The sequence below is a fragment of the Mycobacterium sp. NGS68 genome (genome assembly GCF_059812195.1).
In genome coordinates this window covers 114,427-229,769 of sequence record NZ_JCALCE010000002.1, presented here as the reverse complement: position 1 = coordinate 229,769, position 115,343 = coordinate 114,427, and the positions used below count along the sequence as shown (strand labels likewise).

The following is a 115,343-nucleotide window of genomic DNA, read 5'->3' as shown; positions in this document are numbered from 1 at the left end:
GGTCGACGCTCGCGGCGTGCGCGAGGTCGGCGACCCCGGCCAGCCCTCCCGCCGCGGCCAGCGCGGCCGTGCCCGCCAGTAGCGTCCGGCGGGATACCCGGCCGCCCGTCACTGCTCGACCAGGCGGTAATGGTCCAGGATCTCCTGTCGCAGCTGCTCGTTGCCGCTGCGCACGCCGGCGGCGACGGTCGGTTGCCACTCGCGGCGGATGCTGCCGTCGGGACCCAGCAGCACGACTCGGCTGGCCAGCAACAGGGCCTCGTCCACGTCGTGGGTGACCAGGACGACGGTGATCCCGAGTTCGGCCGCCAGCCCGCCCAGCCAGAGCTGCAGGTCGGCGCGGATGGCGGGGTCCAGCGCGCTGAACGGCTCGTCCAGCAGCAACAGCCGCGGCCGGGTGGCGACCGCGCGGATGATCGCGACGCGCTGCGCCTGCCCGCCGGACAGCTGGTCGGGATAGCGGTCGGCCACCCGTTCCAGGTCGAATCGCCGCAGCAACTCCTCGGCGTACTCGCGCTCAAACGACGCCTTGTGCGCCGCGAATCGGCCGGCGATCGTCACGTTCTCACCCGCGGTCAGCCACGGGAACAGCAGGGCCTGTTGGAACACCACGCCGGTGTGTGGCCGGGCTGAGCCGCTGGCGCCGTTCGCGGCCTCGGGCCATTCGACGGAGCCCTGCGTCAGCTTCTCCAGCCCGGCGATGACCCGCAGCAGCGTGGATTTGCCGCTGCCGCTGCGCCCCAGGATGGCCAGGAAGTCGCTGTCCTCGACGGTCAGGTCGATACCGCTCAGGGCGTGGCTGTCGGCATCAAAGCGCTTGTGGCCATCGACTATTCGTACGGTGGCAGTTCCCACGTTCGCGTTCCTTCCCGAATGCCGACTCGTCGTGCTGTGTCCCTTGACGCGGGCACGCCACAGGAGACACGCTGTCACCGCGCGCGGCCGATTGTCCAAGAACACGCGCGCCGACGGCTGCAGAGTCGGCTGCACCCATTCGGTCGCCCGCTATCCCCGCCGACATACCCGCGCGACCCGGCCGCTCGATGGGCGAGCGCCCCGGTCACCGTGTAAACGCTGAACATTCACGTTCAGCCGGGCCTCCGCTGAGGTGCCGTATCCCCCGGGCCGGCGCGCCGCGGCAACCCACCCGGGGGTCGCCAAGCGAAATCCGATCCCACTGATCGGAACCGCGCGCGGACGTCCCGCTCAGTCGACAGTGGCCTGTTGCGCCGACCCCGCGACAGGTATTTTTTCCTCACCAGCAGCTGCCGTCAGGCGAAGGAGCCGCCATGGGGTTCATCCAGCCCAATCTGCCCGTCGTCGACATGGCCGAATGGCGCAAGGGCACGCGCGCCGAACGCGTGGTGCCGATGATGCGGCACATCGCCGAGAACGGCTTCGGCACCCCCCTGGTGATGCACGTGATGTACGGCGTCAAGATCGTGCTTTACATCCTCGGGGCGTGGCTGTGCGCGTGGTCGACGACGGGGATCGGCGGCTTCACCGAAATCGGCGCGTGGTGGACGGAGCCGATCGTGTTCCAGAAGGCCGTGCTGTACACGATGCTGTTCGAAGTCGTCGGCCTCGGTTGCTGTTTCGGACCGCTGGCCGGGCGCTACTTCCCCCCGATCGGCTCACCGCTGTACTGGCTGCGGCCCGGCACCATCCGGCTGCCGCCCTGGCCCGGCCGGGTGCCGCTGACCAAGGGCACCAACAGAACTCCTTTCGAGGCGCTGCTCTACGCCGCCCTGTTGGTGTTGCTCGTCATCGCGTTGGCGTCCGACGGCACTGGCCCAATTTCGGCCCTGGGCACCACGATCGGCGTGCTGCCGCGGTGGCAGACCGTAGCGATCCTCGCCGTGCTCGCCGTGCTCGCCCTGCGCGACAAGATCATCTTCCTGGCCGCCCGCGGCGAGGTGTATGTGCCGCTGGCCCTGGCGTTCCTGTTCGCCGGACCCGACATCATCGTCGGGGCGAAGCTGGTCTTCATGGTCATCTGGATGGGCGCGGCGACCTCAAAGCTCAACCGGCACTTTCCGTTCGTCATCTCGACGATGCTGGCGAACAACCCGTTCATCCCGTCGGGCGTCCTTAAGCGCTCGCTATTCAAGCGGTATCCGGATGACTTGCGGCCCAGCGCATTATCGGGTTTCATCGCGCACTTCTCCACCGCGGTGGAGGGGCTGGTGCCGCTGGCGCTGTTCTTCTCCCACGGCGGTTGGGTGACGGCGATCGCGGCGTTCGTGATGGTCGTCTTCCACCTCAACATCCTGCTGGCGTTCCCGATGGGGGTACCGCTGGAGTGGAACGTCTTCATGATCTTCGGGGTGCTGTGGCTGTTCGTCGCGCACGCGCCGGTCGGGTTGTCGGCCCTCACCGACCCGGCGCCCGTCGCAATCCTGTTCGCGGTCGTCGCCGGCACCGTCGTCGTCGGAAACCTGTTCCCGCGCAAGGTTTCCTTCCTGCCCGGCATGCGGTACTACGCCGGCAACTGGGACACCACGGTGTGGTGCGTCAAGCCGTCGGCCGACGAGAAGATCCGCGTCGGCGCCCGCGCCCTCGGCCCCATGCAGCACCTGCAGCTCGAGCGGTTGTACAAGACCAAGGAAGAGACCCTCGTGCCGATCCACCTGGCCTACGCGTTCCGCGGGATGAACACTCACGGCCGCGCGCTCTACACCCTGGTGCACCGCGCGATGGCCGGCTACGACGAGGAAGACTACAACCTGTGCGAGGGCGAGCAGCTCTGCGCGATGGTGCTCGGCTGGAACTTCGGCGACGGCCACATGCACAACGAGTGCCTGATCGAGGCGCTGCAGGAGCGGTGCGGGTTCGAACCGGGCGAAGTGCGGGTGGTGATCCTGGACTCGCAGCCGATCCAGACTCAGCGGCAGGAGTACCGGTTGGTCGACGCGGCCACGGGCGAATTCGAGCGCGGCTACGTCGAGGTGGCCGACATGGCCAACGCCCAGCCGTGGGATGACGACATTCCGATCCACGTCGCCAGCAGCTCACCGAATACCAAGGGCGTGACCGCATGACGACGGCCGTGTCGGCCCTGGTCACTGGCGCGTCGACCGGGCTGGGACGCGAGCTGGCCGGCCTGTTCGCCGCCGACGGCATCGACCTGGTCGTGGTGTCCAGCGAACGCAGCACCACGCAGCTTGCCGCGGTGGCAGAGGAATTGCGCTCACGCTACGGTGTCCGCGTCGACACCGTCACGATGGACCTGTCAGCGCCGGGCGCCGGAGCCGAACTCATCAGGCGCGTAGACGAACTCGGTGTCGACATCGAGTTCCTGGTCAACAACGCCGGAGTGGGGATTCTCGGGCTGAAGATCCAGGAGTCCGACCCAGCAGCGGTGTCGCAAATGGTTCAGCTCAATGTGGTGACGCTGACCGACCTGACGACGTTGTACGCCGCGCGCATGGTACGGGCCGGCCGCGGGGCAATCCTCAACATCAGCTCGATCGCCGCCTACGTCATCCCGCACGGCCTAGAGGCCGCCTACTCCGCCAGCAAGGCCTACGTCCGCAGCTTCTCGGAGGCGGTGGCGTCCGATCTGCACGGCACGGGCGTCACGTGCACCCACCTCGCCGCGGGCCCGGTCCGCACCGAATTCGCGCAGACCGCCGGCATCGGGGACTGGGCGCGGCTGGGCGGCCTCGCGATGGATGCCGCGCCGGTGGCCCGGGCCGGATACGCGGCGATGCGGGCGGGGAAGGTCACGGTGATGCCCGGCTGGGGCAACAAGGTGATGAGGGTGGCCGCGCCGCTGTCACCCTCGCGAAGAATGAAGGCGCTAATTTCCGGCTACTTCGTCGCACGCCGCTGACTCAGTGCCGCGCGAGCAGCACGGTTCGTGCCTCAGAAGTGGTGTGCGGCAGCCACAACGCCTGTATTGGCACCAGCGGCGGGTCGACCAGCGGCAGCACGTCGACGCGGCCCTGCAGGGCCGGGCCGGCCGGCGCGGTCACCAGCGCGACGTAGTCGTTGCCGACGACCGCCGTGACCGGCGGGGTGCCCTGCGTCTTGTTGACGACCACCGCTGGCTCGAAACCCGCACGGCGACAGGCAGATACAAGGAAGTCGGTATAGAACGAGAAGGTCGGGGGTGCCCACACGATGAGCGGGTACGCCGCGATGTCGGTCAGCGTGAGGTCGCCCTGTTGCGCCAGTGGGTGCCCGGCGCACACCGCGACCCGTAGTTCGTCGTAGCCGATGACGGCGCCCGCGAGCGCCGGCGGCGTGGTCGCCCCGCGGCGCAGCCCGACGTCGATCGACCGGTCGAGCAGGGCCTGTTCCATGTCGGACGGGAACATCTGACGCGCGGTCACCGACACGTCCGGCAGCGCGGCGCGGACCGGTTCGATGATCGTGAAGACCTCTTCCGCGGTGATCGCCGGCGTGTGGCCGACGACGAACGGCGGCTGACGGCCGGTGGCCACCTGGCGCGTCGCCTCGCTGAGTGCGGCGGCCGCCGCCAGCAATGGCGGAGCGCCCTCGCGGAGCTTCTGCCCGGCGGGGGTCAGCAGCAGGCGCCGCCCGCGGCGATCGAACAGGGCGACGCCGATGGCGTGCTCGAGCTGACGCATCGCGGTACTGAGCGCCTGCTGGGTCAGGTGCAGCCGCTCCGCGGCGGCGGTCAGGTTCTCGTGATCGGTGACCGCCAAGAACTGCGACAGTCGATACAGGTCAAGGGGTTCCCCGGCGGCCGGGCGGCCCGATTCGGCGTCTGCCATTGCGGCTCCCTATCGACAAATGGCATTTGTATTTTTACCACTAAACCCTGATTGTCGTTTGTCCTTGTCGACCGTACCGTCGAAATTACGGGCACGATACGACAAGGGGGAATCACTCGTGAGCGACCACAGCCTGAGCGACAAGACCGTTCTGATCTGACCAAGAAGCCGATCCCCGAGATCACCGAGGACGACTACGACCAGATCTTCGCAATCAACTCCAAGGCCGCGTTCTTCTTCATTCAGCAAGCGGGCAAGCGGCTTTCGGATGGCGGGAAGTTGGTCACCCTGGTCGTCACTGCTGGCCGCCCATACCGGGTTGTACTCGATCTACGCGGGGTCCAAGTCCCCGGTGGAGCACTTCACCCGCGCCGCGGCCAAGGAGTTCGGGGAGCGGGGCATATCGGTGGTGGCGGTCGCGTCCGGGCCGATGGAGACGCCGTTCTTCTACGGGCAGGAGACCGACGAGTCCGCCAAGTTCAATCAGACCGCCGCCGACCTGTCGCAGTTCACCGAGACCGGGCTGACCGATCCGTAAGACATCGTCTCGCTGATCCGTTATCTGGTGGGCGAAGGCTGGTGGATCACCGGCCAGACCATCTTCGCCAACGGCGGCTACACGACGCGCTGACGGCTCAGCGGTTCCTGACCCGGTGCACCACCACCACGACGACGAGGCTTCCGACTCCGGCCAGGGACGCGAGGACCACGGGTTGTTTGACGAACTCGAGCACCCGGGCCTTCACGTCGTCGGCCAGACGGCGGGGATTGGCCCGCTCAGCAAGGGAGTCGACGGTGGCGGCCAGCTGGTTACGGGCGACGTCGATCTCCTGCTTGATGGCTTCGGGGTCCCGGTCCGCCACGTGTCTGTCCTCCAAGTCGCCTGGTGCACCTGAGGCACTACCCTAGTGCCGACACTCCGGTGAACGGAAAGGACTCTCTACCTTGAGCGACACGACGCGGCTGGTCCCCGGCGACAAAGCACCCGCATTCAGCCTGCCCGACGCCGACGGCAAGAAGGTGTCACTGGCCGACTACAAGGGCCGCCGCGTCGTCGTGTACTTCTACCCGGCGGCCTCCACCCCCGGTTGCACCAAGCAGGCCTGCGACTTTCGCGACAGCCTGGGTGAGCTCAACGACGCCGGCCTTGACGTCGTCGGCATCTCCCCGGACAAGCCCGAAAAGCTCGCCAAATTCCGCGACGCCGAGGGGCTGACGTTCCCGCTACTGTCCGATCCGGACCGCAAGGTGCTGGCGGCCTACGGCGCCTACGGGGAGAAGCAGATGTACGGCAAGACGGTCACCGGCGTCATCCGGTCGACGTTCGTCGTCGACGAGAAGGGCAAGATCGCCGTCGCGCAGTACAACGTCAAGGCCACCGGCCATGTCGCCAAACTGCGGCGCGACCTGTCGGTCTAGGTAGCTACCCGGCCTTCTTGAGGTGCAGGGTGAAGGTCGCTTGATACCCGGGGTGGCCGCAGGCCGCCGAGCTATAGGTGTAGACCTCCGTGCCCGCCAGGGTGGTCGGATCCCACGTGTCGCGGTACGGCTGAGAGGCTCTGGCGCTGTCCGTCGGAACAACTCATGGGCCAGGTCCCCTCCATGGTCCATTGCCCGTTGACGATCCGCGCCTGCCCAATGGGCGACCCACCGGGTGTGCTTGCGATTGACGCGCACCCGTCGCCGCAGGATGTGACGTAATAGTCGCCGGAGGTCGATCGACCGGCGGGGTCCGTCGAGGTCCAGGTGTAATGACCGCTCATTGTCGTGTCAGCCCACGCCGTGCCTGCCGGACCGACTGCCAAGCCGGCGAATATCGCCGCTGCGGTCAGCCCTCCCGCGATGATGATGATGATGTTGGCCTCCTCTGAAGCTGTGTTTTCAACTCAGAGGGTGATTGTCCGTCGCATACCAGCACGGCCAGCCGAAGAATACGACGCGCTTCCTCGCGAGCGCCGGTGGCAACATTGCCCGACCGCATCGACCGAGCCGAGGCAAGAATCCCGCAAGTCGTCTGCGGCACACTCTCGCCATGAAACGTGAAGACCCCGAGCAGTACATCCGCGACCTGGAACGCGGGCCGGGCCAGTTCGGCACCCCGGTCGGCGGACTGGCGAGCAGGCGGCTACGACGGGTGACGTGGATATGTATGGCCGCGTTCGTGTTAGCGCTCGCGCTGATCGCCATGCATTACGGCGGCAAGACCACCGTGCACGGAAACATGGTGATGATCAACAGCGGCGCGAAGGACACGATCGACTGCAACAACGGAAACCTGAAGCTGGACGGCGACAACAACACGTACACGGTCACCGGCCACTGCCGCAGGCTGGAAGTGTTCGGCAGCGTGAATCGTGTCTCGGCCGAAAGTGCCGACACCATCGCCGTCTTCGGCGACGACAACGCGGTGACCTACCTCTCCGGGTCACCGAGAATCAGCACCACCGGTAGCCACAACACGGTCCTGCAACGACCCGGGCGATGACCGACCGCGAGCGTAACCACACGGCGAAAACACCGACCCCAAATCGCAGTGACGTTACGCTCGCGAGGCCGCCCGGCGTGGCCACGCGCCATGACCGTCGCACACCGGGGCCCGTCCCGCCGATAATTGAGGTCTATGACCAAGACAGCACGACTCGGCATCTTCGTGCTCGCGTGCTGTGCGGGCTGCTCCTCGACGGTGACCGGGTCGCCGACGACGGCGATAACGACGGCGATGACGACGGCAATGACGCAGCCAGGGACGCAAGCCACGACCTCTCCATCGATTAGCGCACCGACGACTACCCCAACCGTCACCGGTTCGATGGCGTCGATCGTCGCGCAAGTCGACTGCGGGCCGGATGGCGCCGCCCGCGTGACGGTCAAATACGGGACGGGTCCCGTCCAGCAGGTACTGGTCGGCAGAAACCCCGCGGACCATGCCAACGTCGACGCATTCAGGGGCCGCTACGGCATCGTTCCGGGCTTCGCCGACGCGACCCTGACCGTGACGACTGCACCCACCCACGGAACGTGCACGACGACGTTGACCGACCGCGCCAGCGGGGACGTCATCGCGAAAAAGGAAGCGCCCGGCGAAGTGACGTTGACGGCCGTCGTCAGCGCTGGCTCGTAGTCAGGCGAGGTTGTCCAGGAGCAGGGCCTCTGCGACGGCGGCACGCTCCAGCACGCCCAGGTGCAGGCTCTCGTTAACGCTGTGCGCCTGCGTGCCGGGGTCTTCCACGCCGGTGACCAGGATCTTCGCCCGCGGGAACGCGGCGGCGAACTCGGCGATGAACGGAATCGAGCCGCCCATGCCCATGTCGATCGGCTCGGCGCCCCACGCCTGCCGGAAGGCCGCCCGCGCGGCGTCGTAGACCGCGCCGCTGGCCTCGATGGCGTAGGGCTGACCTAGTTCGCCGCGGGTGACGGTGACCCGGGCACCCCACGGGGCGTGGCTTTGCAGGTGGGTGGTCAGGGCGTCGAGGTGCTTGTCCGCGTCACCGCCGGGCGCCACCCGCATGCTGATCTTGGCCCGGGCCTTCGGGATCAGCGTGTTCGACGCCGACGCGATCGGCGTGGTGTCGATGCCGATCACGGTGATGGCCGACTTGGCCCACAGCCGCTGCGGCACCGAGCCCGAGCCGATCTCGGACACGCCGTCGAGCAGGCCGGCGTCGTTGCGCAGCCGCTCGGCGGGGTAGTCGGGGAAATTCAGCGCGGCCGTGTCGGTTTCGTGCAACCCGGCCACCGCGACGTTGCCGTCGTCGTCGTGCAGGCTGGCCAAGAGTCGCACCAGCACGCTGAGCGCGTCGGGCACGGCCCCGCCCCACAGGCCGGAGTGCAGGCCGTGATCCAGGGTGGCCACCTCGACCACGCAGTCGGCCAGCCCGCGCAGCGACACCGTCAGCGCCGGGGTGTCGGCGCTCCAATTGTCCGAGTCCGCGATGACGATCACGTCAGCCGCCAGCGCGTCGCGGTGGGCCGCGAGCAGCCGGGAAAGCGACGGCGACCCCGACTCCTCCTCCCCCTCCACGAACACCGTGACCCCCACCGGAGGCCGGCCGCCATGCGCCCGGAAGGCCGCCAAATGCGTTGCGATGCCGGCCTTGTCGTCGGCGCTACCGCGGCCGTAGAGGCGCCCGTCGCGCTCGGTCGGCTCGAACGGCGGCGACACCCACTGCCCGCGGTCGCCCTCGGGCTGCACGTCGTGGTGTGCGTAGAGCAGCACGGTGGGCGCCCCGGCGGGAGCCGGATGGCGCGCGATGACGGCCGGCGCACCGCCTTCGGCGACGATCCGCACGTCGTCAAAGCCCGCCTGCGCCAACAGGTCTGCGACGGCCTGCGCGCTGCGGTGCACATTGTCGCGGCGGGCAGGGTCGGCCCACACCGATTCGATGCGCACCAGGTCCTCGAGATCGCGGCGCACCGACGGCAGCAGTTCGCGGACACGCTCAACCAGATCACTCATGAGTCCGAAGCTAACTTAAGCTGGCCCCGTGGCGAGCGACGGTCCAGACCCGACCACGCCGCTGTGGCGGGCGGCGCAGGTGTTCCGGCTGCTGAGTTGTCTTTACGCGCTGGGCTTCCAGGTCGCGATCAACGACGATCTGCGCCATCCGGTGACGGCGTGGCTGTTGTTCGCCGTGCTGATCGCCTGGAGCGCGGCCTGCGCGGTGGCCTACCTGCGGGGATTCGGCCGCCGGCCGACCTGGGTGATCTCCGAGGTCATCGTCGTGGTGCTGCTGATGGGGTCCAATCGGCTGGTCGCTTCCCCGCAGTGGGCGGCCGACAACCAGACCTGGCCGACGACGCTGTGGGCCACCAACCCCACGATTTCGGCGGCCCTGCAGTTCGGCCCGGCCGGCGGGATGATGACCGGCCTGGTCGTGATGGCCACCAACTTCGCGGTCAAGAACTACCTGACCCTCGACCTTGGGCACAACGCGACCATCATCGTCGAGGTGGCGATCGGCCTGGCGATCGGCATGGCCGCGCGGACGGCGCGGCGCGCGCACGAGGAGTTGCAGCGGGCGGCGCAGCTGTCCGCCGCGCTACAGGAGCGTGAGCGGCTGTCGCGGCAGGTGCACGACGGCGTTATCCAGGTGCTGGCGCTGGTCGCCAAGCGGGGCCACGAGATCGGGGGCACCACATCGGAGTTGGCGGACCTCGCCAGCGAGCAGGAACGCGCGCTACGCCGGTGGATCACCGCGAGCGGCCTCGAACAGGACGGCGACAGCCAGACCGTCGACCTGCGCGCGCTGCTGCGCCGCCGCGAAGGCGACCGGGTGTCGCTGAGCCTGCCCGCGACCGCGGTGCCGCTTGCCCGCAGCGTGGCCGCCGAGCTGGACGCCGCGGTGGGCAACGCCCTGGACAATGTGCGGTTCCACGCCGGCCCGGGCGCGCGGGCATTCGTGCTGTTGGAAGACCTGGGCGATGCCGTCGCGGTGAGCATTCGCGACGACGGGGTCGGCATCGGCGCCGGCCGATTGGCCGAAGCCGAAAGCCAGGGGCGCTTGGGCATCTCGAAATCGATTGTGGGGCGGATGATATCGCTGGGCGGCGAGGCGGAATTGCGCACTGGTGCGGGCAAAGGCACGGAATGGGAGCTGCGCGTGCCACGCCCGGGGAAGGCGGGACTGTGAGCGGCGATGCGTTACCGACGGTGATGGTGGTCGACGACCATCCGATCTGGCGCGACGCCGTGGCCCGCGACCTCGCCGAGGAGGGGTTCGACGTGGTGGCCACCGCGGACGGCGTGGGCGCGGCGAAACGCCGGGCGGCCGTGGTCAAGCCCGACGTGGTGCTGATGGACATGCAGCTCGCCGACGGCACCGGGGTGCAGGCGACAACGGACGTGCTCGCCGTCTCGCCGTCGTCCAAGGTGCTGGTGTTGTCGGCCTCCGACGAGCGCGACGACGTGTTGGAAGCCGTCAAGGCCGGGGCGGCGGGATACCTGGTCAAGAGCGCCTCGAAGGCCGAGCTGACCGAAGCGGTGCGGGCCACCGCCGCCGGCCGCGCCGTGTTCACCCCTAGCCTGGCGGGGCTGGTATTAGGCGAGTACCGGCGGATCGCCCAGAGCCCGGACGACGGCCCCGCCCGCCCCAGCCTCACCGAGCGCGAGACGGAGGTGTTGCGCTACGTCGCGAAGGGATTGTCCGCCAAGCAGATCGCCGAAAAGCTGTCGCTGAGCCATCGCACCGTGGAAAACCACGTCCAGGCGACGTTTCGCAAGCTGCAGGTGGCCAACCGGGTGGAGCTGACCCGCTACGCCATCGAGCACGGCCTCGACGAATAACGGCTCGCGCGTTGCGTTGCCGAGGCGAACAGTCGGATTGACTTAGGCCACCTGAGCCGCAATTATTGGAGTTTGCAAGCATCTTGCTAGGTGAAGCATATGTGTGGCATAGGACATTGGCCTGAGCGTCGAGAGGCGTCCCGGGCAGTACTGTTCCTCCCGGCATGGAGTCCAAGCGACTCCGAACACGTCGGGTAGGCCGTGCAGTGCCAGAGCTCTGACGAGAGAGATCTCCGTTTCGGTACCTGATGGAGCGGCGACACCCGCGTGTGTCCTGGCGGCAGGGAGGTGAGGGCCAGATGAGTCCAGGCGATAGTCCCAGTTCCGGTCGAAACTTCGTGTCGCGTGCATCCGGTCCCCGGGCGGCCGCGCTGCGCCTGGTCCATTAGCTGTTCCACGCACAGCGAGCGCTGCTGTAGACCCGGCCAATTCAGGTTCTGCAGAAATGGATTTCAATCATGCATGTTTTAGAGCCACTAGGGGATAGTCGCCAGATCGGCTTCGTCGACTTCGAGGAATTCGACGGTCCCCTTGACGGCCACGTCGTTGTCAGCGGTGATGATGCGCTTGCCACGACGATCGTCGAAGACCTGAGCAACGCCGGTGCACGCGTTGTCAGGCTCTCCGGCGCCGGGGTCGCTCGGGCGCTTCGTGACGCCGGGATCGCCCGCGCGCTCGCCGTCGTCTGTGCCGGGGACGACGATTCGACAAATCTCGAGATCGCGCTGTTGGCAAGGAAAGCCAATCCGGATGTACGCGTGGTGGTGCGTTTGGACAACGACGTGGTGCGGGGAGCGATGGCCGCCAACAACGGGCCCGGGGCGATCCTCGACGTAGCTGACCTCGCCGCGCCGTCAGTCGTCGAGGCGTGCCTGGCCCTCACCATGCACCCGTTTGAGGCGGCCGGCATCAAATTCGCAGTCTGGGGTAGTAAGGCGCCGCGTGATGCGACGCTGCGTGACATCCACGGCGACCTCGCACCGGTGGCGGTGATCCGGGGCGAAAACTCGGACTCCCTCGGCGAGATGATCGCCTGCCCGGAACGCGACCTGCAGGTGCATGCCGGCGACTGGACCGCGGTGATCGGCACCGCCGAGCAGCTGGCCGCCCGGGATATGAAGAGTTCCAGGCCTATCGTTACGCGCACCCGCTGGCCGTTGTTGCGGCGACTGTTCGACACCGCGCGCACCATGCGCGACGACGTCAACCCGGCGTTCTATCCCGCGGCGGCAATCGGAATGGCCCTGCTGATCAGCTCGACGATCCTATTGCGGTTGTGCTACCAACGCCCTCCGGGCATGACATGGCTCGACGCGTTGTACTTCAGCGCCGAAACGATCACAACGGTGGGCTACGGCGACGTCAGCTTCGTCCAACAAGCCACCTGGCTGCGAACATTCAGCGTCGTCCTGATGTTCGTCGGCATGGCAAACACGGCCGTCCTCGTGGCGTTCATCGCCGACCTGCTGCTATCGCGCCGGTTCGTCCATACGGCCGGACGCCGGCGGGTGCGCCATTTGCGTTACCACGTCATCGTCGTAGGGCTGGGTTCGGTTGGTATTCGCGTAGTTGATGAGCTGACCGACGCCGGATACGCCGTCGCGGTGATCACGAACGACGAAGACAATCCCCTGCTGCCCCTGGTCGCAGAACGCGACGTACCGGTGATCTTCGGAGACGCGACGCTGCAACAGACGCTGGAGTCGGCCTGCATCGACCGCGCTGGAGCGGTCGCCGTATTGACCCAGGACGACATGTTCAACATCGAGACCGGGATTGTGCTGCGTGAGATGTATGGCCCTGCCGTGATACCCGCACTCAACCGGCCCGAGGTACCCCTTGTGCTACGGATATACGATCGCGAACTCGGCTTCGCGGTGGCACAGCGCTTCGGTTTCGAAAACGTTCGATCGACCGTGGAACTGGCCGCGCCGTGGTTCGTCGGCGCCGCGCTGGGGCTCGAGGTGCTGGACACATTTTCGGTGGGTCAGAGCACATACATGGTAGGCGCGATGCATGTAGAGGCCGGCAGCGAACTTGACGGGTTGCGAGTGGCAGAGGAATGCACCCAAACACGCGTCATCGCGATCACCCGCCCGGGCGCGCCCGTCCAGCTGCAGCCGCTGTCCGACGCGCGTCTTGGAGCCGGCGACACCGCCTACCTCGTTGGCCCTTACCGGGAATTGATGTGCACACTGCGCAAGGGACGGGCGCCCCAGCAGCACGACGACGACCAACCCCCCAGAGAGAGTCGGTACAACACGGTCGGCTATGCGCGAAGATTCGAGTAGTTGCCTGCGCGGGGGTCGGCGGTCGTTGCAGCTTTTCGCGGAACTTCGGGTGGGCGAATTCGGCCTTCGCGCGATGGGATGCCGGGTTGCCTGGTTCCCCTGGGACAACACGGTTTTCAGCCGTCCAAGCCGGTCCATGTCGTGGCCACCCGCCGCAATGCCGGCCGGATATGCCGCGGGAAGGTGAACCGCGAGTCTGAATATAGTTGTGCCCCAAGCGATTGGAAGGTGCTTTACGTGACCGGATCGTCTACGTGAGACCGAAGAAGACCGCATTCATTCGCACCTCCGCACCTCCAAGGCATGCCGAAGCAAGGCACCGCACGACCGGAATGCGGGATATTCAATGAGCTCTAACCGAGGCTTGGTTTGCGCCCAGATAATCAACCGCCGCTGCCTGAGAATGAAAGCGCGTCGGTATTCCGAGCAGCCTTGGCGCGGACGTATTTCTGCACCGGATCACCGGTAGCGCGATTAATTCTCGACGATCTCAGAGTCGATACAGTCCACGGCAACATTGCGAGCCCACGAATGGCACCGCCAGCCACTGCGATATCGACATTTGTCTCGAACAACGTCAAATGCCCGCGATGATCTTAACCCTTGAACGGGCTGGCGGAAATGGGTCGAGCCTGTGAATAACCTGCCAATTCAAGGTTCCTTATACAAAACAGACCAAAATCGCCACGTCCGTCCAGGCCTGCCGTCGCCCACGCGACTCTAACGCCGCGCTGGACCAGGCACTACTCGTTCCCATCCGCAAGGTTCGGGCTCTCATGAAAGGTGGAAAACGCAGCGATTCGGCACCGCCCCGCGGCTCACGAACGTCGGCGCGGCGAAGGCCCCGCAACGCCATTTCCCGGTGGCTCGTACTTCATGAGCCGGGCGACATCTTTGCTTGCTGCATTCGCCCCTTCGTAGCTAGGACAGGTATCCGGCAACCGTAAAGAAAACGTAAAACTCCAGATAACAGGTGGGTCGATCTGGGATGGCGCTAAGCCTATGTAGTTTGCGTATCTCGATCGCGACGGCATGGAATGACCGGTGGAGCGGGTAGCCGTTAATGGTCGTTGAAATGAAATTGTCGCGATCGCGTCGCAACATTCTTGACTCGAGTTGGCTTTCAGGTGCAGGATTGACTCGCAAGCACCTCGCTAGGTGAGGCGTCCGCACGGATATAGGCCACTGACCTCGAACGTCGAAAGACGCCCAGGGTCAGGACAGCTCTTCCCGGATTAAGGGTTGAGCCCAAGTGGCTTCCGGACCGCACATGGTCCGGATACGCCGTGTGGTGCCGAAGCTCTGACGAGAGGGGTGCCGGCTCGGCCGTCCCGCCGGGCTCTCATCCCATTGCGATAAGTGGCATCCCAGCATGCCTGGCCGCGAGGAGGTGGGAGCGAAATTGACTCCGGGCGATAGACATAGACTCTGTTTGCGATTCATCGGCATTTCGTCCCGACCCTGCCCCAGCGTCGCTTCTGCCTGAATCATCCTGTAAGAAGCTTACTTTCACATCAGCCGCCTGAGCTGAGATGTGGTGGCCGCGTGCGCTTGCCGCACCGTAGCTGAAGCTTGCTTGTTTTCATGAGGAGAGTTCCGATGGTTTTTGTCACTGCACAACCCGAGTCGCTGACCGCCGCCGCCAGCCGCTTACAGGCCGTGGGATCGGCGCTGGCCGCGCAGAATGCGGCAGCCGCCGCCCCGATGAGCGATGTGGTGCCCGCCGCTGCCGACGAGGTGTCGTTCTTGACGGCCGCGCAGTTCGCCTCACACGCCCGAACGTTTCAGGCAGTGAGCGCCCAGGCCGCGGCGATGCATGAGATGTTCGTTGCCACGTTGCAGACCAGCGCCGCATCCTATGCGGCTACCGAGGCAGCCAACACAGCCGCGGCCCGGTGAGCTGCTGGGGATAGATCAATGATTGATTTCGCGGCGCTGCCGCCGGAAATTAACTCGGCCAGAATATATTCCGGTCCTGGGTCAGGACCGATGCTGGCCGCCGCCGCAGCCTGGAACACGATGGCAGCTGAAATGCGCTCCACAGCAACTTGTTACGGCTCGGTGGTCTCAGAGCTGACCAGCGAGAGCTGGTTGGGTCCGTCGTCTGTGTCGATGCTGGCCGCAGCCACCCCCTATTTGGAGTGGCTGGCACTCACCGCAACCCGGGCCGAGCAGGCCGGGAGCCAAGCCAGCGCGGCCGCGACTGCATATGAGTCGGCGTTTGCGATGACGGTGCCCCCGGCGGCGGTCGCGGCCAACCGCGTCCAGCTTGCGACGTTGACGGCCACCAACATCTTTGGTCAAAACGCCGCCGCGATCGCCGCGACTGAGGCCCACTACGCCGAAATGTGGGCACAAGACACCGTCGCGATGAACGGCTACGCCAGCGCCTCGAGCGCAGCGACACAATTGACGCCGCTCACCGCGCCGCAATCACCCACCACACCCGAAAGCGTGGCCGGCCAAACCGCCGCGGTCGCTCAAGCGGCCGAAACACCGGTTGGCACTGTGCAGTCGACACTGTCGTCGGCAACCTCCGGGGCTACGGGGTCCTCCTCCTCCTTCGGATCGTTGTCGTCGGATCTGGCTGGCTTGCTGAACGGGTCGGATGATTCGGCGCTGGGGACTTTCTGGAATGGCAATTTCTTCAGCACCGCGGTGACCAACGGGGCGTTGGCCGGCGGTCCGTTCAACCCGCAATTCATCTTGGGCACGGTGGCGGGTTTCAACTATTTGATGAGCGGCGACAAGGAAGCAATCAGCACGCCGGCGTTAGCGATTCCCGGGGAGAAGATATCGGAGCTGGGACCCGCTGCGCCGGCGGAACTGGCCGGCCCGGGTGCCGCAGCGTCGGCTGAGATGGGTCGTACGAGGCTGGTCGGCGCGTTGTCGGTACCCCCGTCCTGGACCTCGGCAACCACAATCAGCCCGGCCGGGACGGCGTCGCCGGCCAGTGGCCTCGCCGACATCGGAACATCCCCGGCGGGCGGCCAGGGTGGCTTTGCGCCGGTAGGGGCCACAGGCGGGCGGCGCCGCCGCTCCATTCCGAGATACGGATTTCGCCCAGTAGTGATGCCGCGCCCGCCTGCCGGCGGGTAGCGCTTTGAAGGAGAAGAATTCATGCTGGATTTCGCGACGTTGCCGCCGGAGATTAACTCGGCCCGAATGTATTCGGGCCCGGGGCCCGCGTCGATGCTTGCCGCCGCGGCCGCCTGGAGCACGACGGCCAGTGAAATGCGCTCCACTGCAGCGTATTACAGTTCAGTGGTAGATGCGCTCACCAGTGAGAGTTGGTTGGGTCCTTCGTCGATGTCGATGTTGGCCGCGGCCACTCCCTATTTGGAGTGGCTCAGCGCCACTGCCACCCGGGCCGAGCAGACCGGCACCCAAGCCCATGTGGCCGCCGCCGCCTTTGAGTCGGCGTTTGCGATGACGGTGCCCCCGGGCGTGGTCGCGGCAAACCGAGCTGAACTAGCGATATTGTTGTCCACCAATACTTTTGGCCAAAACACCCCGGCGATCGCCGCCGCCGAGGCCCGATACGGGGAAATGTGGGCGCAAGATGCGGCTGCGATGAACGGCTACGCCAACGCCTCGAGCGCAGCGACACAATTGACGCCTCTCACCGCGCCACTATCACCGACCAATGCCGAAGGCGTGGCCAACCAGGCCTCCACAGTCGCCCGAGCCGCCAACGCCTCGACCCCCACCACTACGTCGACGGACGCATCCGGACTAGCCGCCTGGCTTGGACTCGCGCCCGACACCAACACCTCCGCTACCGGCCTGGCCGGGGTGCTCAACTTCCTCGACGGGTCGAACGGGTCCCTGGTCGGAAGCTTCCTCGACAACGCGAGTGTCGCCAACTTCTCCAACGCATTCACCACCAGCGGGATACTCAACCCGACATCGGTGGTCGATTCGGTGACGGCGTACAACTTCTTATTGCCCGCCACCAACGGTGCTGATGCGTTGGCGGACGAGGCGAATCTGGCCTCCGGCCTTGGTCAGGCAGGGGCGCTGGGGCGAGAAGGGTTAACCAGCACCGCCTCGGCGATGTCGGCGCAGATGGGGCGGGCGAGCCTGGTCGGAGCGATCTCGGTCCCGCCGGCATGGGGCGCGAGCGGAGCGACAATCAGCCCCGTCGCGGCAACGAGCCGTCTTGGGCAGGGGGCCTACCACGGTGTGCTGGGCACTACCCCGATGGTGATGGAAGATGTTGGGCCCGTGGGCATGCCAGGGATGCCGCTGGGAGGGACGGCAGCGACCCACGAGGACGAGTTCTCGGCTCCGATATACGGATCCCGCCCCCGCGTGATGGGGCGCCCGCCAGCTGCTGGCTAGCCAACGATTGACCTCTCCCTAATCCAGATTCGAAACCGAATAGCGACCATCTTCGAAGGGTGCATTGTGACCACGAAGTTCCTGTTGGCCCCGCTCTCACGATGGCGGCCGCGACGTGGCGCACCGAGCGGCGGTGACGCCGGCGTCTCGAGCTGCCTGCTTGATCCGCAGTCGATCGAAGGCCAGAAGAAGTGTCGAGGAGGGCCCAGTGAGCACGCCGGATAAGACGCCCGAGCCCAATCACGGATTACCGATAATCCATCTCTCCCAGCTGCTGCGCGGCCCGGTGCGAGCCCGCACTGGTGAGGCGGTGGGCCGAGTCGAGGACGTGATCGTCCGCCTACGCGGTGCCCACGAGTATCCGCTGGTGACCGGGATCGTGGCCGGGGTCGGCGGGCGGCGCGTGTTCATCGGCAGCCTGGCCATTCACCGATTCGCGTCGGACCAAATTGTGTTGGCCAAGAACAAGGTTGACCTTCGAGGTTTTGAGCGCCGAGAAGGTGAGGTGCTGCTGCGTGCAGACGTGCTCGGCCATCGGTTGATCGATGTGGCTGCCGTCGAGTTGATTCGCGCATACGACGTCACGCTCGAAGATAGCGGCGCCGGGTGGGTACTGACGCGACTCGACACGCGGCGTCCCCCGCGGCTTTTCGGGCTGATTAAGGGCTCGGGTGGCCGCGCGCCCCGCGATTGGAAGGCATTCGAACCGCTGATCGGACATGTCCGCTCTGACGCGGTGCGTCGCCACTGGGGCCGCATGGGCGGGTTCAAACCGGCCGAGATCGCCGATCTGCTCGAGGACGCCGATAAGGCCGAGGGCGGAGAAATCCTCGACCGGGTCCGCACTGACCCGGAATTGGAGGCCGACGTGTTCGAGGAACTCGACCCCGACAAGGCCAGCCGGCTCTTCGATGACATGCCCGACGGCGACGTCGCCGGCCTCTTGGGCCGTATGCGTGCCGACGATGCCGCCGACGCGATCGCAGACCTGCGGCAAAAAAGGCGTCGGCGCGTGCTAGACCTGATGCCCGCCCCGCAGCGCACCAAGGTCATCACTCTGATGGGTTTCAATCCCGAAAGCGCCGGTGGGCTGATGAACGTCGACTTCGTCTGCTGCGCCGCCACCGCAACCGCGGGCTCGGCCCTGGCCCTGATCGCCGTTGCGCGCAGCATACAAGCGGAAGCACTCATCATGATGCATGTCCTTGACGAGGGCAAACGCCTTGCCGGTGTGGTATCGGTAATCACCCTGTTGCAGGCCGAACCCGACGAAAGCGTTGAAGCGCTTATGGATTCCGGCCCGGTCTGTGTCAGCGCCGATGCCGACCTCACCGACATCGCACGGTTGATGGCCGACTTCAACCTCTATTCCATCCCCGTCGTCGACGAGCGCGACCGCATGCTTGGAGTGGTCACCGTCGACGACGTGTTGGAAGCCACCATCCCCGAGGACTGGCGACGCCGCGAACCCGCCCCTCGTCCGGTTCGGGAAATCACCCGACCCGACGAAACCAACGCGTCGGCGCCGGGAGGTGAGACGCCATGACCTCACGCGCCGACAAAGTCACCAGCCCCCGTCTGGTGGCCGGTCGCACCAAACAGGCAGCGCCGCAACGCAGCGCCGTGCTCGATACCGCGCATCTGGGCGATATCGAGGGCGCGTTCGGGCGCATCAGCCTCGGCGAGACGGACCGTCCCCGCACGTTGAAGACCCGACTGCTGACGCTGCTGGCCATCGTCGGTCCCGGAATGATCGTGATGGTCGGCGACAACGATGCGGGCGGCGTCGCCACCTACGCGCAAGCCGGCCAGAACTACGGCTACTCGTTGCTTTGGGTGCTACTGCTGTTGATCCCGGTGCTCATCGTCAACCAGGAGATGGTGGTTCGACTCGGCGCAGTCACCGGAGTTGGGCACGCCCGCTTGATCAATGAAAGGTTCGGTCGCGGTTGGGGGTGGTTTTCCGTCGGGGATCTATTCTTGCTGAACTTCTTGACGATTGTCACCGAATTCATCGGCATCACACTGGCCGCCGACTACATCGGCGTCTCCAAGTACGTGGTGGTGCCCGTCTCGGCGGTGGCGCTGGTCGCGATCATGGCCAGCGGCAGCTTCCGGCGCTGGGAGCGGGCCATGTTCGTCTTCATCGCTATCAGCCTAATTCAGATCCCGATGTTGTTGATGTCGCACCCGCAATGGGGCCATACGGTGAAATCATTTGTGGTGCCCAGCATCTCGGGAGGTATTAGCTCGGATGCGGTCCTTTTGATCATCGCAATTGTCGGCACGACCGTGGCACCGTGGCAGCTGTTCTTTCAGCAGTCCAACGTCGTCGACAAACGCATCACTCCCCGGTTTATGGCCTACGAGCGCGCCGACACCATACTTGGGGCGTTCGTCGTGGTTATCGGGGCCGCGGCGCTGGTGATGACCGGCGACTGGGCGGCTCGCTCGACCAGCACCACCGGCAAGTTCACGGACGCCGGGGCCGTCGCGCAACTGCTAGGCCGACACAGCGAAATGCTCGGCTCGATATTCGCGATCGTGCTGATTGACGCCTCGATCCTTGGCGCCGCGGCAGTAACCCTCGCCACCAGCTACGCCTTCGGCGATGTTCTCGGCCTGAAGCACTCACTGCACCGCGGGTTCGGCGACGCCAAACAGTTTTACTTCTCCTATACCGCAATGGTGGTGCTGGCCGCGGCCATCGTGCTGATCCCCGGTGCCCCGCTCGGGGTGATCACCACCGCGGTGCAGGCGCTGGCCGGCCTGCTGTTGCCCAGCGCCAGCGTGTTCCTGCTGCTGCTGTGCAATGACCGGGAAGTGTTGGGCCCCTGGACCAATCGGCCCTGGCTTAACTGGATCGCCGGTCTGATCGTCGGCACCCTGCTGTTGCTGTCGGGGATTCTGATGGCCACCACAATATTTCCCCACCTCGATGTCGTCGCCGTCGCCGGCTACCTGGCCGCGGCACCCGTCATCCTCGGCGCCGCCGCGGTACCCGTGCTGCGCTGGATGGCCCGTCGCCAACCAGTTGCGCCGGCGAAAGCTGTTCCGGCCCGGCCGGTCGATCGCAGCACTTGGCGGATGCCGCCCCTCACTCTGCTCGAGCCGGTCACTTGGTCCCCTGGCACCCGACTCGGCATGATCGCCTTGCGTACCTACCTGTTTGTCGGCGCACTGCTACTGATCGTCAAAGCTATCCAGCTCAGCGGCCGGTAATTGTCCCGAGACCGTCTCGGCCACAACGAGAAACGCACAATCGGAACAGCCCGGTTGTTAGGTAACCATTTCGCCGACGCGAGAGACACCCTGGCTGGCAGCCCTTTTCGCCAAATTGGCGTGCCCATGCCCAGCATGGCGCTATCGGCTACTGGATGAACCGCCCTCAGGTGCAGGCGGACGGGCAGACATGCCTGAAGTAATTCACAGTATCGCAATATAAGCGAGACGTTATTAAGAACATCTCGTGTGACCATGGTCGCAGGTAGCCCAACACAAAGTGGAGAGTTCGATGCCCCCTCGCTCCCGGATCAAGGTCGTGGTGGCCGGTGGTGCCTTCATGGTCGGCTTGGTGTCCGGATTTGGCGGCGGTGCAGCGTTGGGCAACGCGGCGCCCCCCGCACCAGTTGTGCTTCCCGTAGTGGCGCCACCCCCGCCGGGACCCCCCACTTCCGGAGTTCCCGCACCCCCACCGAACAGAAAGGTTTCCGGCGGGCGTAACCGTCTTGTGCCATCTGAAATACGCGATTAGCGGCGCTACGCCCCGACTTTCGTCATTTGACGTCGCTTGGGCAGCCTCGCGAGACTCGGCGAGCAGCGGGTCGATTTCCGCCAAACGTGCGACTCTCGGTACCGATTGGTTTCAACGGCAATAAATTTCGTTCGCAGCACCGACCAGGGACTCGAAGCAATTTGTCAGGCTTCCGTAAGCAAATCGTTGGGTATTCGGTCTCATCGGTTGCCTCTGCGTCGACTGGCCCACTTGTATCCTCTTGACATGCACAGACTCGCGCGGTTGGCCGCGGCAGCCATCCTGGCCACCACGGGCTTGGGCCTGGCTCATGTCGCGACCGCTTCCTCCGCGCATGCGCAGGTCGGTGGCTATGCGACACGCGGGCACGGTGGCGGAGGGTGTGTAGCCTGCCGCATCGTGAGGCACAGGTGACATTCCGCTAACCGGGTTCGGCGGATCGGCCCGCACTGAAAAGCACCACACACCACGAACGGCCCGCTCATACGGGGCACTCTCCAGAGGAGGATTGCCACCCGGCTTCGAGCAGTCGGCCCGGCCCGCAGGTGAGCGCCCGTCGCTCGATGGCGTGCCATGTCTGCTCGCGCGGCAATCGGGTAGTACTACTCATTTCATTCGCCGTGCGAGAGGGCACGCTGACATAGCGTGACCGAACCGCACCAAGCCGCCACCGCCGTCATCGCCCGGCTCCGCTACGACTTCGACGCGTTGTCGCGCATGATGGCCCACGTATCCGGGCAGCTGAACGAACTCGACCGGGTGATCGCCGCGACCGCCGCTGCGCCGAGACCTGAGCCCACAGTCGCATCGCCGGTCTCCCCGCCGGCGGCCTACTGGCAGCCGTTTCGGCCGCAAGTCTGGCCCCAGTACGGACCGCCCGTCACGGTCCCGCCCGTTGGCCCGTCGGCACCCACCCCATCGCCCGCGCCACGCGCCGAGTCCAGCTGGATCGGCAAGGCGCTGGCCGTCGCCGGGGTGGCCGTGACGCTGATCGGCGTGGTGCTGCTGCTCGTGCTCGCCGCCCAGGCCGGCCTGCTGCGACCGCAGCTGCGGGTGGCCGGCGGCGGAGCGCTGTCAATCGCGCTCATCGCGATTGCCGCCCGGCTGCGCGGCCGGCCCGGCGGGCGGACCGGCGCTATCGCACTGGCCGCCACCGCCATCGCCGCCGCATACCTGGACGTCATCGCGATCACCAGCTTCTACCGGTGGGTGCCGTCGGCCGTGGGACTGCTGATCGCCGCTGTGGTAGGCGGCGCGGGCCTTGCGTTGGCCCGCCGGTGGGACTCCGAACACCTGGGCCTGCTGGTGCTGGTCCCGCTGATTGGCTTGGCACCGGTCATTACCAACGGTTTTGACCTGTTGCTCATCGGTTTCATGCTCGCGCTGTCGGTCGCCGCCCTGCCCGTACAGCTTGGCAAGGACTGGCCCTGGCTGCACGCAGCCCGAATGGCCGCGGGGACCATCCCGCTGCTCGTCGCGCTGGTGGCCATGAACGGCCACGACAATCCGCTGCTGGTCGGGGGCGCCTGCGCGGTGGCCGCGGTCCTGGCCATCGCCAGCACCCTGGTTCTGCTGCCGGGCACCACGAACCCCGGCGCGCTGGCCACGGTGTCGGCCGCCGGGACCGTACCCGTGCTGGCGGCGGGAATCGGAGTCGATCGCGTATCGGCCGCAGCGCTGGCGGCGGGACTGGCGGCGGCCACGCTCGCAATCGTGCTGGTAGCCAGGAAACTCCCCCGCGTCGTCGTCCACGTCTGGTCTGGGCTGTCGGCGATATCCGCGCTGATCGCCGTGACGGTCGCCTGTAACGGCGTTGTGGCGGCGCCGGTGCTGCTGGCGCTGGGCGTGATCGTCGCGGGTGCCGGCCGCAACAGCGCCGTCGCACGTTGGGCGGCAACCGGATTCGGCGCCGTCGGCGGACTACTGATGTTCGGCTACGCATCGCCGTACGAGCTCCTCACCCCGACGCGGCAGCCCCTTTCGATAGCGGTGTCCGTGCTGGCGGCCAGCGTGCTCGCCGTCGCATTCGCTCTCGTCATGGGGTGGGCGTGTGCGGGGCTCGGCCGCCAGAACCCCGACCTGGGTCGCGTGCTGGGCATGGCCGGTGGGTCGGTGGTCGTCTATGCGGTCACGGCATTCACGGTGACCGCCGGCGTCCTGGTCGGCGGCAAAGGCGGCTTCATCGCCGGCCACATGGTGGCCACCATCTGCTGGATCGGCACGGCAGCAACACTTTTCGTCTATGCGCTGCGGCAGAACAGCCGCGACGGCCGCACGGTGCCGATCGCCGCAGGCCTGGCGCTCACCGCCGCAGCCCTCGCGAAGCTGTTCTTGTTCGACCTTGCCACGCTGGACGGCATCTTCCGGGTCGGGGCGTTCGTCGTCGTCGGGCTGGTGCTGCTGGGTATGGGCGCCGGTTACGCCCGCAGCCTCTCCTCCCCCTCGCGAGCAGACGCAAACGCCCCCGAATAGTGGGCGAGTCGGGGGCTTTTGTGTCTGCTCGCGCTACCCTGGCGCCGCCTACTGCTCGCGCAGCGCGGTGAGGGCCCGCCGCTCGGCGGCGTGCTTGGCTCGCGACAGTGCCGCATCCTCCGACGGTGGGTCGGGTTGCAGCACACCCGAACCCGGCTTTCCGCCGGCGCCGAGCCGGTTCATCCGCTTGGGCACCGGTGCGCCCTGATATTCCAGCGGGATCGGGCCCAGCGGCTGGTGCAGCTCGACGTAGGCGCCGTGCGGCAGCCGCTTGATGATGCCCGTCTCGACGCCGTGCTCGAGCACATCGCGGTCGCTGCGCTGCAGCCCGATGCACCACCGATAGGTGACGAAGTAGACCAGCGGCGGCAGTAGCACCATGCCGATGCGCCCGATCCACGTCGTCGCGTTCAGCGAGATGTGGAAGGTGTGGGCGATGATGTCGTTCATCGCCCCAAACGTGAGCACCATGTAGAAGCTGATCGCCATCGCACCCACGGCGGTCCGCACGGGCACGTCGCGCGGGCGCTGCAGGAGGTTGTGGTGTGCGCGGTCACCGCTGAACCGCCTCTCCAGGAACGGATAGATCGTCAGCAGGACGAACACCAGCCCCATGATCACCGCGACCCAGACCGCCGCCGGCACCGTGTAGGGGCCGATGTAGAACTCCCACGCCGGCCACAACCGCATCAGGCCTTCCGGCCACATCATGTAGAAATCCGGCTGCGAGCCCGCCGACACGTGCGCGGGCGAGTACGGTCCCAGGTTCCAGATTGGGTTGATCTGCAGCAGGCCGCCCATCAGGCCCAGGATGCCGACGATGGTCGCGAAGAATGCGCCGGACTTGATCGCAAACACCGGCATCACGCGCACGCCGACGACGTTGTGCTCGGTGCGTCCCGGGCCGGGGAATTGGGTGTGCTTCTGGAACCACACCAGCGCCACGTGCAGCCCGATCAGCGCCAGGATCACCGCCGGTATCAGCAGGACATGCAGCGCGTAGAGCCGCGGGATCAGCGTGGTGCCGGGAAAGTCACCCCCGAAAAACGCCCAGTGCAGCCAGGTTCCGACCACGGGTAACCCCAGCATGATCGACGACAGCGCGGCGCGCAGGCCGATGCCGGAGAGCAGGTCGTCGGGCAGCGAGTAGCCGAAGTAGCCCTCGAACATGGTCAGGATCAGCAGCAGCGACCCGACCACCCAGTTCGCCTCGCGCGGTCGACGGAATGCGCCGGTGAAGAACACGCGGGCCAAGTGCACCATGATCGCGGCGGCGAACATCAGCGCCGCCCAGTGGTGGATCTGCCGGACGAACAACCCGCCGCGGACCTCGAACGAGATGTTCAGCGCCGACTCGTAGGCCCGGGACATCTCGACGCCGCGCAGCGGCTGGTACACACCGTGATAGGTGACCTCGGTCATGGACGGGTCGAAGAACAGCGTCAGATAAATGCCGGTGATCAGCAGCACGATGAAGCTGTACAGCGCGATCTCGCCCAGCAGGAACGACCAGTGTGTCGGGAAGACCTTGTTCAGCTGGCGGCGCAGCGCGCCCGACGGGTGATAGCGGGTGTCCAGGGCATCGACGGCGTGCGCCCGTTGAGCTGTGTTCGGTTTGAGGCTCATGGCGATCATCCCCTCGCGACCGAAACCGCCACGTTGCGGTCCGGCAATCTACTATTCTCTGTAGTACCACAGTGCGTAGTAGTTCGTCGAGTGTGCTAGTGGCGCCGAGCCCGCACTGACGGCGGACGTTCGGCTGCTCGCGCTACGGAGCCTCGAGGATGGCCACGGCCGCCGCGGTGTCCGCTTCGTGGGTCAGCGACACGTGGATCGTCACGTCGGCCAGATGCTTGGCGATCTCGCCGGTCAACCGCACGCGCGGCCGGCCCCACATGTCGGTGACCACCTCGATGTCGCGGTGGATGTCCTCCGGCAACACGGGACGCTGGGCGAACCGCGACCCGGACCAGGCCTTGATCACCGCCTCCTTGGCCGCCCAGCGGGCCGCCAGGTGCCGCGCCGCCGACGAACTCTTGTCCGACGCGTCGCGCCGCTCGCCCGGCGTGAACGTCGCCGCGAACACGGTGCCCGGCTGGTCGACCTGCTCGGCGAAATCAGGAATGGAGACGAGGTCGATCCCCACTCCGACGATGCTCATGGGTCGCCAGGTTAGTGGATGGTCGAAATCATTCGGCAGGGGCCTCATCAGCCCCGTAGAGACCGCCGCCGCCCAGCCGCGAGGCCGGGTTCAGCAACATCGTCGCCTCCTGCCGCTTCTCCGGCGTGCCATGGTCGAAGCGACGGTCCGGCGGCCGCTGATACATCGGCTCACCACCCGCGATGGCCGACGCCAGCCGGCGCTGGCCCGCCAACAGGCGTGCGTCGGCGCGACGCTGGTAGTCCGCGCGCTGGTGGGGATCCAGCGAGGCCAGGAACGCCTGCGGGTGCACCAGCGCGACCAGACCCGACACATGCCCGAAGCCCAGGCTGGTCAGCATCCCGGCCTTGAGCGGGAACTTCCCGCCGAGCCGCAGCGTGTCCCGCACCCACACGAAGTGGGCGGAGCCGGCGAGTTCGTCGTCGACGCAGTCCAGGCTGCGGTTGGGTGGGATCACGCCGTCCCGCAACATCTGGCACAGCCCCATGGTCTGGAAGACGGCGGCGCCGCCCTTCGCGTGACCGGTCAGGCTCTTCTGCGACACGATGAACAGCGGCGCACCCGGTGAACGGCCCATCGAGTCCGCCAGCCGCTCGTGCAGCTCCGTCTCGTTGGGGTCGTTGGCCAGCGTCGAGGTGTCGTGCTTGGAGATCACCGCGATGTCGTCGGGACCGACGCCCAGCTTGGCCAGCGACCGCGCCAGCGGCGAGTCCTTGCCGCCGCGGCCGGCCCCCAGCGCACCGAGCCCCGGGGCCGGGATCGAGGTGTGCACGCCGTCGCCGAACGACTGCGCGAACGCCACGACACCGAGCACCGGCAACCCCATCTTCAGCGCCAGGTCGCCGCGGGCCAGGATGATCGTGCCGCCGCCCTGCGCCTCGACGAAGCCCAGCCGGCGCCGGTCGTTGGGCCGGGAGAACTTCGAGTCGTGGATGCCGCGACCGCGCATCATGCCGGTGTCGGCGGTGGCCGCCATGTCACCGAAGCCGATGATGCCTTCCAGCGTCAGGTCGTCGATGCCACCGGTCACCACCAGCTCGGCCTTGCCCAGCCGGATCTTGTCGAGGCCCTCCTCCATCGAGACCGCGGCCGTCGCGCATGCGGCGACGGGGTGGATCATCGCGCCATAGCTGCCGATGTAGGACTGGACCACGTGCGCGGCAACGATATTCGGCAACACCTCCTGGAAGATGTCGTTCGGCTTGTTACGGCCCAACAGGTTGCCGTGGTACATCGTCTGCATCGACGTGCCACCACCCATGCCGGTGCCCATCGTGTTGGCCACCAGGCTCGGGTGCACGTAGCGCATCACCTCGGCCGGGCTGAAGCCGGCGGTCAGGAATGCGTCGACCGTCGCCACGATGTTCCACACCGCAAGGCGGTCAATGGAACTCGCCATGTCCGGGCTGATGCCCCACACCGTGGGGTCGAACCCCGTCGGGACCTGGGCGCCGACCAGCCGCGACAGCTTGTTCTTGCGCGGCACCCGAATCTCCGTGCCGGCCTTGCGAATCACCTGCCAGTCGCTCGAGTCGGGCACCGGACGGATGACCGTGTGCTCCGGATCGAACTCGGCGAACGCGCGGGCGTCGGCCTCCGAGGAGACGACGAACGAGAAGTCCTTTTCCAGGAACACCGATACCAGCAGCGGGGACCCCTCGTTGGGGTTGATCGCGCCGTCGTCGACGAACTCGCGGACGCCCACTCGCTCCACGACGGCGTCGTGGTAGCGCTCCACCAGTTCGGCCTCGTCGACGAGATCGCCGGATGCGGTGTCATACCAACCGGGTTGCGGGTCGTCCTCCCAGCGGATCAGGCCGGTGGTCCAGGCCAGCTCCAACACCCCGGCCGCCGACAGCTCGTTGTCGACCTCCATCTCGAACCGGGTGCGCGACGATCCGTACGGGCCGATCTCGGCGCCGCCGACGATCACCACCAGATCCGCGGGGTCGACGTCGAGGTCGTCCCACTCCGGAGCCGGTGCCGGCGAGAATCCGCGCGGCGGCGACGGCAGCGCCGCGATGACGCCCTCGGTGGCCGCCTCCTCGGTCGCGGCCTCGGACGTCATCTCCTCGCGGGCCTTGGCGGCCAGCTCGGCCATGTCGATGTCGGCCTCGCCCAGTCCGCCGGTCAGGTCGGCCTTGATCGGCGAGTTGGCGGCGGCGACCTTGGACTCCACGTCGCACAGGCCCAGCAGCAGGCCGGCCATCTCGTCGGTGGAGTACGTGGTGACACCGGCCTCTTCGACGGAAGAGGCGATGGCGTCGTTGTGACCCATCAGCCCGGTGCCGCGGGTCCAGCCGATCAGCGCGTGCGCCAGGCTGACCCGGGCCGCCCAGGAAGACTCGGCGTGCCAACGGCTCACCACGGCGTCCAGCGCCGACTTGGCTTCGCCGTACGCGCCGTCACCGCCGAACATTCCGCGGTTCGGCGAGCCCGGCAGCACCACGTGCAGCCGCGACGCGATGTCGCGCTCGGCGCCGATCTTCGACAGTCCGCCGATCAGCCGCTGCACGGCCCACAGCAGCACCTTCATCTCCATCTCGGCGCGCGAACCGGCCTCGGAGAGGTCGCCGACGACGCGCGGTGCGGCGAACGGGAACAGCAGCGTCGGGGTCTGCGCATCCTTGATGTGAATCGACTGCGGCCCAAGGCTTTCGGACTGCTCGTTACCTACCCAGTCGACCAGGGCGTCGATGTCGGAGTAGGACGCCATGTTGGCCGCCACCACCCACAGCGCCGCGCCGAAGCGGGCGTGGTCGCGGTACAGCTCGCGGTAGAAGGACAACCGCTCGTCGTCGAGTTTGGACGTGGTCGCGACGACGGTGGCGCCGCCGTCGAGCAGGCGGGCGACCACCGACGCGGCGATCGAGCCCTTCGAGGCGCCCGTGACGACGGCGACTTCCTTGCTGTACGGACCGGGGTCCGGGTTCTCGGCGCCGGCGGCGATCCGGCCGTAGAGCGAGCCGTGAATCTGCCGGCCCGCGGCCAGGGCCTTGCCCTGCCACCAGGTGGCCTGGGTCGCGACGACGTGACCCGCGCCCTCGAAGCGTTCCGACAGCCGCACCCAGTCGGCGTCGATGTCACCCTCGTCGGCCAGCCACAGCTTCACCAGGTCTTCGCGGGCGCTGGCCCAGCGGTCGTCGAACACGACGGCCTTCTTGCCGTCGAACACCGGCGACACCAAACGTGGCCAGTCCGAACCCAATTCAGCGGTCACCAGGTCGATGAGCTCGGCGTCGGAGGCCGCCGCCGCCACGCTGACCGGGTCGTCCAGGCCGAGCTGGCCCAGCACCAGGCGGGCCGCCGAGGCGAGCACGCCGTCGCGGCCGGTGATCTGGTCGGTGAACTCCGACAGGGCGGCCGCATCCACGGTCGCACCGCCGCCACCCCCGGCCGACGGCAGAGCCACCGCGATGCCGCGGCGCGCGGCGACCGCCGTGACCGCGGCGTCGATTGCCTTGTCAACCGAGGCGGCGTCGGCGAGCGCGCCCTCGTGCAGGTGCCCCAGGGCGCCCCCGCGGACGCTGGTGCCCTCGCGGGTGCCCAGCGCGACCTCGACCGTGACGTGCTTGGTCCAACCCTCGCCCAGCTCCCAGGTCTTGCTGACCCGCTCGGCGATGGCGGCGGGCCGCTTACCCGACGGCCCGAAGACCGTTCGCAGCTGATCGTTGATGGCGTCGGAAAGCACTGGGCCGTAAGGCTTGTAGGTGCGCGCCAGCTTGGTCACCTGGGACCGCAGCCCGGCCAGGTCGGCCTCGGCGGCGCCGTCGATGGCCCCCAGGTTCAACTCGGAGCCCAGGTCCACCAGCAGCTGATTGCGTCGCGACGACGCGCCGTCGGTGATCGACTCGATGGAGTCCAACTCCTCGATCTGGTCGATGCGCATCTTGGCCGACAGCGCGATCAGCGCCAACGTGGCGTCCGCCGCGTCGAAACCGATGTCCTCCGGCCGCGCCGCGCCACTTGGCGCCGCCGGCGCGGGAGCGGCCGTGGCCGCTTCCGGTGCGCCGGCCGCGGCGGCCTCGGCCTCGGCCACCGGCTCCTCCTCGATGGGGTCCGGTTCGGGATCGGTGTCGGTGGCGAACAGCACCGCGGCGTCGCGCTCGGCGTTGAGCACTTCCACTGTGCTGTGGGCATACTCGGGCAGTTTGAGGGTGTTGGTCGCCAGGCCCGCGACCGTCGGCGACGACTTCACCCCGATCTCGACGAAGCGCTCCACACCCAGGCCGCCGGCGGCCTCCTCGATGAACAGCAGGTCCTGGGTCTCGATCCAGCGCACCGGGCTGGCGAACTGCCAGGCCAGCAGCTCGATGAAGATCGTGCGCGCCATGTCACGCGGCCGTTCGCGCAGCCAGGTGTCGTAGTCGGCGAGGATCTCATCGAGCGGCTCGGCGGGAACCAAGTCCCGGATCTCCTGGATGAAGTCGCGGTCCAGCGTGAACGGCCGCGGCACCAGGTTGGGGATGTAGCGCCCGATGATCAGCTCGGGGTCCTTGCCCCGCGGCATGACGCGGTCCAGCGAGCGGCGGAATTCCGCGACACCGACCCGCAGCACCCGCGAGTGGAACGGCACGTCGATGCCGGGCACCAGGATGAACGAGCGCTTGCCGCCGGTGATCTCGCGGCGCCGCTCCACCTCGGCCTCGAGGGCCTCCAGCCCGCGAACCGTGCCGGCGATCGCGTATTGCGAGCCGCGCAGGTTGAAGTTCACGATCTCGAGGAATTCCCCGGTGCGGTCGGCGATCTCGGCGACGAACGCCGTGACGTCGGCGTCGTCGAGGTCGATCTGCGAGGGCCGGATCGCGGCCAGGCGGTAGTTGGACCGGCCCAGCTCGTCGCGCGGCACGATGTCGTGCATGTTCGATCCGCGGTGAAACACCGTCTCCAGCAGGGCTTCCAGCTCGTAGACGTCCAGCACGCAGGCCAGTGCGGTGTATTCGCCGACGGAGTGGCCGCACGCGATCGCGCCCTCGACGAAGGCGCCCTGCTCACGCATCTCGGCGACCTGCGCGGCGGCGACCGTCGCCATCGCGACCTGGGTGAACTGCGTCAGGTACAGCACGCCGTCGGGGTGGTGGTAGTGCACGCCGCTGGCGATCAGGCTGGTCGGATTGTCGCGCACCACGTGCAGCACCGAGAAGCCCAGCGTGTCGCGGGTGAACTTGTCCGCCGCGTCCCACGCCTTGCGGGCCGCCTTGGAGCGGGCACGCACTTCCATGCCCATGCCCTTGTGCTGGATGCCCTGGCCGGGGAAGGCGTAGACGGTCTTCGGGGCGGCCAGCCGCGCCGAGGCGGACATCACCAGATCCGAACCGATCTTCGCAGAAACCTCCAAAACCTCGGCGCCCTGGTCGATTCCGACGCGCTCGACGCGGAAGTCCACGTCGTCGCCGGGACGGACCATGCCGAGGAACCGCGCCGTCCAGCCGACCAGACGCGCGGGCGGCCGGGCCTGACCGTCGGTGGCGGTGACCGCGTGCTGCGCGGCGGCCGACAGCCACATGCCATGCACGATGGGCGATTCCAGGCCCGCCAGCAGCGCGGCGGCGCGATCGGTGTGGATCGGGTTGTGGTCGCCGGACACCACCGCGAACGGGCGCATGTCGATCGGCGCGGTGAGCCGGACGTCGCGGCGACGACGACGCGGCGTGTCGGTCGCGTTCTCCGACACGGCACCACCGGCGCGGACGGGATCGGTGAGTTCCGCCGCACCGGTGCGGCCCAGGATCGCGAACCGCTCCTCGAGCGTGGCCACCGGGTTGCCGTCACCGTCGGCAACCTGCACCGAGACCGGGACCACCCGGCCCATGTCGGTGTCGATGGCGTTGGAAGCCGTTGCGGTGATGGACAATTCGGTGGACACGGTGGGCAGCTTGTTGGCCACGTGGGCGGCGTGGTCCAGGTGAACCAGGCTCAGCAAGCCCTCCACCACCGGCACGCCGGCGTCGGTGACGGCAGCGCCGATCGCCGCGAAAACCGCGGGCCAGCACAGGCCGACCAGCGCGTCGGGCACGGTGGTGAGGCTCGGCGCCAACGGTTCGCCGAAGGTGGCCGTGACGCCGGTGTGGTCGGCGACCCGCTCGGGATCCCAGTGCACCGTCACGGTGGCGGCCCCGTCGGTCACCTCGGGCAGGCTCTCCGGGCCGTCGACACCGGCGGCGATCGCCAGCACCGAGCGCATGGCGGCGCTCGCGTCCGCGACGGAAACCACCGGAATGCCACCGTCAACGGTGTTGGCGGGCAACGTGAATGGGATGTCGATCCAGGTGCCGGAGACCGGAACACTCAACACCACGTGGCCGTCGGCCTGCACCTGCAGCCGCGCGCCGGTCGACGAATGGGTGGCGCGCTGGTTTCCGCGCTCGTCGTGCACCTGCCACTCGGCGGGGTCGGCGATCCGGTGCGCGGGGTTGGTCGCGGTGCGGCCGGCCCACAGCACATCGGGTGCGTCGAGCACGACGGCCAGCGGCCCGGTCACATCCGGGCGGCCCAGCCGGCGCGAGGTTACGTCCCGCGGCTCGCCGTCGCGGGCGACCACCTCGTCGATCGCGGCCTGCTCGAACCGGTCCAGCAGTTCGCCGACGGGCTCGTCCACCCGGGTGATTCCGGCGACGGCGGCGGTGCCGGGGATGATGCACACCTGGTCGGCGTCGTAGCGGGCGTCGTGCGCCTGCCACAGCGAGTCGCTGCGCCACCAGCGCCGGACGTCCTTGTCGATGACCGGCACGAAGTTCACCGGCTTGCCCAGCGTCTTGCACAGCGTGACGAAGAACGGCACGTCGGCCGGGTGCAGCTGCACGGTCTCGGCGTCGGGGTAGTGCGAAAGCAGCCGGGCGATGGCCTGTTTGGGGTTCTCCAGCAGCTCGGCCTCGTTGAACACGCTCTCGATCGGGCCGGAATCCTTGGGGTGCAACCGCGCTTCGGCGCGCTGCAGCATCTGCTCGAACCGGTCACGCCAGGTGTCGGCCAGCCACGGGCTGCCGGGTGACGCGGTGTCGGCGGTCGAATCGCCTTCTCCGATGGTCAGTTCGACGTATCGCTGCAGCCACTGCAGATAGGTCATCTCGCCGACGTCGCCGAAGTAGGGCTTGGCGGTATTGGCCATCGCGGCGATGATCTCGTCGCGGCGCTCGGCGACCGCGTCCCCGTCGCCGGCCACCTCGTCGAGCAGGCGGCCGCACCGCGAGGCGCTGTTGTCGATCTCGTGGATGTCGGCGCCGAGCTGGCTGCGGCTGGAGGCCATGCCGCCCTGGGCTTTTCCGGCGCTGATCCACTGGTCGGTGCCCTGGGTCTCGACCAGCATCCGCTTCACCGAAGGCGACGTGGTGGATTCCAGCGTCGCCATCGCGGCGGTGCCGACCAGGATCCCGTCGATGGGCATCAACGGGTAGCCGTACGCCTGCGCCCAGCGCCCGGAGAGGTATTCGGCCGCCCGCTCGGGCGTGCCGATGCCGCCGCCGACGCAGACCGTGATGTTGGACCGCGACCGCAACTCCGAGTAGGTGGCCAGCAGCAAATCGTCGAGGTCTTCCCACGAATGGTGTCCACCCGCGCGCCCACCCTCGACGTGCATGATCACCGGCTTGGTGGGCACCTCGGTGGCGATGCGGATGACCGACCGGATCTGTTCGATGGTGCCGGGCTTGAACACGACGTGGCTGATGCCGATGTCGTTGAGCTCCTCGATCAGCTCGACGGCTTCCTCGAGGTCCGGGATGCCGGCACTGACCACCACGCCGTCGATGGCCGCACCGGACTGGCGGGCCTTCTGGACCAGCCGCTTGCCGCCGACCTGCAGCTTCCACAGGTAGGGGTCCAGGAACAGCGTGTTGAACTGGTAGGTGCGACCGGGCTCGAGCAGTCCGGAGAGCTCCTTGATGCGGCCCGCGAAGATCTCCTCGGTGACCTGTCCACCGCCGGCCAGCTCGGCCCAGTGGCCGGCGTTGGCCGCGGCGGCGACGATCTTGGCGTCGACCGTCGTGGGGGTCATGCCCGCCAGCAGGATCGGCGACCGGCCGGTGAGCCGGGTGAACTTGGTCGACAGCTTGACGCGGCCGTCGGGCAGGCGCACCACCGTCGGCGCGTAGCTGGACCAGGCGCGGGCCACTTCGGGCGTGGCGCCGACGGTAAAGAGGTTGCGCTGGCCACCGCGGGTCGCCGCCGGCACGATGCCCACGCCGAGGCCGCGGATCACCGGCGCTGTCAGCCGGGTCAGGATGTCGCCGGGACCCAGGTCGAGAATCCAGCGCGCGCCGGCCTCGTGGACCCGGGTGATCTCGTCGACCCAGTCGACCTTGTTTACCAGGATGGCCTCGGCCAGCTCGCGCGCGAACGCGACGTCGAGGCCGACCTTCTCGGCCCAGCCCCCGACGATGTCGATGCCGTCGGCCAGCCGCGGGGTGTGGAAACCCACCTCCACCCGCACCGGATCGAAGACGGGCGCGAAGACGTCGCCGCCACGGATCTTGTTCTTGCGCTCGGCCTCTTCTTTGTCGGAGATCTGCCGGCAGTACAGCTCGAAGCGCGAGAGCTGCTCGGGCGTACCGGTGATGACGACCGAGCGGCGGCCGTTGCGAATGGACAGCACGGGCGGCAGCACGGTGCGGACGTCCTGCGCGAACTCGTCGAGCAGCCGCTGGATGCGCTCGGGATCAGCGTTGGTGACCGAGACCATCGGCGGGCGGTCGCCGAGGACCGAGATTCCGCGGCGCCGCGCCACCAGTGTTCCGGCGGCACCGAGCAGCTGGGCCAACGCCAACAGCTCCACGTCACGCGCTCCACCGGCCTTGAGCGCCTCCACGGCCAGCACGCCCTGGGAGTGCCCCGCGACGGCCACCGGCGGGGTGGCGACGAGGTCCATGCCCTGACGCGCGAGAGCGCGGATGGCGGCGATCTGGGTGAGCAGGACGCCGGGTAACGACACGGCGGCAGACGTCAGGTGCTTGTCCGACGGCACCGATTCCTCGGCGGCGAGCGCGCGCACCCACTGCAGGGGCTCGAAACCGACCGGACGGACCACGACCAGCTCCCTGGCCACCGGCTCGAGCAGGAGCTCGGCCTCGCCGGCCAGCGTTGCCAGGTCGGATTCGATCCCGGCGGAGGACACCAGTTCTTCGAGGGTCTCCAGCCAGGCACTGCCCTGGCCGCCGAACGCGACGGCATACGGCTCGCCGGCCGCCAGACGATCTACCAGAGCGTGGGCGCTGTGGGGACCACTCCCGTCACGGTCAGCGGACACTCGATCGTGCTCGTAGATCGTCACCTCTACATCTCCCCTGTCGCGTCTAAACGTTTTCTTGGCGTTTTCTTGGCGTTTCCGTCCGGGCCGGTCAGCGCTGGCGGGCGGGCGTCGTCGATTCAGCATTGAATCGGCGCCCTAAAACTCGGTTGACCGGCGGGTTGACGGCGGGCCGACCGCGGGTTCGAGCGGCTCCGCCGACTGCACCGGCTCACATAAGGGTGTCATAAGGATTTATCGCTACTGCGCGTTGCGAATGGTTACTGGCGAGTTCTACTCATGCGTAACCGTGTCGTGGGTAACACCACGTCAAACGCAGCGCGCGGGCGTCTAGGACAAACGTCCTGCATGCAGGTGGTTACGGTCGAGTAGCTACAACTGCGCTGATCAAGGCAGTATTGTTATGCAATCGTTACATTAAAAAATTCCGGAAATTTTTCGGGCCCGCGCAGGCTCCGGGGACGGTCACGCGGGCACCCGCCGTTCCGGCAAAGTCGTCGGCACCCAATTTTGAGCGAACGGGTGTTTGCTGGAACTCGGGACACAGGGGGCGGTCCGCAGCGGCCTGCCGGACGGCATCGGACCAGCAGAGGTCTTGGAGGCCGTCGATCCCGCTAGGCCCACTGCCCGAATTGCGGCTTGAGTATCTCGTTGATGTCGACCCCGACCCCGCCGACCGAGCGCTTGTCGATCTCGACCTGGTGCAGGTGCGCGGCCGGATGCGCGAACCCCTTGGGCGAGCCCCAGTTGTGCTGCCAGAAGTAGGAGCCCAGGCCGTCGTGCAGCGCCCAGTCGATGGTTTTCGAGTTGGCGTATACACCGGTGCGCTGGTGCCCGACGACTGATTCCCAGGCCCGCAGGTACGGCGCCACCTGCTGTTTGTACTGGTCATACGTCGGGTTGTCATCGATCGAGGCGTAGATCGGCGCGCTGGCGGGACCGCCCGCCGCCGCGTGCAACTCCATCCCGCGCTGGGCGTGGCGCGTGCCGGCAGCGCCGCCGCCCAGCCAGTCCGACGTGCTGCCCTTGCCGTACTGGTAGCAGGACACGAGCTTGAGTCCGCTGCCGCTCAGGTCGCGCGCCTCGCTGACCAGGATCGGCTTGCCGAGCATCCAGTTGCCGCCGGGGCGCCGATCGGAAACGTACCGGATGGCGCCTACCGCGCCGGCGGCCCTGATCTCGTGCGCGGGAATGACTCCGGCGGCGTAGTCCAGCAGCGTTCCCAGTGAACCCGCGGACACCGGGGCGGCAACCAACGACGCGCCCGCGACCCCCAGCGCAAACAGCCCCGGCGTCGCGGCCGCGAATCTCAGCACGTCACGCCGCGACACCGACACAGCTGACAGGGTAAGACACAAACACCAACTGACACACTGACCTCAGCAATCACATGTGTATCACGTTGTGGCAACGCGATCCTAGTCGAGCCCGCGATGACGGCGCCGAGGCTGCGGTGACGGCGTGCCCCAGCCGCCCACCGTGACCCCTTCCGCAGGCTGACACAAGCGACGCACGCTTAGATGGCGTGCAAGCCCTGCTGCTGCGCATCGGTGAGTCGCTGGACCTCCCGCTGACCGCGTGCAATCAGCTGCTGCTCGACGGCCGCTACGCCCCCGCCTACGGTGAACACCCGTTGGACGCCGCGAAGATGCGGCCGGTGCAAGCGGCGATCGACTCCGTGCTGGCCGCCCACGCGCAGTATCCCGCCGTCGTCACCGACTCCTCCTGGAACCTGATCGCGGCTAACGCGGGCTGCGTGGTGCTGGACGAGGGGCTGGACGACCATGCCGCCCCGCGGAGCTGCTGCGCCCGCCGATCAACATGATGCGGTTGTGCCTGCACCCCGGCGGCCTGTCCCGGCGACTCCTGCGCCGAGCCGCCGTCGCCACCGCGTCGCCCGACATCGAGCGGCTGTACCGCGAACTCGCCGGCTACCGGCCGCCGGCTCCGGCAGCGGCAGACCGGACTGAGCCAGCCCGCGAGCTGTACGTGCCGTTCCCGCTGGCGACGGTCGACGGCGCCGAACTGCACTTCGTCAGCACCATCGCGACCTTTGGGGGCCCGCTGGACGTCTGCGCGGAGAACCCCGCGGCCGCGCCAGCTGCACTTCGCCGCCAGAAACACCCCGTGAGCCGGGCCTTATTGGCCCGATCTCGCTTTTACTATAAAGTTAATAAAATTAGCGTCAGAGCTGCAAGACGCGGCAGGGCCGCACTGCAACGGGGGCTGCGATGGATCACGACCAACTCATCGACCTGACCCGCCGCGCGTTGAAGCTGGCGCGCGACAAGACGACCGACCTGGCGCCGTCCCAGCACGCCGTCGACGCGCTGGAGTACACGTCGGTCGAGCGACACCATCGCGACCGGGCCATGGTGCTGGCCAGCCCGCAGCTGGTCGGCTACGTCTCCGAGCTGCCGGGGCCGGGCACCTACTGCACCAAGTCGGTGATGGGCCGGTCGATCCTGCTGACCAGGACGTCGGACGGGACGGTCAGGGCGTTCGACAACGTGTGCCTGCACCGGCAGTCGCAGGTCGTGACCGGCTGCGGCACCGCGAAGCGGTTCACCTGTCCCTACCACGCCTGGACCTATGACAACACCGGCCGGCTGATCGGGTTGCCCGGGCGCGAGGGCTTCCCCGACGTGACGCTGAAATCCGACGGTCTGACCGAACTGCCGGCCACCGAATACGCCGGGTTCCTTTGGGTGGCACTGAAACCCGGCGGCGCCTTGGACGTCGCGGCGCACCTGGGCCCGCTGGCCGAGGAGCTCGACTCGTGGGGCATCGGACGATGGTCTCCGCTGGGCGAGAAGGTGCTGGACTGCCCGATCAACTGGAAGCTGGCCGTCGACACCTTCGCGGAGAACTACCACTTCGCGACCGTGCATCGACAGACCTTTGCCACCATCGCCCGCAGCAACTGCACGGTCTTCGACTCCTACGGGCCGCACCACCGGCTGATCTTCCCGCTCAACGGCATCCTCGACCTGGACCACGTCCCCGAAGAACAGTGGGAACCGTTCCGCAGCATGGTGGTGATCTACGCGCTGTTTCCCAACATCGTGCTGTCGGTGACGATCGCCAACGGCGAGCTGTTCCGGGTCTACCCTGGCGACCGGCCCGGCCGGTCGATCACCGTGCACCAGAACTCCACGCCACTCGACCTGTCCGAGGAGTCCATGGCCGCGGGCGCGCAGGCGGTGTTCGAGTATGCCCATGCCACGGTGCGCGACGAGGACTACCGGCTGGTCGAGACACTGCAGGCCAACCTCGAGTCGGGCGCACGGGAGAAGCTGGTATTCGGCCGCAACGAGCCCGGCTTGCAGCATCGCCACATCACCTGGGAGCAGGCGATCGCGGCGTCAGCCGTTGGCTGACTCGGGCTCGGAGAATGCGGTGACCAGATCCTCGAGAATGGTTGTCAGCGTTTCATTCTCGGTGTTCACGCGGGCCAGCAGCGCAACCGCGTCGGAGCGCCGGCCGGCAGCCACCAACGGCACCACCCGATCGGCCAAGCCCTGCAGATCCGGTGCGGGCGAGTCGAGATTCGCGACGGTCGTGGCGAGGACCTCGACGAGCTCCCAATCTCGGTACAGTGCCAGCGACCGCTCGTTGAACGCGAAGCCGCTCACCGATTCGCCCCCCATGGTGCCGCGGTAGCGGTAGGGCCCTTCCATGTATTCGATCGGCAGGCCGTGCGCCGGGGCGGCCACCAGCGGCTCCCCGACGATGTCCAATCCCAATGAGGGACAGGTGATCCGGTGCCGATCCGGCATCCAGCGCGCCAGCACCGGCGGCCGCATCAGGGGCCGGATCGAGTTCGGCCACTTCACGTAGCTGCGCACTTCGACGTCGACATCCTCGGCGCACCGCGGGGCCACGGCCGGATCGGGCGAGCTCGTCGTCAGACCGGTGAACGGTTGCAGCGCATTGCCATTCAGGCGGTCGAACTGGTGCCAGATGCTCAGGTCGACGCCATTGTCGAAGTTGATCGTCCGCCATTCGTGCGACCTGGTGCGCGGCGCGCTGCCGTCCCCGCCGCCGGCGTACTTCGGAAACCACTGCCGGTCGACGTGACCGGCGCGGCCGGTGACCCGTTCGGTCAACTCGCCCCAGCCCAGCGTTCCCGTCATCGCCATTCCGGTCTGGAAATACGAGTAGGTATCGGCTTGGCCGAAGCAGACGATCTTGCCGTTGTAAGTCGATGCGCCCACCGGTGTCGGCGCCCGCGTCGGAGTCACGTCCAGGTCCAGCCGCATGGGTTTGCCGGTCTGGTCCTCGCCCACCAGGCCGATCCGGTAGGTGTAGGGCAACAGTGCGTCGTCGGATCGAAGGGTGGTCCACGACGCCACGCCCGCGCCGCTGCGGTACTGGAGGTCGAGATGCCCTGCGGCCATGGACAACTTGGGCACCGCCCCCGGTTTCATGTTGTCCGGGGGCATGTCGTAGTCGGTGTAGGTGCCGTAGTCGCCGGTGTCCAGGTCGAACAACGCCAGCGTGTAGAAATCCGCGACCAGCGTCCCGCCGGGCCGGTTCTTGTTCACGATGGTCAGGAACGCGAACGACCGCCCCGTCTCGGACGCCGCGAGTTCGCCCGCGATGAACCAGGTGTCGGATTCCTGGTCGGGATGTTCGCCTTCGGCGGCCGGAAAATCCAGCGAGCTGTCGCCGGGCACCAGCCGGTACGGATAGCTGCGCCAATCGTCATTCATGTCAGACCTCGCGCTTTTTTGGTTATGTTAGCATCAATAGCGAAGTTACCGTTCGCTGCCTCGAGGTGTACTCCGATCAAGGAAAATCCCGGCCGACGTTGCTATGACGAACTATTCGTCGGGGGACGTTGGCGCCAACCGGCCATCCCCCGCCGGCTCGCGGTTATCTCCCCGCACTCCGAAGAACCCATCGGCCATGCCCCGCTGGCCGGGCCCGAGGACGTCGACGCCGCCGTCACGGCCGCTCGGCGGGCGTTCGACGACGGACCGTGGCCGCGGCTGGATGTCGCGGACCGCATCGCGAAGCTGACCGAGCTCGCCTCGATCTATGGCGGCCATATCGACGAGATGGCCGACCTGATCACCGCGGAGATGGGTTCGCCGCGCAGCTTCAGCCGGCTCGGTCAGGCGGCCGGCGCGGCGTCGATGATGCACCTCACCCTCGCGGTCGCCCGCGACTTCCCGTGGGTGGAACGCCGACGCGGTGTGCTCGGGGAGGCGCACCTGCGCCGCGCGCCGGTGGGCGTGGTCGGCGCGATCGTGCCGTGGAATGTGCCGCAGTGTCTGATCATGCCCAAGCTGATCCCCGCGCTGGTCGCCGGTTGCTCGGTGATCATCAAGCCGGCGCCCGAAACTCCTTTGGACGCTTTGTGGTTGGCCGACATGATCGAACAGGCCGGCCTGCCCGACGGCGTGGTATCGGTGCTGCCCGGCGGGTCCGACGTCGGCGAGGCGCTGGTGCGCCACCGCGGGGTGGACAAGATCGCGTTCACCGGCTCCAGCGCCACCGGTCGCCGCATCGCCGCCCTGGCCGGCGAACAGCTGAAACGGGTGAGCCTGGAACTGGGCGGCAAATCGGCGGCGATCATCCTCGACGACGCCGACATCGCCAAAACCGTCGCCGGTTTGAAAACCGCGGGACTGATGAACAACGGCCAGGCCTGCGTCGCTCAGACCCGGATCCTGGTCAGCGAGCGGCGGCACGACGACGTCGTCGACGCGCTCGCCGAGATGATGAGCGGCCTGCGCGTCGGGGATCCCGCCGACGAGGCGACCGACATCGGACCCCTTGTCGCACAACGGCAACAGCGTCGGGTGCAGGAATACATCCGGTCCGGACAGCAGGAGGGCGCGCGCATCGTCGTCGGGGGCGCCGACGATCCCGTCGAGCGCGGATGGTACGTGCGGGCGACACTGTTCGCCGACGCCACCAACGACATGCGCATCGCGCGGGAGGAGATCTTCGGACCAGTACTTACGGTCCTGCGGTACCGGGACGAGGACGACGCGGTGCGGATCGCCAACGACAGCGACTACGGGTTGGCCGGTTCGGTGTGGACCGCCGACACCGCCCACGGCCTCGAGATCGCGGCCGGTGTGCGCACCGGGACCTACGGGATCAACATGTACATGCTCGACATCAGCAGCCCGTTCGGCGGCTTCAAGCAGTCCGGGATCGGGCGCGAGTTCGGGCCCGAGGGCATCGACGAGTACGTCGAGCTGCAGTCGGTGGTGTGTAACGGAAAGATGCCGCCGCTCAACGGACTTCGGGCAACAGCAGGGTGAGCTCCACCGGGCAGCACAGCACGCCGTGCTGATTGGTCACCTCGATCTGGATGTCGACGAGATAGCGGGGCGGCTGCACCGCGGTGTCGCACCGCTTGGCCACCGCGCGGCCCCGGCCGGTGATGGTGTCCCCGGCATAGACCGAGCCGGCCAGGCGCATCGAACGGCGCACCACACGACTGCCCGGGCCCGCCCAGTCGGTCGCGACGCGATCGGCGAAACCGGCGAGGTGCATGGTGTTGACGTAGATCGTCGGGTTGCCCTGACTCTGGGCGTACACGGGGTCGAAATGACCCGGGAAGTAGTCCCAGGTCGCCCCCGCGTTCTCCACGACCCGCTGGTAAGTGATCTCATCCGTCACTTCCGGCAGCTCGACGGGGACCTCGACGTCGTCCCAGCGCAGATCCATGGCGGTCACGCCGGCGGCTCGGGCGTGAAGCGGAACAACGTGTTTCGGCACCGGGCCACCACGACGCCGTCCTGGCGGCGGTAGGTCTCCAGCGTCTCGACGAAGTGGCCGACTCCCAGCCGCGTCCGCTTTTCCGGTGACACCGACGCCAGCTCCCCGACCACCGTCAGCACATCACCCTCGACGATCGGTTCCACGAACTCCACATCGTTGGCCGCGTTGATGAACGTGGTGCCCGGCAGTGGCACCCGCAGCACCAGGGAAGCCGCCGGTGTGCGGCCGCCCGGCTCCCACGGCGGCGGTATCAGCCACCCCATCAACAGAGCGGGCGGGGCCAGCAAACCGCCCCACTTTTGCCGCGCGTACTCGGCGTCCCAATAGGACCGATTGCCGTCGCGGACCATCGCGGCGAACAGCTGAATGCGAGCGCCGCTCACCGCGACACGCGCGGTCCGGGGTTCGCTCGCCACACCGACCATCCGCAGCGCATCCTCGTACGTGCCGAAGGCGAGCTGATAGCCGACCTGGGCCGGGGTGTCCGAATCCACGTATGGGAGCCGCTTACATGACGAGCGGGTGTCGGCTGGGCACCGAGTCCCACGCGAGCACCCGCGAGGTGAAGTACCAGCCGCCGCGCTCGTAGGTCAGCTCGTCCCGGAACGTCCCGGTGGCCCGCAGCGTAGTGTCCCCGTACGCCGCGGCGAAAAGCACCGCGACACAGCGCTGGCTGGCGTTCACGCCGTCGACGTGGATCTCGTGGTCGACGGTGATCAGGCGTTGTCCGTCTCCCCCGTCGAACGCCGAGCGCAGGTCGGGGTACAGCTCACCGTCGCGGGTGTAGCTGGCGCCGGCGTGCCGGAACGTGGCGATCCAACGCGCGCGGTCGCCGTTGGAGTAGGCCCGGTTGTGCCGGGCGTTCAGATCCAGGATGGCAGCGCGGCCGATCGCGGCCTGGAGCATCTGCTGTTCCTGATAGCTCATGGTCATCTAGCTCTCCAGACCTTTCGGAAGTGCACGAGAAAACGGCGTACGTAACATTAACGTAACCTACCGACCGACGACATATCCGCATTTTTCGCGATCCCACACCCCTTTTTTCAAGCCCCGATTTCGCAATATGTCTTTACGTATTCTTCCGATACCGTTCTTCGGAAGTTCATCGACGGTCTCGATGAATCGTGGCACGCAGAAGTACGGCATGCGGGCGGCGCAGAAGTCAAGCAGCCCTGCGTAATCCAGCTCCGCGCCGGGGCGCAGCGCGACGACCAGCAGAATGTCGTCCTCACCCAACTCGCTGGGCACTCCGACCGCCGCCGCTTCGGCCACCGACGGATGGCGCAACACCACGGTTTCGACTTCGACCGACGAAATGTTCTCGCCCCGGCGCCGCAGCGAATCTTTGACGCGGTCTACATAGGTGAGATGGCGGTCCCCGCCCGGGCCAGGGTCGAGCCGGCCCAGATCGCCGGTGCGGAACCACTCCGGATGCGGATCGATACACAACCCCGGCGATTCGTCGGGGCTCACGTAGCCGTCGCTCATCATGTGCGGGTAGCGCGGCCGACAAGCGATCTCTCCCACCGTGCCGTCGGGCAGGCCGGTGCCGTCCGCGTCGACGATGCGTACCTCGAAGTTCGGGTTCGGCCGCCCGGAGGTGCCCGGAACACCTTCTTCGGCAACACTTTTGACGGCGATCGGGAACGCCTCCGTCATACCGTACATCGTGACGATGCGACAGCCGTAGCGCTGCTCGATCGCTCGATAGGAGTGCGCGTCGATCGGCGCCGCGGAGATGAACCGCAACGGCAGCTGCGCGTCGCGCGGATCGGGGGGCAGGTTCTGCAGCATCGACACCATCGCACCCGCGCCGACGAAGCCGACGGCGCCGTGGGCACGCACGTCGTCCCAGACCTCGGTCGGGTGAAAGGCGGCGGCCAGCACAGTTGTGCCGCCGACCAGCAGCGGCGCCAGCACGACGGGCGCCGCGCTGAGATGGAACAGGGGCATCGCGGTCCACAACGCCTCGCCGGCGCCGAATTCCCACGCCGATGCGGCCATCGCGGCCACCGAGAACAGGTAATGCCACGTGGTGGCAACCGCTTTCGACGGCCCGGTGGTGCCCGACGTGAAGAACAACGCCCCCACCCCGGCCACGTCGCCGACGCGCTCGGCCGGGCACCGGTCGGCCGGCCGATTCAGCACGGCATCGAGCGAATCGTCCAGCGTCACAACATCGGTCAGCGCAGCCAAGCCGGTGGCGACTTCGTCGACCCGGGGTTTTCGTTCGGCGTCGGTGACAATCACCTTGGCCTTGGAAAGCCGCAGGGTGTGCAGCAGGAAGTCGCCCTTGTTGGCGGCGTTCACCGCCGCGCTCACCGCGCCGATGCGAGCGGCGCCGAGCCAGAAGTACACCCATTCGCAGCAGGTGGCGGTGAACAGCGCGACAACCTCGCCGCGCCCGACGCCCAGATCCGTCAGCAGGTTCGCCGCCGCGCAGGACCGCTGCCGCATCTGCTCGAAGGTGACGTCGGTCCCGGCGATCGACATCATCACCCGGTCGGGATGCTGCTCGGCCCGTCGATCCAGCACTGCCGGCACGCTGAACCGATCGACGGCGAAATCGGACGGCCCCAGGGGCTCGCTCCGGACGGCGGTCATCGGGCCCGGCTTCGGCTCAGGCTCGAGCGGCCGCCGGGTCCGGCTCGCCGTCGGCGGTGTATCCGAAGTCGCCCGGCGCGGGCTGCTGACCGGGGTAGAAGCGATGCGCCCAGCGCCGAAGGGCTGCGTAGTCGTGCGCCTCCTCGGGCGCCAGGTTCGGCTTCTCCAGGTACTTCATGTTCTCCCAGGTGAAGAAGTCCTGCTTGATGACTTCCTGTTGCAGCGCAAGGAACTTGGCCGCACGGCCGGTCGGCACGTCGCCGCTGTCACCGGGCTCGCGGATGGAGGCCTGGGTGTAGAAGTAGTCGGTGTAGTCCTCGTCGACCGGCGTCTGGCCGGTCACCTCGATGGTCGCCACCAGGTCGCTGGGGAACCGGACGATGCCCAGTCCCAGCGAGTAGTTGTCGTAGATGATCTTTGCGTCGACCGGCCCGTCGGGCGTCAACCATGTCGACTCGCGACCGCCGCCGAAGTGGGCGCTGACCGTGGCGTGCAGGTGGTACCCCGCAACCTCGAACGACGTGGTGTTGGCCGGGTTCGCCGCCTTGTGCACGTACTGCACGTGGTACGGGTCGGCGGCGTTCTCGATGATCATCTGGGCGTGCACCTTGACCCGGTTGAGCATGCGACTGTGTGGGTGCAGCGGGTAGTACTCGTCGGTCTCCAGCTCGGGCAACACCGGGGGTTGCCAGTACGGCGCCCGGCCGTGCCGCTCGTGCCAGACCAGGATGAAGCCGTACCACTCCTCCGTGGGGTAGGTACGGATGCGGACGTTGTTCTTGCAGCCGATCTTGCTGTAGGGGATCAGCGCATTGGTGCCATCGCCCCGCCACTGCCAGCCGTGCCAGGGGCAGACGATGTGTTCGCCCTCCACCGTGCCGCCGACGCCCATGTTGGCGCCGAGGTGCTGGCAGTACGCGTCGAGCACGTGGACCTTGCCGGACTTGGTGCGGAACAGCACCAGCTCCTCGCCGAAGTAGTGCACGCGCTTGACCTCGCCGGGGGCCAGGTCAGACGCGAAGGAGACGATGAACCAACCCGTCGGGAACCGGTACTTCGACAGGGCGATACCCGAACCGAACTCCCTCTCCGAAGGGTCTTCGGCCGCAGCAGGGTCCGAGATGGTATGCGTCACGAGAACTCCGTTTCCCACGCGGCCAAGCGCCACCGCGGTTCGACGACCTTGCCTATTTTTACTATTTTAAGCATAGAACGTCAACGCAGGCCCGGCCGCCCACCCGAGCCCGGGCGGTCCCCGTCGCGAATTCCTTGCGATTATCCTTGTTGCACAACAGATTCGACGATTTTCAGCGCAGCCCGCGGGCACTGCTCCACGGCGGCCCGGACGTCGATCTCCCGGTCCGGCGGCACTTGTTCTTTCGAGCCCTCCACGATCTGCACGACATCCTCGTCACCGAGCTCGAAGATGTCGGCGGCGATCGACTCGCAGAAGCCGTTGGCCTCACACATGTCCGCATCGACGATTACGCGCATTGCAGCTCCTCACTTCCTAAGCGCCCATTGGCCTAGTGCCGATGACCCCACTGGCCGCCAGGTCCGTCAGCTCTGCCGCGGTCAGCCCGCACTCCTCGCGCAGCACCTCTTCATTGTGCTCGCCCAACAGCGGCGGCGGGCGGTTCAGCCACCGGCTCTGGCCGGACAGCCGGGCGAACGGCGGACACGGGTACAGGCCGGGCCCGGTGCTGGGATGGTCGAGTTGCTCGAAGAATCCCCGGTGACGCAGTTGCGGGTTCTCGGTGACCAGCGACGGCGATACCACCGGGGCAGCGGGTATGCCCGCATCGGCCAGCCGCTGCACCGTCGCGTCCAGCGGCTGCCCGGCGAACCACTCGCGCAGCCGTCGGTCGATCTCGTCGGCCCGCTCGTGCCGCCCGGCGACGGCGGACACGCCGTCGTCACACCAGGCCGGACGGCCCATCACCTCGACCAGCGCGTGCCACTGACCGTCGTCGCGCACGGTGACCGCGATCCAGTCATCCCCCTCGCCGCCACACCGGTAGATGTTCTGGATGACCCGGCCTTGACCCCGGTTGCCCCGACGGCTCAGCGTCACGGCGAAGACCTCGTATTCGATCGGTTGTATCGCGGTGACGTTCAGCACCGTCTCGATCATCGGCAGCTCGACCTGCTGTCCGGTACCGGTGCGCTCGGCGAAGTGCAACGCCGCCAGCACCGCGAATGCGGCATGCGCGCCGGCCAGCGGATCGCATGCCCCGCGGGGCGTCACGGGCGGGTCCTCGGGTAGCCCGGTCACCCACGCCAAGCCGGCGATCTGCTCCATAGTGGGCGCGAAGCCGACCCGCTCGCGCCACGGGCCGCCTAACCCGAACGCCGGCATCCGGGCGACGACGAGCTTGGGGTTCACCTCGAGCAGCACGTCGGCGGTGAGCCCGAAATGGTCCATCACCCGGGGCGAGAAGTTCTCGATCACCACGTCCGCCCCAGCGACCAGGGTCTTGAACAGGCGGCGACCATCCTCGGAGCCCAAATCCAGCGTGACGGAACGCTTGTTGGTGTTCATCGCGTGGAACACCCAGCCGTACTCCCACCAGTCGTCGACGTCCTTGCGCATGCCGCCCGAGTAACGGATGCCGTCGGGACGCTGGATCGATTCCACCTTGACCACGTCCGCGCCGAACGCGGCGAGCAGGTGGGTGGCCGCCGGCCCGGCCCAGAACGCGGTCAGGTCGACGATCCGCACCCCGCGAAGCGGCGCCGCCGGCGGTGCCGGTTCGCCACCGGATTCCCTTTCAGGCCAGAGTGATTCGTGGTCATCCGTGGGACTGCCCAGCGGCGCGGGGGAACATCGGGACATCAGCCAGGGCGGCCGGGGTTGATGGAAACCGGCTGGGTTGGGGATCAACACCCCGCGCTCGGTCACGTACTCCATGTCACCGATCGTGGAACCGTTGCCCAGCGGCGCGATGGGCAATCGGAACAGCTGACCGAGCTCGACGATCTCCGCGACGGTCCGTTCGGCCATCCACGGGCCGATGTGGTCGCGGATGAAATCGCGGTAGGCCCAGCGGCCGATCTGGAATCGCAGCTGTTCGATCTCCTCGAACTGCGGGCAGTCGACCATCGCGGTGAAGTCCAGCCACTGCTGACCGGTGACCATGGTGATCCCGACGTAGCCGTCCTTCGCCGGTTCGATCGAGGGCACTTCCAGCGTGCGACGGATCGGCGGCACCTGCAGCAGCTGGGAATGCAGCCATTCGCTGCTCTGCATCATCGTGATCGCCTCGAGCATGGAGAGGTCCAGATGCTCGCCGGGGCCGCCGCGCTCGACGCGGCGGTGCACGGCCAGCGCCCCGAACGCGGCGCACACCCCGCCCATGTACTCCCCCAGGTCGCCACCGATCGCGATGGGCGGCCCCGCGGGATCGCCGCGAAACCCCGGCGAGCCGGACCAGGCTTGCAGGGTGAATTCGCTGGCGGCGCGGTCGGCCCAGGGGCCCGTCCAGCCGAAGTCGGAGATCGTGACGACGATCGTGCGGGCGTCGTCGGCCAGCAAGCGCCGCGGGTCGATGCCCAGCGCCGCCGCCTGCGACGGGCCCGTGGTGACGACGACGACGTCGGCCGCGGCGAGTTCGGCGCGCAGCCGATCGGAATTGGCGGGCCACGCCATGCTGCGCTTGCCCGCGTTGAGGTAGCTGAACAGCGGCGCATCCTGCGGGGGTGGCACCGCTTCGCCGGTGGCCGACCAGCGTCGCAGCGGGTCCCCTTGCGGCGGCTCAATTTTGCGGACATCCGCGCCGGCGTCGACCAAGAGTTTCCCGCAATAGCTGCCGGCGATGCGGTCACTGATCTCGACGACGCGCAGTTCGTCGAGCGGCGTCGGCCGGCTGTCGGAACCGCGACTCACCCGGCTATTTATACCATTACTGCTAAAATAGCTAAGCCAGTCGGCGGGTCGCCACACGCGCGGTGAGCCGCACGCGGCGGGTCGCCACACATGGAACGAAGCCTGCGAGGATCGGATGACCGCTTTGGGAATTGGCCCTGATGCCCGTCGCCGGTTGTCGGCGCCGCGGATAGCCGAAATCGTAGCCGACGAGCTGCGGCGTCAGATCATCGACGGCGAACTCGCCGACGGCGACCTGCTGCCCCGCCAGGAGGTGCTCGTCGAGCAGTTCAACGTCAGCCTGGTCTCGCTGCGGGAAGCCCTGCGAATCCTCGAGACCGAGGGGCTGGTCTCGGTCCGGCGGGGCAACCGCGGCGGTGCCGTCGTGCACGCGCCCGCCAAGACCAGCGCCGCCTACATGCTCGGCCTGCTGCTGCAAAGCGAGTCGGTGGCCGTCGCCGACCTGGGCATGGCACTACAGGAACTCGAGCCGGCATGCGCCGCGCTGGCCGCCCAGCGTCCGGACCGTGCCGACACGTTGGTGCCTGAGCTCAAGCAGGTCAACGACTCCATGGCGGAGAACCTCGAAGACGGCCGCCTGTTCACCGAAATCGGCCGCCAATTCCACGATCTCATCGTCCGCGGCTGCGGCAACCACACCATCATCGCGGTCGTCGGCAGCCTGGAGACGCTGTGGACCAGCCACGAACAGCAATGGGCCGACGAGAGTTCGGCGCGTGGCACCTACCCGTCGCTGGCGAATCGGCGCGCGGTGCTCAACACGCACGTCAAACTGGCCGAGACCATCGCGGAAGGCAACGTCGACCGCGCCCGCCGGATCGCGGGCCGTCACCTCGCGGACACGCAGACCTATGTGCTGTCCGGCCGAGCCGACCAGCGCATCTATGCGCTGTCGCCGCAGGCGTTGTCGCGCCCGCGGGACGTCCGGCGCCCATAACAGGCCTTGCCAGAAAAAGCCTTGACGCGATGCGAACGGCACTGGTCACCGGCGGCAGCGGTGGGATCGGAAAAGCGTGCGGCCGCAAGCTCTGTGAGCTCGGCTACGACGTAGTGCTCGCGGCGCGGCGGGAGGGCCCGCTGCGCGAGGCGGCCGAAGAACTGGGCGCGCGCCACGTCGTGGCCGACGCGTCGGATCCGGACGGCTTCGCCGACGCGATAAGCGGTGTGGAGACAATCGATCTCGTCGTGCATGCCGCCGGCGTGCTGGGCGGCACCTACGCCCGCAAGCAGACCTTCGAACAGTGGCGCACGATCATGGCGGCCAATCTGGATTCCTGCTTCGTGGTGACCTCTGCGGTGCTGCCGCGGATGCGCCCGGGTTCGCGGCTGGTGTTCATCTCGTCCTCCGCGGCCCACGAGCCGATGATGGCGCGGACCGCCTACTCGGCAACCAAGGCCGGCATGAACGCGTTCGCCCGGGCGCTGGCCCTCGAGGTGGACCGCGACGGGATCGCCGTCCACATCGTGACGCCCGGGCCGGTGGAAACCGAGATGCTGCAGGACGTTCCCTTCGAGATGCATGCGATCCGGGTCGCCGACGTCGCCGAGGCCGTTGCCTGGCTGGACACCGTCGACCCGTCGGTCGATCTGCCGGAGATCCGGCTCAGCGCCGTGCCGCGCGGCCCGTATGCCCGCCCGCCGATCGTGCCTAACGAGGCGCGTCGACGTTTGGATCAGCGAAATTCCTTGATCACCGATTCACCGAACTCGGCAAGCGAGTCCGGGGCGGCGAAGTCGGCGAACCACACGTAGAAACGCTCCACCCGCTGCGCGGTCAGCCCCTTGAAGTGGGCGATCAACTCGTCGGCGGCGCCGCAGACCAGTCCCGGGCCCAGGTGACCGAACCGTCGGGTGCTCACCTCGCGCACGGCATCCGGGTCAGTGCCGGAGCGGGCGAAGCCCACCATCTGCTGGATCGAGATGCGGGCCGACCCCACCGCCGGTCCCAGCCGCGGCAGCCGGTCGAGGTGGTTCGCCTGCAGGTTCCACCAATCCGCATGTCTGCGAACGAGTTCCATCATCCGGCGGCCACTGCCGCCCAGCACCAGCGGTATCCGGTGAGTGGGCCGGGGATGCTGCGCGGGTCCCGCCGTCGGCTCCCCGGCTCCCCAGTACTGCGTGATCAGGGCCAGGTGGCGTTCCAATTGCTCGACTCGTGCCACCGGATCCTGTTGACCGACATCGAATCTGGCGAACTCGGCGGGCCAGGAGCCAGCGCCGAGGCCGAGCTCGAATCGGCCTCCTGACGCTTCGGACAGTGTAACGGCCTGCTTGGCCAGCACGGCCGGATGCCGGAAAGCATCGCAGAGCACCAGGTGGCCGATCTTCAGCCGCTCCGTCTTGGCCGCCACCCACGTCGCAATTCCCATTGCCTCCCAGATGTTTTCGTCGGGTTGTCCGGGCGGCTCCAGGTGGTCGATGAATGCCACCCCGTCGAAGCCGCCGGCTTCCGCCGAGCGCGCCCGCACCACGAAGTCGGCCACCGACAACCGCACCTGCGGCACGAACAGATACCACTCGACCATGTGCCCGCCTACGTCCCGTGAGCTCGCCCGTGCAATTGCGCGCGAGTCGCTAGTTTACTATTTTTATTATGTTAGGGGTCTTATGGATGTCGGACTGACTGCCGAGCAGCTGGCGCTGCGCGACACTGTGCGCGACATCCTGCGCACAGAGTGTCCGCCCAGCGTCGCCCGCCAAGCGCTGACCGACCCCGAACGTTGGCGCGGGCTGTGGAAGACGATCGTCGATCTCGGCTGGACGGAACTGGCAGCGTCGGATGCGGCCGGCGATTTCGGACCCGTCGACGTGGCCGTCGTGCTCGAGGAATCCGGCGCCGCCATCGCCCCTGTCCCGCTCCTGAGCAGTGTCGGCCTGGCCGCCGGCGTCCTGCGCGACTGCGGGCCGGCCTTCGACGACGTGGTCGCCGAACTGGCGGGCGGCGCCGTCGCAACCCTGGCCGTCCACGCCCCGGGGCAACGACTCCCCGGCGTCCCCATGACGCTGCGGCAGGGCCGCCTGACCGGATGCGCGGTCGCGGTTCCCGACCTGCCGCGCGCCGAGCTGCTGGTCACGCTGGCCAACTCCGACGACGGCCCGGTGGCCGCGGTCGCCCGCTGCGGCGAGGGCGCCCGCGGCGTGTCCGTCCGGCCGGGTGAGTCCACCGACCCCGCGCAACCGCTGGCCGACGTCGAGCTGGACACCGAGCCAGTCGCGGTGGCGGCCGTCTCGGACGTCGGATCCGTGCTGGCGGCACCGCTGGCCGCGGCCGCCGCCGACCTGGTCGGCGTGGCCAGTGCCGCGCTGCACCGCTCCGTCGAGCACGCGAAGACGCGCCATCAATTCGGCAAGCCGATCGGCAGCTTCCAGGGGATCAAGCACGCGCTGGCGGACAACTACGTCGCCGTCGAGCGCGCCCGCAGCCTCACGTACGCGGCGGCCGCCCGCCTGGCCGGCACGGAGCCCGCCTGGAGCTCCGCCGCGCTGGCCAAGGCGGCGGCCGGTGAAGCCGCCACCGCTTGCGCCCGCACCGCGGTGCAGGTGCACGGCGCGCTCGGACAGACCTGGGAACACGACATCCACCTCTACGTGCGCCGCGCCTGGCAGTCGGCCGCGCTGCTGGGCGACAGCCGCGCGCTCTATGCCGCGGTGGGCCGCCGCTTCGCCGGAGGCGCCGCATGAGCGCGGTTGTCGACGAGTTCGGCACCTGGCTGACCGGGTTTCTGCCGAAGGACTACTACGAGCGGTATCCGCAGTACCGCTGGGACATGCCGCTGCGACGCGAGTACCAGCGGGCCGCGTTCGAGGCCGGCTGGCTGCAGCCCACCTGGCCGCGCGAGCACGGCGGCCGGTCGCTGGGACTGCGCGACGCGATGGAGATCCGGATCGAGGCCGCGCTGCGGTCCACCCCCAAACTGCCCAACATTCAGGGCCCGGGCGTCGCCGCGCCCGGCATCCGGCAGTTCGGCACGCCCGACCAGATCGACCGCCTGCTGGTCCCCCTGCTGCGCGGCGACGAATGGTGGGCGCTGGGCATGTCCGAGCCGGAGGCCGGGTCCGATTTCGCCGGGCTGCGCACCCGCGCCGAGCGCGACGGCACGGTCTTTCGGATCAACGGCCACAAGATCTGGACCACCCAGGCCCACCAGTCGCGCTGGTGCACCCTGTACGCCCGCACCGATCCGGACGCGCCGAAGCATCGCGGGATCTCGTGTCTGATCCTTGACCTGCACTCGCCCGGGGTGCGGATCGAACCGATCCGGATGTCGTCCGTTTCCGACGAGACGTTCTGCGAGGTCTTCCTCGACGACGTCGAGGTGCCCGTCGAGAATCTGCTGGGTCCGGCCAACGGCGGCTGGGGGGTCGCGCTGGCGTCGTTGCACCATGAGCGCCAGATGATCTGGATCATGAACTGGGTCGAGATTCAGCGCGGGCTCGATTCGGTCCGCAAGGCCGGCGCCGACGTCGACATCCACACCGAACTGGGCACGCTGCTCGCCGACGCCGAGGCGCTGCGGGCGACAGGATACCGGTCTCTGGCCAACGAACTCGCCGGCCGGCCCAGCCCGGAAGCCGACATCATGAAGCTGCTCGGATCGGTGACCCTGCAACGGGTTTGGGAGCTGAGCTCGGTCGCGCACGGACCACGGTCCGCCGTCGACCCGGACCTGCTGTTCGAACGCCAGGATGCGCTGGCCGCGACCATCTACGGCGGCACATCCGAAGTCCAACGCAACATCATCGCCGAGCGGCTGCTCGGGCTGCCGAAGGGGTGACGACGATGGATTACGACCTCGGCGACGACGCCGCCGAACTGCGAAAGCATCTGCGCGAACTGATTTCTGAGAATATCCCCGCCGACTTCCTCGGCGCCTGCACCGACGATCCGGATGACCTGGCCACCACCGAGTCATTCTGCAAGCTGCTGGCCGCGGAGGGATTGCTGGCGCTGGCGTGGCCGAAAGAACATGGCGGCGGCGGTGGTTCGGTCTGGCAGCAGACGGTGCTGCGCGAGGAGATGTGGGCCAACTACGAGCCGCGGGGCCCGCAGTACATGGGCATCAACTGGGTGGGCCCGGCAATCATGCGGTACGGCACCGCCGAGCAGAAGGCCAAGCACTTGTCGGGTATCGCGTCCGGCGAAGTGATCTGGTGCCAGGGGTTCTCGGAACCGGAAGCGGGAACCGACCTCGCTTCGCTGCGCACCCGCGCCGTCCCGGACGGCACGGGCTGGCGCATCACGGGCCAGAAGGTGTGGACGTCGTATGCGCGGATGGCGTCGTGGTGCGTGCTGGCCGCCTGCACGCACCCGGACGCGCCGAAGTCCAAGCGCCTCAGCCTATTTCTGATCCCGATGGACCGCCCGGGTTTCACCGTGCGGGGCATCCCGTCGATGCTGGGGCCCCACCACCTCAACGAGGTGTTCCTGGACGACCTGCAGGCGTTCCCCGGCGACGTGCTGGGTGAGCCCGGCGACGGCTGGCGGGTGATGCGCGAAGCGCTGGCCTTCGAAAGGGTCGGCATCGCGCGCTACGCACGGTGTGAGTCGTTGCTGGACCGGATGCAGGCCCTGCTCGGCGACGATTGGGATCGGCTGCCGGAATCCGTTCGCGCCCGGTGGGTTCGGGCGCTCGTCGACCTGCGGGTCGCCCGGCTCATGGCCTATCGGGCCGTGTCCCTGCAGGACGATCCGGCGGCGGGGGCGGCCGCCAGCGCCGCCCGCATCGCGACCACCACCTGCGATCAGCAGGTGGCCGAGTTGCTGTTCGACGTCCTGGGCCCCACCGCACTGGACAGCGGCGCCTCGGCGGCGCTGCACGGGGCGATCGACGACCACTGGCGCTACGCCCAGGCGGCCACCGTGGCGTCGGGCACCATCGAAGTGCAGCGCATGATGGTGGCCCGCGACGTATTAGGAGAGCACCGGTGAAAACCGAACTGCCCCAAGATATAGCCGACTTCGCCGCCGTCGCCGCCAAGCGCCTGGAGCGAGTGGGTGGCCCGCAGGCCGCCCTTGCCGGCGAGACCGATGACAGCGTCCGGGACGCGGCACGCAAGGCGCTGGACGACCTCGGCGCCTTCGAGCTCGACGTCCGATCCGACGCCGACGACCGGCTCGCCGCGGCGGTGCTGTGCCGGGCCGCCGGCGCGACGGCGCTGCCCTACCCGCTCGTCGAGGAGCTGCTCGCCATCGACGGCGCCAGACTGACCCTGATCAATCCGGAGGCGCCGCGCATCGACCACGGCGACTTGTCCGGCGACTGGATCGCCGCCGACCTCGACGGCAACCGGTATCTCCCGCGGGCGGGTGCGCGCACCGGCGCCAAGCTGGGGCCGTTCCTGGTGGCGGCCACCCTCAGTGGGCCCGACGGCGCCGTGCCGGTCTCCGACGTTAACCTTCATCTCGTGCTGGGATCGTGGCGGATGCTGGGGGCGGTGCAGCGGTCGCTGGACATCGTGACCGAACATGTGCAGGCGCGGGTCCAGTTCGGCAAGCCGCTGGCGGACTTCCAGGCCGTGCGGTTCGCCGTCGCGGACGCTTCCGTCGCGGTGCGCGGGCTGTACGAACTCGCCAAATACACCCTGAGCCGCCCGGAATCGACTGCGCAGCAGATTCGTTCTGCCGACGCCCTCGTGCTGCGGCTCAAGGCCGCCGACACCGCACGGCAGGTGCTGCGCACCTCGCACCAGTTGCTGGGCGCGCTGGGTTTCTGCGACGAGTCCGACATCAGCGTGCTCGACCGGCACACCCAACCGCTGATCCGGCTGCCGCTGAGCGCTGAGGCGCTGAGCCTGCGCCTGATCCCCGACGTCCGCGACGGCTCCCTGGAGACGCTGTTCAGCCGGCCGGTACCGGCGTGAGTACCGAGCCCGTCGCGGCTTCGGTGACGCCCGACCCGTTGGCGGACGGCATCCCGTTCGGGACCAGGCTGACCGAGCTCGCCGCGCAGCGGCGCCACGACAACGCCGTCACGGTCGTCGCGCTCGACGGCAGCGCGCACACGATCACCTTCGGCGAACTCGACGCCCGCGCCAACCAGTGGGGGCGGGCGCTGGCCGCACGCGGTGCCGGAACGGGTTCCCTTGTGGCCCTGCCGATTCAGAATTCGATGCACCTGGTGCTGGCCACGCTGGGCTCGTGGAAGATCGGCGCCGTCCCGATCCCCATGCACTGGGACCTGCCCGAGTGGGAGCGCAACCGGGTGCTTTCGGTGATCGAACCGGCCGTCGTCGTCGACGAACGGCACCGCTGGACGATCGCCGAGCGCGCCGTCGGCGAATCCGAAAGCCCCCTGCCCGAAGCCGTCTCCCCCAACGCCAACGGAATCTGCAGCAGCGGCTCGACCGGCGTGCCCAAGGTGATCCTGAGCCTGGCGCCGTCGCTGTGGACCCCGCAGCACGGCGAGCCCTTCCTGACGAACTGGACGCCGGTGGCCAAGCCGCAGACCATCCTGGTGCCCGCGCCGATGTATCACACCAACGGCTTTGCCACCTTCCTGATGCTGCTGAGCGGCGATCATCTGGTGATCCTGGAAAAGTTCGACGCGCCGCTGTTCGTGGACACCGTCGAGAAGTACCGGATCACGAACTTCACGGCGACGCCGACGATGCTGTCGCGCATCGCGGCGCTGCCCGACATCCGGCAGCGCGACCTGTCCAGCGTCGCCTTCATCCTGCAGGGCGCCGCCGTGATGCCACCGACGCTGCTGCACACCTGGTTCGAGCTGCTCAGCCCGGAGCAGATCGTCACCGCCTACGGCATGACGGAGAATCTCGGGCTCACCGCGTTGCGCGGCGACGAGTGGCTGACCCATCCGGGCAGCGTCGGCCGCGGCTTCCGGGACACCGAGATCCGGATCCTGGACGCCGACAAGAACCCGCTGGGCCCGGGCGAGCACGGCGACGTCTACCTGCGCGCGCCGATGAGCGCCGGATACCGCTATCTGGGTGGAGCGCCGCCGCTGCCGTCCACCGAGGACGGGTTCCGCTCCGCCGGCGACATCGGCCACCTCGACTCGGACGGCTACCTCTACATCGTCGACCGGCGGGCCGACATGATCATCAGCGGCGGAGCCAATGTCTTTCCGGCGGAGGTCGAGTCGGCGCTGGCGGGCCACCCCGGCATCGCCGACGTCGTCGTGATCGGCCTCTCCGACGAGCGGTGGGGACGCCGGGTGCATGCCGTTGTGCAGCCCGCCGAGGGCGCCCGGGTGACCGAACAGCACGTGATCGAGTACGCCAAGAGCCGACTGGCGCCCTACAAGGCCCCCAAGTCCGTCGAGTTCGTCGACGCGATTCCCCGTACCGCGGCGACCAAGGTGAACCGCTCGGCGATGATCGCCGCCCGCGGGGGATAGCGCCGCCACTGTCGACTCTGCGCCCAGCGCGCAACCCACTCGTACTTCTCCGCAGTAGACGCAGACTCAACGCGTTAAGCCTGCCGCGGACATGCCCGCAGCGCTCGTCGGAGCACCATTCTCGCCCAGGCGCGGTAACCTCATTCTCGTAGCCAGCGAGCGGACGGGAGAAACACTCATGACCGAGCCCGGCGACGAAGTCGAAGTAACCCGCGGCGACCGCTTCATCAAGACCGCCGTCGCGATCCTGGGCGAAACCGGGCGCACCGACTTCACCGTGCAGGAGGTCGTCGCCAGATCGAAGACCTCGCTGCGCGCCTTCTACCAGCATTTCAGCAGTAAGGACGAGTTGCTGTTGGCACTGTTCGACCGGACCATCGCGCAGACGGTGCAGGTCTGGCGCCAGGAGACCACCGGCCTGGACAGCACCGCCGCGCTGAAGTTGGTGATCGACCGCGTCACCCAGCAACCGGAATCCAGCACCCAGGACAGCCTCAACCGGGCGCTGAGCCTCTACAACCAGCACTTGGCCGAGACCCGCCCCCGCGACTACGCGCGCGTGCTCTCCCCCTTGCATCAGCTGATCCGCGACGTCGTCGGACTGGGCATTACCGAGGGTGTGTTCAATCCGGGCCTGGACGTCGGGGCTTCGGCGGCGATCGTCATGCAGACGATCATGGGCGCCCAGCGACTGCACTGGCTGGGCAGCGAATTGAACGGCACGCCGATCGACTCCGGCCAGCTGTACGACTTCTGCAGCAACGCGCTGGGCATCCGGGACACCGAAGACGAGGCGCCCTCGCCGTCGCTGGCCGAGCTGTTCGCGCAGATCGGCATGCGCCCGAGCACCCACGACGGCGAGTTCGCCATGACCATGCCGGTCAGCCCGCAGGTGACCAACACCTCCGGCGCGCTGCAGGGCGGCTTGATCGCCACCCTCGTCGACGTGGCGGGCGGCCAGTTCGGGCTGGACCATCTGCGGCCGGGCACCACCATGACGACCGCCGACCTCTTCATCCGTTATCTGCGGCCCATCCGCCAGGGCTTGGCGCGCGCCGTGCCCAGGGTGCTGCGCGCCGGCCGGCGCGCGATGGTGATGCAGGTCGACATCTACGGTGACAGCAGCGACGAACTCGCCGCCACGGCGACCGTGAACTTCGCCGTCGTCGACGGCCCCACCCCCACCGGGGGCCTGCGTTAGATCCCCGGATACACGGGTTGCGCGAAGGTGGTAACGTCATTACCACATCCCGAGAACCAAGACTTTTCAAGGAGATCGCCATGCCCTCTCGCGAGCTTTCCTTCCCCGTGTTCGACGCCGACAACCACATGTACGAACCGCAGGAAGCGCTGACCAAGTTCCTTCCGGAGAACCGCAAGCGAGTCATCGACTACGTGCAAGTCCGCGGCCGCACCAAGATCGTGGTGCGCGGCCACATCAGCGAGTACATCCCCAACCCGACCTTCGAGGTGGTCGCCCGGCCCGGCGCCCAGGAGGACTACTTCCGCAACGGCGCGCAGGGCAAGTCCTACCGCGAGATCCTGGGTGAGCCGATGAAGGCCATCCCCGCGTTCCGTGAGCCGGGCGCGCGGCTCGAGGTCATGGACGAACTCGGCATCGACTACGCGCTGATGTTCCCGACGCTGGCCAGCCTGGTCGAAGAGCGGATGAAGGACGACCCGGAGATGACCCACGACGTCATCCACGCGCTCAACGAGTGGATGCATGAGCAGTGGTCGTTCAACTACCAGGACCGCATCTTCGCCACCCCAGTCATCACGCTGCCGATCGTCGACCGCGCGCTGGAAGAGCTGGAATGGTGCTTGGAACGCGGCGCCCGCACCGTGCTGGTCCGGCCGGCGCCAGTGCCCGGCTTCAAGGGCAGCCGGTCGTTCGGACTCGAGGAGTTCGACCCGTTCTGGCAGGCCTGCATCGAGGCCGAGATCCCCGTCTCGATGCACGCTTCGGACAGCGGCTACTCCGAATTCGCCAATGTCTGGGAGCCCGGCGACGAGTTCCTGCCGTTCAAGCCGACCCCCTTCCGCAGCTTCGCCATGGGCCATCGCCCGATCCTGGACGCGATGGGAGCGCTGGTCTGCCACGGCGCTCTGTCCCGCAACCCCGAGCTGCGGATACTGTCCATCGAAAACGGCGCCGATTGGGTCCCGGACCTGTTCAAGGGCCTGAAGGGCGTCTACAAGAAGATGCCGCAGTCGTTCAGCGAGGACCCGATCGAGGCGTTCAAGAGGTGCGTCTACATCACCCCGTTCTGGGAGGACCGATTCACCGAGATCGTCAACATGGTGGGCACCGACCGAGTGCTGTTCGGGTCCGACTGGCCGCACCCCGAAGGCCTGAAGGACCCGATCTCCTTCGTTGACGAGCTGTCCGACTTCGAGGAAGAGGACATCGCGAAGATCATGGGCGGCAACCTGATGAAGCTGATGAAGGTCTCCGAGCCTGTCTCCGAGCCGGCCCCCGAACCGGAATCCGAGCCCGAATCCGAGCCTGCCCCGGCCTGACGCTCAGCATCCTGGTAGCGCTTACCTCTAGACTCCGCACGGCAGCTCTTGCTATACAAGAGCACCATGAACCTGGCCGCAGGAGAGGGCTCCCAACCAGGTCCGATCCAGGTGATGTTGAGCTCACGGCTGATCTTCGAACTGGGCGATCCGCACAGCACACTGCGGGCAACCACGCAGCGAACCGGGTCAGTGGTGATAATCCGCGCGGGCGGCGAGATCGACGCCGCAAACGAGCACGCCTGGCTGCAGCTGGTCAGCGAAGCCGCCGCCGTCGCCACCCCGCCTGGCCCATTCGTGGTGGACGTCGACGACGTCGATTTCATGGGCTGCTGCGCGTTCGAGGTGCTCGCCGACGAGGCGCAGCGCTGCCAGTGCCGCGGTGTGCCGCTGCGCCTGGTCAGCAGCAATCCGGGCGTTGCCCGAATCATCGAAGCCTGCGGGTTTGATGACGTGCTCTCCGTCCACGCCAGTACCGACTCCGCACTGTCCGCCGCGGTGGCCTGACCCCGCCACCAACCGGCGGCAAGACACGTCGTCACCGCCGAAAAATTGGTGCGCCAATCACAGCAACCCCGTTGATAATCTGAATACGGCTGGTGGCAGATTGCCATCGTGCCCATACTTGCGCTCTCGGCAGGCCCGACTGAGGCGCTCGTAGGAAGGACAGATGGCGGCCGAAAAGGACTGGGACAAGACGGTCGGTACGGCCGAGGCTGTACGCCGCGTCTTTGAAAGCGTCCCCGCAATGGTGGTTGGGCTGGAAGGTCCTGACCACTGTTTCATCGCGGCCAACGCGCAGTACCGCGCGCTCAGCCCGAAGTTCAACCCGGTCGGGTTGCCGGCGCGCGAGGTCTATCCCGAGCTGGAGAGCCAACAGATATTCGACATGTTCGACCGCGTGTACCTCACCGGTGAGCCGCAGACGGGAACCGAATGGCGGCTGCAGGTCGACTTTTACGGCACGGGCTATGAGGAGCGTTTCTTCGACTTCGTCGTCACGCCACGTCGCAGCGAGGACGGGTCCATCGAAGGTGTCCAGCTCGTCTTCGACGACGTGACCAAGCGTGTGCAGGAACGGCTTGCCGCCGAATCACGGATGCAGGAGCTGTCGGAGCGCTACCGCAACGTCCGCGACTCAGCGACGATCATGCAGCAGGCGCTGCTCGCCCCCTCGGTGCCCGTCGTTCCCGGCGCCGACATCGCCGCCGAGTACCTGGTCGCCGCCGAAGACACCGCGGCCGGTGGGGACTGGTTCGACGCGATACCCCTAGGGGACCGCCTGGTGCTGGTCGTCGGCGACGTCGTCGGTCACGGCGTCGAGGCCGCGGCGGTGATGTCGCAGCTGCGCACCGCAGTGCGGATGCAGATCTCCGCGGGGCACAACATCGTCGAAACCCTCGGTGCGGTGGACCGCTTCCACGAGGAGGTGCCGGGGTCGAAGTCGGCCACCGTGTGCATCGGCACCGTCGACTTCACCACCGGTGAATTCCAGTACTGCACCGCCGGACATCCGCCGCCGTTGATCGTGACCGCCGAAGGCGCGTCGCGCTACGTCGAACCGTCCGGCGCGGGTCCGCTCGGCAGCGGAGTCGGGTTTGCGCTGCGCACCGAGATGCTGAACATCGGCGACTCGGTCCTGCTGTACACCGACGGGCTGATCGAACGTCCGGGCCGGCCGCTGCAGGCCAGCACCGCGGAATTCGCCGAACTGGCCGCCCATATCGCCGGCGGCGACAGGGGTTTCGTCATCGACGCCGCGGGCCGGCCCATCGATCGCCTCTGCTCCGAGACACTGGAGTTGCTGCTCCGGTCGACCGGCTACAGCGACGACGTCACAATGCTTGCGGCACAACGGCGTACGCCGACGGCGCCGCTACACCTGACGCTTGATGCGACGATCCACACCGCGCGCACGGTGCGGGCCCGGCTGCGGGAATGGCTGGCGGAGATCGGCGCTGATTCCTCCGACATCTCCGACGTCGTGCACGCGGTCTCCGAGTTCGTGGAGAACGCCGTCGAACACGGCTACGCCACCGAGGTTCCCGACGGCGTCGTGGTCGAGGCGACGCTGGGCGGCGACGGCAACCTGCGCGTCTCGGTCGTGGACCGCGGCGAATGGAAGGACCACCGCGTCGGCGAGCAGGGCCGCGGACGCGGACTCGCGATGGCCGAAGCCCTGGTGACGCACGCGCACGTCGCGCACGGTGACGAGGGCACCACCGCGACGGTCACGCATCGACTGTCACGACCGGCGAACTTCGTCACCGACCCGATGGTCAGCCGGGCGACCTACCAGCGGGCCATCAACAGCGAGTTCGCCTCGATGGTCGGCTCGGGCGAACTGGCCGGGCACATCGTCGTCAGCGGTGACGTCGACTCGACCACCGCCTCCACCCTGGACCGACAAATCGCCGTCGAAAGCCGTTCCGGCGTAGCGCCATTGACGATCGACCTGACCGGCGTCACCCACCTCGGTTCGGCGGGTGTCAGCGCCCTGGCCGCCGCCCGCGACCGGGCCCGCCGCCAAGGCGGCGACTGCGTACTGGTCGCGCCGCCGGGCAGCACCGCGCACCACGTCCTGACGCTGGTGCAGATACCGGTAGTCAGCGGCGAATCCGGCAGCGTCTTCGCCGAGGAGTAGTGCCGATCGCCAGCGCGGCGCAGCGGGTCTCCACCGTCAGCAGTAGCCCGGTTCAGCGCAGCCGGCCGTGCCGCACCTGATTGAACGGCACCCCGCGGTCGGCGACGTATTCCCGCGGGAAGTTCAGTACCCGCTCCCCGATCACGTTGCGCGCCATCTCCGTAGTGCCGCCGCCGATGGCGACCGACTGCCGCGACAGGTAGCGGAATCCGGTCTGCAGGCCCTCGCCCACTTCGCCGACGACGCCGGCCGCGCCCGCGACCGACAGCGCGGCATCCGTCTCGAGCATGACGGCCTCGGCGTGGAACAGCCTGATCAGCGTGCCGCCGGCCGGGGGCAGTGAGCCGTCCCGGACGCTGTGGTAGACGTGCTCGATCAGCTGCTCCGCGACCGCGCGGCGCACCAGCGCGCGGCCGGCGATGTCCTGTGCGCGCTCGCTGTCAGCCTGGCCGGTCCTGGCCAGTAGGTCCACATAGTCCACCGGCACCGTGTGGCCGCCCTCGCTGCCGGAGCCGCTGGCGAACTCCGAGCCCTGCCCGACGGCACGGCGTTCGTGATACAGCTGCCGCGAGGCCACCGCCCAGCCGTTGTCGACCTCACCGACCACGGCGTCGTCGCCGACGTCCACCCCGTCGAGGAACTCCTCGCAGAACTCGGCGCCCCCGTTCACCTGGGTGATGCGCCGCAACGTGATTCCCGGATGGTTGATCGGCACCAGGAACATCGTCAGGCCGTCGTGTTTGGGCACGTCCCAGTTGGTGCGGGCCAGGCATAGCCCGTAGTCGGCGGCGAAGGCGCTCGTGCTCCACGTCTTGGCGCCGTTGATCATCCAGCGGTCGCCCTGTCGTTCGGCGCGGGTGATGACGCCCGCCAGATCCGATCCGCCGCTGGGCTCCGACAGCAGCTGCACCAGGATCTCGTCCCCCCGCAGGGCGGCCGCGATGCGTTGCTTCTTCTGTTCCTCGCTGCCCATGTCGAGCAGCGTGGCGCAGCAGATCGTGAACGTCGGAACGTTGAGGATCAACGGCATTTCATAACACAGCGATTCCTCGTCGAACGCCCGCTGATACGCATAGTCCAGCCCCAGACCGCCGTACTCGCGCGGGAAGCAGATACCCGCGAAACCGCCTTCGTATAGCCGCTTTTGCAGTTCCCTGGCGCGCTGCCAGCTGCGTTCGTCGTCGCGGGGAGCGGCCGGCGGCGCCTTCGGGTCGATGCGGGGCATGTTGTCCGCCAACCACGCTCGCGCCCGAGCTGCGAAATCGGCAACGGTTTCGACGGCCGGCTGAGCGGTCACAGCGCCGCCTTCTGCGCGGCGTGCCAGGCGTACACCCTACGGTTGTGCTCCTCCGGCGTGCCGAACATGGCGCGGTACAACGTAACCCGCCTCAGGTACAGGTGCAGGTCGTGCTCCCACGTGACTCCGATGCCACCGTGCATCTGCACACAACCCTGGACGATCTGGCCGGCCATCTCGCCGACATACGACTTGGCGATGCTGGCCGAAAGGCCCGCGGTGGACGAGCGCGCGGCGACATCGGCCACCGCCGCGGCCGTGGTCGCGCGGCACGCCTCCAACCACATCTTCATGTCGGCGAACCCGTGTTTGAGCGCCTGGTACGACGCCAGCGGACGGCCGAATGTGTACCGGTCGTTGGCCCATTGGACAGTGAAGTCGAACACCGTCTGCACGATGCCCACCACTTCGGCGCACTGCAGCACCTGTGCGACCTGGCTCTGCCGCTCGATCGACGCGGCGGCCTGGGCCGCCCCGCCCGCCTGGCCGACAGCCGCGGACGCCTCGACGAAGACCCCGTCGAAGTCCACTCGCGCGTATTGCTTGACCAGGTCGATCGACTGCTGCGGGGTGATCCGGACGCCGGGCGCATCCGTCGGGACCAGGAATTGGCGCACCTCGTCGCCACAGCGCGCAACCACCAACAGCACGGCGCTCTGAGCGGCGGCCTCGACGCGGTCCTTGGTGCCCTGGATGCGGTAGCCGGAATCGGTCGGCGTGGCCGTCACCGACGGCTCCTGCGGCGCCCACCCCCGCCCGGGTTCGGACACCGCCCACGACGCAACCTGTTCGCCGGCCATCAGCGATTCGATGGTGCCGGCGTGCGACTCGGCATACTCGGCGAGGCCCGCAAGCACGGTGCTCACCGGGTACAGCGGCCCGGGTGCGACCGTCTTACCGAGTTGTTCGGCGACCATGGCCAGGTCGGCGAGTCCGCTGCCGGACACGCTGCCGCCGCCGAGTTCCTCCGGGACGAGCAGGCCCGTCCACCCGAGTTCAGCCGCCCGCTGCCACCAGCCAGGGTCGAAGGACACACCCGCGGCGTGCAGATCCCGAACGTACCGAAGCGGCGCTTCTTTCTGCAGAAATGCCTGGGTGGTCGAGCTAAAGAGTATCTTTTCGGGTGAGTCGACTGCGGTCATGAGGCAGACACGCGGTGGGGAAAGTATGGGTGGAGGATCATCCGCCTGATCGGTCCTGGTCGGAGTGCGCTGGCGACTCTGATGGTAGCAATGAGCAATACAGTAAGAGATACCGGAGTCCAGTCGATAATGACGTTGACGCCTTGTGAGCACCATGGCTAGGGCGAACAAGCCGGCCGCTGATGCAGCCACCGTGTCATCCAAGTCACCGGCCGACGCGTTGGCGCTGGCCGAGGAGGCCGAGGCCGAAGCCGCCGAAGCCGAGGCATTGGCAGCGGCCGCACGAGCGCGCGCCCGGGCCGCCCGGCTGCGCCGCCTGGCGCTGGCGTCGGCTGCAGACGGCACTGAACCCGCAGAGGCCACCGACACCACCGAGGTCATCGATCTGGACCAGACCGTCGAAGCACCGATACCTGCCACCGAGGTCGACCCGGCCGAGGCGGCCGCCGGGACGACGACCGTCGAGGTTCAGCTACCCGCCGACGAGACCGACGACGAGGGCGACGACGCCGACGCGGCAACCGAATCGGCCGCGCAGCGCATGGGCCTGCGGAGCCGGTTGCGACGGCCGTCACTGTCGACGATCGCCGGCGCCGCGGCGATCCTGCTCATCCTCGGCTTCACCGGCGTAAGCGGATTCTTCGCGTGGAAACACCACGAGAGCACCCAGCGGGCAAACCGCGTTGCGGCTTTCGAAGCCGGCGCCAGACAGGGCGTCATCAACATGACCTCGCTCGACTTCAACAGGGCCAAGCAGGACGTCCAGCGCGTGATCGACAGCTCCACAGGCGAGTTCAGGGACAGCTTCCAGCAGCGCGCCACGGATTTCGCGAAGGTGGTGGAGAACTCCAAGGTAGTCACCGAGGGCACCGTCAACGCGGCGGCCGTGGAATCCGTCGACGGCCGTTCCGCTCTGGTGCTGGTCTCGGCGACGTCCCGGATCACCAATTCCGCAGGCGCCAAAGATGAACCGCGGGCGTGGCGGCTGCGGGTGACCGTGACCGAAGACGGCGGCCAGTACAAGATGTCGAAAGTCGAGTTCGTACCGTGACGGATAAAGAGAACGCGGACAAAGACAAAGTCGAGTCCCGGAGCGCGAAACCCAAGCGGCGGTTGAAGGTCAACCGCGAGGTGAAGCTCGTCCCGGTGGTCCTGGTGCTGCTCACGCTGCTCTCCGGCGCGGTGGCGACGTGGATGTACGTCAAGTGGTATCGGCCGGATCAGCAGACCACCCCCACCGCGGCGCAGTCCGTGATTCGCGCAGCCTCCGACGGAACGGTCGCTTTGCTGTCCTACTCACCCGAGTCGCTCGACAAGGATTTCGCCAACGCCAAGTCGCATCTGAGCGGCGACTTTCTCTCGTACTACGACCAATTCACCCAGCAGATCGTGGCTCCCGCGGCCAAGCAGAAGTCGCTGAAGACCACCGCGCACGTGATGCGCGCCGCGGTGTCGGAACTCCGTCCCGATTCGGCGGTCGTCCTGGTCTACGTCGACCAGAACACCACGAGCAAGGACAGCCCCGACCCCGCGATGGCGGCCAGCAGCGTATTGGTGAGCATGACCCGGGTCAACGGCACCTGGCTGATCACCAAATTCAGCCCGGTATAAGGCTATACGGCGAACGCGCGGCGCAGGCTCTGCGCGTGCAAGGCCCGGTTCTCTTGGGAGACGGCCCAATCCGGCACCGCCGAGTCGAAGCCGTTGAATGTGGCCGCCACGACGTGTAATTCCGTGTGCACGAATGCGTGTAGCAGTCTGTTCGCGTAGTCGATGGCCTCGTCGCGGCACGGATCGATCTCCGAGCAGCTGATGAAGGTGGGCGGCAGCCCCTCCAGGTTGGCCCGGTGCGCGGGGACAAGGTGACCGGTCGCCGTGGCATGGCCGAGGAAATGGCCCCACGCCCGGCTCACCGCCGGACCGTTGAGGCCTGGGGTGCGCTGGAATTCGCGCCGCGACGGCGTCGCGTCGGAATCGAGCATCGGCTGGTGCAGGATCTGCATCCGGATCTGCGGGCCTTCGTTGTCGAACATGCGCTGCGCCAGACACGCCACCAGCGCGGCACCCGCGTCGCGCCCCATCACCGCGACCCGCTCGGCATCCACGTTCAGTTCCGCGCCGTTCGCGACCACGTGACGCAGGGCGGCCTCGACGTCGTCCAGGGCGGCCGGACACGGATGTTCGGGCGCCAGCCGGTAGTCGACCGACACGAGCACACACCCCGCCTCCCGGGCCAGCTCCACGCACGCCGCGTGGTCGGTGTCCAGATTCCCGGTCACGAACCCGCCGCCGTGGGCGTACAGCGCCACCGGCGCCAGAGATTGCGTGCCGCGATACAGGCGCAGACCGAGCTCGCGGCCGTCCGGACCGGCGATGGAATGCGATTCGACACTCACCCCAGCCGTCTCGACCGCGGCGGCCCGCTCGGCGGCCAACCGGTTGGCCCGCTCTCGCTCGGCGGCCAGGGTCTCGGCGCGGAATTCGACGATGCCCAACGCGGCGGCGGCGTCCCGCACGGCCGGGTCGAGGCGGTTAAGGCCCTGCGGCCGTGCGACATTCGTTTGTGTCATGCCCTCTCATTCCGCCTCACCGATCCGCCTTGAACACCCGAAGGCCCTTTTCAAGGTAGACCTGTGAGTTTACGGAGCGGAAGACGGGCTGGCCGGGCCCTCGCCGGGCAGGGCCTTGACCGTTGACGGAAGCCTGTACAGCGCGGTCGCGTTGCCGCGCATGATCCGCTCGCGCTGTTCGGCCGGGAACCGGTTGATCGCATACGTCGGGGCGTCGTAGCTCCAGTGCGGATAGTCCGTCGAGAACATGAGGTTGTCGCCCAGATCCATCATTTCCAGGTACTCGCGAAACTGAACGGTGTCGGCGTCTTCGAGCGGCTGCGTGGTGAACCGCACGTGTTCGCGCACGTACTCCGACGGCCGGCGGCGGACGTGCGGCAGGTCGCCGCGGCGGGCCTCCCAGATCCGGTCCATCCGCGACATCACCGGCATCGCCCAGGTGAAGCCGCCCTCGATGAACACCACCCGCAGGTCGGGATGCCGGTCGAAGGCACCGTCGAACACCAGGCTCATCAGGTGCGACACGTACAGCAGCGGCCACGAGGCGAAGAAGTCGTGCCAGTGCGCCGGGTTGCCGACCGGATAGAGCGGGATCAACTCGAACGGCGTCTGCCCCATCAGGTGGGTGGCCACCGGCAACCCGTTGCGCGCCGCGGCCGCATAGAGCGGGTCGAAATGTGGATTCCCGAAGGGGATTCCACGAGTCTGCGGCGTCATCAGCACCTGGGACATGTACGGGTGTCCGGCCCACCGCTCGACCTCGCGGGCGGCCTGCTCGGGGGTCTGCGCGCTGACGCTGATCGATCCGCGCCAGCGGCCGTGCGCGTTGTGCCGGTCCAGCCACACGTCGGCGAGCCAGTCGTTGTAGGTCGACTTCAGCACGTGTTCGGCCTGCGGCAGCTGCGCGTCGCACATCGGCTCCAGCGACGCGATGCTGACCCCGGCGTCGACCAGCAGTTGCTGGGCAGCGAAATCGGGGTCCGAGCCGGCCACGCCGCCACCGGGCGGGGCGGCGTCCAGCCGCAGCGACATCGTCTTGTACGAGTCCGGGGTGTCGTAGAAGTGCGACACCGGGGACACCGCGTTGCCCCTCGGCCAGATCTTGTCCACCCATTCGGCGGACGCGTAGGACTTGAGCACGTCGGCGGAAACGGGCAGCGGGTGCACGTCGGTGTCGACGATCGTCACCGCGATCTCCCGCTGGCCCGCCTGCGCATCCCGCCGTTCGATCGTGGTCACGACACACTCTCCCTCAGCCCATAGAACTCGGCCGCGTTGCGCCACAGCACCTTCTCACGCTGCGCGTCGTCGAGGCCGGCAGCCATGGCCTGCGGCGACGACGTGGACCAGTGCGGGTAGCTCGACCCGTACATAACCAGGCCGGCCTTATCCGAGAAGTCCATCCAGCGACTCGCCTGCGCGGAATCGACCGGGCCGTCGAACGCCGACGAACAGAACCGGACGTGTGCCGCCAGGTATTCGCTGGGGTAGCGGTCCACCCACGGCGTCTGGTCCCGCATGGACAGCCAGAACGTATCCAGCCGCCACATCAGCGGGGTCAGGATGTCGTAGCCGCCGTCGGCGAAGACGAACCTCAGGCCTGGGTGCCTGCCGAACATCCCCTCGACGATCAGCGTGGCCAGGTGGACGAAGTAGTTCAGCGGCATGAACGCCGCATAGCCCGGGTAGGTGGGCGCGTGCCCGGCGAACGTCGGCGCATGGTCCACGCCGTTGCCGCCGTTGATGTGCACCGCGACCGGCAATCCGTGGGCGGCGGCGGCTTCCCAGATCGGTTCGAACATGGGTTTGCCGTACGGCTCGCGCGACTGCATCGGCACGCCGACCTGCACCAGCTTCGGGTGGGCGGCCAGTCGCTCGATCTCCTCGACCGCGCCCCTGGGATCCTCCGGGTTGACCCGAATCGTCCCCCGAAACCGGTCGTCCGCGTCTGGCTCCAGCCACCGGTCGAGCAGCCAGTCGTTGACCGCGGCGCAGATTCTGCTGTTGAGCAGGTAGTCGGCGATGTTGCCGCGCGTCAACGGATTCAGGATCGCGTAACTCGCGCCACCCTCGTCGAAAAGATGCCGCCCGACGGTCTGCGGATCCGACCCCGGATAGTGGTCACCGTAGAGGTCTTCAAGGTAGTCACCCCCGGGTGCCTGGTACCACTGCTGCTCGACGTCAGGGATGGACCGGAGCCGGTGCGCCGCAGGCAGATAGCGCCGGATCTCGGCGTTGTAGCGAAAGTGCGGCTGCACGTTGGTGTCTATGTAGGCACCGATTGTCGGTTCGCTCATGCGGTCAGATACACCTCCCCGTCGGTGACGTCGACCTGGTAGGTGCGCACGCGCCGCCGCGGGTCGGCGACGTTGAGACCCGTCGTCACGTCGAATTCCCAGTTATGCCAAGGGCATCGCACGATCTGTCCGTCCCGCACCCGGCGCAGCCCGCCGGGTTCGTCGGGCGCCGATTCGGTGGTGCCGCCGATCAGGCCGAGGCACAGCGGGGCGCCTTCGTGCGAGCAATAATTCACGATCGCGTAGAGCGAACCGCGCACGTTGTACACGCCCACACCGAACTTGCCGACGTCGACCAGTTTCATCCGCCCCGGCGGCAGTTCGTCGAGCGTGCACACGTATCGGCGTTGTAGCACCGGGGAATCACCGCCTTCGCGCCTACCGGCCGGTTTCCACAGTAGATACTGTGCTCGTTACGGTAACCACCACAAGCCATTGGGCTTCGTTGCTATTTATATTATGATAGCGACATTCCGCTTACCGGCCCGCGTGCACGGGCTAACTCGGTTGCTCAGGGAGGAGCGCTGATGACGCTCAGCACTGACCAGGACGGCGCGCCCGTCGCCCTCGACTTCACCGGCGAAACCAGCCCGTACCCGTTCTTCGAACACATGCGGCACACCGATCCGGTCTGGCATGGCGGCCTTTCGGACCAGGAGCAGATGCCCGACGAGCTTCGGCCGAGCGACGAATGGACCCTGTTCGGCTACGACGACGTCTTTCACGCGTTCCGTGACGATCGGACCTTCACCTCGGCCAAGTACGACGAGACCATCGGGCTGGTCATGGGCCACACCATCCTGGCGATGGGCGGCAGAGAACACCACGACCACCGCAATCTGGTAGCCAAGGCGTTTCGGGCCACCGCCCTGGAGCGCTGGGAACCGTCGGTCATCGGGCCGGTGTGTGACCGGCTGATCGACGAGATCAAGCACGACGGCGAGGCGGATCTGGTCAAGGCCGTGACGTTCGAGTTCCCGACCCGCATCATCTCGTCGCTGCTGGGGCTTCCGCCCGAGGACCTGGACATGTTCCGGCGGCTGTCGCTGGACCTCATCTCCATCCCGACCGACATCATGGCGGGCCTGACGGCGGCCGCGGAGTTGCACGGCTACTTCCTCAACCAGGTCGAGCAGCGCCGCCGCAAGCTCACCGACGACATCATCGGCGACCTGGTGGCCGCCGAGATCGACGGCGAGAAGCTGACCGACGAGGCCATCATCGCGTTCCTGCGTCTGCTGCTGCCGGCCGGACTGGAGACCACCTACCGCTCGTCGGGCAACCTGCTGCACTCACTGCTGACGCACCCCGAGCAACTCGCGATGGTCTACCAGGACCGCTCGTTGATACCGATGGCGATCGAAGAAGGTCTGCGGTTCGAAACCCCACTGACCATGGTCATGCGGACCACCACCGAGGAAATCGAATTCGGCGGCAAGACAATCCCGGCCGATGCGCAGATCGACATGTGCATGGGCTCGGCCAACCGCGACGATCGCCGCTGGACCGATCCCAATACGTTCGATATCCGCCGCCCGCGACAAGCCCACATCGCGTTCGCCGGCGGCATCCACATGTGCCTTGGCATGCACCTGGCCCGGCTGGAAACCCGCGTGATGCTCAACAGCCTGTTCGACCGCGTCAAGGATCTGACCTTCGTCGCCGACGACGGCACCGGGGTGGACTCCAAGATCGTCGGGCTGGTATTCCGCTCGCCCAACAAGCTTCCCGTCACGTTCAGTCCCGTGAACAGTCGAGCATGAAGAGCCGGGCGGCCATCCTGCACGACATCGGCGGCCCGTGGTCGGTCGAGGATTTCGAGCTCGACCCGCCCAAGGCGGGCGAGGCGCTGGTGGAAATGGCGGCCGCCGGGCTGTGCCACTCCGACGATCACATCCTCAAGGGCGACATGTCGGCGCCCAACGAGGTGATGCGGGCCATGGGGCTGCCGACCATGTTCCCGATGATCGGCGGCCACGAGGGATCGGGCATCGTGCGCGAGGTCGGTCCGGGCGTCATCGATTTCGCTCCCGGCGACCACGTGGTGATGTCGTTCGTCGCCGTCTGCGGCCAGTGCCGTTGGTGTGCCACCGGCATGGAGTACCTGTGCGACAAGGGCATGGGCACCATGATCCCGGGGATGCCCACCGACGGAACGTTCCGTCATCACACCGCGACCGGCCACCCCCTCGGGCACCTGGCGAAGGTCGGCGCGTTCGCCAACCACACTGTGGTGTCGGTGAATTCGTTGATCCGGATCGAACGGGACCTGCCGCTGGTGCCAAGCGCCCTGCTGTCCTGCGCGATCCCGACCGGATACGGTTCGGCCGCGAACCGGGCCGGCGTGCGCGGTGGCGACACCGTCGTCGTCATCGGAGCCGGCGGCATCGGGACGGGAGCGATCCAGGGCGCCCGGATCAACGGCGCCGCGCAGATCATCGCCGTCGACCCGGTGGAGTTCAAGCAGAAATCGGCGCGGCAATTCGGCGCCACGCACAGCGCGGCGACCATCGACGAGGCGCTCGACCTGGTGCGTGCCCTGACCTACGGCGTCATGGCCGACTCCGTGGTGGTGTCGCCGTCGCTGATCACCGCCGACGACGTCCGCGATGCGCTGCAGCTGACCCGCAAGGGCGGGACCTGTGTGCTGACCGGCATGACCTCGCAGCTGACCCGCTCGGTCAACATCGACCTGCAGGACTTCATCCTGCTGAACAAGACGCTGGCGGGCACCATCTTCGGCTCGTGCAACGGCAAGGCGGACATCACGCGGCTGGCGCGGCTTTATCAGACCGGACAGTTGCAGCTCGACGAGATGATCACCCGGCGCTATCGCCTCGACGCCATCAACCAGGCCTACGCCGACCTGCTCAACGGCGAAATCGTCCGGGGCATAATCGATTACGGGATCATCTAGCCCTCTTTGGCCTTTTGCTTCTGTTCGTGCAACTCGCGCAGCTTCTTGAGCCGCATCAGCTTCTCCACCTGCCCGTAGGCATCGATCGGGCTGTGCAAGGATAGCCCACCGTCGGCATGCAGCACCTGCCCTGTCACCCAGGACATTTCGAGGACACCGACGATGGCCTCGGCGACGTCTCCGGGCTCCCCCAGGCGACGCAGCGCCGTCCGCTTGGACATGCCCTCGACCCAGGCCGGCCACTTTTCGGCGTCGGGCAGCATCGGGGTACGGGTGACGCCGGGCCCGACGGCGTTGACACGGATGCCGTGGATGCCCCACTCGACGGCCGCGACCTTCACCAGCATGTCCAGCCCGGCCTTCGATACGCAGTAGGCGCCCATGTCCCGATCCGCGACGGTGCCGCTGATGCTCGATACCACCACGATCGCGCCCGGTAGTTCGGCGTCGATCATGGCCTGCGCGGCCGCGCGGATCGTGAACCAGGTGCCGGTGAGGTTGACCGACAACACCCGCTCCCACTCTGCCGGCGACACGGCCAACAGCAGTCCCGAGGAGCCGATCCCGGCGCTCGTCACGACGCGTGTCGGCACACCATGCTCGCGGATGGTCTGCTCCATCGCCGCGGCCACGGCATCGGAATCGCTGATGTCGCACTCGATGTCGCCGCCCGACAGGTCCCACGTGACGACGTCATGGCCGGCCTCGCGCAGCCGCGCCGCCGTATCCCGGCCGATCCCGGATCCGCCCCCGGTCACCAAGGCAATCGATGCGCTCATCGGGCCGCTCCTATCAGTTCGACGAGTACGCCGTCAGGCGCGTTGACCACGGCCATCGCGACCGTCTTGCCGCCGGGGGCCGGCACACTGATCCGGCGGACGCCGTCGGCGAAACCCAGTGCGGCCAAATCGGAAAGGGTGGTTTCGACCTCCCGCTGCAGCGACAGCAGGAAGAAGCCGTGCCGGGGCCGGCCGAACGCGGGCAGCGCCTCGTCGGCGCCCGTCAACTCCACCAGTTCGACGATCCCGGTGTCCGGTGTTTGCGGATCGCCCAGGAAGACCGACCGCAGCCGATCGCTTGTCGCGCCGAACAGTTCGGGCCAGTCGCCGGTGAAGTGATGATCGAAGAGCTCGGTGAAGCCCAGACCGTCGCGCCAAAACCGCAGGGAGCGCTCGACATCGGATGTGCAGATCGCGGAATGGTGGACACCCAGCATGGTCAGGTCGCGATCCTGGCCAGCGTGCTCTCCCACAGTTCGCCGGCGAGCCGGGAATTCTTGGCCAGGCGGTTGGCCCGCGCGATCTTGTGCCGCGAATAGTATTCGCCGGGCGTCCAATCCGTACCGGGCGTGCTCGAGGCGAGCCAGATGAGCTGCTCGGCACCCTCGTCCGAGCTGGCCGTGAACCGCTCCGTCGGGGTGTACTTCTGCATGAACGCCATCGCCCGCGACCCCGACGCCGGGCCGAAGTTGGAGTTCACGTAACCGGGGTGCACCGTTGCGGTCGAGACCCCGCAGCCATGGTATCGCCGGTGTAATTCCTTGGTGAACAAGACGATCGCAAGCTTGGACAGGGCGTAGGCCGTACTGGGCCGGCGCCGCGCCGTGTTCTCCAGATCGGCGACGGTGGCCCGCAAGACCATGAGATGCGACGAGCTGGTGGTGTTGACTACGGTGGCTCGGGACTCGACGAGCAGGTCCATCAGCTGGGTGGTCAGCAGGAACGGCGACAGGTAGTTGACCTGGTAGGTCTGCTCGTAGCCGTCGGGTGTCAGGTGGATCTTGGTGCCCATGGCCCCGGCGTTGTTGAGCAGCACGTCGATGCGTGGGTACTGCGAGCCGAGTTTCTGCGCCAGGGCCCGCACCTGCGACAGGTCGGCGAAATCGACCACGAAGTGGTCGGCGTCCAGCTCCGCGGCGACCGCGGCGGTCTTGGTCTGCGACCGGCCTATCACGACGACGTTGTCGCCGCTCTGACGTAACCGGCGCGCCGCCGCGGCCCCGATGCCGTCGCTGGCGCCGGTGATGACAATCGTCCTTGACGTCATATCCCTTGGTTACCTCCACCGGGAGTCTAACGACCCCGGGCCCCGCCGATTCACTCAACCGAGTAGCGCACCGGCAGGTGTTTGAGGCCGCCGACGAAGGTGGTCGCCACGAATTGCGGATCACCTTTCAGTTCAATCGATTTCAGCCTCGGTAAGAGCTCGGAAAAGAAGCTGTTGACCTCCATGCGGGCGAGCGCGGCACCCATGCAGAAGTGCACGCCGTAGCCGAAGGCCACATGCTTGTTGGGGTCGCGCCCGACGTCGAACCGAAACGGGTCGTCGAAGGCGTCCTCGTCGCGGTTGGCCGACACGTAGGACAGCAGGACGGATTCGTCCTTCGCGATGGGTACGCCGCGCACCACGGTGTCTTCCGCGGCGGTGCGCATGAACTGCTTCACGGGGGTCACCCAGCGGATCATCTCCTCGGTGGCCCGCGGCATCAGGCCCGGGTCGTCGCGCAGGCGCGTCAGCTGGTCCGGGTTCTCGACGAGCGCGTGCAGCCCACCGGAGATGGTGGCGCTGGTGGTGTCGTGTCCGGCCGTCGCCACGATCAGGTAATAGGACACGGTGTCGATGTCGGACAGCGGCTCGCCGTCGATGCGGGCGTTGGCGATCGCCGACGCGAGGTCCTCGGTCGGATGCTCCCGCCGCGACGCGGTCACCGCGTTGAAGTACTGGAACATCTCGAGCAACGCGGTCAGCTGCTCTCCCGTCGTGGTGCCGCGCTTGAATTCACTGTCGTCGCTGCCGAACAACTCCTGGGTCAGCTTGAGCATCAGCGGAAAATCCTCTTCCGGCAGGCCCAGCAGCGACAGGATGACATAGAGCGGGAAGTTGACCGCGACCTGCTGTACGAAGTCGCATTCGGGGCCCACCTCGACCATCTTGTCGACGTAGATCTTGGCCAGCTCGTCGACGCGGGCCTTCATCGCGCGCATCGCCTTGGGGCGGAACCAATCCGAGCCGATCGCGCGCACCACTCTGTGTTGCGGGTCGTCCAGGTGGATGAGGGTGCGCACCCCCATCTCCGCCGCCTGTTTGTCGCCTTCGGCGGTCGTCAGGACGGGGCGCGGCCAGTTCGTGAACAGCAGGTTGTTGCGTTCGATGTCCATCACGTCGGCGTACTTGGTGATCGCCCAGAACGGCCGGTAATTCGGCACGTCGACCCACGACACCGGTGCGCTGGCCCGCAGGTGCGTCAGCGTCGCGTGCAACCGCGGCTCGTCGGCATACGTCATCGGATCTGCCAACAGCCGGGCGGCTTCGTCTACCGTCGGCGCGCTCACGGCCGTTGTGCTTTCATTAGCGAAACTCCCTCAGTGCGTGCGTAATACAGTCGTGCGAGGCGGCATAGAAGATGGGTTGGACGCGGTCGACGACGCCCTCGCACCGGCTCCGCAGGCCGGTGCCGACCTCCTCGACCGGACCGACCACCGCGAAAGCCTCGAGAATCTCGTCGTCGATCAGCGACCCCATGGCGTCCCACTGCCCTTCCTTGGAAAGGCGATTGAGCTCGGTGTGCAGATCGCCCCAGCCGTGCAGGTCGAGCACCTTGCGGTAGGCCGGCGTTGATCCGTAGAACGCAATCTGCTTGCGGGCGGCGGCGACGGCGGTGGCCAGTTCCTCGTCGTTGGCGCCGGTCGCCACCATCACCTCGGCCGACACCTCGAAGTCGCCGCGGTCCCGACCGGAGCGCTGCAGACCGCGCAGCAGCAGCGGCATCGTCATCTCGGTGAGGTATCGCTTCGAGATCATCGGGTGACCGAGGTGGCCGTCGGCGACCTCGCCGCACATCTCGGTCATCGCCTCACCGACCGCCGCCAGAAACACCTTCGGCGCGGGGTAGGGCTGCGGCTCGGGAGTGAACATCGGCGTCATGATCTTGTGCGTGTAGAACTCGCCTTCGAACCGCAGCTTGGTGCCGTCGCGCCAGGTGGACCAGATCGCGCGCAGCGCAGCGACGAACTCACGCATCCGCCGCGCCGGATGGCTCCACGGCATGCTGAACCGCTTCACGATGTGGGGCTGGATCTGGGTGCCGAGGCCCAGAATGAACCGGCCCTGCGAGTAGGCCTGCAGGTCCCAGCCGACGTTGGCGACGGTCATCGGGTTGCGCGCGAACGCCACCGCGATGTTGGTGCCGAGTTGTAGCCGCGACGTGTGCTCGGCGGCCAGCAGTAGCGGCAGGAACGGGTCGTGACTGGTTTCGGCGGTCCAACCGCCGTCGCAGCCTTGTTCCTCCAGAGCTTTCGCCGCCTCGGCCGCCCGGGCGAGTGTGTTCGGGATGCCACGGTCGAGCTTGAGGCCGGGTCGACCGGAGGGGCTGCTCATCCGCACCCACCCGCCATGATGGAAAAGTTACAGTAAGCAATTCGGTAGGGTCAACGTCATCGGCGTCCAGTCGCGAAGCGCAGCGATCCTCCCGGCGTCGGCGGGTGTCTGCCGAGTCAGCTTGTCGCAGCCGCTACAGTAAGCAATTCAGTATGTATCGGCCGACCGGCGAACGAGGACGGAAGCAATGACCAAGCCCCCGGATTGGCAGGAAACGCTCACCGACCTCGCCCGCCGCCGTGAGCACGCGCGCGGCATGGGCGGCCCGGAGCGGCTCGACAAGCACCGCGGCAAAGGCAAACTGGACGCCCGCGCGCGCATAGAGCGACTGGTCGATCCGGGCACCTTCCGTGAGCTCGGCACGCTCGTCGGTGGCGAGGTCGCGGCGGATGCGATCGTCACCGGATCCGGCCGCATCAACGGCGTTCCGGCGATGGTGGGCGCCGAGGACTTCACGACGTTGGCCGGCAGCATCGGTCCGGGTGGCAACTCCAAGCGCTACCGCATCGCCGAGCTGGCGCTGCGCGACCGGGTTCCGCTGGTGATGCTGCTCGACGGGGCCGGATTCCGTCCGACCGGTGGCCATTACGGACGCACCCCGACGGATCTGCTCTCCCAGACCCAGTGCTCGGGGCGGGTCCCGACGGTCGGCGCGGTACTCGGCCCCTCGGCCGGACACGGCGCCCTCGTCGCCCCGGTGTGTGACTTCCGGATCATGAGCACCCAGGGCGCGATCTTCACCGCGGGCCCGCCCGTCGTCAAAGAGTCGACGGGCGAGGAGATCTCGAAAGAAGACCTGGGCGGTCCAGACGTCGCGGCGCTCAGCGGGGTGGTGCACAACGTCGCCGAGGACGACGAGTCGGCGATCGACGACATTCGCCGGTACCTGTCCTACTTCCCGCCGAGCGCCTGGTCGTATCCCCCGTCGCTGCCTATCGACGAGACCGCCGGTCCGCGGCCGACACCGGAGCTATTGCAGATCGTCTCGCGCGACAACCGGCGGGTCTACGACATGCGCGCTGTGCTCGATGTGGTGTTCGACCGGCCCGACTGGTTCGAGGTGCAGCCGCGGCTCGGCAGGGCGATCATCTGCGCGCTGGCCCATCTCGGCGGTCATCCCGTTGCGGTCGTGGCCAACCAGCCGCAGGTGCTGGCCGGGTCGATCGATGCCGCGGCCGCCGACAAGGCGGCGCACTTCATCATGGTCGCGGACTCCTTCCACCTTCCCATCGTCTTCTTCGCCGACAACCCCGGAATGCTGCCCGGCAGCCGTTCGGAGCGCCAAGGCGTGCTGCGCGCCGGCGCGCGGATGTTCGCCGTGCAGACCGCCGCGACGACGATCAAGTTGCACGTGACGCTGCGCAAGGCTTACGGCTTCGGCTCGATGGTGATGTCGCTGCTCGGATTCGACCACCAGTCGGCCACATTCGCATACCCTGGCGCCACGATGGGGGCCATGAGCGCCGCGGCCCTCAGTCGCGCATCGCATGCCGCCGAGGACCTGTCCACGAAACTGCGCGAAGCCGAACTGCAGGCCTCATACCGGTCGGCGGAAAGCATGGGGTTCGACGAGCTCATCGACCCCCGCGAAACGCGCGACGCCCTGCTGGCCGCCCTGCAGCGGGCCCTGTCCAGCCGGCAAGCCGCCGCGGAACCGGTGACGCGCACGGTCATCCTGCCGTGACGTCATTGCGCGAGCAGACATCTCATCGCATGACATAGGGGAACTGGGAAGGTGGATGGACTCCGTGGAGGTCACGGTAAGACGGTGGCTGCCGCTCCCCTTCGTCTTTGATCCCGTACTGTTCGGCCAACTCTGCGCCGATGAGCGTCCTACCGCTCAGATCCCCGAGATTCGGATCTTCGCACAGGCGTGAGATGACATGGCCGGTCAGCTCTGGCGTCTCGGCCGTGTCAAGGACGTGGCCCAGCTTCTCGGGGTTGCGGGCCACGATGTCACGCACCCGCTGAGTCAGCAACGATCCCAGCCAGATCGACACCACGGCAACGCCGGTGCCCTCGAGGTCGACGGCCATGTCCGCGGCCATCTTGTCGGTGCCTGCCTTCGGAACACCGTATGCGGGACCGAACGCGTAGTGCGCCGCTCCCGAGGACGACGTGAAGACGATTAGGCCCTTGCGGTGCGGCAACATCAGGGGCACGCCAAAGACTGTGGCAACGTAGCTACTTCGCAATCCGACGGCAAGCGTGTCCAGCACGCTGAGGGGTTCTTCCCAGAACTTGGTCCGCCCCATCATCTCGTTGCGGATGATCGCGGCGTTGTTGACCAGCACATCGATCTTGCCCTGTTCGCGGCGGATCCGCTCAAAGAAGTCTTTCACCTGATCGTCATCGGCGTGGTCGACCCGCACGGCAATGCCTTTGCCGCCCAAGGCATCAACCTGCTCGGCCGTCTCATGGATGGTGCCCGGAAGCCGCGAGTCACCCCCCTTCTCGGTGCGGCCGGTGAGATACACGGTGTACCCGTGAGCACCCAGCGCTCGCGCGATGCCGGCCCCGGCCCCTCTGCTGGCCCCGGTGACCACGGCGACCCGGTTCATGTTTCCCCGATTGCCACCCCGGCTAGACAACGGCCCCACCGTTCACGCCGATGACCTGGCCCGTCAAGTAGCCAGATGACTCCGAGCAGAGGAATGCACACACCGCCGCCACGTCTTCGCCTGTACCGATTCGTCCCGCGGGAATCGCCTTGGCCAGCACTTCCGTCGGCGGCAGTTTCTTGGCACCTTGCTGTTCGCGCAGCATCGGGGAGTCGATCACGAACGGCGGGACGGTATTGATGGTGATTCCCCGCGACGCGTACTCCTGTGCCACCGTCTTGGTGAGGGCGATGACGCCACCTTTGGATGCCGAATAGTGGCCCTGGCCGACGGCACCCCGCTGCCCGGCGGCCGACGAGATCGTCACGATCCGGCCCCATTTCGCTGCTGTCATGTCGGGTAAGGCCGCCTGCAAACACAAGAACGTACCGGTCAGGTTCACCGCGAGGTAGCAATTCCACTCCTCAATCGTGATTTTGTGAAAGGGCGTGAAACCCGCGATGGCGGCGCTCGTCACGAGGATCTCTATGGGGCCCAATGCATCCCGCACCTTCTGGAAACCCTTTGTCACGGAATCGGAATCGGCTACATCAACCTGTACGCCGACCGCGTCGCCGCCAACGGTCCGCAGCTGGCCCGCCACGTTCTCAGCGGCGTCGCCGTTGACGTCCAGGACGCCAACCTGATGGCCGTCCCGGGACAGTTGGGTAGCGATCGCTTTGCCCAGCCCCGATGCACCGCCGGTGACCACCGCTACCCGGGCTGTCGTAGGCACGGCGACCTCCTGCTATACACTCGTACTACATCAACTGTACGAGTGTATAGCATTACATCGTGCTACGTCAGCACGAATGGAAAGGTGCGATTTTCAGCGGCGGGGCTTCGCCCGTCGCTTCCGGCGCGTAGAGCGCGTCTCAACGGAGTCCAGATACTTCTCGATCGCATTGATCACTTCATCGTGCGCCGCATCGACGCCGACACCCTCCTCAAGATTGAGGAATTTCGGGATGCCAGTTACCAGGAGAGCGACGGCGCCCAGTGACAGATCACCATCGAAGCGAGTTCCTTTGCCGAACTTACGGGTAAGCGCGCGCACTTCGAGTGCTCGTACCTGGTTGGTGACATCAGCGATCGCGGACCGAATCGACTTTCGATGGTTCCCCAGCGCCAGGAATTCGGTCATGAGCGTGCCGGTAGCCTCGTCCCAGCTGAAGTCCCACAACGCGTGCAGCGGATCGTCGGCGCGGGCTTCCAGGGCCTTCCCCAACACCGCGAGGTTGCGTTCGGAATAACGCTGAATCGCCGCCAGGAAGATCTCGTCGAGGGACGGGAAATAGTACTGAACCAGGCTCGGTGTGACTCCCGCCTTCGCCGCCAAGGCGCGATAGCTCACGCTTGCGTAACCTTCTTCGAGCATCATCGTCTCGACGTTGTCCAGAAGTACATCGCGGGTCGGGGATGTCTCCGCGCCTACGCGACGGGTTGCTGCCATTGGTCACCTCACTGGCTTTGGTTGAAAGCATTGTCACATTCATGGCATGCTATACGGTCGTATAGTCTCACACTTGCGCGGTGACTGCCTTCTTCGGCAGAGCGCGCCGGACCGATGATCAGGAGACGCATGACCACCGACGCCGACCTCGGCTCACTGCGGCGCGACGTGCAGTATCTGCTTGATCGCGTCGCGATTCTGGACTGCATCGCGCGCCACGCACGCGGATGCGACCGCCACGACGCGGACCTCATCAGCTCGGCCTATCACGAGGACGGCATCGATGAGCACGGCTTCGCCGTCAACACGGGGCCCCGATACGGCGAGTGGGCCAACAAGATCCACGCCGAGACGTCGGCCGTACATACCCACAACATCACCACGCACTCGTGCGAGATAGACGGCGACACCGCGCACGCCGAGAGCTACGCCATCGTGGTCCTGATCGGGTCCGACGGGGGCAGCGCACAGTTCATCACGGGACGGTACCTGGATCGGCTGGAACGACGGGACGGTCAGTGGCGCATCGCGGTCCGCCGATCGACGGTCGACGGAATGTTCACAGCCGACGCCCGGGTGCTGCAATCGAGCTTCTTCAAGGAGCAAGGCTACCTCGTCGGCACCCGTGATCGACGCGATCTGTCCTACCAACGGCCACTGACGATGGAAGCACCGGCGCCGGCCCGCTGGTAGAGACCTATGTCAGACGCCCGCGGGCCCGGGAGCGCCGTGCATGTACAGTGTCTGTCCGGAACAGAAGCTCGACGCGTCTGATGCGAAAAATAGTACGCCATAGCCGATTTCGTCGGGCTCGCCGAGACGGCCCACCCCGTTGGACATTGCGATGGTTTCCGGGTCCAGGCCATAGCGGGCAGCGTCGTCCGTCAGGGTGGCCGCGCGTACGGCCCCCACGGCGATCGCGTTGACGCGGATGCCCTTGCGCGTCCATGCCGCGGCCATTGACCCGGTGAGATTGTTGACGGCCGCTTTTGCGGCGGCGTAGGGCGCGGCCTGCGGCATGGCCAAAAGGCTGGCCCCGGAAGAAATGTTGACGATGGCGCCCTTGCCCTGCGCGAGCATCGGCTTGGCGGCGGCTCGCGACAGATGCCACACCGCGCCGAAGTTCAGCGCGAGAGTGTGCTCGAAGTCGTCGTCGGCCACTTCAGTATCGGCTTTGTCGCTGCGCCGCCTGCGCAGTTCACCAGGATGTCGATCCTGCCGAATTCCTGCATCGTCGCGTCTACGAGCCCCTGGCATGCGCCGGCCTCGGTGACGTCTGTTGATACTGCGAGGGTGCGCCGTCCTAGCGCCCGGGCTTCCGCTGCGGTGGATTCAAGGGGATCGGGACGCCGGCCCGCAAGCACAACATCAGCCCCGTGCTCGGCGAGTACCAATGCCGAGCCTCGGCCAATTCCGGTGCCGCCGCCCGTGATTACCGCTACCCGCCCCTTCAGGGAGAACCGATTACCCACCTGACTATCCCTCCATCCACGTTGGCTGTACGATCGTATAGCAAACGCTATATGATCGTACAGTCACGCGTGAGGAGCGTTCTTGAGCCACGACCTTTATTACGATCCGTGGGACGTCGAGATCGACCTTGATCCGTACCCGGTGTACCGACGGTTGCGGGACGAGGCGCCTCTTTATCACAACGAGCGCCACGACTTCTGGGCAGTGAGCCGATACGACGATGTCGCAGCAGCCCTGAAGGATCCGGATGCTCTGAGCTCTGCCAAGGGTGACATTCTCGAGGTGGTGAAGACCGACCCCGTGATGCCGCCGGGTGTTTTCATCAACGAGGATCCGCCGTTGCACACGATCCACCGCGCCTTGGTGTCGCGAGCCTTCACACCAAAGAAGATGCGAGAGCTCGAGGACAAAGTGCGCATTTTTTGCGCCGCCTGTCTCGATCCCCTGGTCGGCGGCGAGTGCTTTGACTTTGTCGTTGACCTAGGGCGCGAACTGCCGATGCGGACGATAGGCATGCTGGTCGGCATCCCAGACGCCGACCAGCCCTCGGTGCGTGCACAGGCACACCGCGTGTTGCGCAACGAGCCGGGTAAACCGTTGCAGGTCAACAAGAACCACTACTTCGACGGGGACATGTTCACCGACTATGTCTCGTGGCGGCAGAAGAATCCTTCCGATGATCTGATTACCGAAATTCTCAACGTCGAATTCGAGGATGAGACCGGGACCACGCGCAGACTGACCAACCAGGAACTTTTGATTTTTTTAGCGGTCGTCGCGGGCGCCGGGGTGGAGACGACGGGCCGCCTGTTCGGTTGGATGGGCAAGGTGCTAGCCGAACATCGCAACCAGCGCAGTGAACTCGTCGAGGATCACTCCCTGATCCCCGCGGCGATCGAAGAACTCCTCCGTTTTGAGCCGCCCGGTCCACATGTCGCACGTTTCGTCGCGGCCGACGACGTGCGGTTCCAGGGCACGACCGTGCCCGCGGGGAGCGCATTGCTCGTCATGCTGGCCTCCGCGAATCGCGACGAGCGCCATTTCGAGGATCCCGATCGATTCGATATCCACCGCAGACCGGCAGGGCATTTGACCTTCGGTCGCGGCCCCCACTTCTGCGTCGGCGCCCCGCTGGCCCGGCTAGAGGGTCGCGTAGCGCTGGAAGAGGTGCTCAAGCGGTTCCCTGAGTGGCAGATCGACCTTGCCAACGCGCACCGGTCACGCACCTCCACGGTGCGCGGATGGGACTCGATGCCCGCCATCATCGGCTGATACCGACCGCCGCCTCAATGCGCGAGCAGACGCCCTAACCGCGGTAGGCCGCCACCACCGGCGCAAGCTCGTCGGGCGTCGCGCCGTGCAGGATCACCGCGTCGGCACCGTAGTCGAACTCCTTGCGGATGCGGTCCACACACTGTCGCGCCGAACCAGTGGCCGACGGTTCCAGCCACTCGTCGGGAATCAGGGTCGCGATGTGCTCGATCTGCTCCGGCGTGGCCTTGTGATCGATCCCGCCGGCGATCGACGTCACCACGGAATCCTCCCGGAACACCTGCAGCACAACGGGATCCCAGCCATTGGTCCGCACCAGCAAGTCGCCGTAGCCCTGTAGGTAGGTGGCCAGCCGCGCGACGGTCTTCTTCAGCCGCAGCTGTTCGGGCAGGTGGTCACCGACGGTGGCGAAGCACGACCACACTCGCACGCTGTCGGGGTCACGGCCGGCCTTCTCGGCGGCCGTCTTGACGGTCTCCACGCAGCGCCGCAAAGTCTCCGGTGTGAAGTAGGTGTGCAGGATGACGTCGTCGAACGCCCGTCCGCCCAACGCCAGCGTGTTGGGCCCGAACGCGACCAGCGCCAACCGAATATCCTCGTCAAAATCCCTGTCCAGGAACAGGATCGGGTATTTGCCCATCGGACCGTCATGGTTGAAGATCACCTCGCCGTGCCACAGCCGGCGCATGACTTGCGCCCAGTCCTCCATCTGCGCGGTCGTCACTGCCGGTATGCCGAAGGCGCCGTAGATCGCGGCAATCCCGCGACCGATCCCCAGCGTGAAACGTCCACCGGAGAGCCGGTGCATGGTGGTCGCCCACGACCCGGTGATCAGCGGATGACGGGTGTTGTGATTGGTTGCGGCGGTGGCAATCTGCATCCGGCTGGTCACGGCGCACGCCGCCCCGACGAGCGAGGATGCTTCCTTGACGTTCCAGCGCTCGGAGATGAAGGCGGTGCCGAAGCCCAGCTCCTCACCGCGGCGGGCCTCGTCCATCAACGTCGCCGGGCCCTCTCCCCCGGCCCCGGCCAGCAGGTAGAAGCCCAACTCGTCGAGCGTGCGATCACTCAATTCCAAACTCCTTGCTTGTAGCCGCAGTTCCAGACCTCGGTGATCCTGCCGTCCACGACGCGGAACACCTCCATGCTGGCGATCTTGGTCTCGGTGCCGTCGCCTGCCGTCATGGTCGAGTCGTACACGATGGCGACGTGCTCCCCGTCATCGCCGTCGACGACGATGTTCAGGTCGAAGCGCAGCGAGTCGAACAGCTTCCACACGTCCGCCACCCGCTGGACGGCCTGAGCGTGCGTCAGGGTGTGCGCCTCGCCGACCTCATGCCGAATGACGGTGTCGCCGAACAACTCCTCCGCCAAGCCCAGATCGTGTTCGTTCCAGACGACCAGGTTGTACAGCTCGACCACTTCGCGCGCGGTTCGCACCGCCGCCATCACACCGTCACCTCCGAGGCAACGCGCCGCAGGAACCGCTCGGTTACCTTCTGCACGCGCCGCGAGAACACATGACCGACGTGCCCGCCGTCATACCAGTACAGCTCGCCACCGATGCGGTCGTGCAATGCGACCGCGGGGTCACGCATCGCCATCCGGTCGTGCCACGCCCCGACGATCAGCCGGCGCTGCGCCGGCGGGGCCGGGTCCACCTGCAACGGGTCGATCACCGACGTCAGCTGCGCGACCACGGCAGACTCCAGCAGTTGCCGGTAACCGTCGCGCGAGGTCCCCCACCGGTCCAGGTGGCGTGCGATCATCGCGTTGAGCCCCAGGATCGGCGTGTACAGTCCGACGGCGTCGACCTCGCGCTCCAGGTGCGAGACCAGCGCGGCCACCGGCGTCCCCATCGAAATACCCGCCACCACAACGGCACTGGCCTGCGGCCGAACCCACCGCACCACCGCGCGAACCTCCGACACCGCGCGCATCATGCCCGCGACGTTGCCCAGCGGATCCATGTCCGGATAGCGCGGCCAGTGGCGCCGCCGGCTCCCGTGGCCGGGCTGGATGGGCAATGCGACGTTGTACCCCAGGCCGCCGAAAATGCGCCCGATCCGCGTCAGCACCAGGTCTTCCGGACCGCCCTGGCCGGCACCGTGCACCCAGACCAGCCACGGCCGCGGACCCCCACGGTGCCGGCATAGATGCACCACCGCCCGCGCCGGCCCGCCCAGGCGCTCGGCTTCCAGCGTCGCCGGCAGCGCCGGGTCGTGCTCGAACGTCATCCGCTCGTACACCAGACCCGCGACCCGCTGCCGTCGCACCGAACGCACCCGCAGCGGCTCCGGGTCACTGTGTGCGCCGTCGATGCCCAGCGACGCAAGTTCCTCAGCCGCCGCGGCGCACTCGCTCAGCGGGCGCAGATCGGCGGGGCGCCCGCCCAGGACCGAGAATCCGCTCAGGGCAAGCTCGTCCAGCATGACCTCGCCGAACTGGCGCACGCCGCGCGGCGACGCCGGCATCCAACCGGTCGATTCGTTGAGGCCGGCCAGCGTGCGCGGCACCACCCGGGTCATCTCGCGGCCCAGGTCGCGCGCGATCCCGGGAGCCCTCGTCGCCCATGACATGTCGTCTCCTTTACGCGAGCTTGAAACCGGTGTATCCGCCGTCGGCGACTTCGTCACAGCGGCGCCGGTATTCGGGAATCCCGCCGGTATAGCCCATGTACATCCGTTTCTTCCCCGGCACATTGCCACCGTTGTACCAAGACTTGCACGACGAGTGAACCAGCACGGTCGACGCGACGAGTGCGGTGGCGTCATCCATCCACTCCTGCTGGGCGGTGGCCGACGCGTCGATGGTGCGAACTCCGTTCGCGCGCAGATAGGCGATGCAGTCGCCGATCCATTCCACGTTTTGCTCGAGCGCGGCGACGAAGTTCGTCGCGGGACTCGGGCTACCCGGACCCTGGATCATGAACAGGTTCGGGAAGCCGGCGACCGCCACGCCCAGGTAGGACAGTGGCCCTTCGGTCGCCCAGAACCCGCCGAGCGACACGCCGTCGCGACCGCGGACGTCGATCCGGCTCAGCGCGCCCGTCATGGCGTCGAACCCGGTCGCGTAGACGATCACGTCGAGTTCGTAGGAGTCGGCCTCGGTACGGATACCGTTGCGCGTCACCTCGCGGATCGGTGACCTGCGCAGGTCGACGAGCGTGACGTTGTCGCGGTTGAAGGTCTCGTAGTAGCCCTGGTCGATGATCGGCCGCTTGCAGGCGAAGGGATGATCGGGCACCAGCGCCGCGGCTGTCGCGGGGTCCTTGACGATGCGCGCGACGGCCTCGCCATAGAGCTTGGCGGCCATTCGGTTGGCTTCGATGTCGAAGAAGACGTCGCTCCAATTCAGCGCACCGAGGACCCCGTTCTCCTCGATGGCGCGCAACTGCTCCTCGCGCGAGGCCGATTTCAGCGGCGGGCTGCCGAGCATCTCGAGCAGCACGGAGAAGGCGCTCAGCCGCGCCGCGCCGATCGGGTGCGCGCGCTGGGCGGCACGGATCTCGTCGTAGCGGGCCTTCATCCCGTCCAGTTCGCCGGGCTCGAAACGCCGCACCCGCCAGGGCAGCGTGTAGGCCGGGGAACGCTGAAATACGTACAACTGCTTGGCCTCCCGGGCCACCACCGGGATGAGCTGGATGCCGGTCGACCCGGTGCCGATGACGCCGACCCGCTTGCCGGCCAGGTCCACCCGTTGTCTCGGCCAGCGGCTGGTGAACAGCGACATTCCGGTGAAGTCGGCGATCCCGGGGATGGCCGGTTCCAGCGGCACCGACAGAATGCCCGACGCCGCGACCACGAACGACGCCGTGCGCAGCCGTCCCGATGCGGTGCGCACCTCCCACCGGGCGGCGTCCTCGTCAAAGGTCATCGCGACGACCTCGGCGCCGAATTCGATGTCGCGGCGGAGATCCAGCCGGTCGGCGACGAAGTTCAGATAGGCCTCGATCTCGGGCTGGGCGGGCATCGTCTCCGTCCAAACCCATTCCTGCTGAATCTCTTCGGAGAAGCTGTAGGAGTATTCGATGCTTTCGATGTCGCATCGGGCGCCCGGGTAGCGGTTGAACAGCCAAGTGCCGCCCACGTTTTCGGCCCGTTCCAGAACCAGGGTCCGCAGGCCGAGGCGGCGCAGTCGATGCAGCATGTACAGCCCGGAGAATCCGGCGCCGATGACAAGCACGTCGAAGTCGGCTTCGGCCATGGAGCTCCCTTGCTATAGGCTGAACGAGCTGCTGAAATCTATACTGTAACGGATTAAGTATGGGCCTGACGATGGAGGCGCCGGCGTGAAAGTCCCGTTCACCTGGAAGGTCACCGGGTGGTTCATGATCGGGTGGTCGGCGGAGTTTCCCGCCGGCGAGGCCCGGCCGCTGCACTACTTCGGAGAGGACCTGGTCGCCTACCGCGAACACTCCGGTGAGCTGCACGTCCTTCAGGCGCACTGCAAGCACCTCGGGGCGCATCTCGGTCATGGCGGCACGGTGGTTGACGACTGCGTGCAGTGCCCGTTCCACGGCTGGCGGTGGGGGCCGGACGGCACGAATCGATACATCCCCTACCAACCGGACCGGCCCAACCGCGCGCTGCGGCTGCGGGTCTTCCCCGTGCAGGAGCAATACGACTGCGTTTTCCTCTGGCACCACCCCCACGGCGAACATCCGCAGTGGGAGATGCCGGACATTTTCCTGAAATTTCCACAGTTCGAGACCGATCCCGCGGCCTACTACCGGGCCTACCCGGAGTTCTCCCGGCGTGCCGAACGCGAACCCGTGCACCCGCAGATCGTGGCGGAGAACGCCCCCGACAGTGCCCATTTCGAATACGTGCACCACGCCACCGTGACCCCGAGGGTGCTGGACTGGAAGATCGTCGACCATGAGTGGCAATTCATCGCGGGATGGCCGGACGCACGCAGCGACGACCCCGACGACCTCGCCCTGCGGTTCCACAGTCACCTGTTCGGTCTCGGCGGAGCGATCAGCGTCTTCGAGGGCGCGCAGAATCATCGGCTGATCTTCACCTGCACGCCGGTCGACGACGAGTGCTCGGACCTGTTCTATTCGATCTGGTGGCCGCGCGTCCCCGGCGACACCGCCGAAGTGCCGTCCGGCAAGCTGCGCGAGCTCATCGAAAAGCAGTTCCTGTCCACCGTCTTCGACGACCTGCAAATCTGGCGCTACCAGAAGTACGTCGAACGTCCGGCGCTCTCCAAGGTCGACGCGAAAGGCTATATGGCGCTGCGGAAATGGGCGACGCAGTTCTATGACGTGCCGCCCCTGGCCGCGGCCGAAGGCGCGCGATGACGGACACGGTCAACACCGCCCGGGGCGGTTTTCCCGATATCAGGCCCATGGACGCGCCGCCAGGGTTGGACGGGTATATCGCCGCCCTGCGCCGCCTGCAGGATCTGACCGTCGCCTCCAAGCCGGATGCCGCAGCATGGGCAGCGGCCGCCGCACACATCGAAAGCGCTTGCGCCATATTGGAATCCCAGCGGGTGCCGGAGATCGAGGCACCGGCGGGCCGCGTCCTGGAGATCCCCGGGCTGGGCCATCCGCTGATGCCGCCCTGGACGCTCACCGAATCCGGGCCGGACGGCGTCACCATGCACGGACGATTCACCCAGTCGCACGTCGGCGGCAACCGCGCGGTGCACGGCGGCATGATCCCGCTGTTCTATGACTGGCTATTCGGAATGGTCGTCACCGGCGCGGACATACGTCCCACCCGCACCGCGTACCTGCACGTCGACTACCGCAAGATCACCCCGATCGACGAGCCGTTGACCGCCCACGGCCGCATCGACCACATCGAGGGCCGGAAGGTGTTCATCACCGCGACCATGACGAGCTCGGACGGGACGCTACTGACCGACGCGACCGGCCTGATGGTCCGGCTGCTACCCCACCAACCGTGACACCGCGAGCAGACGCAAAGGCACCCTGTGCGAGGCTCACCGGGGGACTTTTGCGTCTGCTCGCCGGGAAGGAACAACGTGCCTGAATTCACCGTGCCCGCCGTCGTCGCGGCCGTTGCCGCCGCGGTACCCGACCGCGAACTGGTGGTCCAGGGCGACAAGCGCTTCACCTACGCGCAGATCGTCGAGCGCTCCAACCGGCTGGCCGCCTACCTGCACTCCCGCGGCCTGGGTTGTCACACGGAGCGCTCCGAGCTGGCCGGCCACCAGGCGGGCCAGGATCTGTTGGGCCTGTACGCCTACAACGGCAACGAGTTCGTCGAGGCGCTGTTCGGCACCTTCGCCGCCCGGGTGGCGCCGTTCAACGTCAACTTCCGGTACGTCAAGAATGAACTGCAGTACCTGCTGGCCGACTCGGGCGCGACCGCCCTGCTCTACCACGCGGTGTTCGCGCCGCGCGTCGCCGAGGTGCTGCCGGATCTGCCGGACCTGCGCGTGCTGATCCAGATCGCCGACGACTCCGGCAACGAATTGCTGGACGGCGCGGTCGATTACGAAAGCGTCGTCGCGAGCCCCGCCGACCCGCCCCCGGTGCAGCATTCGCCCGACGACCTGTACGTGCTTTACACCGGCGGGACCACCGGCATGCCCAAGGGCGTGCTGTGGCGCCAGGCCGACATCTTCATGACGTCCTTCGGCGGTCGCGATCTGGTGACCGGCCAGTTCGTGACGTCCGTCGACGAGATCGTGGCACGGGTGACCGCCGGACCGGGCACCAAGCTAATGGTGTTGCCGCCGCTGATCCACGGTGCCGCCCAATGGACGGTGATGACGGCGCTGACCACCGGGCAGACCATTGTCTTCCCGTCCATCGTCGACCACCTCGACGCCGACGACGTGGTGCGCACCATCGAGCGGGAGAAGGTCGCAGTGGTCACGGTGGTCGGTGACGCGATCGCGCGGCCCTTGGTGGGTGCGATCGAGAAAGGAACGGCGGACGTGTCGTCGCTGTTCGTCATCGCCAACGGCGGCGCCCTGCTGACGCCGTACGTCAAGCAGCGCCTGATCGATGCCCTGCCGAACGCCATGGTGGTCGACGGCGTCGGATCGTCGGAGACGGGCGCTCAAATGAGCCACCTGTCCACGTCCGGCGCGGTGTCGACCGGCAACTTCAACGCCGGACCGGACACCTTCGTCGCCGCGGAGGACCTTTCGTCGATTCTGGCGCCCGGGCACGACGGAATCGGCTGGCTGGCCCAACGCGGGTATGTGCCGCTCGGCTACAAGGGCGACGCCGCCAAGACGGCCGCGACCTTCCCGGTGATCGACGGCGTGCGCTACGCGGTGCCGGGCGACCGGGCTCGCCACCACGAGGCGGGCCACATCGAGTTGCTGGGCCGCGATTCCGTCACGATCAATTCCGGCGGCGAGAAGATCTTCGCCGAGGAGGTCGAGACCGCGATCGCATCGCACCCCGCGGTGGTCGACGTGGTGGTCGCCGGGCGGCCGAGTGAGCGCTGGGGGCAGGAGGTGGTCGCCGTCGTCGCGCTCGCCGAGGGCGCACACGCCGAGGCCGACGAGTTGGTCGCGCACGCCGCAAAGTCGTTGGCCCGCTACAAATTACCGAAGCTGATCGTGTTTCGGGCGGTCATCGAGCGCAGCCCGTCGGGCAAGGCCGACTATCGGTGGGCGCGCGAGCAGGCCCTGAACCCCTGAACTATCTGAACTCCGCGCGCAACTGCTCCAGGATCGCCGCCTGCGCATCCTCGGGGAGGGCGGCCGGAAACGCCGGCAGGACGCGGTCGACCACGCCCGCGCAGCGCGCGCGCAGAGCGCCCGCCACTTCCTGCACCGGTGCGACTACGGCGAAGGCGGCCAGCACGTCGTCGTCGATCAACGCCCCCATCTCATCCCACGCGCCCTGCCGCGACAACCGATGCAACTCGGTCTGCAGGTCACCCCAGCCGTGCAGGTCAAGCACATTCAGATAAGCCGGCGTCGAACCGTAGAAGGCGACCTGCTTGCGCACAGCCGCGGCGGCACTGTCCATTTCGGCTTCATCGCGGCCCGTCACGACGAACACCGGGCAGCAGACCGCGACGTCACCGGAGCCACGACCGGCGCGCTGCAGACCGCTGCGCAATGCCGGCCGGGTCACCTCGTCGAGATACCGTCGGCTGCTGAACGCGTGGGCGATCACGCCGTCGGCGACCTCGCCGCACATCTCGGTCATGGCCGCACCGACGGCGGCCACGAATACCTTTGGCGGCGGGGAGGATAGGCGCTCGGGCGTGAACATCGGCGTCATGAGCCTGTGAGTGTAGAAGTCGCCTTCGAAGCTCAGCCGGGACCCGTTCGCCCAGCAGTCCCAGATCGCGCCCAGCGCCAGGATGAACTCACGCATCCGCGCCACCGGACGGCTCCAGGGCATGCCGAAGCGCTTCTCGATATGCGCCTTGACCTGTGTGCCCAGGCCAAGGAGGAACCGACCGCCGGAGTAGTCCTGCAGGTCCCAGGCGACGTGGGCGACGCTCATCGGGTTGCGCGCAAATGCGACGGCGATGCTGGTCCCGAGTTCGATCGCGGAGGTGTGTTCCGCGGCCAGCAGCATGGGCAGAAAGGGATCGTGGCTGATCTCACCGGTCCAGCAGCCCTGGTAGCCGCGCCGCTCGAGGTCGGCGGCCACGCCGGGCACGCGCGCGAGTTCCATGGGGATGCCGCCGTCGATCTTGATCGTGGCGCTTGGCGAGGCAGTCATTGCCGGCTGGACGTTACTGTAAATGATTCGGTAGGGTCAACCGCGTGAGCGATCTGCGCCAGGCGCTGCTGGGCGGCTGGCATCTGGAGTCGTTCGTCTCCCGCATTGCCGCCACGGGCGAACTCCGCCGTCCGTTCGGCGAGCACCCGCGGGGCCTGATCCTTTACACCGCGGACGGTCATATGTCGGCCCAACTGACGTCCGGCCCGGACGGCGAATTCATCTCCTACGGCGGCAGATTCCAGGTCGACGAAGCGGCCTCGACCGTGTCCCACGACGTCGTCATCGCGACGATGCCGGAGTTGTTGGAGCAGCCTCAGACTCGCCACGCCGAGGTTGCCGATGATCGATTGACGTTGTCGGCGAACGTGATCGCCGCCGACGGCACGGCCACACACAGCACTTTGGTCTGGCGCAGGCATTCCGGAGGCTAGGGCAGAACCCGGAGCGGCACGTTGCTCCAGCCCGCCACGTTCTGCATGTTGACGCGTTTGCAGCCCGCCCAGTCGACCTCGTAGCGCGGCATGAACTCCAGCATCCGCTCCAAAGCGATCGTGCTCTCGAGACGCGCCAGCGCGGCACCCAGGCAACTGTGGATGCCATAGCCGAGCCCCAGGTTCTGCGCCTGAGTGCGGTCGCGGTCGAGGTCGAAGTCGTCCGGGTCGGTCCAGGCCTGCGGATCGCGGTTGGCCGAGGCGCCGACCAGGAACACCGGTTTGCCGGCCGGGATAGTCACCCCGTGCAGGGTGACGTCCCGCGTCGAGCGGCGCACGTTGTACTGGGCGGGCGCCTCGTAGCGCAGCAGTTCCTCGACCGCGAGCGGAACCTTGCCGCGATCGTCGAGCAGCGTGCGCCACTGGTCGGGATTTCTGGCGAACACCACCGCGGCGTTGCCGATCAGCTTGGTCACGGTCTCGGCACCGGCGCCGCCCAACAACGTTGCGAATTCGGTGATTTCGATGTTGTCCAGCGGCGTCATCTCGCCGCTTTCGCGTTCGATCTTCGCTTCGATGAGCCGGCTGAGCAGATCGTCGCCGAGGCTCTCCCGCCGCCGCTTGGTGAGCCGGTAGTAGTAGATGGCCATGTCGACGGCGGACTTCATACCGGCCTCGCTGGCCTCAACCTCACCCGGCTCGCGGTGCAGCAGGTCGTCGATCCACAGGCGGATCTGTTGGCGCTCCCCTTCGGGCACTCCCTGCAGGGTCGTCATCACGTCGACGGGAAACAGCGCCGAGAAGTCCTGGACGAAGTCGAAGCCAGCGGGGTTCACGGCCGCCAGATGCAGCTCGACCGACCGCGTGACCAACGGCCGCAGCGCCTGAATCGCCCGCGGGGTGAACACCTTGTTGAGCAACCCGCGCATGCGGCGGTGCGCGGGCGGGTCCATCGCGATGATCGATCCGTGCTCGGCGACCCGGCCCGTGCGCACCTGAGCGAGATCGACTCCGTAAGCCGACGAATAGGTTTCGTGATCCTTGAATGCCGCAGCCACGTCTTCGTGGCGGGTCAGCGCGTAGAAGTCATACTGCTCGCTGTAGTAGACCGGCGCTTCGGCGCGCATTCGCCGGTAGGTCTCGTAGGGGTTGTTGAAGAACTCCTCGGAGAACGGATCGAAAACCACCGTGGCGGTGGTCATAGAACTTCACGGATCGACACGCAAGCAACCTCTCCCGGGTCCGTCCTGGAACGATCAACGGTAATGGTTACAGTATTCTAGTCAAGTGTCCATGTCTCCGCGATCGCAGGATGGGAAGCACCAATGAACGATGTGGCCATCATCGGCGTGGGTCTGCACCCCTTCGGCCGATTCGAGGGAAAGTCCGCCATGCAGATGGGAGTCGACGCGATCTTCGCCGCGGTTGCCGATGCCGGTGTGCGGTGGGGCGACATTCAGGCGGCCACCGGCGGCAGCTGGACGGTGGCCAACCCCGACGCGATCGTCGGTATGGTCGGCTTGTCGGGGCTTCCGTTCACCAATGTCTTCAACGCGTGCGCCACCGCCGCCAGCGCGGTCAAGACCTGTGCCGACGGAATTCGGTTGGGAGACTACGACATCGGAATCGCGGTCGGAATGGACAAGCATCCGCGCGGGGCGTTCACCGAGGATCCCGCGCTGGTCGGCATGCCGCGGTGGTACGCCGAAAATGGCCAATACCTCACCACCCAGTTCTTCGGGATGAAGGCCAACCGCTACCTGCATGACCACGGCATCTCACAGCGCACGCTGGCCCGCGTGGCCGCCAAGAACTTTCGCAATGGCGCCCGCAATCCCAACGCATTCCGGCGCAAGCCGATCCCCGAGGACGACATCCTGAACTCGGCGATGCTCAACTATCCGTTGACCCAGTACATGTTCTGCGCCCCCGATGAGGGCGCGGCCGCAGCGGTGCTGTGCCGCGCAGACCTCGCCCGCCGCTACACCGACAAACCGATCTACCTCAAGGCGGTCGAAATGCGTACCCGCCGCTACGGCGCGTATGAGGTCAACACCACCTTCGCGCCCGTCGACGAGGACGTCGCCCCGACGGTCTACGCGGCCCGCGCCGCGTTCGAAAAGTCCGGCGTGAGCCCGGACGACGTCGACGTGATCCAGTTGCAGGACACCGACGCCGGCGCGGAGATCATCCACATGGCCGAATGCGGCTTCTGCGCCGACGGCGACCAGGAGAAGCTGCTGGCCGACGGCGCCACCGAGATCGGTGGCGCGATGCCGATCAACACCGACGGCGGCCTGATCGCCAACGGCGAACCGATCGGCGCGTCAGGCCTGCGGCAGATTCACGAGATCGTCCGGCAGTTGCGCGGCCAGGGCGGTGATCGGCAGGTGCCCGGCGCGCCGAAGGTCGGTTTCACCCAGCTCTACGGAGCACCCGGGACGGCGGCGGCGACGATCCTCACCACCTGACGGCACGCCGAGCAGACACAGACTCGCACGCAATCACGCAGTTGAGTGCGATTGTGTGTCTGCTCGCGAGGGAACGGGTGCGTAGCTCGGCTTGCCCAGTCCCAGCACGTGCTGGGCGATCATATTGCGGAACACCTCCAGCGTCCCGCCGTAGATTCCGGCCAGCGGGGCGAATCGGTAGAGGTATTCCGATTTCCCGTCGTCGGCCGCGCCGTCGGTCTCGCCGGGCAGCACCGAGGCGGCCCCGGCGACGTCCATCAGGTCGGGTCCGATATCGCGCATCGTCTGCGCTTGGGCTACCCGGCCGAAGATGCTCGGGGTCGACAAGGCCGCCTCCAACCGGGCGGCGCTGCGGCCCAACCGGTATGCCACCGACCCGTCGTCGACGGGTCGCACGCCGTCGGGGCCCGGTCGCGCGACGCGCGTGGCGACGGCGTCCACCGCGGCGGACATGAAACCGGTCTGGTGCGCCATGATCGCGACGTCCTGCAGCCCGTCGGGCGCCGATGCGACCGCGCCGTGCTCGGCATCCAGCGGCCCGCGCAGCACCGTCCAGCCGCCGTTGACCTCGCCCAGTAGGTACTTGTCGTCGACCCGGACGTCGCTGTAGTAGACGATGTTGGTCCGGTCGCCGTCGACGGTGCGGATGCCCTGTATCTCGATGCCGGGCAGGTCGAGGGGCACCAGAAACATGGTCAGGCTCTTGTGTTTACGCGCATCCGGGTCCGTGTTGGTGATCAGGAAGACGTACTGGCAGTTGTGCGCGCCGGTGGTGAACATCTTGGAGCCGTTTATCACCCACTGATCCCCGTCGCGCACCGCGCGGGTCTTGCAGGTGGCGACGTCGGACCCGCCCTCGGGCTCGGTGTAGCCCAGGCACATTCGCACCTCGCCGGTGAACACCTTGGGCATCACTTCCTCGACGAGTTCCGGCTTGCCGAACGCGGCGACCGCCCGAGCCACCATCGCCGTGGTACCCCACGTCACCCACGGCGTGTGCACCCGCCGCTTCTCCAGCTCCCAGATGCGCCGGCGGACCCGGGTAAACCCGCCGTCGGCCAACGGCTTCCACTCCTTTTCCAGGTAGCCGGCCGCCCCGATCGCCAGGTGCACGCCTTCGTCGAAATTGTCGCCGGTTTCGCGATCCCGGCGACGGACCTCGTCCGTCACATGTTCGGCGAGAAAGGCACGAACTTCGCCGAGGAAGGCCTGATCATCGTCATCGAGTGCTACCCGCGCGAAATCCATTGGGCTACGCGCTTTCCCGCTCGGCAACGATCAGGCCGACCTGTCTGGCCGTGATGCCGGGGTCGCCGCCGGCCAGCGCCCAGCCACGCGCCCGCACCAGATAGGCCGACGCCGAGGCTTCCACCGACACCCCGAGACCGCCCTGGATGTGCACCGCCATGGTGGCCGCCTTGGCCGCCTCCTCGGCCATAAACACGAAGGCGCAGCCGGGCAGGTCCGGTCGCTCGTCGGGTTCGTTCTCCAGGTACCACGCCGCGCGGCGGGCGAGGTTGCGGCCGCCCTGCACGACGATCGCCATGTTGGCCAGCGGATGCGAAATCGCCTGCAACGTCGAGATCGGCACGCCCAGCGTGTAGCGCGATTTGGCGAACTCGGCCGCGATCGTCATCGTCTGCTCCACCAACCCGGCCAGGGCCGCGGCGGTCAACAGCCGCCATTCGTCGATCGCGCGGCGGTGCGCCGCGATCGCCTCGGCCCCAGATCCCAGCACGGTTCGCGTGTCGGCCGCGCCGGGGTCCACCCACGCCATCGGCAGCTGGCCGAGGTTGGCCACCCGAGAGGGCCTGGTGGCGAACGTCAGCAGGGCGACTTCGTCGCCGTCGAGGACGACGATGCCGTCGGCGATGGCCGCCGACGGAACGAGCCGCGCGCCGGACGCTGGTTCCGGGTTCGGGTCGAGCCCGAGGATCCGGCTGCCCTCGACCACGTTGGCGTCGGCGGCACCCAACCGTTCGGCCAGCCGGGCCGCGCAGACGTGGTCGACCCACGGCACCGGCGCCAGGGCGCGGCCCAATTCTTCGGCGACCAACGCGAGATCGACCAGCGTGGCTCCATCGCCGCCGGCTTGCTCACCCAACGCCATCGACGACGCGCCCATGGCGCACAGCCGCTCCCACAGGCTCTTGTCGAACCCCGTTTCCTGTGCGGCCCATACCGTCTCGATCGGGCAGTGTGTTTCCAGCAGCTGGCGGTAGGCGGCCTGCAGGGCCTTGTGGTCGTCGGTCAGGCTGTAGTCCTGCCGGCGCAGTTCGTAGCGGTCCATCCGTCACTGCTCCTGATTCTGGTCAGCACCGAAGAAGAATTCGTTGGCGTTGTTGTAGAGGTAGTTGTCCAGGACGTCGGTGGGCAGGTCAAGGGCGTTGGCCTCGGGCACGACGCGCTGCTGGCGCAGCACCGGCCAGTCGGAGGCGAAGATGATCTTCTTGGGTCCCCGGGTCCGCATGTAGTGGATCAGGGTCTCCGGCAATCGCTTGGGCGACCACGCCGAGGTCATCAACCGCAGGTTGCGGTACTTGATCAGCATCCGAATCGCGATGTCCCACCACGGATCCGCACCGTGGATCATGCACAACTTGAGTTCGGGGAAGCGCACGCAGACCCGGTCCAGGTGGATCGGGTTCTGCACCTCGCCGGGGATGGGTGGCCCCGGCAGGCCGGTGTTGACGCACAGCGGCAGCCCGATCTCGGCGCACTTGGCGTACAGGGGGTAGTACACGGCATCACTCGGCGGGTATTGGCCGTCACCCCAGAAGCTCGGGCCGACAACGGTATAGGCCACCGGCAGGTCCGCAACCGTCGCGGTCAGGTCACGCAGCGACTTCACCGGGCGCAGCAGGTTGACCCCGCCCATGGCCAACGCGAACCGGTCGGGGCGTTCCGCGGCGAACTTGCGCGCCGTCACCGACGGCTTGGCCAGGTTGTCCATCAGGATGGCCTTGCGCACGCCGTGCTCGTCCATCTCGTCGAGCAGCTCCGACAGGTCCACCGGGTCGAACATCGACTGAGGTCCCTTGAAGTAGTCGTCGCGGACCCGCTTCATGAACTCGGGTTGGGTTTCCGTCTCTCCGAAGTGCACGTTGACCAGGCAGTCGATGACCTGCCGGGGCGCCTGCTGCATCATTACTTGGTTGCCGTCCTTAGCGTTTCAGCCTGCTGCTTGGCCCACCGGTAATCTGCCTTACCGTTGCCCAGCCGGCGCACCCGATCCACCACGATAAACTCCTTGGGCACCTTGAAGCCCGCCAGTTCACCCGCGCAGTGGCTACGCAACGCCTCGGAGTCAGCCCCTGTGTCAGCTTCGTCGCGCAACTCGACCAGCGACACGACTTCTTGCCCCCACCGCTCGCTGTCGCGGCCCACCACCAGTGCGTCGACGACGCCTGGGTGTGCGCGCAGCACCTCTTCGACCTCTTCGACGAACACCTTCTCGCCTCCGGTGTTGATCACCAACGAATCCCGGCCGAACAGCCGCAGCGTGCCGTCGGCATCCACGCAGGCCCGGTCACCCGATATCACCACCCGCTTGCCATCCACCACCGGGAACGTCTTGGCGGTCGCGGCCTCATCGTCGAAGTAGCCCAACGGGATACGGCCGGTGCGGGCCACCCAGCCGATCTGCGGATCGCCCGCGTCGAGGAACCGGCGGTAGTCCTCAGACAGCACCAGGCCGCCGGCCCGGAACGTGAAAGTGTCCGCCTGCGTGCCCGCCCGACTGTGCCCGAACCCCATGTTGCCCGTCTCCGAGGAGCCGTAGCCGTTGATCACGGTGATATGCGGAAGGTATTTCAGGAGTGCCCGCTGATGTTTGACATTGGTGGCGGCTCCGCCGGTGCCGATCGCGAACAAAGCGGACAAGTCGTAATTGCGCCGGCCGAGCTGGTCGACGATCGGCGCCGCGTACGCATCGCCCACCATCGTCATCAGGCCGACCTTCTCGCGTTCGGCGATCTCCAGCACCGTTGCCGGGTCGAACTTTTGCGAGGTGTCATACAGGACAGCGGTCTGCCCGGACAGGATGGCCGAGAACGCGGTCCACATCCCGGCGGCATGCATCAGCGGAGAAACCGCGAACCAGGGCGCACCGGCGTTGCGCACGCGCTGATGGATCTCGTCCACTTTCGTGTGGTCGTCGCCGTTCATCGACGCCACATAGATGTCGGCCTGCCGCCACAGCACGCCCTTGGGCCGCCCGGTTGTCCCGCCCGTGCAGATCATCAGCACGTCATCGGGTGACGGCACGTTGGCGTGATCGGAATCGCCCTGCGCCAGCACATCTTCGAGCGTGACCGAGCCCGCGATCTCGGGAAAGTCACTGCCGTCGTCGATCGAGATCATCAGTTCCGCGCCGTCACAAGGCAGTACATCGGCGAACTTGGCGCCCAGGGAACGATGGTAGATGACGCCCCGCGGCCGGACGTAGGCCAGCAGATCCGCCACCTCGCGGGGCGTGTAGTAATGGTTGACGTTGACCGGCACCACTCGCGCCTTCAGGCAGCCGATGACCATGTCGGGGTACAGGTCGTTGTGCATGATGAGCGCGACGCGGTCCTGACCGCACTCCCAGTTGCCCAGCGCTTCCCGTTCCGCGTGAGCACCGAAACCCCGGTCCGCCAGATAGTTAGCCAGCCGACGGGTACGTTCCGCGGACTCGGCGAAGGTACTGACGCGGGCGCCGCACTTGGTCATCACCCGATCGGGCACCGCATCCGCGATTGCGTCCAGGACCGATCCGATCGGCCATTCGCTCATCGACAAACCTCTACACCGACACCGTGACGTTCGCGCCCAGCAAATCTAGCGCGTTGTCGCGCATGACTTTCCGGGTGTCCTCGGCGCTGAACTCCGGGAACTGCGGGATGTCGGCGGTGAAGGACATCGGATCGGCAAGGCCCTCGCCGTGCGGCCAGTCCGAGCCGAACAGAATCTTGTCCACCCCGATCGTGGCCGCGAGCAGCTTGACGTCGTCCTCGTAGTACGGCGCGATCCAGACGTTGTTGCGCAACTGGGCCACCGGGTCCTCTTTGAAGTGGTACGGCGCCGTATTGGCGGCCTTCTTGAGCCGCTTGATCAACCGGTACACGAAGTAGGAGCCGTTCTCGATGCTCGCGACCTTCAGTTTCGGATGACGGGTGAAGACCTGGTGCACGATCATCGACGCCATCGTGTCGTGGATCGCGCGGTCGTCCAGCAGCACCTGGTCGAGCGGGTCCTTCTTGCCGAAACCTTCGAAGGTGTCCTTGCCACCCCACAGCGCGTTGATCGCCAGATAGCCGCTGTCGGACAGGTGAAAGCCAACGGGGACACCGGCTTCGGCCAGTCGCGCCCAGACGGGATCGTGCAGCCGATCACCGAGCGAGCGGGGCTTGACCGCCCCGGGCACCGGCGCCGGCCGCACCAACACGATCTTGGCGCCCCTGCCGAGCACGAACTCGACCTCCTCCACCGCCTTGTCCGGGTCGGCCAACGAAATGATCGGCGCCGCGATGATCCGGCGGTCGGGCCGGTCGAATCCCCAGTCGTCGTCGAGCCACAGGTTGAAGGCATGCACAGAGGCCATCGTGGCGTCGATGTCGTGTTTGAGGGCCTCCTCCACACCGCACGCGAAAGTAGGCAACATGAACACCATCTCCAGGTTCTGGGTGTCCATCACCTTCACCCGGGCGTCCCGGTTCTGGTACTCGGGATGGTTTTCCATCCGGTCCACCTTCATCAGCGACGCCGGATCGACGCCCTCGGGGATCTCACCGCGGAACAACAGATCCAGGCAGCCCGGTTCGATGATGGGGTCGAACGTCGGGTTCGGGATGAACTGATTGATCCGCTGACCGATCACGGCCCAGGTGCGCTTGCCGTCGCGCAGCATCTGCACACCGCGGCGCTTGAACTCCTTGGGCAGGTACCGAGTGAACGAGTCAATCGGTTCGTAGTAGTGATTGTCGACGTCAATCGCTTGGTATCCGAGCGTTGTCATCGCAGGAGTCCTCTCAAGTCCATCGGGGTCTCTCGGGTTCTTCTAAGTGTCGTCGCTGGAGGCAGTCAGCGGCGGAAATCGTGGTGGGCGCTTCTCGAAGAACGCGGTGATGCCTTCGATGAAATCCGAGCGCTTCATGGATTCGTGCATCAGCCGCTCGGCCCGCATGCTCGTCTCGACGATCGGCAGGCCCGCGTCGGCGTAGAGCTGTCGCTTCATCACGGCCAGCGAACTGGGCGCGCAGTTGACGGCGATGTCGGTGGCGTAGGCCAGCGTGCGCTCCAGCAACTCCTCGCCCGGCAGCACCTGTTTGACCATGCCCAACTCGGCCGCCTCCTCGGCGAGGAACGTGCGACCTGACAGCAGCAGGTCGACGGCCGCGCCCCACCCCACCAGGCGCGGCAGGATCCACGAAATGCCGTATTCGGCGATCAGCCCCCGCCGCGCGAAGGAGGTGGTGAACTTCGCGCCGGCGGCCGCGAACCGGATATCGGCCATCAACGCCAGCGACAGCCCGATGCCGGCGACCGACCCGTTGATCGCGGCGATCACCGGTTTGCGCAACTGCGTCAGGTAGTAGGGATGCTTTCCGGCGACCAAACCGGTGACGTCTGTCTTACTTGCGGATTCGACCGTCGTCGACGAAATCGAATCCAGGTCGCCCATGTCCGCGCCCACGCAGAACGCCCGGCCGCTTCCCGTCATTACGATGACGCGAACATTTGCGTCGTCCTCCGCGGACTGCAGGTAACGGAAGAACGTCGACGTCAGCGCCCCGCCCCAGGCGTTGCGGCGCTGCGGGCGGTTGAGGGTGATCAAGGCTACGCCGGAATCGGACACCTCGTAGAGCACCGGCTCGCCCGACGCGGTCGGCTGCTCGGCAACCGCACTGCCATCGGTGCTCATCAGACCCGTCCCCTTGTCGTGTGACGCCTCGTGCGATGACCGGCGACAATGGGCCGGATGATACATACTGTATACCTATCGGTACCGCTTTCTGCAATGCGGATCGCTGCCGCGGCCGACCCGTCATGGCAACGATCAAAATCGTTGACGGTGAGCATTTTTCAAAGACCTGACCGCACGCTTTGAAGGCGCGTGGTCCTCCGAGCGCCGGCGCTCGGCGCAAAACGCTTTGCCTACTGTAGTAATTACAGTAGGCTCGTGCGCACCCACCCTCCGATGACGCTGAGCTGCTGGAGTGCCAGGTGACGAGTCGACTTCATGACCAGATTCCCGCGGACAGCGGCAGCCCAACCGTCGACCTGCGCGACCCCTACCCCTTCTTCGCCGAGCGGCGCCGCGAGGCCGGCGTGTTCGAGGGCACGGTCATGGACTATTCCAAAACGCCCGAGGACTTTCGGCCCAAGTGCGAGTACTCCGCGGTCTCGTTCAATGCGGTCAACACCGTGTTTCGCGATGGCCGAACGTTTACCTCCAAGCTCTACGACAAGACCATCGGGCTGTTCATGGGGCCGACGATCCTGGCCATGGGCGGCCGGGAGCACCGCGAACACCGCAACCTGGTGTCGGCCGCGTTCAAGTCGAAGGCGCTGGCGTTGTGGGAGCCGACGATCGTGCGCCCCACCTGCAACGCGCTCATCGACGAGTTCCTCGACGCGGGCCGGGCCGACCTGGTTCGCGATTTCACCTTCGAGTTCCCCACCCGGATCATCGCCCAGCTGCTCGGGCTGCCCGAAGAAGACCTGCCGATGTTTCGCAAACGTGCCGTCGAGGTGATCAGCTACCACGTCAACTATGAGCGGGCCTTCGAGGCATCGGCGGCGCTCAAGGACTACTTCGTCGAACAGATCGAGAAGCGCAGAGCGCGCCGGACCGAGGACATCATCGGCGACTTGGTGGCCGCCGAGATCGACGGCGAAAAGCTCAGCGACGAGGCCATTTACTCCTTTCTCCGGCTGCTGTTGCCCGCAGGGTTGGAGACGACCTACCGCTCCTCGGGCAACCTGCTGTACCTGTTGCTCACCCACCCCGATCAGTTCGCGGCGCTGCAGGCGGACCGTGGGCTGATCCCGGCGGCCATCGAGGAAGGACTGCGCTACGAAACGCCCCTGACGACGGTGCAACGGTTCGCCACCGAAGACACCGAACTGGAGGGGGTTCGGATTCCGGACCGCGCGATGATCAGCGTGTGCATCGGTTCGGCGAATCGCGACGAAAAGCGTTGGGAGCGTGCCGAAGAATTCGACATCTTCCGAAAGCCACTTCCGCACATATCCTTTGCCGCCGGCGAACACACCTGTCTGGGTCTGCACCTGGCGCGGCTGGAGACCCGTGTCGCGCTGGAATGCCTGCTCGACCGGCTGACGGACATCGAACTGATCACCGACGACGATCCGCATATCCATGGCCAGCCCTTCAGGTCGCCGACGGCCATGCCAGTGACATTCGAAGCGAGGGCCTGAAGATGGTCAAGGTGATGGCGGGCTTTCGGGTCCTCGAGGTAGCGCAGTTCACGTTCGTCCCGGCGGCCGGTGCGATACTCGCCGACTGGGGCGCCGACGTCATCAAGGTCGAGCACCCGGTGCGGGGCGATACCCAGCGGGGCTTCCTCAACATGGGCGGCATTGCGGTCAACCCAGACAGGCATCCCCTGATGGAGCACCCCAACCGGGGCAAACGCAGCGTCGGAATTGATGTTTCGACGCCCGGCGGCCAGGAAGTGCTCTACGAGCTCGCCAAGACCTCCGACGTGTTCCTCACCAATTACCTGCCCACGCACCGGCAGAAGAACAGGTTCGACGTGGAGCACATCCGCGCGGCGAACCCGAACATTGTCTACGCGCGCGGTTCGGCGTATGGCGACAAGGGCGCCGAACGCGACGTCGGCGGCTACGACGGAACGGCATTCTGGACCCGCAGCGGTGTCGGCTACGCGTTGACCCCCGAGGAGCTGGACGGCGCACTGACCCAAGGCATTCCGGCGTTCGGTGATTCCATCGGCGGCATGTTCATCGCCGGCGGCATCTCGGCCGCGCTATTGCATCGCGAACGCACCGGCGAAGCCGTCGAACTCGACGTGTCGCTGCTGAGCACGGCATGGTGGGCGGCCGGCGCCAGCGTGACCCAGGGCATGGAGGCCGGCGAGGTGATGCGCACCGCCATGCCCGGGTCGGCCGCCCCGTCGGTGAACCCGTTCATGGGCAACTATCAGACCTCGGACGGCGGCACCATCAACCTGTGCATCATCAGCCCGACCGGGTTGATCCGGGACACCTTCGAGCACCTCGGCATCCCCGACGCCGCCGACGATCCACGCTTCGCCGAGGTGCTGCCGTTGATCCAGAATGCCGACGCCGCCACCGAGTTGATCGCCAAGGCGTTCGCCGGGAAGCCATTCGAATACTGGCGGCAGCACCTCAAGACGATGAAGGGACAATGGGCGCCGTTCCAGAGCCTGATCGACCTGGCCAGCGACGAGCAGGCCCTCGCCAACGACATGGTCGCCGAGGTCGAGGTGGCCAGCGGCGGAACCCCATTCAAGGTGGTGCGCGGTCCGGTTCAGTTCAACCACGAACCGCTGGTCACCATTAGGGCGCCGCAGGCGTCCGAGCACACCGAAATCGTGCTAATGGAACTCGGCATGGACTGGGACCGCATCGCCGAGCTGAAGGACTCGGGCGCCATCGCCTGAACCGCCGCGACGACAATGCGGACGCTATCCGGCAAGCCCTTCGACGACCTCGCTCAGCGGGCGGCGAGGAGTCGCAGGCAGCGGATCGGCGTTGGCCGGTGCCCACCCGATGCGCAGCAGCATCTGCGGGAACCCACTGACGCCAAACACATCGGCCTGCACGGAATTTCGTGTTTCGCCGATCTCCAATGGCTCGGTCACCGGGCAGCTCGCCAACCCCTGCGCGGTGGCCGTTAGCAGTACCAGGCTGGTGGCCTCGCCAGCGCGTAGTCGGGCTGTCGGCGTGTCGTCTTTGGTGCCCAGTGCCAGCACGACCGCGTCGTCGTCTGCCGCTTGGGTCTCGGGGGGCTGGGCCAGTGCGGGATCGGCGAACAGCCGGCCCGGCAGGGGCGACGTCGGATCGGAGGGCGGCGTATTGCGGGCCGGCACACCGGCCACGGATGCGTGCTGCCCGCTCCACATGCTCAACTCGGCGAGATAGTCGTAGTCGGTGGCGTGCCGCCTGACCGCTTGCGCCACAACGCGCCGCAGTTTGGAAAGTGAGGGAACTTCACGCAACATCACGCCCTCGTGTGCGGCACGTGTACCCATCACGGTGATGTCACCGGCCGGCACATACCACGAGCTGTAGTGCCGCCGGTCGGTGCGCCGTCGCGGAATCGCCGCGGCCAGCGTCACATCGAGCTCCGTGGCGGGGTGGCGGTGTACCTTGATGGCGGCAAGATGGTCGGGCTCAGCCGAGTTGGGGAACCGGTGAACCTTGGCTTGCCAACCCATGGCAGCCAACGCCACCACGCAGTGATGAAGCGCCGCGCCGCAACTGAGCATCAGGTCGCGGCGGTCAGGGTCGGTGTTGGGCAGGTGCCGATCGAAATCCGCGTACAGATGCAGGCTGCTGTCGCCGATCCGCCACCGCCATGGTTGAGAGTTGTGCACCGACGGCGCACGGGTGGCCATCGATAACACCGTGCGGATCGTCTCACGATCCGGAAAATGAGCGCTCATCAGAATGCTGCTTTCTGTTGACAGTTCTGGTGTCTCTACATTCGCTCCGGGCCGGGTTCATGCCTAGAGACGAAGGTCCCTGCTTCCTCGGGACTTCTGCCGGTGTCACGAAGACAACGCCGACCTGCGGCACGAGCGGATTGGGACTTTCGCCCCTCGTGGGGCGAAGTACGGACCGTCAGACTGGTTGAGTCCGTGGTGCACAGGCACCAATGAGTATCAGGAGGTCCCGTTGTCCGACTCACCCGAACTCGACGAGTTGCACGGCCTCATCAGCATTCTGCGGCAGCGCGTCTCGTCGTTGCAGACTCAGTATCAGGATATTGCGCCGATGCGCCGCATCGCCAACGACGCCGACCGCCTGCTCAATGACCTCGACCGGCTCGACATCGACACCAGCGATCTGGATGTCGAGCGTGTTGCACGACGCCCGTACATCGGCGAGAAGATCCTGGTGCCGGACACCCAATACGACACCAGCTTCTGGCGCGACGTCGACGACGAAGGCATCGGTGGGCAGTTACGCTCCCGATGACGGCTGCCGCAATGATGGCGCCGAACCCGACGTCAGGAACCGTCGGCCCGGCGGAATGTGACGATGTCCTGCAGCCGGCTTCCGGCCGCCTCGACGCCGGAGGTGATCGCGTCGTCGGTGGGATTCGAATGGGCCGCCGGCCAATCGCTGTAAGCGCCAATGCTTTTGCGGGCGTGCTTGGAAGTGAGCGTCGCCACCGGACTCGCCGCCTCCATTCGCGTCGCGCGGGGGAACCGATGACCCCCCGCGTCGTAGACCATGCGTTTGATCTCGCGGTGGACCCTCGGAGAGCGGGAGGCGAGGCGGTGCGCGAGGGTGTCGGCTTCCGCGCGCAATCAGCCCTCGCCACTCGACCAGCTTCCGGCGCTACAGAGTGTGGGCCCGCATGATCCACGCGGGCGGTGGACTTGCGGCGGGACACGATCTGACCCGGTCCGCCGTCGACGCCGGATTCGACTCACTGTCGCACTTCAGCAGGACGTTTCATGCGATGTTCGGACTGTCGCCCAGCGCGCTGCTCGGAGTCGGCGCGCAGCTCGTCATCGAGGCGTCGGCCATCAGCACGACTCGTTGAGCGGGACTCTTACACCTCGACCAGACCGAGCCTGCGATAGGCGTTCTCGATCTGAATCTTGGCCTCCGCCGGCAACTCCGCCTGCGGCGGCCGGGAGTGGGGATACGCGCCGATCGGCAGTCCCAGCACCGAAGCTGCGTACTTGAACGCGCCGCCCCAGTGGGTGAAGTAATCCGGCCGCCCCGGGTAGCAGGTGAACCACGACCCCATGTCGAGGTCAAACTGGTCCAGCCCCGAATCGCGGCCGTAGTCCATCGCCTCGAGCAGCTTGTCGTTGAGCACCAGGTCCCAATACTCCGAAAACAGCCGCCGCTGAGGCGTCTCGAAGAGATAGCCGGCGGTGCCCAGTTGCGCGGGGCAGACGATTCCGGCACGCAACCAGCCGGCGCGGTACACGGTTCGATCGCATTCCCACAGCACCAGCCCCGGTGCCAAGTCGTGTAGCCGCCGGCTGCTCTCGGGCCGGAAGGCACCCTCCTTGGTGGCGCAGACGGCGGGCACTTCGTCGTAGATCCGCGCGCTTTCGGCCGCCGTCAACACGTAGCCCGAGGACGGCGAATTGAACATGCCCAGGGCGATGTCGGTGCGCGCGGCGATGTACTTGAAGAACCTCAGCACGCCGTCGCCGCCGTGCGCCTCCATCATCGGCGTTTGGATGTAGGCGATGTCGGCGCCGACCTCCTGGGCGTGCAGCGTCAGCTCCAGACAGTCCTTGGCCGCCATGGCCGCGGTACAGGCCTGGATGACGACATCGGGATTGGCCCGCCGCCCCTCCTCGATTGCCACCTCTAGCAAGCGCTTTCGCTCCTGCATGGTCAACGACCAGAACTCGGCGAGACCGCTGGTGCACCACAGCATCGGGTGCCCCAGATCACTGACGCAGTAGCGCACCAGCGTCCGGTAGGCATCCCAGTCGATGTCGTCGCCGTCCTCGCCGCAGAACGGCGTGTACAGCGAGTCGCCGATGCCGCGCAACGCTGTACGCGCCCAGGCCCGCGCACCACTGGCCTTCATGGTCCACTCCTCTTGTCAGCCAATCGATTCTTTGGAGACGCCGGTGAGCTTCGGCTTGGCCGCGGTATAGGCGGGCAGCATTATGCTTTGCCGCTGTGTCGAATGCGCCGATAAGTTGACGATGCGCGTTCGTGGCGCCTTGCGCAGCAGCAGAAGTGCCGCGCCACCGAAGCCCACCGCTGCGGCATTCACCAGCCCTAGATCCATTGCGTCTTCCGCCGGTGGAAGCCCGGACACGTCCACCCGTCCGGCTGCATTTACCAAAAAGCCTACGATAGGTATTACAGTAGCAGACGAACAACCCCGTGAACGGCTTCGGGACAGATCGTGATGGAGGTGCCCGTAGTGGCAAAGCAGGCAACCGCGGAGAAGCGTCAGCGACGCGAGCGGGGGTCCATCAATCCCGATGACATCATCAGCGGCGCATTCGAACTCGCCGAGCAGGTGTCGATCGACAACCTGAGCATGCCACTGCTCGGCAAACACCTTGGCGTCGGCGTCACCAGCATCTATTGGTACTTCCGCAAGAAGGACGATCTGCTCAACGCGATGACCGACCGCGCGTTGAGCAAGTACGTCTTTGCCACCCCGTACGTCGAGGCCGACGACTGGCGCGAGACGCTGCGCAATCATGCTCGGCTGATGCGGAAAACTTTCATGGGCAACCCAATTTTGTGCGACTTGATTCTGATTCGCGCGGCGCTCAGCGCGAAGGCGGCCCGCCAGGGCGCCCAGGAGGTCGAGAAGGCGATCGCCAACCTGGTCGAGGCCGGCCTGTCCCCCGAGGACGCTTTCGACACGTACTCCGCAGTGTCGCTGCACGTCCGCGGCTCGGTGGTGCTCAATCGGCTCGAGGAGAAGAACAGGTCCTCGGACCGGGAAGCGGTGGCCATCGAAGACGCGGTGGCCGTCGACCCGCAAACCACGCCGCTGATCGCCAGGCTGGGCGGCCAGGGACATCGCATCGGCGCACCCGATGACACCAACTTCGAATACGGCCTCGAGTGCATCCTCGACCATGCGGGCAGGCTGATCGACGGGGGCGCCAAAGCGCCCGCCCGTGCGCGCAAGGCCGCCAAGGCGCCCGCCCAGCGGGCCCGCCGTTAGGGCGCTTCCGGTTCCGGCACGTGGAAGTGTTCGTCGCGTAGCCGGAATGCTTCTTTGGTGCCGTGCTGCGCGCGGGTTTTCACAAAGTTGAACTCGCCGGGCCCGAACTGCAGATTGGTGCCGTAAGCGTGGAACAGATAGCTCGCCACCTCCTCGCCCTGGTAGGCCTGGCTCTGTTCGACCAGCCGGAAGGCTTCCTTGGCGATGACGACGCCGTCGGCGGGCATCTTGGCGGCCTTTTCCGCCCAGTAATGGGCCCGCGCGGTGACCGCACCCGGATCGCAGGTGTCGGTGAAGATTCCGAGGTGTTCGACCTGCCCTGCTTCGATGACGTCACCGGTCAGCAGCAGTCGCCGGGCCAGCACCGGTCCCAGCCGGTGGAAGAACATGTGCAGGCTGCCGAGCGCGGGCCCGAGGAAACGGGTGGCGGGCATGCCGATCTTCGTGTCCCGCGCGATCACGGAAATGTCGGTCATCAGCGCCATTTCGAAGCCGCCGCCCAGGGCGTAGCCGGCGATCTCCCCCACCGTCACCTTCGGGAAGCCCATGAAATTGTGATAGAAACTAAATGACTTGCGGTCCACGGCAAGTCGCCGCCGTTGACTGGGCCGCCGGCTGGCCTTTCGCTCGTCGGCCGGCGCCTCCTTCCCGCCGTACCAGCCGTAGGCGTTGTTCATGTCGGCACCGGTGGAAAAGACTCCGCCCGCCCCGCGCAGCAACACCACGGTCAGGTCGTCGTCGTCGGCCACCCGATCCAGGCAGCGTGCGACGGCACCCCGCATCGCCGCGTCATAGGAGTTGCGCTGCTTGGCGTTGTTGAGCGTGATCGTGGCGATTCGCTTGTCGGGATCAACGTCGAAAAGCACGCGCTCGTCCGAAGCCTCCTCGGCGGTCATGTGTCGGACTCCTTTCGCCGTCGGGCGAACTTGAATACGGACAGCTTCTCCGGCGGCGACGCCACCGTGTTCACCTCGCCGGTGCACAGCACTTCGTCGTTACGCAGCAGGCGCGCCGTCGACGTGATGCTTCGGTCGACCTGCGTCCGCGCGATGTCGAAACGCAGCTCGGTCACCACCGGTGTCGGACGGCGGAACGTCACGACGAGCGAACGGGTCTTGCCGGACAGGCCGGTGACGCAATTGTGGTGCTGTATCACGCAATCGAAGAAGACGCCGAGGAAGCCGCCGTGCACCAGCCCGGGGGGCCCCTCGTAGATCAGCGGAAACTCGACCCGGCCTTCGGCTTTGCCGGGATCGAGGTGCTCGAAGTGGTACTCGGGAAAGCACGGGTTATACGCGCCGATATCGGTGGCGTGGTTGAGATAGATCCGCCGCTGATCGTCGGGGATTTCACCAATCCGAGGCGCACTGTCCTGCGGCGCCGCGGCGGACAGTTCGCTTTCCCAGTCGGCGAACCTCGCGATCATGTCGTCCACGGCCGGGTGGGGGTGTTCGAGCGAGACCAGCAGTGAGCCGAGGCGGCGCATCGCGGCCGCGGCCGCCACGGTCTGGGCGAGCGGCGCCTCGCCGAATCTGGCGTCACCGGAAGGCGCGGGTGTGGCCTCGGTCGTCATCGGCCCCGCTCCTCCGCATTGCATCGCCCGCTGTTGCCGGGTTGTTCCTTCGTCGGCGTTTCCTTGCTAACTTATACAGCGTAGCAATCGTATTGCCTACTGTATGGGTCACCGTATCGGCGAGAAAGGCCGGATTCGACCGTGAGTCACGAGGCCGACGCGGCCGACGCCGAGGGTGCGGTGAGCGCATCCCGCGACGGCGCGGTGTTGCGGCTCACCCTGGACCGTCCCTCGCGGCGTAATTCATTGACCCGGTTGATGATCGAGACACTGGTCGGCACGTTGACCGACGCCGCGGCCGACGACTCGTTGCGCGTGATTCACATCCGAAGTGCGGGCGCGGACTTCTGCGCCGGTGTCGACTGGGTGAGCACCAACAGCGCCGGCGGGCGGCCCCGCACCGGCGATCTGGTGCGCCGGGTACCGCACGGCGCCCACCGGGTGATCGGGCTGGTGCACAGCATCCAGCTGCCGGTCGTCTGCGCCGTGCAGGGGCGGGCGGTGGGCCTCGGCTGCAATCTCGCGCTGGCCGCCGACTTCACCGTGGCCGCCGACGACGCGGTGCTCTGGGAGCCGTTCGTAGAGCGTGGTTTCAGCCCCGATTCGGGTGCTACCTGGTTGCTGCCGCGGCTGGTCGGACTGGCCCGGGCGCGGCGCATGCTGCTGCTCGGCGAGAAGGTGAACGGTTCCGACGCGGCCGACTGGGGACTGATCCACCAGGCCGTGCGCCCGCCCGATCTCGACAAGACCGTCGACGAACTGGTGACCCGGCTGGCGTCGGGCCCCACTGTCGCGATGGGGCTGGCCAAGCAGGCGCTGAGCTTCGGTGCGCACGCGACTCTGGAACAGTCCATGACACAGGAGCTCTACAACCTGGAACTGTCTTGTCGGACAGCGGATTTCAAAGAAGGCCTGGCAGCGTTTCGACAGCGGCGCGCGCCAAAGTTCGACGGCCGATGACCCGCCCGATGCGTCCATGGAGGGACACCCATGCCACCTGACCCGTTCGACACTATCGATTATGAGGTCGACGGACACACCGCCATCATCACGCTGAACCGTCCGGAGGCGCTCAACGCCCTGAGCCCACACATGATCACCGAATTGCGGGCCGCGTACGACGAGGCGGAGAACGACGACGAGGTCTGGCTGCTCATCGTCACCGGCACCGGCCGCGCGTTCTGCACGGGTGCGGACGTCAAGGCCATTCCCGCCGACGGCAAGGTGATCTACGAACGGCCCTACCTGTCGACCTACGACCAGTGGGAGGCCCCGCAGGAGGGCACGCCGCCGTTTCGCACGATGGCCAAGCCGGTGCTGACCGCCGTCAACGGGCTGTGCTGCGGCGCGGGCATGGATTGGGTGACCACGACGGACATCGTCATCGCGTCCGAGCAGGCGACGTTCTTCGACCCGCACGTCAGCATCGGGCTGGTCGCCGGGCGGGAGTTGGTGCGGATATCCAGAGTGCTGCCCCGCTCGATCGCGCTGCGGATGGCGTTGATGGGCAAGCACGAGCGGATGAGCGCACAACGCGCCTACGAGCTGGGTCTGATCAGTGAAATCGTGCAGCACGAACGGCTTTTGGACCGGGCCCGCGAGATCGCCGATGTCGTGAACTCCAACGCACCGCTCGCTGTCCGCGGCACCCGGCTGGCCATCCTCAAGGGCCTCAACGTGCCGCTGCACGAGGCCGAGATCATGGCCGAGACCTTCCGCGAGCGCGTGCTGCGCACCGAGGACGCCCAAGAGGGTCCCCGGGCCTTCGTCGAAAAGCGCGCACCGAACTGGCAGTGCAGATGACCGATTTCGAAACCATCCGGCTCGAGGTCGACGCCTCCGACCATGTCGCCACCATCACGCTGAATCGGCCCGAGCAGCTGAATGCGTTCAACCGCACCATGTGCGCGGAAATGGCCCGGGCCTGGCAGGCGGTCAAGCTCGACGACTCGGTGCACGCGATTGTGCTGCGGGCGGCGGGCTCCCGGGCCTTCAGCGCGGGACTGGACATCAAGACGCCGTATGGTCAGCCTGAAAACGTCTGGAACCACGAGGATCCCGGTGAGGCACTGAGCCCCAAATGGCAGAAGTTGTGGAAGCCGGTGGTGTGTGCCGTCCAGGGCATGTGCACCGCGGGCGCGTACTACTTCGTCAACGAATCCGACGTGGTCATCTGCTCCACGGATGCAACGTTTTTCGACTCGCACGTGTCGGCGGGCCTGGTCTGCGCGCTGGAGCCGATCGGCCTGATGCGCCGTATCGGCCTGGGCGAGACGCTGCGGATCGCGCTGATGGGCAACGACGAACGCGTCGGCGCCGACACCGCGCTGCGGATCGGGCTGGTCTCCGAGGTGGTCGCCCCCGACCGGCTGTGGGCCCGCGCCCACGAGATCGCGACCGCCATCGCCGCCAAGCCGCCGTCGGCGACGCAGGGCACGGTGAAGGCGATCTGGGAATCCCTGGACAAGCCCTACCGCGCGGCGATGGAACAGGGCCTGATCTACACCCGACTGGGCAACCCGCTGGGCACGGCAGAACTGGCCGCGCAGGAGGGCACCGGCGGCGCCGGGAGCGAGCCGAAGATCCGGTGATGGCCGATCACCCGCTCAGCCGACGCATCGCCGAGGTACTGGACCTACAGCCGGATGCGCCCGCGATCGAGTATGCCGGCCAATGGGTTTCGTGGGCCCGGGTTGCCGACCTCGCGCGCCACATCGCGACGGTCGCAGGCCAGGCCGCCGACCCCCGGATCGGGATGCTCCTGCGCAACCGGCCCGGTCATGTCGGGGCGTTCCTCGGCGCGCTGCTCGGCGGCGCGACGGTGGTCACGATCAACCCGTCGCGCGGCGACGAACGGACCCGGGCCGACATCGCGGCCCTGAGCCTGCCACTGGTCGTCGGTGAATCCGCCGACCTGGCGACGCTGGTGACCACGGGGACCGGCGCGCTCGCGATTCGGCCCATGCTGGACGAGCCATGCGGCGCGCCGGTGCCGACCGGCGTGGCCACGCCCCGATCGGACGTCGCGGTGCGGATGCTGACCAGCGGGACAACGGGCCCACCGAAGCGCATCGACCTCAGCTACGACATGCTGGCGCGCAGCGTGCTGGGCCGCGAATCGACACCGGCGCCCACCGAACTGCGCCGCGGCGTCGCGATCGTCAACTCGCCGCTGGTGCACATCGGCGGCGTGTTCCGCGTGCTGCAATGCGTCGCCGAGGCGAGGTCCTTTGTGCTGCTGGACCGATTCGAGCTCGACACCTGGGCCGCCGCGGTGCGCAGACACCGCCCGCGCGCGGTGTCCCTGGTACCGGCCGCGTTACGGACGGTGCTGCATTCCGACCTGCCGCGCGCCGACCTGGAAAGCATCCTTGCCGTCACGTGCGGCACCGCTCCGCTGTCCGCCGACGACGCCGACGCATTCACCGAGAAGTACGGCATACCCGTCCTGACCTCTTATGCGGCAACCGAATTCGGCGGTGGGGTGGCTGGCTGGACCCTCCCCGACTACCGGCGGCACTGGCGAGCCAAGCGCGGCAGCGTGGGGCGGGCCAACCCGGGCTCCGCACTGCGGGTGGTCGACGACCACGGCACACCGCTCGGACCGGACCGCGTCGGCCTGTTGGAGGTCAAGCCCGGCCAGTTGGGGCCGTCGGCGCGGTGGATGCGGACCACCGATATGGCGCGCATCGACGAGGACGGCTTCGTCTGGATCGTCGGACGCGCCGACCAGGCGATCATCCGCGGGGGGTTCAAGGTGATGCCCGACGACGTGCGCAACGCCCTCGAAGGACATCCCGCGGTGGCGGGAGCCGCGGTCGTCGGGCGACCGGACGATAGGCTCGGCGAGACACCGGTCGCCATGGTGGAACTGCGCGTTGGCGCCGACGTCGACGAACTCGCGGAATATCTGCGGACGCGCCTGGCCCGCTACGAGATTCCCACCGACATCGCGATCGTCGACGCGATCCCGCGGACGCCGTCGGGCAAGGCCGATCTGCACGCGGTCCGGAGCTTCTTCGCCGACCCCGCCCGCGCCGACCATGGCCGGTGACCGGACCGTCGCGAAACTCCTGCGACAGCAATCCCGTTCGCGGCCGGTCCACCCGCTGCTGGTGTGTGACGACGACCGGATCAGCTACGGCCAGGCTGATACCCGGTCGGCGGAGCTGGCCCGCGGGCTGATCGCCGCCGGCGCCGGTAAGGGCACGCATGTGGGGCTGCTGTACCCGAATGGCACCGACTTCGTCGTCGCCATGTTGGCGGCGGCGCGCATCGGGGCCGTGGTCGTCCCGTTCTCCACCTTCGCCACCGCACGGGAGCTGTGCGAGCAGCTGGTCGACAGCGACGTGTCGATCCTGCTGAACGCCAAGTCGTTCCGCTCCCATGACTATGTGCGGCGGCTCGCCGAGGTGGTCGGGGATGACGAGTTCGACGGGTTCTGTTCCGCCACGCCTCAATTGCGTCGGATCGGCGGCATCGATCGGCTGCCCGGGGGCAGCGTCGACGCAGCGGTGCTGCGCGCGCTGGAAGACGACGTCGACGGCTCGGACGTGCTGGTCATCGTCTACACATCCGGCTCGAGCGGTGCTCCCAAGGGAGTGGTGCACACGCACGCCGCGCTGCTGGCGCATCAGGAGAACCTCAACCGGATACGCGGTTTGACGCCCACCGACACGCTGTTCTGCAATTCGCCGTTCTTCTGGATCGGCGGCTTTGCGTTCGGTCTGCTCGCCACGCTGGTTGCCGGCTCGACGCTGGTATGCTCCAACGCGACCGACCCGGGCGCGACCCTGGACCTGCTCGAAGCCGAAAAGCCCACCATCACCAATGGTTTCGCTGCCACGATCGCT

98 protein-coding genes, 5 pseudogenes and 1 riboswitch (2 of these 104 only partly in view) are annotated in these 115,343 nt (G+C 67.1%); of the genes and pseudogenes, 52 read left to right on the top strand and 51 right to left on the bottom strand.

Translation table 11 applies throughout. The features are described 5' to 3' along the window. Both AC5Y5V_RS03970 and AC5Y5V_RS03965 read right to left on the bottom strand, forming a co-directional pair. Positions 1-112, bottom strand: the 5' portion of a protein-coding gene (locus tag AC5Y5V_RS03970; protein ID WP_499931301.1) for an ABC transporter substrate-binding protein. Its footprint begins 1,061 nt before the window's first position; 112 of the gene's 1,173 nt are visible here — the first part of the coding sequence; it begins with the start codon at positions 110-112; its stop codon lies off the left edge, out of view. Then, positions 109-855 (bottom strand): ABC transporter ATP-binding protein, encoded by a 747-nt coding sequence (locus tag AC5Y5V_RS03965; RefSeq protein ID WP_499931300.1) that lies wholly within the window; start codon positions 853-855, stop codon positions 109-111. The genes AC5Y5V_RS03970 and AC5Y5V_RS03965 overlap by 4 nt, the downstream gene beginning before the upstream one ends. Positions 856-1,289: 434 nt before the next feature. Here AC5Y5V_RS03965 and AC5Y5V_RS03960 point away from each other — a divergent pair, with 434 nt between their 5' ends. Next, the gene (locus AC5Y5V_RS03960; RefSeq protein ID WP_499931299.1) at positions 1,290-3,041 is read left to right on the top strand and encodes a DUF3556 domain-containing protein; all 1,752 of its coding nucleotides are present in this window, start codon (positions 1,290-1,292) and stop codon (positions 3,039-3,041) included. Further along, entirely contained in the window at positions 3,038-3,835 is a 798-nt protein-coding gene (locus tag AC5Y5V_RS03955) for an SDR family NAD(P)-dependent oxidoreductase (protein WP_499931298.1), read from the top strand. The genes AC5Y5V_RS03960 and AC5Y5V_RS03955 overlap by 4 nt, the downstream gene beginning before the upstream one ends. A gap of 1 nt (position 3,836) precedes the next feature. On the opposite strand, the gene AC5Y5V_RS03950 is transcribed toward AC5Y5V_RS03955, so the two are convergent. Beyond that, a complete protein-coding gene (locus AC5Y5V_RS03950; RefSeq protein WP_499931297.1) occupies positions 3,837-4,742 on the bottom strand; it encodes a LysR family transcriptional regulator in 906 nt (301 codons plus the stop codon). 162 nt (positions 4,743-4,904) lie between these two features. On the opposite strand from AC5Y5V_RS03950, the pseudogene AC5Y5V_RS03945 reads away from it, so the two are divergent. Continuing rightward, positions 4,905-5,373 (top strand): annotated as a pseudogene (locus AC5Y5V_RS03945) (SDR family oxidoreductase); the annotation flags it as partial. Between the two features lie 4 nt (positions 5,374-5,377). On the opposite strand, the gene AC5Y5V_RS03940 reads toward AC5Y5V_RS03945, so the two are convergent. Then, complete coding sequence (locus AC5Y5V_RS03940) at positions 5,378-5,605, bottom strand: DUF3618 domain-containing protein (protein ID WP_499931296.1); 228 nt, start codon at positions 5,603-5,605, stop codon at positions 5,378-5,380. 82 nt (positions 5,606-5,687) lie between these two features. On the opposite strand from AC5Y5V_RS03940, the gene bcp reads away from it, so the two are divergent. From bcp to AC5Y5V_RS03925, 3 genes are all read left to right on the top strand, one after another. Next, on the top strand, positions 5,688-6,161 hold the full coding sequence (gene bcp / locus AC5Y5V_RS03935; RefSeq protein ID WP_499931295.1) for a thioredoxin-dependent thiol peroxidase: 474 nt from the start codon (positions 5,688-5,690) through the stop codon (positions 6,159-6,161). A gap of 613 nt (positions 6,162-6,774) precedes the next feature. Then, complete coding sequence (locus AC5Y5V_RS03930; RefSeq protein WP_499931294.1) at positions 6,775-7,227, top strand: DUF3060 domain-containing protein; 453 nt, start codon at positions 6,775-6,777, stop codon at positions 7,225-7,227. A 135-nt stretch (positions 7,228-7,362) separates the two neighbouring features. Further along, positions 7,363-7,863, top strand: coding sequence for a hypothetical protein (locus AC5Y5V_RS03925; RefSeq protein ID WP_499931293.1), 501 nt, complete (start codon positions 7,363-7,365; stop codon positions 7,861-7,863). On the opposite strand, the gene AC5Y5V_RS03920 is transcribed toward AC5Y5V_RS03925, so the two are convergent. Next, positions 7,864-9,198 (bottom strand): dipeptidase, encoded by a 1,335-nt coding sequence (locus tag AC5Y5V_RS03920; protein ID WP_499931292.1) that lies wholly within the window; start codon positions 9,196-9,198, stop codon positions 7,864-7,866. It lies immediately after the preceding gene. Positions 9,199-9,226: 28 nt separating this feature from the next. Here AC5Y5V_RS03920 and macS point away from each other — a divergent pair, with 28 nt between their 5' ends. From macS to AC5Y5V_RS03875, 9 genes are all read left to right on the top strand, one after another. Further along, positions 9,227-10,372, top strand: a complete 1,146-nt coding sequence (macS, locus tag AC5Y5V_RS03915) for a MacS family sensor histidine kinase (protein WP_499931291.1) — start codon at positions 9,227-9,229, stop codon at positions 10,370-10,372. Further along, complete coding sequence (locus AC5Y5V_RS03910) at positions 10,369-11,025, top strand: response regulator (RefSeq protein ID WP_499931290.1); 657 nt, start codon at positions 10,369-10,371, stop codon at positions 11,023-11,025. The genes macS and AC5Y5V_RS03910 overlap by 4 nt, the downstream gene beginning before the upstream one ends. A 458-nt stretch (positions 11,026-11,483) precedes the next feature. Beyond that, positions 11,484-13,316 carry an NAD-binding protein gene (locus AC5Y5V_RS03905; protein WP_499931289.1) on the top strand — a complete coding sequence of 611 codons (1,833 nt, stop codon included), beginning with the start codon at positions 11,484-11,486 and terminating at the stop codon, positions 13,314-13,316. A 1,143-nt stretch (positions 13,317-14,459) separates the two neighbouring features. After that, a riboswitch (M-box (ykoK) riboswitch) is annotated at positions 14,460-14,637 on the top strand. A gap of 278 nt (positions 14,638-14,915) precedes the next feature. Further along, positions 14,916-15,215, top strand: coding sequence for a PE family protein (locus tag AC5Y5V_RS03900; RefSeq protein ID WP_499931288.1), 300 nt, complete (start codon positions 14,916-14,918; stop codon positions 15,213-15,215). An 18-nt stretch (positions 15,216-15,233) separates the two neighbouring features. Further along, a complete protein-coding gene (locus tag AC5Y5V_RS03895) occupies positions 15,234-16,415 on the top strand; it encodes a PPE family protein (protein ID WP_499931287.1) in 1,182 nt (393 codons plus the stop codon). Between the two features lie 21 nt (positions 16,416-16,436). Further along, positions 16,437-17,660: a PPE family protein gene (locus tag AC5Y5V_RS03890; protein ID WP_499931286.1), complete on the top strand. Its 1,224-nt coding sequence runs from the start codon at positions 16,437-16,439 to the stop codon at positions 17,658-17,660. A gap of 256 nt (positions 17,661-17,916) precedes the next feature. Beyond that, on the top strand, positions 17,917-19,206 hold the full coding sequence (locus AC5Y5V_RS03885; protein ID WP_499931528.1) for a magnesium transporter MgtE N-terminal domain-containing protein: 1,290 nt from the start codon (positions 17,917-17,919) through the stop codon (positions 19,204-19,206). Next, positions 19,203-20,882 (top strand): Nramp family divalent metal transporter, encoded by a 1,680-nt coding sequence (locus AC5Y5V_RS03880; protein ID WP_499931285.1) that lies wholly within the window; start codon positions 19,203-19,205, stop codon positions 20,880-20,882. Before AC5Y5V_RS03885 ends, AC5Y5V_RS03880 begins: the two co-directional genes overlap by 4 nt. Positions 20,883-22,059: 1,177 nt before the next feature. After that, on the top strand, positions 22,060-23,886 hold the full coding sequence (locus AC5Y5V_RS03875) for a DUF2339 domain-containing protein (protein WP_499931284.1): 1,827 nt from the start codon (positions 22,060-22,062) through the stop codon (positions 23,884-23,886). Between the two features lie 48 nt (positions 23,887-23,934). On the opposite strand, the gene qcrB is transcribed toward AC5Y5V_RS03875, so the two are convergent. The 4 genes from qcrB to AC5Y5V_RS03855 all read right to left on the bottom strand — a co-directional run bounded on the left by qcrB (position 23,935) and on the right by AC5Y5V_RS03855 (position 36,625). Further along, the gene (gene qcrB / locus AC5Y5V_RS03870) at positions 23,935-25,512 is read right to left on the bottom strand and encodes a cytochrome bc1 complex cytochrome b subunit (RefSeq protein WP_499931283.1); all 1,578 of its coding nucleotides are present in this window, start codon (positions 25,510-25,512) and stop codon (positions 23,935-23,937) included. A gap of 142 nt (positions 25,513-25,654) precedes the next feature. Beyond that, positions 25,655-26,047, bottom strand: coding sequence for a holo-ACP synthase AcpS (gene acpS, locus AC5Y5V_RS03865; RefSeq protein ID WP_499931282.1), 393 nt, complete (start codon positions 26,045-26,047; stop codon positions 25,655-25,657). A gap of 28 nt (positions 26,048-26,075) precedes the next feature. Continuing rightward, positions 26,076-35,312, bottom strand: coding sequence for a fatty acid synthase subunit beta domain-containing protein (locus AC5Y5V_RS03860; protein ID WP_499931281.1), 9,237 nt, complete (start codon positions 35,310-35,312; stop codon positions 26,076-26,078). 590 nt (positions 35,313-35,902) lie between these two features. Further along, positions 35,903-36,625: a DUF1906 domain-containing protein gene (locus AC5Y5V_RS03855; RefSeq protein WP_499931280.1), complete on the bottom strand. Its 723-nt coding sequence runs from the start codon at positions 36,623-36,625 to the stop codon at positions 35,903-35,905. Between the two features lie 188 nt (positions 36,626-36,813). Here AC5Y5V_RS03855 and AC5Y5V_RS03850 point away from each other — a divergent pair, with 188 nt between their 5' ends. Together AC5Y5V_RS03850 and AC5Y5V_RS03845 are read left to right on the top strand one after the other, a co-directional pair. Continuing rightward, positions 36,814-37,113, top strand: coding sequence for an MmyB family transcriptional regulator (locus AC5Y5V_RS03850; protein ID WP_499931279.1), 300 nt, complete (start codon positions 36,814-36,816; stop codon positions 37,111-37,113). Between the two features lie 406 nt (positions 37,114-37,519). After that, the gene (locus AC5Y5V_RS03845; RefSeq protein ID WP_499931278.1) at positions 37,520-38,668 is read left to right on the top strand and encodes an aromatic ring-hydroxylating oxygenase subunit alpha; all 1,149 of its coding nucleotides are present in this window, start codon (positions 37,520-37,522) and stop codon (positions 38,666-38,668) included. Here AC5Y5V_RS03845 and AC5Y5V_RS03840 read toward each other — a convergent pair. Next, entirely contained in the window at positions 38,654-40,003 is a 1,350-nt protein-coding gene (locus tag AC5Y5V_RS03840; protein ID WP_499931277.1) for a lipocalin-like domain-containing protein, read from the bottom strand. The two genes, AC5Y5V_RS03845 and AC5Y5V_RS03840, sit on opposite strands and share 15 nt — an antisense overlap. 24 nt (positions 40,004-40,027) lie before the next feature. Here AC5Y5V_RS03840 and AC5Y5V_RS03835 point away from each other — a divergent pair, with 24 nt between their 5' ends. Then, entirely contained in the window at positions 40,028-41,569 is a 1,542-nt protein-coding gene (locus tag AC5Y5V_RS03835) for an aldehyde dehydrogenase (RefSeq protein WP_499931276.1), read from the top strand. Here AC5Y5V_RS03835 and AC5Y5V_RS03830 read toward each other — a convergent pair. The 7 genes from AC5Y5V_RS03830 to AC5Y5V_RS03800 all read right to left on the bottom strand — a co-directional run bounded on the left by AC5Y5V_RS03830 (position 41,541) and on the right by AC5Y5V_RS03800 (position 48,522). Next, positions 41,541-41,978 carry a MaoC family dehydratase gene (locus AC5Y5V_RS03830; RefSeq protein WP_499931527.1) on the bottom strand — a complete coding sequence of 146 codons (438 nt, stop codon included), beginning with the start codon at positions 41,976-41,978 and terminating at the stop codon, positions 41,541-41,543. The genes AC5Y5V_RS03835 and AC5Y5V_RS03830 overlap by 29 nt on opposite strands. 5 nt (positions 41,979-41,983) lie before the next feature. Further along, on the bottom strand, positions 41,984-42,457 hold the full coding sequence (locus AC5Y5V_RS03825) for an FAS1-like dehydratase domain-containing protein (RefSeq protein ID WP_499931525.1): 474 nt from the start codon (positions 42,455-42,457) through the stop codon (positions 41,984-41,986). Positions 42,458-42,539: 82 nt separating this feature from the next. Continuing rightward, on the bottom strand, positions 42,540-42,965 hold the full coding sequence (locus AC5Y5V_RS03820) for a nuclear transport factor 2 family protein (RefSeq protein WP_499931275.1): 426 nt from the start codon (positions 42,963-42,965) through the stop codon (positions 42,540-42,542). Between the two features lie 60 nt (positions 42,966-43,025). Further along, on the bottom strand, positions 43,026-44,636 hold the full coding sequence (locus AC5Y5V_RS03815) for an AMP-binding protein (protein ID WP_499931274.1): 1,611 nt from the start codon (positions 44,634-44,636) through the stop codon (positions 43,026-43,028). 16 nt (positions 44,637-44,652) lie between these two features. Continuing rightward, positions 44,653-45,771, bottom strand: coding sequence for a Rieske 2Fe-2S domain-containing protein (locus AC5Y5V_RS03810; protein ID WP_499931273.1), 1,119 nt, complete (start codon positions 45,769-45,771; stop codon positions 44,653-44,655). A 140-nt stretch (positions 45,772-45,911) separates the two neighbouring features. Further along, entirely contained in the window at positions 45,912-46,130 is a 219-nt protein-coding gene (locus AC5Y5V_RS03805) for a ferredoxin (RefSeq protein ID WP_499931272.1), read from the bottom strand. Positions 46,131-46,146: 16 nt separating this feature from the next. Then, a complete protein-coding gene (locus AC5Y5V_RS03800; RefSeq protein WP_499931271.1) occupies positions 46,147-48,522 on the bottom strand; it encodes a CaiB/BaiF CoA-transferase family protein in 2,376 nt (791 codons plus the stop codon). 115 nt (positions 48,523-48,637) lie between these two features. Between AC5Y5V_RS03800 and AC5Y5V_RS03795 the strand changes: the two genes are divergently transcribed. Next, positions 48,638-49,459, top strand: coding sequence for a FadR/GntR family transcriptional regulator (locus AC5Y5V_RS03795; RefSeq protein ID WP_499931270.1), 822 nt, complete (start codon positions 48,638-48,640; stop codon positions 49,457-49,459). A gap of 29 nt (positions 49,460-49,488) precedes the next feature. Further along, positions 49,489-50,190: pseudogene (locus tag AC5Y5V_RS03790) on the top strand (SDR family oxidoreductase); the annotation flags it as partial. Between the two features lie 5 nt (positions 50,191-50,195). On the opposite strand, the gene AC5Y5V_RS03785 reads toward AC5Y5V_RS03790, so the two are convergent. After that, positions 50,196-51,047, bottom strand: coding sequence for an LLM class flavin-dependent oxidoreductase (locus AC5Y5V_RS03785; protein WP_499931269.1), 852 nt, complete (start codon positions 51,045-51,047; stop codon positions 50,196-50,198). An 82-nt stretch (positions 51,048-51,129) separates the two neighbouring features. Between AC5Y5V_RS03785 and AC5Y5V_RS03780 the strand changes: the two genes are divergently transcribed. The 10 genes and pseudogenes from AC5Y5V_RS03780 (at position 51,130) to AC5Y5V_RS03735 (ending at position 62,046) form a co-directional block, all read left to right on the top strand. After that, positions 51,130-52,203: an acyl-CoA dehydrogenase family protein gene (locus tag AC5Y5V_RS03780; protein ID WP_499931268.1), complete on the top strand. Its 1,074-nt coding sequence runs from the start codon at positions 51,130-51,132 to the stop codon at positions 52,201-52,203. After that, positions 52,200-52,823 (top strand): annotated as a pseudogene (locus tag AC5Y5V_RS03775) (acyl-CoA dehydrogenase family protein); the annotation flags it as partial. The gene AC5Y5V_RS03780 and the pseudogene AC5Y5V_RS03775, both read left to right, overlap by 4 nt. 15 nt (positions 52,824-52,838) lie before the next feature. Beyond that, a complete protein-coding gene (locus tag AC5Y5V_RS03770) occupies positions 52,839-53,297 on the top strand; it encodes an acyl-CoA dehydrogenase family protein (protein ID WP_499931523.1) in 459 nt (152 codons plus the stop codon). 5 nt (positions 53,298-53,302) lie between these two features. Beyond that, positions 53,303-54,451, top strand: coding sequence for an acyl-CoA dehydrogenase family protein (locus tag AC5Y5V_RS03765; protein ID WP_499931267.1), 1,149 nt, complete (start codon positions 53,303-53,305; stop codon positions 54,449-54,451). Next, positions 54,448-55,383, top strand: a complete 936-nt coding sequence (locus tag AC5Y5V_RS03760; RefSeq protein WP_499931266.1) for an acyl-CoA dehydrogenase family protein — start codon at positions 54,448-54,450, stop codon at positions 55,381-55,383. Before AC5Y5V_RS03765 ends, AC5Y5V_RS03760 begins: the two co-directional genes overlap by 4 nt. Beyond that, positions 55,380-56,879, top strand: a complete 1,500-nt coding sequence (locus AC5Y5V_RS03755) for a class I adenylate-forming enzyme family protein (protein WP_499931265.1) — start codon at positions 55,380-55,382, stop codon at positions 56,877-56,879. Before AC5Y5V_RS03760 ends, AC5Y5V_RS03755 begins: the two co-directional genes overlap by 4 nt. 178 nt (positions 56,880-57,057) lie before the next feature. Next, positions 57,058-58,080: a hotdog fold thioesterase gene (locus tag AC5Y5V_RS03750; protein WP_499931264.1), complete on the top strand. Its 1,023-nt coding sequence runs from the start codon at positions 57,058-57,060 to the stop codon at positions 58,078-58,080. Positions 58,081-58,160: 80 nt separating this feature from the next. Next, positions 58,161-59,402 (top strand): amidohydrolase family protein, encoded by a 1,242-nt coding sequence (locus AC5Y5V_RS03745; RefSeq protein ID WP_499931263.1) that lies wholly within the window; start codon positions 58,161-58,163, stop codon positions 59,400-59,402. 66 nt (positions 59,403-59,468) lie between these two features. After that, complete coding sequence (locus tag AC5Y5V_RS03740) at positions 59,469-59,909, top strand: anti-sigma factor antagonist (RefSeq protein ID WP_499931262.1); 441 nt, start codon at positions 59,469-59,471, stop codon at positions 59,907-59,909. 163 nt (positions 59,910-60,072) lie between these two features. Beyond that, positions 60,073-62,046 carry a SpoIIE family protein phosphatase gene (locus AC5Y5V_RS03735; RefSeq protein WP_499931261.1) on the top strand — a complete coding sequence of 658 codons (1,974 nt, stop codon included), beginning with the start codon at positions 60,073-60,075 and terminating at the stop codon, positions 62,044-62,046. Positions 62,047-62,098: 52 nt separating this feature from the next. Here the strand turns inward: AC5Y5V_RS03735 and AC5Y5V_RS03730 are convergent, their stop codons facing one another. Next, complete coding sequence (locus AC5Y5V_RS03730; RefSeq protein ID WP_499931521.1) at positions 62,099-63,271, bottom strand: acyl-CoA dehydrogenase family protein; 1,173 nt, start codon at positions 63,269-63,271, stop codon at positions 62,099-62,101. Between the two features lie 68 nt (positions 63,272-63,339). Further along, a complete protein-coding gene (locus tag AC5Y5V_RS03725; RefSeq protein WP_499931260.1) occupies positions 63,340-64,485 on the bottom strand; it encodes an acyl-CoA dehydrogenase family protein in 1,146 nt (381 codons plus the stop codon). Positions 64,486-64,639: 154 nt separating this feature from the next. Between AC5Y5V_RS03725 and AC5Y5V_RS03720 the strand changes: the two genes are divergently transcribed. After that, complete coding sequence (locus AC5Y5V_RS03720) at positions 64,640-65,536, top strand: Rv1363c family protein (RefSeq protein ID WP_499931259.1); 897 nt, start codon at positions 64,640-64,642, stop codon at positions 65,534-65,536. Further along, a complete protein-coding gene (locus tag AC5Y5V_RS03715; protein WP_499931258.1) occupies positions 65,533-66,096 on the top strand; it encodes a hypothetical protein in 564 nt (187 codons plus the stop codon). The genes AC5Y5V_RS03720 and AC5Y5V_RS03715 overlap by 4 nt, the downstream gene beginning before the upstream one ends. A 2-nt stretch (positions 66,097-66,098) precedes the next feature. Here the strand turns inward: AC5Y5V_RS03715 and AC5Y5V_RS03710 are convergent, their stop codons facing one another. The 4 genes from AC5Y5V_RS03710 to AC5Y5V_RS03695 form a co-directional block, all read right to left on the bottom strand. Further along, entirely contained in the window at positions 66,099-67,055 is a 957-nt protein-coding gene (locus AC5Y5V_RS03710; RefSeq protein ID WP_499931257.1) for an alpha/beta hydrolase, read from the bottom strand. A 69-nt stretch (positions 67,056-67,124) separates the two neighbouring features. Then, complete coding sequence (locus AC5Y5V_RS03705; protein WP_499931256.1) at positions 67,125-68,294, bottom strand: amidohydrolase family protein; 1,170 nt, start codon at positions 68,292-68,294, stop codon at positions 67,125-67,127. Beyond that, positions 68,291-69,352: an amidohydrolase family protein gene (locus AC5Y5V_RS03700; protein WP_499931255.1), complete on the bottom strand. Its 1,062-nt coding sequence runs from the start codon at positions 69,350-69,352 to the stop codon at positions 68,291-68,293. The genes AC5Y5V_RS03705 and AC5Y5V_RS03700 overlap by 4 nt, the downstream gene beginning before the upstream one ends. Next, positions 69,349-69,708 carry a Rieske (2Fe-2S) protein gene (locus AC5Y5V_RS03695; protein ID WP_499931254.1) on the bottom strand — a complete coding sequence of 120 codons (360 nt, stop codon included), beginning with the start codon at positions 69,706-69,708 and terminating at the stop codon, positions 69,349-69,351. Before AC5Y5V_RS03695 ends, AC5Y5V_RS03700 begins: the two co-directional genes overlap by 4 nt. Positions 69,709-69,879: 171 nt before the next feature. On the opposite strand from AC5Y5V_RS03695, the gene AC5Y5V_RS03690 reads away from it, so the two are divergent. After that, entirely contained in the window at positions 69,880-71,115 is a 1,236-nt protein-coding gene (locus tag AC5Y5V_RS03690) for a cytochrome P450 (protein WP_499931253.1), read from the top strand. Next, a complete protein-coding gene (locus tag AC5Y5V_RS03685) occupies positions 71,112-72,269 on the top strand; it encodes a Zn-dependent alcohol dehydrogenase (RefSeq protein ID WP_499931252.1) in 1,158 nt (385 codons plus the stop codon). Before AC5Y5V_RS03690 ends, AC5Y5V_RS03685 begins: the two co-directional genes overlap by 4 nt. Here AC5Y5V_RS03685 and AC5Y5V_RS03680 read toward each other — a convergent pair. The 5 genes from AC5Y5V_RS03680 to AC5Y5V_RS03660 are packed head-to-tail and all read right to left on the bottom strand — an operon-like array spanning position 72,266 to position 76,646. Next, entirely contained in the window at positions 72,266-73,048 is a 783-nt protein-coding gene (locus AC5Y5V_RS03680) for an SDR family NAD(P)-dependent oxidoreductase (protein WP_499931251.1), read from the bottom strand. The two genes, AC5Y5V_RS03685 and AC5Y5V_RS03680, sit on opposite strands and share 4 nt — an antisense overlap. Then, complete coding sequence (locus tag AC5Y5V_RS03675) at positions 73,045-73,521, bottom strand: VOC family protein (protein WP_499931250.1); 477 nt, start codon at positions 73,519-73,521, stop codon at positions 73,045-73,047. The genes AC5Y5V_RS03680 and AC5Y5V_RS03675 overlap by 4 nt, the downstream gene beginning before the upstream one ends. After that, entirely contained in the window at positions 73,488-74,315 is an 828-nt protein-coding gene (locus AC5Y5V_RS03670; protein WP_499931249.1) for an SDR family NAD(P)-dependent oxidoreductase, read from the bottom strand. Before AC5Y5V_RS03670 ends, AC5Y5V_RS03675 begins: the two co-directional genes overlap by 34 nt. A gap of 50 nt (positions 74,316-74,365) precedes the next feature. After that, the gene (locus AC5Y5V_RS03665) at positions 74,366-75,601 is read right to left on the bottom strand and encodes a cytochrome P450 (RefSeq protein ID WP_499931248.1); all 1,236 of its coding nucleotides are present in this window, start codon (positions 75,599-75,601) and stop codon (positions 74,366-74,368) included. A 16-nt stretch (positions 75,602-75,617) separates the two neighbouring features. Then, positions 75,618-76,646, bottom strand: a complete 1,029-nt coding sequence (locus tag AC5Y5V_RS03660; protein ID WP_499931247.1) for an LLM class F420-dependent oxidoreductase — start codon at positions 76,644-76,646, stop codon at positions 75,618-75,620. 187 nt (positions 76,647-76,833) lie between these two features. On the opposite strand from AC5Y5V_RS03660, the gene AC5Y5V_RS03655 reads away from it, so the two are divergent. Then, positions 76,834-78,330 carry an acyl-CoA carboxylase subunit beta gene (locus AC5Y5V_RS03655; protein WP_499931246.1) on the top strand — a complete coding sequence of 499 codons (1,497 nt, stop codon included), beginning with the start codon at positions 76,834-76,836 and terminating at the stop codon, positions 78,328-78,330. A gap of 22 nt (positions 78,331-78,352) precedes the next feature. Here AC5Y5V_RS03655 and AC5Y5V_RS03650 read toward each other — a convergent pair whose 3' ends face one another. The 3 genes from AC5Y5V_RS03650 to AC5Y5V_RS03640 all read right to left on the bottom strand — a co-directional run bounded on the left by AC5Y5V_RS03650 (position 78,353) and on the right by AC5Y5V_RS03640 (position 80,699). Then, on the bottom strand, positions 78,353-79,207 hold the full coding sequence (locus AC5Y5V_RS03650; protein WP_499931245.1) for an SDR family NAD(P)-dependent oxidoreductase: 855 nt from the start codon (positions 79,205-79,207) through the stop codon (positions 78,353-78,355). Between the two features lie 22 nt (positions 79,208-79,229). Continuing rightward, the gene (locus AC5Y5V_RS03645; protein ID WP_499931244.1) at positions 79,230-79,982 is read right to left on the bottom strand and encodes an SDR family NAD(P)-dependent oxidoreductase; all 753 of its coding nucleotides are present in this window, start codon (positions 79,980-79,982) and stop codon (positions 79,230-79,232) included. 93 nt (positions 79,983-80,075) lie between these two features. Beyond that, the gene (locus AC5Y5V_RS03640; protein ID WP_499931243.1) at positions 80,076-80,699 is read right to left on the bottom strand and encodes a TetR/AcrR family transcriptional regulator; all 624 of its coding nucleotides are present in this window, start codon (positions 80,697-80,699) and stop codon (positions 80,076-80,078) included. Between the two features lie 129 nt (positions 80,700-80,828). On the opposite strand from AC5Y5V_RS03640, the gene AC5Y5V_RS03635 reads away from it, so the two are divergent. Next, positions 80,829-81,392 (top strand): nuclear transport factor 2 family protein, encoded by a 564-nt coding sequence (locus AC5Y5V_RS03635; protein WP_499931242.1) that lies wholly within the window; start codon positions 80,829-80,831, stop codon positions 81,390-81,392. 9 nt (positions 81,393-81,401) lie between these two features. Here AC5Y5V_RS03635 and AC5Y5V_RS03630 read toward each other — a convergent pair. Continuing rightward, positions 81,402-82,171: pseudogene (locus AC5Y5V_RS03630) on the bottom strand (SDR family NAD(P)-dependent oxidoreductase). Between the two features lie 82 nt (positions 82,172-82,253). Here AC5Y5V_RS03630 and AC5Y5V_RS03625 point away from each other — a divergent pair. After that, positions 82,254-83,444, top strand: coding sequence for a cytochrome P450 (locus AC5Y5V_RS03625; RefSeq protein ID WP_499931241.1), 1,191 nt, complete (start codon positions 82,254-82,256; stop codon positions 83,442-83,444). Between the two features lie 34 nt (positions 83,445-83,478). On the opposite strand, the gene AC5Y5V_RS03620 is transcribed toward AC5Y5V_RS03625, so the two are convergent. The 4 genes from AC5Y5V_RS03620 to AC5Y5V_RS03605 are packed head-to-tail and all read right to left on the bottom strand — an operon-like array spanning position 83,479 to position 87,650. Then, positions 83,479-84,516, bottom strand: a complete 1,038-nt coding sequence (locus tag AC5Y5V_RS03620; RefSeq protein ID WP_499931240.1) for a TIGR03857 family LLM class F420-dependent oxidoreductase — start codon at positions 84,514-84,516, stop codon at positions 83,479-83,481. After that, the gene (locus AC5Y5V_RS03615) at positions 84,513-84,893 is read right to left on the bottom strand and encodes a nuclear transport factor 2 family protein (protein ID WP_499931239.1); all 381 of its coding nucleotides are present in this window, start codon (positions 84,891-84,893) and stop codon (positions 84,513-84,515) included. The genes AC5Y5V_RS03620 and AC5Y5V_RS03615 overlap by 4 nt, the downstream gene beginning before the upstream one ends. Beyond that, positions 84,893-86,023, bottom strand: coding sequence for a PHB depolymerase family esterase (locus AC5Y5V_RS03610; RefSeq protein ID WP_499931238.1), 1,131 nt, complete (start codon positions 86,021-86,023; stop codon positions 84,893-84,895). Before AC5Y5V_RS03610 ends, AC5Y5V_RS03615 begins: the two co-directional genes overlap by 1 nt. 10 nt (positions 86,024-86,033) lie before the next feature. Then, a complete protein-coding gene (locus tag AC5Y5V_RS03605) occupies positions 86,034-87,650 on the bottom strand; it encodes a flavin-containing monooxygenase (protein ID WP_499931237.1) in 1,617 nt (538 codons plus the stop codon). A gap of 85 nt (positions 87,651-87,735) precedes the next feature. Between AC5Y5V_RS03605 and AC5Y5V_RS03600 the strand changes: the two genes are divergently transcribed. The 3 genes from AC5Y5V_RS03600 (at position 87,736) to AC5Y5V_RS03590 (ending at position 91,082) form a co-directional block, all read left to right on the top strand. Further along, entirely contained in the window at positions 87,736-88,752 is a 1,017-nt protein-coding gene (locus tag AC5Y5V_RS03600) for a Rieske 2Fe-2S domain-containing protein (RefSeq protein WP_499931236.1), read from the top strand. Next, the gene (locus AC5Y5V_RS03595) at positions 88,749-89,366 is read left to right on the top strand and encodes a PaaI family thioesterase (RefSeq protein WP_499931235.1); all 618 of its coding nucleotides are present in this window, start codon (positions 88,749-88,751) and stop codon (positions 89,364-89,366) included. Before AC5Y5V_RS03600 ends, AC5Y5V_RS03595 begins: the two co-directional genes overlap by 4 nt. Before the next feature lie 78 nt (positions 89,367-89,444). Next, positions 89,445-91,082, top strand: a complete 1,638-nt coding sequence (locus AC5Y5V_RS03590; protein ID WP_499931234.1) for an acyl-CoA synthetase — start codon at positions 89,445-89,447, stop codon at positions 91,080-91,082. A gap of 1 nt (position 91,083) precedes the next feature. Here the strand turns inward: AC5Y5V_RS03590 and AC5Y5V_RS03585 are convergent, their stop codons facing one another. Further along, positions 91,084-92,124, bottom strand: a complete 1,041-nt coding sequence (locus AC5Y5V_RS03585) for an LLM class F420-dependent oxidoreductase (protein ID WP_499931233.1) — start codon at positions 92,122-92,124, stop codon at positions 91,084-91,086. A 44-nt stretch (positions 92,125-92,168) separates the two neighbouring features. On the opposite strand from AC5Y5V_RS03585, the gene AC5Y5V_RS03580 reads away from it, so the two are divergent. Beyond that, the gene (locus tag AC5Y5V_RS03580; protein WP_499931232.1) at positions 92,169-92,558 is read left to right on the top strand and encodes a lipocalin-like domain-containing protein; all 390 of its coding nucleotides are present in this window, start codon (positions 92,169-92,171) and stop codon (positions 92,556-92,558) included. Here the strand turns inward: AC5Y5V_RS03580 and AC5Y5V_RS03575 are convergent. Then, on the bottom strand, positions 92,555-93,760 hold the full coding sequence (locus AC5Y5V_RS03575; RefSeq protein ID WP_499931231.1) for a cytochrome P450: 1,206 nt from the start codon (positions 93,758-93,760) through the stop codon (positions 92,555-92,557). The genes AC5Y5V_RS03580 and AC5Y5V_RS03575 overlap by 4 nt on opposite strands. A 123-nt stretch (positions 93,761-93,883) precedes the next feature. Here AC5Y5V_RS03575 and AC5Y5V_RS03570 point away from each other — a divergent pair, with 123 nt between their 5' ends. After that, on the top strand, positions 93,884-95,029 hold the full coding sequence (locus tag AC5Y5V_RS03570) for a thiolase family protein (RefSeq protein ID WP_499931230.1): 1,146 nt from the start codon (positions 93,884-93,886) through the stop codon (positions 95,027-95,029). A gap of 33 nt (positions 95,030-95,062) precedes the next feature. Here the strand turns inward: AC5Y5V_RS03570 and AC5Y5V_RS03565 are convergent, their stop codons facing one another. Genes AC5Y5V_RS03565 through AC5Y5V_RS03540 form a run of 6 tightly spaced genes read right to left on the bottom strand, consistent with a single transcriptional unit; the run spans position 95,063 to position 101,933 of the window. Then, on the bottom strand, positions 95,063-96,277 hold the full coding sequence (locus AC5Y5V_RS03565) for an acyl-CoA dehydrogenase family protein (protein WP_499931229.1): 1,215 nt from the start codon (positions 96,275-96,277) through the stop codon (positions 95,063-95,065). A gap of 4 nt (positions 96,278-96,281) precedes the next feature. Further along, positions 96,282-97,319 carry an acyl-CoA dehydrogenase family protein gene (locus AC5Y5V_RS03560; protein ID WP_499931228.1) on the bottom strand — a complete coding sequence of 346 codons (1,038 nt, stop codon included), beginning with the start codon at positions 97,317-97,319 and terminating at the stop codon, positions 96,282-96,284. A gap of 3 nt (positions 97,320-97,322) precedes the next feature. Next, on the bottom strand, positions 97,323-98,177 hold the full coding sequence (locus AC5Y5V_RS03555; RefSeq protein WP_499931227.1) for an amidohydrolase family protein: 855 nt from the start codon (positions 98,175-98,177) through the stop codon (positions 97,323-97,325). Then, positions 98,177-99,805: an acyl-CoA synthetase gene (locus tag AC5Y5V_RS03550; protein WP_499931226.1), complete on the bottom strand. Its 1,629-nt coding sequence runs from the start codon at positions 99,803-99,805 to the stop codon at positions 98,177-98,179. Before AC5Y5V_RS03550 ends, AC5Y5V_RS03555 begins: the two co-directional genes overlap by 1 nt. A 10-nt stretch (positions 99,806-99,815) precedes the next feature. Next, a complete protein-coding gene (locus AC5Y5V_RS03545; RefSeq protein ID WP_499931225.1) occupies positions 99,816-101,027 on the bottom strand; it encodes an amidohydrolase family protein in 1,212 nt (403 codons plus the stop codon). Between the two features lie 42 nt (positions 101,028-101,069). Then, positions 101,070-101,933: an enoyl-CoA hydratase gene (locus AC5Y5V_RS03540; RefSeq protein ID WP_499931224.1), complete on the bottom strand. Its 864-nt coding sequence runs from the start codon at positions 101,931-101,933 to the stop codon at positions 101,070-101,072. A 326-nt stretch (positions 101,934-102,259) separates the two neighbouring features. Between AC5Y5V_RS03540 and AC5Y5V_RS03535 the strand changes: the two genes are divergently transcribed. Next, positions 102,260-103,453: a cytochrome P450 gene (locus AC5Y5V_RS03535; protein WP_499931520.1), complete on the top strand. Its 1,194-nt coding sequence runs from the start codon at positions 102,260-102,262 to the stop codon at positions 103,451-103,453. Positions 103,454-103,467: 14 nt separating this feature from the next. Next, complete coding sequence (locus tag AC5Y5V_RS03530) at positions 103,468-104,682, top strand: CaiB/BaiF CoA transferase family protein (protein WP_499931518.1); 1,215 nt, start codon at positions 103,468-103,470, stop codon at positions 104,680-104,682. A gap of 24 nt (positions 104,683-104,706) precedes the next feature. Here the strand turns inward: AC5Y5V_RS03530 and AC5Y5V_RS03525 are convergent, their stop codons facing one another. Continuing rightward, positions 104,707-105,687, bottom strand: coding sequence for an Acg family FMN-binding oxidoreductase (locus tag AC5Y5V_RS03525; RefSeq protein ID WP_499931223.1), 981 nt, complete (start codon positions 105,685-105,687; stop codon positions 104,707-104,709). A gap of 232 nt (positions 105,688-105,919) precedes the next feature. Between AC5Y5V_RS03525 and AC5Y5V_RS03520 the strand changes: the two genes are divergently transcribed. Next, a complete protein-coding gene (locus AC5Y5V_RS03520) occupies positions 105,920-106,222 on the top strand; it encodes an Rv0250c family protein (RefSeq protein ID WP_499931222.1) in 303 nt (100 codons plus the stop codon). A gap of 32 nt (positions 106,223-106,254) precedes the next feature. On the opposite strand, the gene AC5Y5V_RS03515 is transcribed toward AC5Y5V_RS03520, so the two are convergent. After that, entirely contained in the window at positions 106,255-106,482 is a 228-nt protein-coding gene (locus AC5Y5V_RS03515) for a hypothetical protein (RefSeq protein ID WP_499931221.1), read from the bottom strand. Between the two features lie 74 nt (positions 106,483-106,556). Between AC5Y5V_RS03515 and AC5Y5V_RS03510 the strand changes: the two genes are divergently transcribed. After that, positions 106,557-106,796, top strand: a complete 240-nt coding sequence (locus tag AC5Y5V_RS03510; RefSeq protein ID WP_499931517.1) for a helix-turn-helix domain-containing protein — start codon at positions 106,557-106,559, stop codon at positions 106,794-106,796. 9 nt (positions 106,797-106,805) lie between these two features. Here AC5Y5V_RS03510 and AC5Y5V_RS03505 read toward each other — a convergent pair whose 3' ends face one another. Both AC5Y5V_RS03505 and AC5Y5V_RS03500 read right to left on the bottom strand, forming a co-directional pair. Then, positions 106,806-107,810, bottom strand: coding sequence for a dihydrodipicolinate synthase family protein (locus tag AC5Y5V_RS03505; RefSeq protein ID WP_499931220.1), 1,005 nt, complete (start codon positions 107,808-107,810; stop codon positions 106,806-106,808). Between the two features lie 30 nt (positions 107,811-107,840). Next, positions 107,841-107,972: pseudogene (locus AC5Y5V_RS03500) on the bottom strand (short-chain dehydrogenase); the annotation flags it as partial. A 168-nt stretch (positions 107,973-108,140) separates the two neighbouring features. Here AC5Y5V_RS03500 and AC5Y5V_RS03495 point away from each other — a divergent pair. Continuing rightward, a complete protein-coding gene (locus tag AC5Y5V_RS03495; RefSeq protein WP_499931219.1) occupies positions 108,141-108,917 on the top strand; it encodes a TetR/AcrR family transcriptional regulator in 777 nt (258 codons plus the stop codon). Here AC5Y5V_RS03495 and AC5Y5V_RS03490 read toward each other — a convergent pair. Both AC5Y5V_RS03490 and AC5Y5V_RS03485 read right to left on the bottom strand, forming a co-directional pair. Continuing rightward, positions 108,914-109,813, bottom strand: coding sequence for an enoyl-CoA hydratase/isomerase family protein (locus tag AC5Y5V_RS03490; RefSeq protein ID WP_499931218.1), 900 nt, complete (start codon positions 109,811-109,813; stop codon positions 108,914-108,916). The genes AC5Y5V_RS03495 and AC5Y5V_RS03490 overlap by 4 nt on opposite strands. Next, on the bottom strand, positions 109,810-110,490 hold the full coding sequence (locus AC5Y5V_RS03485) for a hotdog family protein (RefSeq protein ID WP_499931217.1): 681 nt from the start codon (positions 110,488-110,490) through the stop codon (positions 109,810-109,812). Before AC5Y5V_RS03485 ends, AC5Y5V_RS03490 begins: the two co-directional genes overlap by 4 nt. A gap of 141 nt (positions 110,491-110,631) precedes the next feature. On the opposite strand from AC5Y5V_RS03485, the gene AC5Y5V_RS03480 reads away from it, so the two are divergent. The 5 genes in view from AC5Y5V_RS03480 to AC5Y5V_RS03460 are tightly spaced (at most 30 nt apart) and all read left to right on the top strand, a layout consistent with a single transcriptional unit that may run on beyond the window. After that, positions 110,632-111,450 (top strand): enoyl-CoA hydratase/isomerase family protein, encoded by an 819-nt coding sequence (locus AC5Y5V_RS03480; protein WP_499931216.1) that lies wholly within the window; start codon positions 110,632-110,634, stop codon positions 111,448-111,450. Positions 111,451-111,480: 30 nt separating this feature from the next. Further along, positions 111,481-112,293, top strand: coding sequence for an enoyl-CoA hydratase/isomerase family protein (locus AC5Y5V_RS03475; protein WP_499931215.1), 813 nt, complete (start codon positions 111,481-111,483; stop codon positions 112,291-112,293). Beyond that, entirely contained in the window at positions 112,290-113,081 is a 792-nt protein-coding gene (locus tag AC5Y5V_RS03470) for an enoyl-CoA hydratase/isomerase family protein (protein ID WP_499931214.1), read from the top strand. Before AC5Y5V_RS03475 ends, AC5Y5V_RS03470 begins: the two co-directional genes overlap by 4 nt. After that, positions 113,081-114,544: a class I adenylate-forming enzyme family protein gene (locus AC5Y5V_RS03465; protein ID WP_499931213.1), complete on the top strand. Its 1,464-nt coding sequence runs from the start codon at positions 113,081-113,083 to the stop codon at positions 114,542-114,544. The genes AC5Y5V_RS03470 and AC5Y5V_RS03465 overlap by 1 nt, the downstream gene beginning before the upstream one ends. Further along, positions 114,534-115,343, top strand: the 5' portion of a protein-coding gene (locus AC5Y5V_RS03460) for a class I adenylate-forming enzyme family protein (RefSeq protein ID WP_499931212.1). Its footprint extends 723 nt past the window's final position; the window shows 810 of its 1,533 coding nt (coding positions 1-810); its start codon is at positions 114,534-114,536; its stop codon lies off the right edge, out of view. The genes AC5Y5V_RS03465 and AC5Y5V_RS03460 overlap by 11 nt, the downstream gene beginning before the upstream one ends.

Coding starts and splice junctions, on each gene's coding strand:
- AC5Y5V_RS03640 (WP_499931243.1), bottom strand. CDS start 80,699: ATGGCAGCAACCCGTCGCGTAGGCGCGGAGACATCCCCGACCCGCGAT.
- AC5Y5V_RS03540 (WP_499931224.1), bottom strand. CDS start 101,933: ATGAGCACCGATGGCAGTGCGGTTGCCGAGCAGCCGACCGCGTCGGGC.
- AC5Y5V_RS03690 (WP_499931253.1), top strand. CDS start 69,880: ATGACGCTCAGCACTGACCAGGACGGCGCGCCCGTCGCCCTCGACTTC.
- AC5Y5V_RS03530 (WP_499931518.1), top strand. CDS start 103,468: ATGGCGGGCTTTCGGGTCCTCGAGGTAGCGCAGTTCACGTTCGTCCCG.
- AC5Y5V_RS03655 (WP_499931246.1), top strand. CDS start 76,834: ATGACCAAGCCCCCGGATTGGCAGGAAACGCTCACCGACCTCGCCCGC.
- AC5Y5V_RS03605 (WP_499931237.1), bottom strand. CDS start 87,650: ATGGCCGAAGCCGACTTCGACGTGCTTGTCATCGGCGCCGGATTCTCC.
- qcrB (WP_499931283.1), bottom strand. CDS start 25,512: ATGAGCCTCAAACCGAACACAGCTCAACGGGCGCACGCCGTCGATGCC.
- AC5Y5V_RS03745 (WP_499931263.1), top strand. CDS start 58,161: ATGCCCTCTCGCGAGCTTTCCTTCCCCGTGTTCGACGCCGACAACCAC.
- AC5Y5V_RS03470 (WP_499931214.1), top strand. CDS start 112,290: ATGACCGATTTCGAAACCATCCGGCTCGAGGTCGACGCCTCCGACCAT.
- AC5Y5V_RS03960 (WP_499931299.1), top strand. CDS start 1,290: ATGGGGTTCATCCAGCCCAATCTGCCCGTCGTCGACATGGCCGAATGG.
- AC5Y5V_RS03515 (WP_499931221.1), bottom strand. CDS start 106,482: ATGGTCTACGACGCGGGGGGTCATCGGTTCCCCCGCGCGACGCGAATG.
- AC5Y5V_RS03560 (WP_499931228.1), bottom strand. CDS start 97,319: ATGGACCGCTACGAACTGCGCCGGCAGGACTACAGCCTGACCGACGAC.
- AC5Y5V_RS03615 (WP_499931239.1), bottom strand. CDS start 84,893: ATGGCGGCGGTGCGAACCGCGCGCGAAGTGGTCGAGCTGTACAACCTG.
- AC5Y5V_RS03585 (WP_499931233.1), bottom strand. CDS start 92,124: ATGACTGCCTCGCCAAGCGCCACGATCAAGATCGACGGCGGCATCCCC.
- AC5Y5V_RS03925 (WP_499931293.1), top strand. CDS start 7,363: ATGACCAAGACAGCACGACTCGGCATCTTCGTGCTCGCGTGCTGTGCG.
- AC5Y5V_RS03610 (WP_499931238.1), bottom strand. CDS start 86,023: ATGTCATGGGCGACGAGGGCTCCCGGGATCGCGCGCGACCTGGGCCGC.
- AC5Y5V_RS03780 (WP_499931268.1), top strand. CDS start 51,130: ATGGATGTCGGACTGACTGCCGAGCAGCTGGCGCTGCGCGACACTGTG.
- AC5Y5V_RS03555 (WP_499931227.1), bottom strand. CDS start 98,177: ATGATGCAGCAGGCGCCCCGGCAGGTCATCGACTGCCTGGTCAACGTG.
- AC5Y5V_RS03845 (WP_499931278.1), top strand. CDS start 37,520: ATGGATCACGACCAACTCATCGACCTGACCCGCCGCGCGTTGAAGCTG.
- AC5Y5V_RS03950 (WP_499931297.1), bottom strand. CDS start 4,742: ATGGCAGACGCCGAATCGGGCCGCCCGGCCGCCGGGGAACCCCTTGAC.
- AC5Y5V_RS03660 (WP_499931247.1), bottom strand. CDS start 76,646: ATGAGCAGCCCCTCCGGTCGACCCGGCCTCAAGCTCGACCGTGGCATC.
- AC5Y5V_RS03930 (WP_499931294.1), top strand. CDS start 6,775: ATGAAACGTGAAGACCCCGAGCAGTACATCCGCGACCTGGAACGCGGG.
- AC5Y5V_RS03825 (WP_499931525.1), bottom strand. CDS start 42,457: ATGGTCGGTGTGGCGAGCGAACCCCGGACCGCGCGTGTCGCGGTGAGC.
- AC5Y5V_RS03650 (WP_499931245.1), bottom strand. CDS start 79,207: ATGAACCGGGTCGCCGTGGTCACCGGGGCCAGCAGAGGGGCCGGGGCC.
- AC5Y5V_RS03735 (WP_499931261.1), top strand. CDS start 60,073: ATGGCGGCCGAAAAGGACTGGGACAAGACGGTCGGTACGGCCGAGGCT.
- AC5Y5V_RS03565 (WP_499931229.1), bottom strand. CDS start 96,277: ATGGATTTCGCGCGGGTAGCACTCGATGACGATGATCAGGCCTTCCTC.
- AC5Y5V_RS03740 (WP_499931262.1), top strand. CDS start 59,469: ATGAACCTGGCCGCAGGAGAGGGCTCCCAACCAGGTCCGATCCAGGTG.
- AC5Y5V_RS03490 (WP_499931218.1), bottom strand. CDS start 109,813: ATGACCGCCGAGGAGGCTTCGGACGAGCGCGTGCTTTTCGACGTTGAT.
- AC5Y5V_RS03820 (WP_499931275.1), bottom strand. CDS start 42,965: ATGACCATGAGCTATCAGGAACAGCAGATGCTCCAGGCCGCGATCGGC.
- AC5Y5V_RS03805 (WP_499931272.1), bottom strand. CDS start 46,130: ATGCGCGTAATCGTCGATGCGGACATGTGTGAGGCCAACGGCTTCTGC.
- AC5Y5V_RS03505 (WP_499931220.1), bottom strand. CDS start 107,810: ATGAAGGCCAGTGGTGCGCGGGCCTGGGCGCGTACAGCGTTGCGCGGC.
- AC5Y5V_RS03525 (WP_499931223.1), bottom strand. CDS start 105,687: ATGAGCGCTCATTTTCCGGATCGTGAGACGATCCGCACGGTGTTATCG.
- AC5Y5V_RS03905 (WP_499931289.1), top strand. CDS start 11,484: ATGCATGTTTTAGAGCCACTAGGGGATAGTCGCCAGATCGGCTTCGTC.
- AC5Y5V_RS03890 (WP_499931286.1), top strand. CDS start 16,437: ATGCTGGATTTCGCGACGTTGCCGCCGGAGATTAACTCGGCCCGAATG.
- AC5Y5V_RS03595 (WP_499931235.1), top strand. CDS start 88,749: ATGACGGACACGGTCAACACCGCCCGGGGCGGTTTTCCCGATATCAGG.
- AC5Y5V_RS03730 (WP_499931521.1), bottom strand. CDS start 63,271: ATGCCCCGCATCGACCCGAAGGCGCCGCCGGCCGCTCCCCGCGACGAC.
- AC5Y5V_RS03720 (WP_499931259.1), top strand. CDS start 64,640: ATGGCTAGGGCGAACAAGCCGGCCGCTGATGCAGCCACCGTGTCATCC.
- AC5Y5V_RS03725 (WP_499931260.1), bottom strand. CDS start 64,485: ATGACCGCAGTCGACTCACCCGAAAAGATACTCTTTAGCTCGACCACC.
- AC5Y5V_RS03575 (WP_499931231.1), bottom strand. CDS start 93,760: ATGACCACCGCCACGGTGGTTTTCGATCCGTTCTCCGAGGAGTTCTTC.
- AC5Y5V_RS03830 (WP_499931527.1), bottom strand. CDS start 41,978: ATGGATCTGCGCTGGGACGACGTCGAGGTCCCCGTCGAGCTGCCGGAA.
- AC5Y5V_RS03685 (WP_499931252.1), top strand. CDS start 71,112: ATGAAGAGCCGGGCGGCCATCCTGCACGACATCGGCGGCCCGTGGTCG.
- AC5Y5V_RS03550 (WP_499931226.1), bottom strand. CDS start 99,805: ATGAGCGAATGGCCGATCGGATCGGTCCTGGACGCAATCGCGGATGCG.
- AC5Y5V_RS03765 (WP_499931267.1), top strand. CDS start 53,303: ATGGATTACGACCTCGGCGACGACGCCGCCGAACTGCGAAAGCATCTG.
- AC5Y5V_RS03835 (WP_499931276.1), top strand. CDS start 40,028: ATGTTAGCATCAATAGCGAAGTTACCGTTCGCTGCCTCGAGGTGTACT.
- AC5Y5V_RS03895 (WP_499931287.1), top strand. CDS start 15,234: ATGATTGATTTCGCGGCGCTGCCGCCGGAAATTAACTCGGCCAGAATA.
- AC5Y5V_RS03840 (WP_499931277.1), bottom strand. CDS start 40,003: ATGAATGACGATTGGCGCAGCTATCCGTACCGGCTGGTGCCCGGCGAC.
- AC5Y5V_RS03880 (WP_499931285.1), top strand. CDS start 19,203: ATGACCTCACGCGCCGACAAAGTCACCAGCCCCCGTCTGGTGGCCGGT.
- AC5Y5V_RS03670 (WP_499931249.1), bottom strand. CDS start 74,315: ATGACGTCAAGGACGATTGTCATCACCGGCGCCAGCGACGGCATCGGG.
- AC5Y5V_RS03495 (WP_499931219.1), top strand. CDS start 108,141: ATGGAGGTGCCCGTAGTGGCAAAGCAGGCAACCGCGGAGAAGCGTCAG.
- AC5Y5V_RS03900 (WP_499931288.1), top strand. CDS start 14,916: ATGGTTTTTGTCACTGCACAACCCGAGTCGCTGACCGCCGCCGCCAGC.
- AC5Y5V_RS03570 (WP_499931230.1), top strand. CDS start 93,884: ATGAACGATGTGGCCATCATCGGCGTGGGTCTGCACCCCTTCGGCCGA.
- AC5Y5V_RS03920 (WP_499931292.1), bottom strand. CDS start 9,198: ATGAGTGATCTGGTTGAGCGTGTCCGCGAACTGCTGCCGTCGGTGCGC.
- AC5Y5V_RS03750 (WP_499931264.1), top strand. CDS start 57,058: ATGACCGAGCCCGGCGACGAAGTCGAAGTAACCCGCGGCGACCGCTTC.
- AC5Y5V_RS03795 (WP_499931270.1), top strand. CDS start 48,638: ATGACCGCTTTGGGAATTGGCCCTGATGCCCGTCGCCGGTTGTCGGCG.
- AC5Y5V_RS03710 (WP_499931257.1), bottom strand. CDS start 67,055: ATGACACAAACGAATGTCGCACGGCCGCAGGGCCTTAACCGCCTCGAC.
- AC5Y5V_RS03955 (WP_499931298.1), top strand. CDS start 3,038: ATGACGACGGCCGTGTCGGCCCTGGTCACTGGCGCGTCGACCGGGCTG.
- AC5Y5V_RS03545 (WP_499931225.1), bottom strand. CDS start 101,027: ATGACAACGCTCGGATACCAAGCGATTGACGTCGACAATCACTACTAC.
- AC5Y5V_RS03475 (WP_499931215.1), top strand. CDS start 111,481: ATGCCACCTGACCCGTTCGACACTATCGATTATGAGGTCGACGGACAC.
- AC5Y5V_RS03680 (WP_499931251.1), bottom strand. CDS start 73,048: ATGAGCGCATCGATTGCCTTGGTGACCGGGGGCGGATCCGGGATCGGC.
- AC5Y5V_RS03785 (WP_499931269.1), bottom strand. CDS start 51,047: ATGGTCGAGTGGTATCTGTTCGTGCCGCAGGTGCGGTTGTCGGTGGCC.
- acpS (WP_499931282.1), bottom strand. CDS start 26,047: ATGAGCATCGTCGGAGTGGGGATCGACCTCGTCTCCATTCCTGATTTC.
- AC5Y5V_RS03700 (WP_499931255.1), bottom strand. CDS start 69,352: ATGAGCGAACCGACAATCGGTGCCTACATAGACACCAACGTGCAGCCG.
- AC5Y5V_RS03635 (WP_499931242.1), top strand. CDS start 80,829: ATGACCACCGACGCCGACCTCGGCTCACTGCGGCGCGACGTGCAGTAT.
- AC5Y5V_RS03465 (WP_499931213.1), top strand. CDS start 113,081: ATGGCCGATCACCCGCTCAGCCGACGCATCGCCGAGGTACTGGACCTA.
- AC5Y5V_RS03815 (WP_499931274.1), bottom strand. CDS start 44,636: ATGACCGCCGTCCGGAGCGAGCCCCTGGGGCCGTCCGATTTCGCCGTC.
- AC5Y5V_RS03485 (WP_499931217.1), bottom strand. CDS start 110,490: ATGACGACCGAGGCCACACCCGCGCCTTCCGGTGACGCCAGATTCGGC.